Below are 111,456 nucleotides of genomic sequence, written 5' to 3' on the forward strand. Positions count from 1 at the left end.
TTAGCGCCAACATTGACCCCCCAAGGCAATTCGCTCAAGCCAAGGTGCAGAAAACACGCCATTTGAGGCAAAAAGATGGCAAAACTGGTGCTGGTTTGCATCATTCCTGACGCAAAACCGTCGTCTAGTTTAAGGTCACCGCAACATGTTGTGTTTGCCGAATTTCAGACCCCAAGAATGCGAAAGGGACCGCCGAAGCGACCCCTTTAAGTTGCATTGCATACGATGTCTAAAAGAATCACACCCACGGACGCGCCTGAGAGGCGTGCTCTTCGAATTTGTCGATATGATGTTCTTTTTCCATCGACAGGCCGATATCGTCCAAACCGTTCAGCAGGCAGTGCTTGCGGTGAGGGTCGATGTCAAATTCGATCTCGACGCCGTCCGAGGTCGTGATCTTCTGATCTTCCAGATGCACAGTCATGCGGGCGTTCTCGCCCTTGTGCGCGTCATCCATTAGAACCGCATGATGCTCTTCTTCGACGACGATGGGCAGGATGCCGTTCTTGAAGCAGTTGTTGAAGAAGATGTCCGCGAAGCTGGTCGAGATCACGACCTTGATGCCGAAATCCTTGATCGCCCAGGGCGCGTGTTCCCGCGACGAGCCGCAACCGAAATTGTCGCCTGCTACCAGAATCTCGGTGTTGCGATAGGCAGGTTTGTTCAGAACGAATTCTTCATTCTCGCCGCCATGGTCGTGATAGCGCATCTCGTCGAACAGCACGACGCCAAGGCCAGACCGTTTGATGGTTTTCAGGTGCACTTTGGGAATGATCATATCGGTGTCGATATTGATCAGTGGCATTGGGGCGGCCACCCCGTGGACTTTGTCAAACTTTTCCATGTTCACACTCCTGCGGGAGAGGGCCGCGCCCGTGCCCCGCGTTTAAGCTTCTTTCGCTTCTGTTGTTTCGTCTTTGGGTGCGTCTTTGACGTAGAACGCCATAAAGACCAGGCCGAGCCCGTTAAAGATCATCTCGATGCCCAATAGAATGCCCAGCAATTGCAGCATGATCGCAGGCTCGACTGTGGCAAAGCGCCAGATAAGCATCGCCAGGACAATCGACATGATGCCAGAGATCAGTGTGGCCCAGAAATATTGAGTGCCACGCATCTGGAACGACAGGATAACTCGGGCGATTCCGCCTGCCAGAAACAGGATCAGACAAACGGTGGCCAGCGTCAGCGTGCCCTGCAACGGGTGACCCAGAAAGGACCAGCCCAGAAACAGCATCACCACACCCATGATGAGTGACAGGATTTTGTTACCCGTGCCTTCGACGGTAAAGCCGCCGACAACTTGCAACGCGCCCGAGATCAGCAGCAACACACCCGTCACCACCGTTACGGCAATCGACGCCACCGCCGGCGCGCCCAGCACAAAGATGCCAAACACGATGGACAGAAGTCCAAGCAGCAGCCATTTGATCCAGTCACTCATTTGTTCAATCCCTCAAATATCTAGATATGAGGGTACCTTACATCAAGTCGCGGACGTCTGTCAGCCGTCCTGTTAGGGCCGCTGCGGCAGCCATTGCCGGGCTCAGCAGGTGGGTGCGTCCTCCGCGGCCCTGACGACCCTCAAAGTTACGGTTCGAGGTCGCGGCACAGCGCTCGCCCGGTTGCAACTGGTCGGGGTTCATCGCCAGACACATCGAACATCCTGCCAGACGCCATTCGAAACCGGCCTCTTTGAAGATGTCGGCCAGACCTTCTTCCTCGGCCTGCAATCGGACCAGACCCGAACCGGGCACGACCATTGCGCGCATCCCGTCCTTGATCTTTTTGCCTTTGAGGATTTCAGCAGCGGCGCGCAGATCTTCGATCCGGCCATTGGTGCAAGACCCGATAAAGACGGTGTCGATTTCCACGTCGCTCAGCTTCTGACCGGCTTCCAGTCCCATGTATTCGATCGAGCGGCGGGCCGCGTCAACTTTGCCGCCTTCGAAATCTTCGGGGTTCGGCACGGTTGCGGTGATCGGCAACACGTCTTCGGGGCTGGTGCCCCATGTCACCACGGGCGCGATATCTTCGCCGCGCAGGGTCACGACCTTGTCGAAATGCGCGCCTTCATCGGTGTAAAGCGTTTTCCACCACTCCATTGCGGCTTCCCACTGGGCGCCTTTCGGGGCGTGGGGGCGGCCTTTGACGTATTCGAACGTGGTCTCATCGGGGGCGATCAGACCCGCGCGGGCACCGCCTTCGATCGCCATGTTACAGACGGTCATGCGGCCTTCCATCGACAGATCGCGGATCGCTTCGCCGCAATATTCGATGACATAGCCGGTGCCGCCTGCTGTGCCGGTCTCACCGATCACGGCCAGAGTGATATCCTTGGCGGTCACGCCCGGCTGCAATTTGCCGGTGATTTCCACCTTCATGTTCTTGGATTTCTTCTGGATCAGAGTCTGCGTGGCCAGAACATGCTCAACCTCAGAAGTACCAATGCCGTGGGCCAGAGCACCAAACGCGCCATGGGTGGCGGTGTGGCTGTCGCCGCAGACAACGGTCATGCCGGGCAGGGTCCAACCTTGTTCGGGGCCGACGATGTGGACGATGCCCTGACGGACGTCATGCACCGGGTAGTAGTGAATGCCGAAATCCTTGGCATTCTTGTCCAGCGCCTCGACCTGAATGCGTGATTCCGGGTTTTCGATCCCGTTCACGCGGTCCGGCGTGGTGGGCACGTTGTGATCCGGCACGGCGATGGTTTTTTCCGGCGCACGCACCTTGCGGCCCGCCATGCGCAGGCCTTCGAAGGCCTGAGGGCTGGTCACTTCGTGTACCAGATGGCGGTCGATATACAGCAGGCAAGTGCCATCGTCGGCTTCATGCGCGACATGGGCATCCCAGATCTTGTCATAGAGTGTTTTGGGGGACATCGGTCCTCTCCCGTATGTAATGAGAATTGGCTGGCGAGGTGGCTTAGGCCGCCGATAGGCGGGCCAGAACCGTGCGGGCAGCCCCATAGAACCGTTCGCGCAGACGGGCGCGATCTTCAAGGTTCTGAATCTGGGCTACGGTGAGTCTCATGGCGTCCAGATATATTGCCCATTGCCGTCAATCAAGGTTCAAAACCGCGTCAGGCTTGCATCATGGGGCTGTGCTGTCCAAGCTGCAGGTATGAATCAAGACCTGATCCCCAGCTCGCTGTCGGACCTTTATGACAACATGGTCGCGGGCTTTTCTGTGCAATTCGAAAACCTTCTTGAACTGGTGGTCACGCCGGGCTGGCGTCAGCACCAGCTGGTGATCATTCTATTGCTATGGGCTTTGGCATTTGGCCTTAAGCTTTTCACGCAAGGCCGGTGGGATTCTTGGGCGCGGGCGCGCACTGGGTGGCCCAAATGGCGTTTGCGCGTTTTAGTACAGCTGATGCAGCGCTTGACGCTGGTCTATTTCGTAGTGCTGTCCTGGGCACTGTATCTGGTCATGCAGCAGATCACATGGCCGTCCCGCAGCTATATCATTGGCGTTATCGCGACTTTGGCGACGGCGTGGTTGGCCATAGCGCTGGTGGCGCGACTGGTGCGCAACCGGACGCTGCGGCGGATCTTCAAATGGGCCATGTGGGTCTATGCAACGCTTGTTGCCCTGAATCTGACTGATGACGTGGCCGAGTTTTTGGACGGAGTCGCGATTTCTATTGGAGATCTGCATATCTCGGTGCTGGGGATCATCAAGGCGACGCTGTTGATCGGTGTTCTGCTGACGTTGGCGCGTGTGGGTACGCGCGCAGCCGAACGTGGTTTGAAAAACAACGATGACATTACGCCTTCCATGCAGGTGCTATTGGCCAAGGGCATGCAGGTGGTTCTGTATGGTGCGGTTTTCTTGGCAGCCATTCGAACGTTGGGCTTTGACCTGACCGGGATTGCGCTGTTGTCCGGTGCCATCGGTGTGGGCATCGGGTTTGGGCTGCAAAAGGTGGTATCGAACCTAATCTCGGGGATTATCATCCTGATGGATCGCTCGATCAAGCCGGGCGACGTGATCTCGCTGGGGGATACGTTTGGGTGGATCAACGCGCTGGGCGCGCGTTATGTCTCGGTCGTGACACGGGACGGGCGGGAATACCTGATCCCGAACGAAGATCTGATTACCAGTCAGGTCGTGAACTGGTCGCATTCCGACAAGTTCGTGCGGCTGGATCTGGAGTTTGGTACCAGCTATGGCGACGATCCCCACAAGGTGCGCGCCACCGCTATCCGTTCAGTGAAGTCCGTGGCCCGCGTGCTGAGTGGCGGTCTACATGAACCGGTCTGCCATATCACTGGATTCGGGGACAGCAGCGTCGACTACGTGCTGCGGTTCTGGATCAGCGACCCAACCAAGGGGCTGACCAATATCCGCGGCAATGTCTACCTAGCGCTCTGGGATGCGTTTCAGGCCGAGGGTATCTCGCTGCCCTTCCCGCAGCGCGAGGTGCGCCTGCTGCCCGACGCAGACCCGCAACAGATCGTAGAGGATTGACGCTGCGTTGATGGCGCGTTCATTGAAATGTTGCATTCCCCTTGTTACCTTATTAGTACCCCGGCGCCGGGATTTGATGGCGCGCAGCAAAGGAGGACTATGTCCTGTCTCTACATACCCAGGCGGGGTTGCCCGCCGATGACGGGGCCAGCGTGATGGCCCACTCTCAGTCAATCAGCGACAAGCTGCTTGAGCGTATCCTTTCCTCACTTTCCGATGACAAGGCCGAAGACGTCGTGCAGATTAACCTGCAAGGTAAGTCTTCTGTTGCGGATCACATGGTGATTGCCTCGGGTCGGTCGACCCGTCAGGTCTCGGCCATGGCGGAAAAGCTGACGGATCGCATCAAGCAGGAATTCGGTTTCACCTCGAAGGTCGAAGGCAAGGATGCCGGCGACTGGGTGCTGATCGATACGGGCGACGTTATCGTCCATATCTTCCGCCCCGAAGTGCGTGAATTCTACCAGCTGGAAAAGATGTGGCTGCCTCAGGGCGGCAGCGCCTCGGCGAACTGAGGCGCTATCCCGGCCTGTATTGAAAGGCCGGAGGCGAGAGAGATATGCGGATTAGCATAGTTGCGGTCGGGCGATTGCGCGCCGGACCCGAGAAGACCCTGCTTGACGATTACCTGACACGCTTTGACCGGACCGGACGCGCTTTGGGCCTTGGTCCTGCGCGGGTGATCGAGGTTGAAGACAAGAAAAACGCTGGAATGGGCGCTGAGGCGACGCTGCTTCGCAAGGCGCTGCCCAAAGGCGCGGTCATCTGTACTCTGGACGAACGGGGCCGTGTGATGTCCTCGCCGGAATTTGCCAAAAAGCTGGGCGGCTGGCGCGATGCCGGGCGGCAAGATTTGGCGCTGATCATCGGCGGGGCAGACGGAATAGACCTTAATCTGCGTGCCGAGGCGGATTTTTCGATCTCATTTGGTTCGATGGTATGGCCCCATATGCTGGTCCGTGTGATGCTGGCCGAGCAACTCTATCGGGCCGCAACCATTTTGTCGGGCGGCCCCTATCACCGGGTCTGATATGGCGCAGCTTTTGATCATTTACCATTCGCGCACCGGCGGGGCCCGGCAAATGGCCGAAGCTGCAGCCAAGGCTGCAGGGGATGAGGCGGATGTGGTTCTGAAACCCGCCGATCAGGCCGGACCCGAAGATTTGTTGCAAGCCGACGGCTATATCTTCTGCGCGCCCGAGAATCTGGCCGCGATTTCGGGTCTGATGAAAGAGTTTTTCGACCGCAGCTATTATCCGATGCTGGGTCGGATCGAAGGCCGCCCCTATGCGCAGATGATCTGCGCCGGGTCTGATGGCGAAAACGCCGCGCGACAAACCGCCCGCATCGCAACCGGTTGGCGGTTGAAAGAGGTGCAGCCGCCGCTGATCATCTGCACCCATGCGCAAACACCCGAGGCGATTCTGGCCGAGAAAACCATCCCCGACGACCAGCTTGAAAATTGCCGCGAGCTGGGTCTTGCCATGGCCGCCGGTTTGCAGATGGGCGTGTTCTGACTTCAGTTCAGGTCGACCACAAAGGTATTTTTGGCCCAGCCATCCGTATTGGTGCGGGCCTGTACCTGCACTTGCGACGTGCCCGCCGGGATCGCCACACCGCTTAGTGAGCGGGTAAAGGGCTGTTCATTCTCATGCGGGTGATGCAGCACGCGCAGTCCCAGCTCTTTCCCCTCCATATCCAGCACACGCCAGCCATCTGCATAGTCATCCCATCCGGTTTCAGGATGTGAGACGGTCACATCGAATCGCCATGTGCCACCGTTTGATTTCGCGGTGACGGCTTCGATCACGGGGTCATCTGCAAGGGCCGGAGTGGCCAGAAGGGCGCTCAGAACAAGATATCTCATGATATGAACTTAACCTTTTGTGGTGAGCTGAGGGATCACGATCCGGTGTTGAGGAGAATTGTGCGGGAATGCGACGCGAATTCACGCCGATAGAGCATAGCCAGCGTGATCACCGTGCCCGCAATCAGCGCATAGGGGCCCAAGATCCATGCAACAGAAGCCAGCGCAAAATAGGTCGCCCGCAGACCACGATTGAAACTACGCGCGGCGGTGACGCAAATCTCGGCCGCTTGGGCGGCGCGCGGATAGGCGGCGGGCTCTTCAGGGTCATTTGGCACAGCCGCCATCAATACGGCGCAATAGCCAAACAACCGGTGTGCCCAGACATATTTTAGAAAAGCATTCGCCAAAAACAGCAGGATCACAAGAATTTTGACCTCCCACACCAGCGCGGGCGCGGTTCCCAGTGCCAGATCCTGCGCCAGCCCGGCCAGGCGCTCTGTGTTGCCCAGCAGAGCTAGTCCACCCCCGATGGCAATCATCGTGGTTGAGGCAAAGAACGTGCTGCCCTGCCGCATCGTGCCGACGACCTGCGCGTCAAACATGCGCGGCTGACGGGTCACCATTTCTTTCATCCAGTCTCGGCGGTAGTCGTCCATGATCATTCCAACCGAGGGCTTGTTCGGTGACGGGTTTTCGATCCGCCAGCCGATCCCCAGCCACGCGCCGATCAGCAGGGCGATACCGACGAAATCCAACGGTGCGAAGGGCATTGATTGATAAATCCAGGACATGCATTGGACCCTACGTTTTACGGGAAAAACTTGCCAGATCGGAAAATTGGTAATATTATTTTACCAAACTGGAGGATCAGCCATGGAAATGCCGACGCCTAACCCTGACGTTCTGCGCCGAAAGGATGCGGTGTTGCGCCGTTTGCTGCAAGTGCTGCCTGAAGACGCCGTTATTCACGACCCGGCCGAGACGCGCGCTTATGAATGCGACGCGCTGACAGCTTATCGTTGCCCTCCGATGCTGGCGGTGCTGCCGTCTACGACCGGCGAAGTTTCGGACGTGCTGCGCATCTGCAATGAAGAGGGGGTTCCGGTCGTCCCGCGCGGCTCGGGTACTTCGCTGGCGGGTGGGGCGTTGCCCACGGCTGACAGTGTTATTCTGGGCATTGCCCGGATGAACGATGTGTTGGAGACCGACTATGACAACCGCATCATCCGCGTGCAGACCGGCCGCACCAACCTGAGCGTGACCGGCGCGGTGGAGGCGGAAGACTTCTTCTATGCTCCTGATCCTTCATCGCAGCTGGCTTGTGCGATAGCGGGCAATATTGGAATGAATTCGGGCGGGGCGCATTGTTTGAAATATGGTGTGACCACAAATAATCTGTTGGGCGTCAAAATGGTGATGATGGACGGCAGCGTGGTCGAGATCGGCGGCGCGCATCTGGACGCGGGCGGGTTGGACCTGCTGGGCGTGATCTGTGGTTCGGAAGGGCAGTTAGGCGTTGTGACCGAGGCAACGTTGCGAATTCTGCGAAAGCCCGAGGGTGCGCGGCCCGTGCTGATGGGGTTCGATGATAACGAAGTCGCCGGGCAATGTGTCTCTGACATTATTAAATCGGGCATTCTGCCGGTGGCGATCGAATTCATGGATACACTGTGCATCAAGGCGTGTGAGAATTTTGCGCAGGCGGGCTATCCCGATTGCCATGCTTTGCTGATTGTCGAGGTCGAAGGATCAGAGGCCGAGATCGACTATCAGCTGTCCAAAATCATAGAGATTGCCAAGCGTCACAATCCGGTCGAGCTGCGCGAAAGTCAGTCGGCTGAGGAAAGCGCGAAAATCTGGTTGGGCCGAAAATCCGCCTTTGGCGCGATGGGGCAGATGAACGATTACATGTGCCTCGATGGGACGATCCCAGTTTCTGCCTTGCCGCAGGTACTGCGCCGTATCGGAGAGCTGAGCGAGGAATATGGCCTTCCGGTGGGCAACGTATTCCACGCGGGCGACGGCAATATGCACCCGCTGATTCTGTTTGATGCCAACAAGCCTGGCGATCTTGAGAAATGCGAGGCGTTCGGCGCGGAAATCCTGAAGCTGTGCGTGGATGTGGGTGGCTGCCTGACCGGCGAGCATGGTGTGGGCATCGAAAAGCGGGATCTGATGTCGCATCAATACGCGCCAGCGGACCTTGAAGCGCAGATGGCCGTCAAGGATGTGTTTGATCCGAACTGGTTGCTGAACCCGGCCAAGGTGTTCCCGCTGGATGTGTCTGAGGCGCGCCGGATTGCAGCCGAGTAAGGGGGCGCTGCCCCCATCGCGGCAAGCCGCGATTCCCCCGAGGTATTTTTGAACAGAAGAAATGTCATGAGACCTGAAACAGAGGCCGAACTGGCCGAAATAGTGGCCGGGCTGCAGGGCCCCGTGCGAATTGCCGGTGGTGGATCCCGCGGGATCGGCGGGCCCGAGATGACCATCGAAACCGGCGGACTGAGCGGTATTTCCCTGTATGAGCCGGGTGCGCTGACGATTGTGGCGCAGGCCGGTACTCCGGTGGCCGAGGTCGAGGCGGCGTTAGAGGCCGGAGGGCAGCAATTGGCGTTTGAACCGATGGATCATCGCGGTCTGTTGGGCACGAATGGTGCGCCGACCATTGGCGGTGTCGTGGCCGCTAATATCTCAGGCCCGCGCCGCATTCAGGCCGGGGCTTGCCGTGATTTCCTGTTGGGCGTGCGATATGTCGATGGCAAGGGCCATGTGGTCAAGAATGGCGGGCGGGTGATGAAAAACGTCACCGGCTATGATCTTGTCAAACTGATGGGCGGGTCATGGGGCACGTTGGGTGTTCTGACCGAAGTGTCGCTGAAAGTGCTGCCCAAGCCAGAGGCGGTGGCGACATTGGCCGTGCGCGCTGATGATGTCAGCGCGGCTGTTGCGGTGATGTCAGCGGCGTTGAAATCCCCGTTCGAAGTGTCGGGTGCGGCCTATGATCCGCAAGAGATGCGGGTTCTTCTGAGGGTCGAAGGGTTCACGGACTCTGTCGCCTATCGCGTTGAGCAGTTGAAATCGACATTGGCCGTTTTCGGAGAGATTGCTGAGATCGATGGCTCGGTCGAGCGGTGGCAGGCCATTCGGGACGTATCTGCGTTTCATGGTGTGGATGGGGATGTGTGGCGGATTTCGGTCAAACCTTCGGATGCGACCGGGATTGCGCAGCGGATTGGAGCGGATCGAACCCTCTATGACTGGGGCGGCGGGCTGATCTGGGCGCTGGTGCCCAAAGGCACGGACCTGCGCGCACGCGTCGGCGCATTTGACGGTCACGCGACCTTGGTCAGAGCAAATGCGGAAACGATTGAGGTCCTGGGGCGTTTTCAGCCGGAAAGCCCCGGAGTTCAGGCTCTGACAAAGGGCATTCGACAGCGTTTCGACCCGCGCGGGTTGTTCAACCCGGGTCTGATGGGGTAAACAGATGCAGACAATATTCACTGAAAAACAACTGCAAGACCCGGCGATTCAGCGCTCGAACGAGATCCTGCGCAACTGCGTCCATTGCGGGTTTTGCACCGCCACATGCCCCACCTATCAGGTGCTGGGCGATGAGCTGGACAGCCCGCGCGGGCGGATTTACCTGATCAAGGACATGCTGGAAAACGAGCGTGTGCCGGATGAGAAAACGGTCAAACATATCGACCGCTGCCTGTCCTGTCTGGCCTGCATGACCACGTGCCCGTCCGGTGTGCATTACATGCATCTGGTCGATCACGCGCGTGAATATATCGAACAGAATTACAAACGGCCCTTCACCGACCGCGCCCTGCGCTGGGTGCTGGCGCAGATTCTGCCTTATCCGATGCGGTTCCGCTGGGCTTTGATCGGGGCTAAGCTGGGCCGTCCGTTCAAATTCCTGATGCCAGATGCGCGGTTGCGGGCGATGCTGGATATGGCGCCAAAACATATCCCTCCGGTCAGTCGCAACGACGACCCGCAAAGCTTTGCCCCCAAGGGTGCGCACAAAAAGCGTGTGGCGCTTATGACGGGGTGCGCGCAAAAGGCGCTGAACACTGATATCAACGATGCCACTATCCGTTTGCTGACCCGGCTGGGGTGTGAGGTTGTCGTGGCCGAAGGTGCGGGCTGTTGTGGAGCGCTGACGCATCACATGGGCAAGTCCGATGACAGCCACAAAGCGGCCGCTGCCAATATCCGCGCTTGGGTGGCCGAGATAGACGGGGACGGGTTGGATGCCATCGTCATCAACACTTCGGGCTGTGGAACGACCGTGAAGGACTACGGGCATATGTTCCGCAATGACGCGTTGGCCAAAGATGCGGCGAGGGTGTCGGAGATTGCCATGGATATCAGCGAGCTACTGATGCAGCTGGATATGCCCGAAGGTGGCGAAAAGGGTCTGACTGTGGCCTATCACGCAGCCTGTTCGTTGCAGCATGGTCAGAAAATCAAAACCTATCCCAAGGACCTTTTGAAACGTGCAGGGTTTACTGTGGTCGAACCTGCGGACAGCCATCTGTGCTGTGGCAGCGCCGGAACCTACAACCTGATGCAGCCCGAGATTTCCGGGAAACTCAAACAACGCAAGGTCAGGACGCTGGAGGCTGGTAACCCTGATGTGATTGCCGCAGGCAACATCGGATGTATGATGCAGATCGGATCGGCTACCGAGGTTCCGATTCTGCACACGGTCGAGTTGTTGGACTGGACGACCGGAGGGCCCCTGCCAAGGGCCATGCAGCAGGACCACAGGCCGGACCGCGAGGTGCCGATCTTAAGGTAGGTATCTGTTCCGGCGACGCACTGGTCGCGTTCAGAACCCGGCTGTCAAGCGAGCGCCCTAATTTCGCCTTACGCACTGCGTAGGAGGATAAGTCGAAGCTACGCCGGAGAACCGCTTGCGAAACTGGATCAAGGTCTTAGCACTGGCGCTGATGCCCATGGCCGCAATGGCTCAGGATTCAAGGTTGAAAAGCCTGGAAACCACCGATGCCGGGCGCGCGTGGATGGCTGTTGGGCGGCTGGATATCGGCGGTGCCGGGTTTTGCACAGGCACCCTGATTTCGCCGACTATTGTACTGACCGCCGCGCATTGTTTGTTTGACAAGGTTACTGGCCAACGCGTGGACTTGTCAGATGTCGAGTTTCTAGCCGCATGGCGCTTGGGTCGAGCGTCGGCCTATCGGGCGGCGCGGCGAGCTGTCATTCATCCCGAATACCAGTTTGGCGAGGACTCCACTGCCCGGATTGGCAGCGATATCGCGCTGGTCGAGCTGTGGCAACCGATCCGCAACACCACCGTCATCCCGTTTGAAACCGGCGCACGCCCGGCGCGAGGGGAAGAGGTTGGCGTGGTCTCATACGCGCAGGACAGGGCTGAAGCGCCATCGTTGCAAGAGGTCTGCTCGGTCATGACCCGACGTTCGGACGTTTTGGTGATGTCCTGTGATGTGGAATTCGGCGCGTCCGGGGCGCCTGTGTTTTCGTTCGAAGGCGACCGCCCGCGCATCGTCTCGGTCGTGGCTGCCAAGGCCGAATTCAATGGCCAACGTGTGGCCGTGGGCACAACGGTCGAGGATTCACTGGATGTTCTGCACCGTGAATTATCCGCAGGTCGCGGGTTTATCGCCGACACGCCGCCAGGGGCGGCCCGCAACAATGTGGGTGCGAGGTTTGTCAAACCGTGACGCGTATTCTTGCGACCCTATTGTGTCTGCTGGTGATGGCGACAACCGCAAGCGCCCAAAGTGCCAAGCGCAAGCTGACCGACCGGGAAGACCTCTATGGTTGGGAAGCGGTCGGGCGTCTGGATATCGGAACCCAAGGCTTTTGCACTGGCACCCTGATCGCGCAGGACATTGTACTGACCGCCGCGCATTGTGCGCTGGATAGGGCAACGGGCCGACCCTATGCGCCGGGGCAGGTGACGTTCCGCGCGGGTCTAAGTCAGGGGCAATCGCTGGCAGACCGAAAGGTTGTACAGATCGCAGTTCATCCCGACTATGCCAGGCATCCATCGCTTTCGAATGCTGGCGTTCGGGCCGACGTTGCCCTGATGAAGCTGGAACAACCGATCCCTCTTTCCATTGCGGACCCTTTTGCCTTGCACAGCGGGCGTGTGACGGGGGGTGAGGTCAGCCTGGCCTCATACGGGCGGGGTCGATCCGAGGCGATTACCCGCGAACGGTCCTGCGATATCCTGGAAAGAGTGCAGGGGCTGATCCTGTTCAACTGCGATATCACCTTTGGGTCTTCGGGCTCGGCCCTGTTGGCGCGCAAAGGGTCTCGCTGGCAGATTCTGTCAGTGGTTTCGGCGGTTGGCGCAGTCAATGGCCGCAAGGTTGGGTTTGGCATGGAACTGGCCGGAATTGTCTCGGATCTGAAGGCCGATCTGCGCCGCGACGCACCGCAGCCCAAAGCCTCGATCAATCGTCTACAGGTCGGGTCGGGCAAGTCCAATTCCGGTGCGAAATTCATCAGCCCCGGCGGGGGTTGAACTCGGCCAAATCGTTACCCATGTGAACTGTATCGGGTCGCCAAGAACGGGGCCTGATACAGCAAACCGCCCGTCCGAACCGGAGGGCATATCGTAGATCGCTCAGACTTGAGGATATGACACATGCGTACTTTTGATTTTGCTCCGCTGCACCGCGCAACCATTGGCTTTGACCAGATCGCCGACATGATGGATCGCGTTCTGACCAATGACGTGGCTCAGCCCAGCTATCCGCCTTATAACATCGAAAAAACCGACGCTGACGCCTACCGGATTTCCGTCGCTGTCGCCGGTTTCGCCGAAGCCGATCTGTCGGTCGAAGTGAAGGAAAACGCCCTGATCGTGGCCGGCAAGAAAGCCGCCGAGGACAAGGACCGTTCTTACCTGCACCGTGGCATTGCCACCCGCGCGTTCGAGCGCCGCTTTGCGCTGGCCGACCACGTGCGCGTCACCGGTGCCAGCCACGAGAACGGCATGTTGAACATCGACCTCAAACGCGAGGTGCCCGAAGCGCTCAAACCGCGCCGGATACAGATTTCGTCTGGTCAGGCCATCGAAAAGGACGTGGTTGACGCCAAAGCCGTGAACTAAGGCCGTCCGACCACCGCGATAGTCCTGCCTCTCGGGGCTATCGCAGACTGCACGCCCCGCGTTCCTCCAGACGCGGGGCGTTGTTCCCCAAACCAATATCGATCCTGCGCAATAGTGCAGAGGTTGAATGTTCAACGAGCTACTTGAACCCAGCCGTCTTGATCTGGGTCAGTTCCGTGGTGGGTAGGGGTTCGTTGGGTCTTACATGACCAAAAGTAAGGACAATTGAGTGCGAGTGAATGGAAGGAATCTGAAATGAAGAAAGTAACTGTATCTTGCTTGCTTGTGGGCACGCTTGCGTTAGCGGCGTGCGGGGCGCCAACGACGCCAACACAGGCCCAGGTCCAGCACGATGCGCGTTGCGCAGCAGGTATTTTGGGTGGCGCGGCTCTTGGTGGCGTTGTCGGCAATCGCTTTGGCGGCGGTTCAGGTCAAACACTGGCGACTGCGGCAGGTGCCGGACTTGGAATGTATGCAGGTCAGTCGGCTTGCAACTGACGAAAAGTTGCATGCTGAACAGTTTAGCGCCGCGCAGGTAATGCGCGGCGCTTTTAATTTAGGAATATGTGCTTCAGTTCCCAGCCGTCACCTGACCGATCGACCAGAACATCGTCTCGCCCGAGGCATCGTCGACGCCGTCATTGTCGGTCATCACGAAAGCCTCGCCCGAAGGCAGGATGGCCAGACCTTCGATCTTGTCCAGCACGTAGCCGCCCGTTGAGGTCAGGTCTGGCAGCAGGTCGCGGACCTCTTCCTTGGTGACCACTGGCAGTTCACCACCCAGCGGGGCAGGGGTCATTTCTGACAGCGGGATGCGATAGATCTTTTTGGTCACGGCGCGGTGGTCGTGCTGGTTGTCGCGTTCGATGACATAGACATGATCACCAAAGGCCACGATCTCCGACAGACCGACCCAGCCTTTTTCCGGGTCAGCCTTGGGATAGTGCACTGCACCCCATTCCTTGGTGTCCAGATTGTACGCGACCAGTTTCACGTGGTTTTCCGGGTCGTCCTTCCATTCGCGCTGTACGGCCATCCACAGGGTTTCGCCGACTTTGGTTATGCCCTCGAAACCGAAACGCTTCTCGACTGCCATCAGTTCAGGCGGCAGGCCGATCTCGCCTTTGCGGTCCTTGATCTTGCCTTCAGCAGAGACGTGGTAGATCGCGTGCGGGATAACGCGGTCGGTCCGCCCTTCGGACGCGACATAGAAGCCACCCTTGCCATCCAGCGTGATGCCCTCAAGGTCCAGCTTTTGCGCCGGGTTGCCGTCCTGACGGTGAATGCGGATCACGTCCACGATGCGGGCGGGCTGCTGGCTAGGGTCGATCTTAAAGATCGAAGGCTGGAAGCCGTAGAAGCTGTCATTGACCGCATAGATCATGCCGTCCTCATCCGCGACCAGACCGGAGAGGGCGCCCCAACCGATCAGCTCATCCGCGCCTTCCGAGGTCAAATGCGGATAGTTGGCGGGGGCGTCCTGATACTCAAAAATCGAGACATGCGCACGCGGGCCTCCATCTTCGATCAGGTCTTTTTCGTTGGCGGAGATCAGCAGATTGCGCTCGGGGATGGCAACATAACCTTCCGGCCCAACGCCTGAGGGCAGCAGCTGTTTCAGAACCGGGCTCGCAGGGTCGGTGGCGTCATAGACCCCCACGACCGAGGCGCGCTCGGCCCCCACAAAGATCATCGGAATACCGCCAAAGGTGGCTGCGGTCACGCTTTCCGGCTCAACGCCTTTGCTGTCCGAGCGTTTGTCGGGGTAGTGACCGATCTGGATGATGGCTTTCTCGAACTCGGTGCCGTTTTCGTAAATAACGGTGCCGTTCTTGTGGAAGATCGTCCAGCCACGCGAGCCGCCCTCATAGTCGCCTTCATTGGCAGTGGCGAAGTGGTTGTCGTCGATCCATTTCACAGCGTCGGGTTCACGCAAGCGGCCCGGCTGGCTTTCGGTGAAAATTAGCGCGCCACGTTCATCGGTGGCATCGATGCCTTCCAGATCCACGCTGCCGGCCGAGAAATGGCTGATCACGGTGCCATCTTTGGCAATAACCGCCATGTGGTTATTTTCTTGCAGGGTGACGACGGTTTCACCCAAGCTGTTTATGTCCACGAACTCGGGCTCGGGGTCGGTCGGCGCAACCTCGGCCAAACCGGTCAGCGAGGCCATTTTCATGCCCGCACAATCCAGCGCGCCATCTTTCAATGGCACCAGAGCCAGCTCACCTGCAGGTAGCTGTGGGATGAAACCGTCGTTCAGATCTTCGTCACGCTCATTCTCAATGGCGACGGCGACAAAGCTGGCATCCGGGGCGATTGCGACGCTGTCAGGCTGACCGCCCAGATCACAAGCGCCGGTTTGCGCTTTGCCCGCAATATCGACCGAGATCAGCTTGCCCGAGGGTGCGGTGTAGCTGTCCGACGTGTTCACGCCAACAAAAGCCGTCGAGCCAACGATTCCAACTGAGGTTGGCTCGCCACCCACCTCCATCGCACCCAAAGGTGCCGGGTTCGCCGGGTCGGCGATGTCGACCATACCGATTACGCCCAGCGGGCTGTCGGTATAGACCAGCGTCATGCCATCTGCAGTCGCCGCGATAATCTCAGGCGAGGTTTCGCGGTTCATATCCGCACCCTCAGCCATGTTCTTCACAACTGGAAATGACGCAATTCGGTTGAAATTCATCTCTGCCACGGCCTGACCGGCGGTCAGGGCCAAGGCAGATGTCAGACAGACACAGCGCAATGACATCGGTTGGTATCCTCTCTTGCTTAGTTGCAAGGGGGGATGGACGTGGTTCATTACGCTGGCGTGACGGTTTTGTTTCAAATTGGTGACAAGATGGGCTGCCTTCTTGCTGCCGCGATGCGTTTGTTCGTTTCAGGTCGCGCCCAGATTGCAGGGTCTATCTTTTGCCATGTATTTTTGCCAGTCTTTGCAGGAATTTTCCGCCCAAGGGGATGTAAATAGGCGTAACATTGCCTATCTTATTGGGGATTTTAACAAAAAAAGGGATAGCAGATGTCGAACCATCAATTTGACGCCTTGATCGAAGAAACGCAGACGAAAGTGCGTGAAAGCCAGTCGCAGATCGAAAGCCTGACCTCGCGGATTGACGCGGCGCGGGCCAAGATTGGCACGGCCGAGGCAGATATCGACATCGAAAACGCCACGCTTGAAGACGTACATGCCCATACCGAGGTGATGAACGCCAATATTGCTGAGCTGATTATGGGGCTGGATGACGTCACCAACGCGTTCTCCAAGGATTTCGACGAGATGCGCTCGAAAACTGGATGGGAGAGCTTTGTGGGCATTTTCGCCAAAGCCAAGTCCGAGTCGATGCGGCAGGAACGGATGCGCACCGCCAATATCGACGACAAGCTGCAGGACCTGATCGCCAAATCGGACGTGATCGTAAAGCTGTTGGAAGGGCAGCTGTCCGTGCTGGAAGAACAGCGAGTGAAGGTTGAACAGAACCTGACCGGAACGCTGGACGACCGTGAGGCCACCGTGGCCGAGCTGGAATCGCTGCGGGCCGAGATTCAGGGTATGGACCCGACCATTATCACTCTGGAAAACAAGATCAGCGTCGAACAGGACGCCGCTGCGCGGACCCAGTTAGAGACTGAATTGGCCGAGCTGAACAAGCAATACAACGCCAAGGTTCAGGAGGAACAAGTCGAGCTGGCCAAGTCGCAGACGCTGGAGCGTTATATCGAAAAGGGCAAGACCTGGGTCGATTCATTGCAGAACCAGGCGGCGACGCAGATGGTGCTGATCAACAAGCTGCAGACAGACACGCAGCAACGCGTGGTGCTGTATGATGCCTTATCCAAATCGCTGAAAACGGCGCAGCAGCAGGACGTGGCCCACCGCATCAACGAGATCGGCGTGCAGACGGACCAAGAGGCGCAAACAGCCATGGCCGCCATCGGCACCGCGACCAACCAGAAAATGGCCGACATGCTTGAGGCGCACGAAGGTCATATGGTCTTTGCCCGCGACGTGCTGGAGAAAAAGGCCAAGGCGGATGAACGCTTTGCCCGCCGGTTTGCCTCGATTGTCGAGAAGCATGATAAGAATTTGTATGGGGGTTGAGCCAGACGGCGGACTGCAACGTGGCAAAAGACGTAGTTTTTCTGCTCCTAAAAATGCTGACGATGTGCGCGTGCCTAGCGGTAGCGATGCTTGTTGTATTTTTCGTATCCCAAAGGTTTTTGGGTGAGTACGAATTCTTGTTCCTCTTGGTGAACCTTGCTGTAGGGATCGGGAGGTTTTGCGCCCTTCTTTTTTCGATGGGGATGCTAAAAGAAGAAATGCAAAGAATAGAAAAAAAACATCGTCCGTGGCTCTTCGATGGGTTCGGAAACCGCAAATGACTGACCCTACCCAAGATCATGTCGGCCTGACCGACACCTTCGCCTCGCGCCGCTATTTCCGTAAATTAGAGGTGATCACCGTCCACCTCCTGCGCGTGGCCGCGACGATGGAGGCCGAGGGCGCGATCAGCAAGCAAGAGGTGCGGATCGTGTCGCGTTACCTCTCGGGGCTGCTCTACACCTTCCGCGCGCTGTCCATGAAATACCTACTGGTCGGGCGCGATACGGGGCGGTTCTTTGGCAGTCTCGCCATGGACAAGCGCGACAGCGGGTTTCCGGTGGCGGCTGAATTGCAGACCATGGCCAATGACGCGCAGCAGGCGCAGGTGCATCTGGCGAATATGCCCTCGGAGGATGACCTGAAAACCGACATGGTGCGGACGATCATTGGCGATCAGGAAATCCCGACCAAGCTGCAATTCGCTCTGTCCCAAAGGCTCTATTACGAGGAATTGCTGAAAGGTCAGTTGTTCTGGTCCCGCAACGATCCCGAGTGCCACTGGACTGGAAATGAGGGTGAGCGGCGCAAATTCCTGATCCACTGGGCGGTCTATGACAGCCAGATCAACCTGCCGGTCATCTACATGATGCAGGTGGAGGACAGTGGCAGGACAGCACTGCCCAAAGACCAACGCCGCTGGCCCGAAGTGCAGGCGCATCTGATGGCGCAATCCTTGGGCGGGTTGAAGCTGGTGACCATCGCCAAGGGCTTCGATCAGGATTTCGACGACCTGCACCCCAAGCACCTGCGTCGCATCCATGTGGGGCCGATGTATTCCTCGGCCTATACCGAGCAATCTGGCCCCTTGCGGCAGGTGCTGGAGGACGCGCAGGCCCCCGAGGGTCAGGACTGGGCGCTGGCCTGGACCACCGAGGAACTGGAGAGCGAGGACGTGATCGAGGAACGCGCGGGGTGGTTCTCGACCGTTGAGCGCGAAATTTTTGCTTTGGATCCGTTTGGCGCGCAGGGGGCCGAGACTGGGGCCACGCGCACGCAGCGGTCGATCATCCTGCCGCAGCGCCCGTTTCAGGTTCTGGCCGAGCGTAACCCGCCGGGCTTTGGTGATGTGCGCAAGTTCGTTGTCAGTAAGACAGGGCAGGTGTTGCGCTATTAGATTTTTTGCCTCCGGCGGAGGTATTTTTGAACAGAAGAAGCAGGGGCGGTTTTTGAGATGAGTTTGACGTCAGATCAGATGGAATTGCGCGAAGATGATATTCGTAAGCATTACCCGGCAGCGACCGCCTTGCTGAGCGGGTTCGAACATGCGCCGCGGATTGCCAAACCGGTTGAGGCGGCGGTCGAGCGGTCCTCGGGCGTGTCGACGGGGCGGCGGTTTCGATCCACCACACCGGGGTTGGTGACACGGCGCACGGTGCGCGCGGATGGGGTGCATCTGGTCGAGCGGATCGAGGCTGCGGATGATGGCGATGCGTTGGTTTCTCCGCAACAGGCCACGACGCAGCAGGCTGTGCGCCGCGCGATTGCCATCGCCCTGGCCGTGGCCGAGGCTTATGCGGAGCAAACCGCTCTGGCCGATCTGAAGCGCGCCAATCTGGCGGGGGATTTGCCAGCTGCGCGCAAGAGCGAGTTTTCGGAATTGCTGACGGCTGAGGCTTTGATTACATCTCACACCTTCGGCAATGCACTGGCGTATCTGATGTCGTCCCATCTGGGCGAAACCACCGTTGATCTGGGCGAGATTGAAGAGATTCTGACCGACAATGGCCAGCTTGCGCTGCACGGTGCCTTGTGGGAGCTGGATCAGATGTTGGCGAAACACGCCCCGGACGATGCGCATCTGATCGCGGCCACCAGCGCCTATGCTGAACAACTGATGGACAAGGCCGCCCTACGCGCGCAGTCGGCGGGTCATTTGACCCCGTTCCAGAACACTGCCTGGCATATCGAGGCGGATGACTTGACGATCCGGGGGTTCGAACCCGCCTCCAAGGCCAAATCCACCACCCTGACCATGACGTTCAAGAAGCCGAACGAGGTGGTGGGCAACCACATCGCAAAATATCAGGCCATGAAGCTGGCCAAGATGCTGATGGCCTATGATTTCGGCCGGCGCCTGAACCCGTTTGCGGAACTCGGCGGGTTCATCTTTACCTTCATGGGCGACGGCAAACCGGGCACAGGCAAGACCACCCTGATCCAAATGATGGCCGGGCTGATCAACGATTATTGCCAGAACGCGGGCTATCCTTTCCGCTATCAAAACCTGAGCACCGACAATATAGACAGCTATCAGGGCAAATCCGGACAGAACGCCAAGGCGTTTATCAACACGATCATCGACCCCTCGGTTATCGGCTTTGGCACCATCGACGATATCGATCAACTGGCGGGTAAACGCGGCGACCGGCAGTCCTCGGCTGGGCAGCTGGAAATCACCGCCGTTCTGATGGAGAGCTTTGCGGGCGCCAACACCGTCGTGCGCGGCAATTGCACCTTTGGCATGTTCTCGAACTATCCCGAGAACGTGGACGATGCTCTTCGCCAGCGGGCGGGAGCGCGGTTTCTGGTGGACGGGCCGCAAACGCGCGAGGACTACATCGACATTCTGCACCTGCTGATGGGCCGCAACCACGACATTCCGCTGGGTGAACACGAAGCTTATGCCGCGCAGGAAATCAAAAAGGCCGTTGCCGCCAGTTTCGAAAGCCACTCGCGCCCGCATGAGGACGCCTTGCTACAGGTCTATGACCGGGTTTCCGGTGAGATCGGCCAGATGGACACAATTGCCAAGCTGGGCACCTACCTCAAGGCGATCCAGCAGGCGGACGAGCGGTTTACGGGTCGCGCGATCAAGAACATCACCGACGCGGTCAAGGTCCGTGCGATGGATTTCGAACTGCCGGATGAGTGGATGGAGAACCCCGACCTGTTCCTGTTCCGCGACTACGACACCAAGAAGGGCATGATCGAGGAGCTGCGCCAGCCGATCACGGTCGAGATGGTGATGCAGGAAATCAACCGCTACGCCGACAGCGAGTTCCGCTATGCCGACAAGAGCGATGAGGTCGCGATTGAAAACGCTGTGCGCGAGATGGGTCGGATGGAAGAGGCAAAGCGACGGTATCTGGAGGGGAAAGGGTGACGGCTACTTTGATCAAGCAATCAAACTGTCCAGATCAGTTGGCTGAAATGCCTTCACGTTTTCTTGGTCGGCCGTTGTTACCTCATGTGATCGCGCAGACTTTGAGCGTCAGAGCGCGCACTGATGCGCTCTGTCAGTCAAAGGAGAAAGAGACATGACGTTGACAGTCGCAATCACCGGTTTGGCCCTTGTTCTGGGCCTGAATTTGCCTTTGCGCTGGGGTGTGATCGGTTTTTTGGCTGCCGTAGCGGTACTGTTCCTGACCCAATTCGGCGTGAACGCGGGTGGCGGGTTCGAGGGCACCTCATGGGAAGAGACGCTGATCCTGTTTGAGGGCAGCGTGGTGTCTTACATCGGGTTCAACCTGCAAATCACCGCGCGGGCGTTTGCGTTGCCGTTGTTGGTGTTGGCGGTTGTTTTTGTACGCCGTGCGACAGCGAGTGCAGATTAGTCGATATTCATTCAACAAAAAGGAAAGGATAGGGCCATTTGAAATCCAAAGGACTGAAAAGGATCATCTACATTCTAGCGCTGCCTTTGTCGGGCGCGTGGCTTATAGTCTTCGCCGAGTTCGGAGAGTTATGGCCGTTTTCCAACATTCCAGTCGAGTTGGACGGTCAAACGCCTTCGAGCGCTTTTAGGAAGAGCTTTTTTGGGTTGGCCGTCGTCGTTTTCGTGATTGTAGACTTACCTAACATTCTGGGATGGAACGACCGTGCGAAGCGACTGGGCTCCCATTCAAACGAAGATACGACCAATGCTTGATGTACGAAACGTTGTCTGTGAACTCCCAGCGCGAATTCTACTCTTGGAGGCCTTCCAATGATCCGCCTCATCGAAAAAGGCCTGATGTTCGGCAATCTCGTCCACATCTCCAGCCCGGCTTTGGTCGAGCGGTATAACCGCGCGTTGCAGCATCTGGCGGGCAAGGCCACTCAGCTGACGGATTTCCACGTGGATATCTCGGGCTATTCCCCAGAGATCGGGCAGGAATTGGACGACCCGCTCTACCTCAATCCAAACGGGGTGAACCGGCAGTTCATCCTGCTGACGACCGAGCAGAAACGCGCGCCTTTGCTGAACGTCAAATTCTCGACCTCGCGCGACATTCTGCGCGAGTTTATCGAGATGAACGAGGCGCAGTTGTTCGCCCTGACCGCCACCGATGCCGTGGCCGGAGAGCTGGTGAACTCGGTCTTCAAACTCAGCACGCCCAATGATCTGCTGAACCTGCGCAAGATTGAGATCGAGGCCGATACGGTCGGCGGCACCTTGCGCAAGGCTGAACAGCTTGCGGGTTTGGTCGAACGGTTCAAGACCGAACAGGACGCCTGGTTCGATGATGTTCTGATTGCCGAGATGATCGATACCGCCAAGGACACCGGTGACGTCACCCGCAACCCGGTTCGGCTGCGCCACACAGCCTTTGAGCAGCCGAATTTCTGGACCGCGCATTATGGCGGGCTTTACCTTTTTCCGGACCTCGACCATCCGGCGGCGATCTGTATGGGTGATACGCCTGACGATCTGTCGATGACGTATGTGTTCCACAAATCGCAGCGCAATCAGATCGCCAAGTTTCTGGGCTACAACAATCTTGTCGAAACGGTCATCGAGGCGCGCGGCGTGGATTCCGCCGCCATTCTGCAACAAAAGATGGATTTTCTGACCGTGGCGGCGGCTGCGGGTTCAGGGGTTGATCTGACAGGGTTGGAGCGCCGCGACATGCGTCGTCTGGCCCGAAACCACGCCGACCACCTGCCCGATGCCTATCACGGGTTGGCGCAATTGCTGCGCTGGGCGACCGATGGCGGGCCGTGGCCGCGAATCACTTCGGACCATCCGGCCTATTTCTACACCCTGCGCGCAAAGGACACCCCGCATCGGGATCTGGTGAATATGCTGCTGGCCGAATTGGCCCCGTTGGACCCGCGCCAGTTGTTCATCTGCCACAAGGAATTGTTCTACAGCACCTACAAAACCTGGCCTGAGAACAAGAAAACCTATGTTGCCGACTTTCTCGCGCGCGAGTATCAGGTGGACAAGGCCGGGGCTCGCGCCGCCTTGTTTGGGCATGAGCCCGACATGAGCGGCCAGGACCGGGTCAGTGAGGCGGTGATTGCGCGGGTCGGCCCCTGGGGCGCATTGGAGAGAGGGTGAATGTTCGTCGCGATACGATTTCTGATCCCCCTGTTGATTGTCCTGACCGTGATCTATGTTGGGCTGTCGATCTATTCCCGTCTGGTGCGTCGCCGCAAGCTGATTGCCCATTGGGAAAAGAAAGGGTTGCGCGGTGATCGTGACGCATTTCTTGAACGTGGGATGCGGCAGTATGACAACTCGTTTCGCAAGAAACTGTTGTTGGGTGTCTATGTCATCCCGCTTGGGGCGATTGCCCTGTTGATCTATATAACAAATTTCATGTGAGGACCGGATAGATGGTCTATGTCAAATGGGCGTTCATCATTGTGTTCTGGGGGCTGATTGCCTCGGTTTTGGAATACACTCTGCCACAACAGGATGTGGTGCGTATCGTGAAGACCGAGGTGCGGCGCGTCGATTTCGGTGAGAATTCGATCTTTTGGGCGCAGCAGGACACCGGGCAAGAAGGTGCGCAGACCGTCAACCGCGACGTGCGCTTTGTCGAAACCTTCCGCCCCAACGGCAAACCGCGCGTCTATCGCAACGAAGATACCGGTTGGGGCTGGCCACCCTATTTCAAGTTGGATAGTTCCAACTTGCAGGCCGAGTTGACCAACCTTGTTTCGACAGCAGACAACCCGCAATGGGTGGTTTTGCGCCACTATGGCTGGCGCAATCAGCTGATGTCGATCTTTCCCAACGCTGTTTCCGTACGCCCCGTCGACAGCCCGGATGTGCGCCTGATCCCCTGGTTCAACATCATTTTTCTGACGGTGCTCGCAGCGCTGATCTGGGCCATTTGGGTGCGTTGGCGACGCTTCCGCGCGGCGCGGGTCGATCCGGTGATCGAGAATGTTGAGGATGGGCTCTACGCTGCCGGCGACGCGATCGGCGAACAAAGCAGCCGTTTCAAAAAGTGGCTGAATACCTGGAAATCGAAGTAACGTACTCCAGATACCGGGTCTGCTGCCATTCTTTGCCGCAGCAGACCCTTGTATATCTAGCGAACGACAAATTCCGCATGGAGCGCCCCAGCGGCTTTGATTGTCTTGAGAATGTCGATCATGTCACGCGGCGACACACCAAGCGCGTTCAGGCCGGCGACAACCTCGGACAAGGTTGTCGCCTCGGGAATTTCGGCCAATCCCGTGCCTTCTTCCTCTTCGATCCCGGCGATCGTGCGGGGCACCACAACAGTTTCTCCCCGGGCAAATGGGTTGGGTTGTATCGCAATTGGGGCTTCCTCGACCGTTAGGGTCAGGTTTCCTTGCGAGACTGCGACGCGCGAAATGCGCACCTCTTGTCCCATTACGATTGTGCCTGACCTTTGATCAACGACCACGCGGGCTTTTGTTTCGGGCTCGACCAAGATGTTCTCGATCCGACCAATCGCGTGTGCTGTTGATATGGCCTGAGTGGCGGCGATGTTCAGCTCAACGGTGCCCGAATCCCGCATGATGGCAACAGGTCGGTTGAATTCGGTATTGATTGCCACTTCGATCCGGCCTGCGGTGGTGAAATCCGGTACGCGCAGGGCCAATCGCATCTGTGTCAGGGTCGACAGATCAAAGTCGATTTCCCGTTCCACCCGCGCACCCGAAGGGATCACGCCCGCGGTCGGCACGCCTTGCACCACGGTTGCGGCCTGACCTTCAGCCGAGGCACCGCCCGCAAGTACTGTACCCTGCGCGACCGCATAGATCTGCCCGTCGGCGGCGTTCAGCGGGGTCATGATCAATGTCCCACCCAACAGGCTGCTGGAATCCCCTATGGCAGAGACTGTCACGTCAATCTGCCCACCTACCCGCGCAAATGGCGGCAGGCTGGCTGTCACCAGCACAGCCGCTACGTTTTTGGGACGAAAATCTTCACCGGTGACGTTCACGCCCAGCCGTTCCAGAATGTTCGACATGATCTCTTCGGTGAACGGCGAGTTGCGCAACCCATCCCCGGTTCCGTTTAGCCCGACCACAAGCCCATAACCGACCAGATCGTTGCCGCGCACTCCGTCGAAATCCACCAGGTCTTTAAGGCGGATTGCCCCGGCAGATGCCAGGCTGGGCAGCAACATCAAAAGGAAAACAAGAACTCTCATCTCAGGAAATTCACCAGTGACAGGTTGGCGTTGCGGACTGTGACGGAATACAGGCTTTCCAACTGGAACTGGACTGTTTGCAGCTGTGCCGCCGTTTCATAGGGGTCTGCGGCGATCAGTTTGTTGCGGCTGTATTCCAGACTGGTCCGGGCGGCATTGTTGCGCGTGGCGGCTTGTTCAATCCGCGCCTCGGCCACACCGATCCTGGCCCGCAGATTGACGGTTTCGTTCTGGGTATTGGCCAGATCAACCCCGAGTTGCTTGAAGAGATCTGTTCGTTGATCCCGTGGAATTCCCAAGGCAGGGTCGGCGACAGCGGCCGCAACAGCGATATCGCGCAAGGCCGCCTTGAGCGCAGGATCGGTTGCCGTCACCGGGACTCTGACGCTTTCTGATTCCGATATTTGCATTGGGGACAGCGTCGTTGCAGAGCCCTGATAGATCACCGCATCAAAACCTGCCGGATCGTTGAACCAATCCTCGGCGCGTTGACGGATATCGGCCACTGTAACCGCCCCGGTTAGCTCGGTCTTGAGCGCGGCCAGCAAAGTTTGCGCAGACGGCAAAGGAGATACATCGGTCGCCGACCCGGAAAAAAGGCTGCGCCCGCCCGTCCGCGTGTTCAGCGCAGAAATAATTGTGTCCAACTCATTCTGCGCCTGAACCGAGGCGTTTTCGTGGGTCACGGCCTGGTTGGATGTTCCGAATGACAGCAGAGATGTAGTGATTTCCGAGACGGAATGGTCAACGGTTGTCAGGCTCAGCTGCATGGCATCGGTGAACAACCCGGCCTCGGACGTGGCGACCTGAAAGGCATCAAGTCGGGCAAGGCTGCGATCCAGATCCAAGAGATGCGAATAATCTCCGTCCAAACGGCCCGATACATCCTGCACTTTGCCGGTGGCCATTTCGTAGGACAGTGTTTCGATCTGGTTTTTGATGTCGGTCGCGCGAGTTTTCAACGTCAAACCCCGCGCCAGATCTCCGATAGACGTCAGACTCATTCTTACAACCTCAACAGGGTTTCCATCAGCTCATCCACTACCGAGATCAGCCGCGCATTGGCGGCGTAGGTCTGCTCGATCTGGATGAGGCGCTGTAGTTCCTGATCCGTGTCGACGCCCTGCTCGGCTTCGATCCGGGCCATCTCTTCTTGCGTGCTGTTGGCGAAAACCAGACGCTGATTGGCCGTATGCGCGTCGGCCCCGGTTTTGGACATCAGCGCTTCGGTCAAGTCCGAGGCGCGCATATCTCCGGTGCCGAAAACTGGGTTTGCAACCGGCCGGGCCGCACTGAGGATGGCGCTGAACGCATGCAATTGCGAGGCATCCCCCGGATCACCCGGAGCCGCCGCCCCAAGCCCCGCGCGCAGCCGCCAGCTTTGGCCACCCGCATCAGGATCGACGATTTGGTTCAGACTGATTCGCGACGCAAGTCCAGCCGGAGCAGCCGGGTCAAACCGATTGCCTGCATCCGTAAACACCCCTGCGTCAGTGGGGAGGGCGGTGGGGTCCAGCCCCGGTGTTTCGAACCTTTCGATCAGGTCTTGGGCCACCGTGTCCAGATTGGACTGAACCTCAACTGCAAGCGCGTCGCGGATATGGAACTGCGCGGCCAGTGCGCCGCCTCGGATCTGCGCGTTGTCGCCTAATGTTCGAACCGAGTTACCGTTTAGTGTCAGACCCGAAAGCAGCCCGTTGTCGACGGTCATATGGGGCTTGGTGTCACCGGTCGTGGTGTAAGAGAACTCGGCCGCGCTGCCCTCTAAGAGGATCAAGCCGCCGTCAGAATAGATCGATACCTGATCATTCGCGCGCGGCACGACGTTGACGGGTAAGATCTGGTTCACCTGATCGATTAGTACTTGGCGCTGATCCAGAAGCGCGCCGATGTCGCCCCCCGCATATTTCACGGCGGGGATTTTGGCGTTGATCTCTTCCAGATCTTTGAGTGCCTGGTTCAGGCTGTCCACCTGTTTGCCGATTGCGCGATCGGCGTCCGATCGCATCTGACGCAACCCTTCCGAGGTCGCGTTCAATTTGTCTGCAAGGTCGCGCCCCGTACGCGCCACCTGATCCAACCGTTCGGACGAATCAGGTAGGCTGGCGGCGGTAATCAGACTGCCGTCGAAATCGGCAAGCCTAGCCGCAAGCGAGGTCGAATCGTCGGGTCCGCCCACCAGACGTTCGAATTGAGTGTGAAACCCCGAAACAGCTGTTTGAAGGGAAAGATCCGCGTCCGCGCTTCGCCTATTGGCCGTCAGGACCGGGTCCTGGTGCCGAACCACGCCGACACTCCGAACGCCGTGGCCGGAAATCGTGTTGGTCGTCAGCTCCAGCGACCTGCGCGCGTATCCCGGTGTCAGCGCATTGGCGATGTTGCCGGAGACAACTGCGGCGCCGCGGCTGGCGGCGGTCAGGCCGCCGATGGCGTTGTTCAAGGCTGTCGACATGTTCATGAGACAGATCCCCCTGGGTTATCGTTTGATATTGGTGGTTTCCTGAAGCATCTCATCCACCGTCTGGATCACCTTGGCACTTGAGGAATAAGCCCTTTGCGTCTGGATCATCGAGGTTAGTTCGGTCGCCACATCGGTCGTGGATTCCTCGCGCGCGAATGAGACCAGATCGCCGGTGGGACCCTCGCCCGCGTTCCACAGGAAAAAGGTCCCGCTTTCGCGTGAGGGCGCGTAGGTCTGGCTGTCTAGTGCCGTCAGCCCGTTCGGGTTGGGCACATCCGCCAGCGGGATCTGGAACATGCGGCGACTGACGCCCGTGTCATAAAACGCGTAGACATATCCGTTCTCGTCAACCTGAACGCTGGTCATCGTTCCAACCGCCGAGCCATCGCGGGTGATCGAGACCGGAGCAAACGTATCCGACAACTGCGTGATGCCATCGGCGTCGCCAATCTGACCGATATTTACCTCCATAGGCCCCCCTGCCACGTTCACCATCAGGCTGCCTGTCGCCGGGTCATACGCCCCACCGGACACCGCCGTGACGCTGGCCAGAGTCCCGCCCGCCGTACGGCTGTCGGTGAAGGTCAGGGTGTATTCCCCGACAATTGCACCGCCCGATGCCGAATCGCGCAGGATCATGGTCCATTCATTACTGCTGCCCGCAGCGGGAACGGTTGGGACCAGCTCAATATCCACGCTTTCCGATTTTCCCAGATTGTCGAAATATTCGACCGACAGGGGCTGAGTGTCCCCCGGCGCCCCGGCATCCGTGGCCGTGGCGGGCAGGTTCATACGCAGGTTCATCTGTGTGGTCGGCGCACCGGACAGTTGGTTGACGCTCAGCTGGATCGGTTCCAGCGCGGCGGGCGTGTCGCGCGGTACAGCCGGGATAGTGCCATCTGGATTGGCGCGCCAGCCCAGCAGCACCAGTCCGGATTCCGTGACCAGATACCCTTCTTCGTTGGTGCGAAACGAGCCCGTAGTGGTCAGCAACATCTCATTCGAGCCACTCGCGATTTGCGAGCTGGGCCGCACCGGCAGCATCCCACGCCCGCGTACGGCCAGATCGGTCGAATTGTTGGTGGTCACAAGCGAGCCGCGCTGGTCGATCAGACGCTGGCTGGTGGTGCGGACACCCCCCGCGGAATAGCTGCCGCCTTGACCGGACGTGACCATGGAATGAAAATCCGTCTCGACCCGTTTGTATCCGAAAGTCGATGAGTTCGCGATGTTGTCGGAAATGGTCGCCAGCCGGTTGGCATTGGCCTTCAATGCGGCCACACCGGCATTCAGCGAAGAAGAAATAGTCATTGGCACGCCCTTCTGTTGCGTCAATTCTTGATGCAACAGCTAACGCGCTGGGCCTTAACAGCGCGCTAACAGGTAAAATGCGTCCTACCTTTTGCGGTCAAGGATTGCGTAGAAAGATGACCTCAACCCTGTTATTGCGCACGGCCATCGGGTTTTTGGCCGTCAATTCTCGGTCAGCATGTCCCGTGACGCGATCCAGTCGAGACGGCGTAACCCCTTTATCCTGCAGCATTTGCCGCACTTTCTGAGCGCGCGCGGTTGATACGTCCCAGGCCGGGTTCTGTGCCAGAACCACGGGCGAGGCGCGCACATGCCCTTCGACGGCCACCGCATTTGTCACCAGGTCCGAGGACCGCGCCACCAAAAGTGCCAGCGCCCGCATCATCGCCGTTGGTGTGTCACTATCCGATTCGAACAGGGGCTGGTCTTCGGTATCGAACAGCTCGACCACAAGACCTTCGTCGGTGACGCGCGTGACGATGTGCTGCAAGACCTTGTTCGAGACCATGCTTTCGCCTGTCCGCCCCATCAGTTCGGCCTCAAGCGTGGTGAAATCCTGAACCTCGCGCTCGCCGCCATCTGCACTGACCCCGATGGATCCCTGCGCCTGCCTTGCTTCGGTCGGTCTGCGTTGACTGGCGCCAGAACCGCTCATGGCCAGGGTCTTCTCCGAGAACATATTGTCGCCACCAAAGGCCCCGCTACCCCCACCCGAAACCGGGTTCACCGGGATCGTCGGCGAAAAATAGTCCGCCAGCCCTTTGCGTTGTTTTTCCGTCGTTGCATTCAGCAGCCACATCAACATGAAGAACGCCATCATGGCCGTGACAAAGTCGGCATATGCGACTTTCCAAGCGCCGCCGTGGTGGCCATCACCACCTGATACACGTTTCTTCTTGATGATGATTGGCGCCGCATTGGATTGCGCACCCATCTCCACCACCTTTTTTATCACCCGACTACAGGGGTAGCCGGGCAGGTCTTAAGGTGGACTTAACACTTAAAACTGTCTTGATTTCCCTATCGCGGAAGGTTGGATCCGGCTCGCCGCAAGATCAGGTTCAACCGGTTGAAGCTGCTTTCGATCCCATCCGGTTCAGCCTTGGCAAAGAATGCGTCCAGTTCCTCATGCACGCGCACGGCCTGATCCAGTAGAGGGTCCGCGCCCTCGGAATACAGCCCCGCCTTGATCATCACCTCGGATTGCTCATAGCTGCCGACCAGCTTGCGGGCCTCGGCGATCATTCGGTTTTCATCCTCGGACGCGGCGCCCGGTAAACTGCGCGAGACCGAGCGGCTGAGGTCAATGGCCGGGAATCGCCCACGCTCGGCAATCTCGCGGCTCAGGACAATATGGCCGTCCAGCACGCCGCGCAGGATGTCGGCCACGGGTTCATCCATATCCGATCCTGCTACGAGAACGCTGAACACGGCAGTGATATCGCCCTGATCCGCCGTCCCAGGCCCGGCCCGTTCACACAGACCGGCGATCAGCGGCGTGACTGACGGAGGGAAACCGCGCAGCGACGGGGCCTCGCCCATGGCGACAGCGATTTCGCGGTGCGCCTCGGCAAAACGCGTCACCGAGTCGGCAAGGAACAGGACGTTCAGCCCCTGATCACGCAAATATTCGGCCACCGACATGGCCGTCCAGGCACAACGCCTGCGCGCCAGAGCCGACTGATCTGAGGTCGCGGCCACCACAACCGACCGCTTCATCCCCTCGGCCCCCAGCGCATGTTCGACGAATTCGTTCACCTCGCGCCCGCGTTCACCAACCAGTGCAACCACCACCGCATCCGCCTGCATCGACTTGGCCAGCGTGGCCAATAGCGTCGACTTGCCCACGCCCGAACCCGCGAACAACCCCACGCGCTGACCCTGTACCACAGGCAGCATGGTGTTGAGCATGGCCAGCCCGGTCTCCATCCGTGTGCCCAAAGGTTTTCGGGCCACGGCGGGGGGCGGGGCCTGCATGATGTCGCGCTCCTGCGTACCAGAGAGCAGAGGTTTGCCATCCAGTGGTTTCCCGAACGGATCAACCACCCGTCCAAGCCAATGCATCCCCGGCGCAAACTCAGGCGTCTGCTCTAGAATCACCCGGTCGCCCAGACAAACACCATCGGGCGCGGACGCGGGCATCATATGAATCAAATCCGATTCGACATGCAGCACCTCCCCGCCCAGATCCGGACTGCTGCGTCGCCGAAGGGTCAGGTGGTCGCCGATCCGTGCCTGCCCTTCAAGTCCTTGAATTTCAACAACTCCACGCGCCACGCTGGACACACGCCCCATATGGCGCACAGCGGAAAGACGGTCGAATTCGCATTTTAGAAAGCTTGGGTCGAGATCGGACATCGTGGGTTCTCCAACGGGTTTCTGAAAACGGTTTCTAAAGGAATCGGGGTTAAGCCTTGATTGAAATTGATCGAGGGAGAAGCCCCGATGTTCTATGACCTGAACGTCTTTAAGACAGCGCACGCAATGGCAACCCATGCCGGGCAACGGCAGGCCGTAATTGCGCGTAACATGGCCAATGCGGATACGCCGGGCTACCAGCCCCGCGATCTTGAGGCCTTTCGAACAGCATTCGAAGAAACCGGGCTCGAGGGGGCGATGATCGCCACGCGGGCCGGGCATCTGAACGGCAACAACGCGTCGCAGCCTTGGGCCGAATATGACGTCGCGCCTTCGGGCGATCCCAATGGCAACGGTGTTTCTATCGAGGAAGAGATGTTCAAGGCGGTCGAGGTCAAGCGCCAGCATGACCGCGCACTGACCATTTACAAATCTTCGATGAACATCCTGCGCACCAGTCTTGGCCGGTCATAAAGGGGTAGTGAGATGAGTGATTTTTCCCATTCCCTTGCCGCCTCGACCAGCGCCCTGCGCGCGCAATCGGCGCGTCTGCGACACGTGTCCGAGAATATCTCGAACGCCGATACGCCGGGGTATCGCCGCAAGACTGTACCGTTCGAAACCGTGCGAAAAGACGGGCGTGAGGTGGTACAGGCCGGGCGGGTCAAGCTGGACCGCCGCGACGCGTCGCGCGTTTACGACCCCGGTCATCCGATGGCGGATGAGACCGGCCATTATCGCGGCTCGAATGTCGATCTGATGATCGAGATCGCCGACGCCCGCGAGGCACAGCGCAGTTACGAAGCCAATCTCAAGATGTTCGACCAGACACGTCAGATGTCGTCGAGCCTGATGGAACTCCTCAGAAAATAAAGGACACCAGAATGGATATCCGAGTCCTCAATGCTGCCCAGAACTATGCTGGCGCGCGCTCTGCAACGCAGGCCGATCCCGATCACGCCGGAATGGCGCAGGGATTGCGCAGCACGTTTCAGGATTTTGCCGCGACGCTGAAACAGTCCGAGGCCATCTCGCAGACCGCGATGACCGGCCAGGCTGATCCGCACGCGCTGGTGCAGGCGCTGGCGCAGACCGAACTGGCGGTCGAGACGGCCGTGGTCGTGCGCAACAAAGTGGTCGAGGCCTATCAGGAAATCCTGCGGATGCCGGTCTGACGCGATGCTCAGCGAAGGTCTGTTCTATGACATCGTGCGTCAGGCGCTGTGGGTCGCGGTGATCACCTCGGTCCCGATCCTGGCTGTGGCGCTGGTTTCGGGCCTGATCGTGGGCCTGTTCCAGGCGCTGACCTCGGTGCAGGAGATGACGCTGACCTTCGTGCCCAAGCTGATCGCCATCGTCATTGTGTTCTGGATTTCCATGGGGTTCATGACCCAGACGCTGGTGACGTTTTTCACCACAACCCTTGTCCCGCTGATCGCCGGAGGTCGCTGATGGATACCGCCTATACCACCTTGTCCCGCCAGTCGGGGCTGATGAACGAAATGCGGCTGGTGGCGAACAATATCGCCAATGCCAACACCACCGGATACCGCGCGCAAGGCTTGGTGTTTTCCGAATTCGTGCGCGACATGCCCGGCAATCCGTCCTTGTCAATGGCGCGGGCCGAGGTGCGCAACACGTCATTGCAGCAAGGGGTTCTGACTGAGACTGGAGGCGATTTTGATTTCGCCATCGAAGGCGATGGATTCTTCATGGTCGAAACTCCGGCCGGCAATCGATTGACACGGGCAGGGGCGTTCTCGCCAAGCGCCGAGGGAGATTTGGTCACGATGGATGGCCACCGTGTGCTGGATAGCAACGGCGCGCCGGTTTTTGTACCCCCCGACGCGGCCTCGATCGACGTCGGCAGCGACGGCACACTCAGTATTGAGGGGCAATTGCTGGGGCAGCTTGGTGTCTACCGGGTCGAAGATCCCAAGTCCCTGGTGCGCGAAGGCAGCACGCAGTTCCGTAGCGAAGGCGACGTAGTGCCGATCGAAGAGCCGGTTATCGTTCATCGCTTTCTCGAAGGGTCCAACGTCAACGCGATCGAACAGGTGACACGGCTGGTCGAAATCCAGCGCGCCTATGAGCTGGGCCAGAGCTTTCTTGAAACCGAAGACGAACGGGTGCGTGGCGCGCTCAAGGCGCTGATGCGCTGACTTTAGAACGGAGGATTTGACATGCGGGCATTGAAAATCGCAGCGACGGGTATGACCGCGCAGCAGATGCGGGTTGAGACGATCTCGAACAACCTCGCGAATATGAACACCACCGGCTACAACGCGCGGCGGGCTGAATTTGCCGATTTGCACTATCAGCAGATGGCACGGGCCGGGTCGGTGAACGCCAATGATGGCACGGTTTTGCCGGCAGGTATTCAGTTGGGGCTTGGCGTCCGCCCCGCTGCGGTGACGGTGCAGCTTGCGCAAGGTGCATTGTCGGCAACCGGCAGCGATCTGGATGTGGCGATCGAAGGGCGTGGGTATCTGGAGGTGACGTTGCCCAACGGTCAGTCCGCATTTACCCGCGACGGTAGCCTTAAGCGGTCAGCCGAGGGTCTGATTGTCACCTCGGACGGGTTCGCGGTTGCGCCCGAGATTACAATCCCCGACGACGCGCGCTCAATCTCAATCAACGCAGCGGGCGAGGTCTATGCCTATTTCGACGATGCCGCCGAAGGGCAGCTGCTGGGTGAATTCACCCTGGCGAGTTTCTCGAACGCCAAAGGCTTAGAGGCCATCGGCAGCAACCTGTTCAAAGAAACCGAAGCTTCGGGCGCACCAGTTGTCGGATCTCCGGGCGAGGATGGCCTGGGCACGCTGCGACAGGGCTATCTTGAGGACAGTTCCGTCGACGCCGTGCGCGAGGTCACCGAACTGATCGAAGCCCAGCGGGGATACGAGATGAACGCCAAGGTGATCTCGGCCGTCGATCAGATGATGGGCGCAACCACACAGGTGCGTTGATGCGGGTGCTGTTTTTGACACTTGTGATGGCAGGACCCTGCGCGGCGATGGCCGATATTGTGGTCCCGACCCGTACGATCCGCGCGAAAGAGATCATCGCGCCCACTGATCTGGCCACCAAGGAACAGGACATACCCGGCGCGATTTCCAACCCGGACGTGCTGGTTGGGCAGGAGGCACGCGTGGCGCTCTATCCCGGCCGTCCCATTCGCGCGGGCGATTTCGGACCGCCCGCAATCGTCGACCGCAATGATCTGGTGGTTCTGATTTTTGATCGCCAACCGCTGTCGATCACTGCAGAAGGGCGCGCGTTGGGTCGCGGGGCAGTCGGCGATCGCATTCGGGTGATGAACCTGTCGTCGCGAACCACCGTGACCGGCTTTATCCGAACCGACGGACAAATCGAGGTAAAATGATGCCAGTATATACCAAATCACTCCTACTGGGCGCGTTGGTTCTGAGCGCCTGTGGCCGCGTCGATCACCTGGGTAAACCCCCCAGCTTCACACCCAATGAGGATTCGCCCGAACATGTCGCCATGCTATGGCCCGGTCTGCCGCTGCATACGCAGCCCCAACGCGCGGTCGATCAATCGTCGCTGTGGACGGGTGGGCAGCAATCGCTGCTGGGCGATCAGCGGGCGATCAAGAAAGGCGATATCCTGACGGTCGTGATCGAGCTGGATGAAAAAGCCGAGATTTCCAACGACACCAACCGGTCCCGCGCGGGATCCGAAAGCCTTTCGGTGCCCGGTCTGTTCGGGCTGCCGCAAAGAGCGGCAGAGCAACTGCCCGAAGGCGCCTCTTTGGATGAGGCGGTGTCGATTGATTCAGCCTCCAACAGTCGCGGCAAAGGGTCGGTAAAGCGCAAAGAGAAACTGACGCTGCGCGTTGCAGCAACCGTGATTGATGTGCTGCCCAATGGCGTATTGGCGATCTCGGGTTCGCAGGAATTACGGGTGAATTTCGAACTGCGCGAGCTGCTGGTAACCGGCTATGTGCGCCCGCAGGATATCTCGCGCCAGAACGAAATCACGTATGACAAGATTGCCTCTGCGCGGGTGTCCTATGGGGGGCGCGGTCAGATTACCGATGTGCAGCAGCCGCGCTATGGGCAGCAGGTTCTAGACACTCTTCTACCGTTTTGAGGGTTGATTGATGAAAAAACTGATCCCCGTTTTGTTTCTGTTGGCAGGCCTTGGCGTAGGTGTCGGGGCCGGGCTTTTCCTGGCCCCATCCGACGCGCCCGCACAAGAGGGCAAGGAATATGCGTCCGCGGAAAAGGAGCCCAAGGACAAAAAGGCCAAAGATGAGAAACCCAAACCGAAGTTCAAAACGTCGGAGAAAGACGACAAGAGCAGCGATGTGGAATATCTGAAACTGACCAAACAGTTTGTGATACCAGTTGTTGAAGCCGAGCGCATTTCGGCCATGGTAACGATGTCCGTTAGCCTTGAGGCTAAACCGGGCATGACCGACACTTTCTATGCCATAGAGCCGAAATTGCGCGACCGCTTCCTGCAAGTTCTGTTCGATCACGCGAACACAGGTGGGTTTGACGGCAATTTCACCACTTCGGAAAATCTGGACTCGCTGCGTAAGTCCCTGTTGGAAGTGGCGCAGAAAGATCTGGGCAAGGAAATCTCGAACGTGATGATCCTGAGCGTGAACCGGCAGGATGCCTGAGCGCATTAAGGTATCTGTTTCTTCTGCAAAGCGCGGCGTCGGTTTTCCGTTTCGATATCAGACAGTCGGGTAACCGCCTGCTGGCGCCCAAACGCGGATCGCAACGCGTCCAGAGCTGCAAGCTTTTGCGATCTCACCCGCGCCAGTTCCATGTTCAACTGACGACGGGTATTGGATTCCCACCCATGCCACAGGATATCTGTTCCGGTGACACGATATCCTTCGGTGTCGTTGATATCCCGACGCGTTTGCCGAACTTGACCGTCCAATCGTGCCAGCTGGTTTTGGATACGGATCTCGGCCTGCAAGATGGGTGCCAGGGCTTGATGCTCTTTCTGGAAAAGTGCGTCTGTGGCTATTTGCAAGTTTGAAAGCTTTTGGCGTTTCATCAAATCTGCCCTTTTGCTTTTTTGCGCATTGCCTCGGCAAACCGAATAGCCGCAGCGACGGGTTTATAATGTTCCTCTGCAATCTCCTGCCCGATCTCGACGGTCGCGTGCAGCGCGCGCGCGGTTGGCGGGTCCGAGTGTATTGGAACGCCCGCTGTTCCAGCCGCCGATCGAATGGCGGCTGCCACCTCGTCCACGCCCTTGGCAACACAGACCGGGGCTGAGCCGGCGGCCCGCGACCACTTTAGCGCGACTGCAAAATGGGTTGGGTTGACAACAACCACATCTGCCTTGGGCACGTCCGCCATCATCTGATTTGTCGCGATCTCTTGCGCGCGCTGGCGGCGCTGCTGTTTGACATGCGGATCGCCCTCGGCGTCCTTGGTTTCGTCCTGAATTTCTTTGCGCGACATCCGGTTTTTGCGGATATGCTCGGCATATTGCCAAAGGTAATCCACCGCTCCGATCGCGAGAGCCACGGCGACGACGATAAACAGGAACCGAAACAACAAATTCATCATCAAAAGCAAAGATGCCTTGGCCGGTGCCGCGCTGGCTGACAGGATCTGGTCCAGATTGGCGCGCAGAAACAGGGCCAGGCACGTTCCATAGATCACCAGTTTCACAAAGCTCTTGGCAAATTCGAACAGACCGCCACGCCCGAACTTGTTCTTGGCGTTGGATGGGATCGAAATACGCGAGAGTTTGGGCTTCAGCTTGCTGGGCGCAAAAATCAGGGCCCGCTGGGCAATCAGGCTGAGCAATACGGCCGCGGCGGGCGAGGCGAACAGGATGGACATCGCCACCAGAGCGGTTTGTAGTAGCCCAGCGACCGGATTGACGGCTGGACCCTCGATCAACAATTCTGACAAGTCGCTGGCTTGATCGACCAGAACGACAAACAGTGTCCCCATTTGCTGGACGCCATAACTGCCTGCGGCCAGCAGAGCCACCAGCAACCCCGAATAGGCCGCGACAACCGACAGGTCGTTAGACTTGGCAACTTCGCCCTTCTCGCGTGCTTTCTGAAGCTTCTGTGGCGTTGGCTCGAATGACTTGTCACTGTCGTCATCACCGCTCATCTGCTGGCTCCGACCGGGTTGACGATGAAGGAAAACAGCACGTCGGCCCAGACCGACAAGATCAAAGGCGTGCCGGCAAACAACAGGAACAGACCGGCAAAGGTAATCGCGGGGGCGCCGACAAAAGCCACCATAAGCTGTGGCATGGCTCGGTTGATCACGCCAAGCGCGAGGTTATAGATCAATGATGCGATGACGAAGGGCATGGCGAGGCTGAACGCAAGGCTGAAACTGCGCGCGATCCGCTGCACGCCCCATTCCGACAGGTCCGAGGCTGCCGGGGCCACGCCCATCGGAAACAGCGTGTAGCTTAGGATCAGGAATTGCGCGACGTGAACATGCAGCCCCAGCAATACAGCCAGGGTCAGGCCGGCCAGGGTGAGCATGTAGCCCATAGCCGGAACCGGGTCAGCGGCCGCGCCACTCAGGATCTGGGACAGAGAGGTCGCTTGCGCGGCGATAGAGCCGGCGGTTTGCAGGGCCAGCACGAAAAGTCGCAACCCCAGCCCCAGTGCCACGCCGACCAATATCTCGGTCACGATAAGCCGTACCATCGGCAGTAGGCCGGGGGACGGGATTGGTGCCGGGGTGGCAGGCAGGATGATCAGTGTGAACGCCACCGAGATGCCCAGTTTCACGCGGGTCGGAATGCTGCGCTCGCCAAATGCGGGCAGCAGAGAAACCAGTGCAGAGACACGCAGAAAGACGGCAAAGAGGTGCCACAGCCCATCCCCCAATTGGGGTAGAAGCTCGGGCGGCAGGGCGATCACGCGGGCACCGTTCCGACCAGGGCAGGGCGTGCTTCCAGTCCGATTTCCTCGAACGAGAGGACCGGGTTCGCGACGCCGCGCGCGTGCATGATCGTGCGCAACAATCGCCGTCGCCGGGTCGAAGTCACAACCGCCGGAAACAGCCCATGATCGGCCGATCGTGACACCGTGTTAACGACTCCATCGGCTAGTTTGTTGAACAGGTTCGGCGGCAGCGCGACGTCCAGCCCCGCATTTGGCGCGTCGATCTGGTAGGTCGAAAACGTATCCTCCCATTCCGGGGCCAGTTGGATAAGTGGGATCGAGCCATCCTCGCGCTTCATCTCGGCCACCAGTTGGAAGCCCAAGCGCTGACGGACCAGTTCGCAGATACCTTCAGGCTGTGTCGTGGTCAGGCGCGCCTCGGCCACGCTTTCCAAGATCAGGGCCATGTTGCGGATCGAAACACGCTCATCCAGCAGCAGCCGCAACACCGCATGTAGCGTGTCGATCGGCACTTTGTCGGGGATCAGTTCATCCAGCAGCTTGCGGTTGGCCTCGGCCCGGATGGGATCGCTGAGCTTGGTCATCTCGGCCAGCAGCCGGCGCAGAGATTTCAATGTCAGCAGGCGCGAGAAGTTCTGTTTGATGATCTCAAGCAGGTGCGTGGCGAGGATCTCGGGGGGCGAGACGATGGTGGCCCCGCTCATCGCCGCGGCCTCTTGATCTTTGGGCAGAATCCAGCGGGCAGGGGCGCCATAGACGGGTTCGGTCACGTCGGTGCCGTCGGGTAGCAAATCTCGGTCGTCCTGTACCAGCGCCAGCACCAGATCGGGGTTCAATTCGCCACGCGCCTGTTCAACCCCGTGGACCTTGACCACATAGGTGCCCATGGGCAGATCGGCGCGGTCGGTCAGGCGGATGTCAGGTAGGATCAGACCGAAGGTCGAGGCCACATAGGTCCGCATATTGGCGATCCGGGCATCCAACCCGGTGCCGGGGTTCAGCACCATGCTGACCAGATCCGGCGCAAATTCCAGATGCACGTCGTCCAGATCCAGAATGTCTCCAATCGCCTGAGAAACCGGCGTGTCGTCGGTGGTCGCTGGGTTGATGGCGGCGTCGGCCTCGGCCTTTTGTTTGCGGTGCACGCTGTAGGCCGCATAGCCTAGTACACCTGCCCCAAGGATGAAGGGCAGGAAGGGCAGACCCGGCACCAAAGCAAACAGCACCATCAGCATTGCCACCGTCCCCAACGCCGCCGGGTGCTTGCCCAGTTGTGAGAAAATAGCGTTGTCCGTGGCCCCCTGCGTACCGCCACGCGCCAGCAGCAGCGCCGAGGCGATCGAGATGATCACGGCTGGGATTTGCGACACCAACCCGTCGCCCACGGTCAGGATGGCATAGGTTTCAAACGCCGAGGATATCGGCATCCCATGCACGATCACCCCCATGATCAGGCCCATCACAAGGTTCAGCAGGGTGATCAGCAGACCAGCAACCGCATCGCCTTTGACGAATTTCGAAGCACCGTCGAGCGAGCCGAAGAATGTCGTCTCTTGCTGTTCGCGCTCGCGCCGTTCCTTGGCTTGCTGGTGGTCGATGGCTCCGGCGGACATGTCGCTGTCAATGGCCAGCTGTTTGCCCGGCATTCCGTCCAGGGCAAAGCGCGCACCGACCTCGGCCATGCGGGCAGCGCCCTTGGTGATGACCATGAAGTTCACGATCAGCAGTACGCCGAACACCACCAGCCCCAGAAAGATGCTGCCGCCCATGACGAAATTGGCGAATCCCTCGATCACGTCCCCGGCGGCGCTGGGGCCGGTGTGCCCCTGACCGATGATCAGCTTGGTTGACGACACGTTCAGCGACAGCCGCAGCATCAGTGAGGCCAGCAGGATCGTGGGGAAGGATGAGAAATCCAAGGGCCGTTCGATGAACAGGGTCAGAGTGAAGATCAGGATCGCCAGCGCGAAAGACGCCGCCAGACCTACATCCAGCACCCAGGCGGGCATCGGCAGGATCATCATCACGATGACCGTCATCAGCGCCAGCGCCAGCAGGACGGTGGGCGAGAACAGGGAACGAAGGTCGATCTTGGGCACGCGACCCTCCTAGTTGAATGGGATGAAGGCGGTGGCGGTTCCGGTCGCAGGAACCAGCGAGCCAAGTGCAGTGCCGCGCGTTTGGTCGGTGTCCTGCGGGATCAACGGCGCAGCCGCCCCGGTGAACGGGTCCCGCGCCGCCAGAGGCGCGTCGATAACCTGCTCTAACCCGGCCAGAACGCGCCTGAACCGGCCGGAATAGGCCTGCGCCAGATCCGGCGTGCGCGAGTGATAGGCACCAGCGGCAGCGGTCCATGACCCAAGCTCGGCATGCAGTTTTTTCAGGAACCGGGCGGCGTATTGTGCGTTTTCAAGTGGGTCGAACATCGCGTCGATCGACCGAAAAGCCTTACCGTGCCACCGGTAGTTGATCTGAAAGCAGCCGACATCAAAGCTGCGTTTGCCTGCTTTGAAGATGTTGAAAAGATAGGTTTTCGCCTCGTATTCCGAAGTAAACCAGAACCCCTTGCCCTCAACATTGATGGTCCAAGGCCATGGGGCAAGCTGGCCGTCCACCGCACGGCCTGTTTCGACCCGCGATATGGCGCGCAGCACGTCCAGCGGCACGTCATGCGCCTGTGCCGCGCGTCGGGCGGCATGGTCGCAGATCCCGGCAGCGCGGGCATCTGGCGCGGCGGCCAGCGGTTGCGCGACGAAAAGCGCGACAACCAGTCCTGAGATGAAACGATGGGGCATTCTGCCGGTCCGGGATTCTGATCAGTCCCGGCCAAACTAGTCCCGCTTAGGTTTACAGAGGGTTATCGGCCAATCAGATTCGATCAATCCGCCGCCCGAACACGACGCTGGTATTGGTGCGCAGAACGCCGGGGATTTTGGCCAGCTCATCCACCAGAATGTCCAGATCTTCCAACCTTGGGGCCTCGGCGGATAGCAACAGGTCGAATTCTCCGTTGATGGACAGGCACAGTTTGACCTCGGGGTAGGCCTCGAGCCGCTTGATGATGCGCGTGGTTTCCTTTTGCTGTACCTCCAGCAGGACAACGACCTGTACGCGGGGGCTGTCTTCGGGTGTGGTCAGTACGACGGAGTAACCCGCGATCACGCCGCGCTCTTCCATGCGGTTGATCCGCTCGTGCACGGTGGTGCGGGCTACGCCCAGCTTGGCCGCGATCTTGGTTGTCGACTCACGGGCATTGTGTTGCAGGGCGGCGATGATGCGGCGGTCCAGTTGATCCATGACGCCAGATGTAGTGCAAGGGTGGGCAGAGGCTCAAGGCTTGTTGTGGGGGGAATGGGTCAGGGACCGTGGCCACAGAAAGCCCACAAACCCGATCCCCCAGGCCGCCGCAAAGGTCATCCAGGCAAAGGTTTGGGTTGTGCCCTTGTCTGTCATCAGCCAGCCCGCAAGGGGATAGAGCACCAACCAGCATAGATGCGACAGCGTGAATTGCGCGGCGAAAAGCGCAGGGCGATCCTCAGGCGGGGCCGAGCGGGTCAGCAAGCGGCCTGCCGGGGTCAGCGTTGCCGAATAGCCAAACCCGACGCAGGCCCAGATCAGCGCGAGGCTGGGCAGCGAGATCAGTGACAGCGCCGACATCGCGGCGGCCACGGCCATCGACAACGTGCCAAAGCTCGCGCCGGTCAGCATGACGTCGCGGTCCCGCAGTTTCTCTAACAGGGCGGGCAGGGCAAAAGCGGCCAGCATTGAACCGCCTCCGAACCCGGCCAGAGCCGTTGCCACTGCGCTTTCCGACAGTCCCAGATCGCCGCGCACAATAACCACCGTGTTGACAATAACCGTCGCGCTGAGGGCTGCAGCCGTCCAGTTCAGCGCCAGCAACCCCCAGAGGCGTGGTGTGGCCAAATAGATGCGCAGGCCGCGGGTGGTGCGGTCAAAGATACCGCGGGGTTGTTTGGGTTTGGGCGAGGGCAGGACGACCGAAACCACCAGCAGGGCCGAGGCGACAAAACCAACCCCAGTGCCCCAGAACAGGCTGTCAAAACTGACAATCGTCAGCAAAGCAGCGGCAAGCAGTGGGCTTACGACGCTCTCCAGATCATAGGCCAGCCGGGACAGCGATAGAGCCTTTGTATAGTCGTGCTCATCCGTAAGCACATCCGGGATCGTGGCCTGAAACGCGGGCGTGAACCCGGCCGAGGCCGATTGTAGGATGAAAATCAGCACAAAAACCTGCCAGATCTCGGTTACGAAGGGCAAGCAGACAGCCACAGCCGCGCGGACCAGATCCAACACCACCAGCATTTTGCGGCGATCCAGCCGCTCGGCCACGGCGGCGGCAATGGGCGCGACCAGCACATAGGCGACCATCTTGATCGTCAGCGCCGTGCCGAGCACCATGCCAGCGGCATTGCCCGCAAGATCAAATGCCAGAAGTCCCAGCGCAACCGTCGCCAAACCGGTGCCGGTCAGCGCCACGATCTGGGCAGCCAACAGGTGGCGATAAACGCGGTTTCGCAAGATGCTCAGCATTGTCCGGGCGGTCCTTTCCGGTGGAAACGGATACATGGTTGGTTTTCCCAGCCCAGTCTCGGATGGTCAAGAATCGCGTATCTTTGTTGCATTCTATGGATGGCGTTGAGTTCACGGGCCAAACCGCCTATCTCGGGGGCGATACCGCACAAAGGAAGACCCCGTGGCGAACCATCTTTATCAAAACGACCTGCCGGACGGGTTGGACCTTGGCCCTGTCGTGGCCATCGACTGCGAAACCATGGGGCTTAACCCGCATCGCGACCGTCTGTGTGTGATCCAGATGTCGGGCGGCGATGGCAACAGCCATATTGTGCAGGTCGCCAAAGGTCAGACCGAGGCCCCAAACCTGTGCGCGATGCTGGAAAACCCCGACGTACTGAAGCTGTTCCATTTCGGACGCTTCGATATCGCCGCGATGTATCACGCCTTTGGTGCACTGGCCGCGCCGGTCTATTGCACCAAGATCGCCAGCCGTTTGGTGCGCACCTATACCGACCGCCACGGGCTGAAAAACCTGTGCCAGGAACTGATCGGGGTCGATATCTCGAAACAGCAACAGATGAGCGACTGGGGTGCCGAAACCCTGACAGAGGCGCAGCTGGACTATGCGGCCTCGGACGTTTTGTATCTGCACCGTCTGCGCGAGGCGCTGGACGGTCGGCTGGCCCGCGAAGGCCGGACGGAAATGGCCCAGGCCTGTTTTGAATTCTTGCCGATGCGTGCGAAGCTTGACCTCGCCGGTTGGCCCGAAACGGATATTTTTGCGCACTCATGACCGATACAGACGCCTTCCTGAAAACCGCCCGACAGGTGATCACCGACGAAGCCCGCGCGCTGGACGTGCTGGCCGACAACCTGAACGAAGACTTTGCCGAGGCCGTGCAGCTGATCCTGCAAGCCACAGGCCGCATTATCATCAGCGGCATCGGCAAATCAGGTCATATCGGCCACAAAATCGCGGCAACTTTGGCCAGCACCGGCACGCCCGCCTATTTCGTTCACCCTGCCGAGGCCAGCCATGGCGATCTGGGCATGGTGTCCAAGGGCGACGTTGTTCTGGCGATTTCGAATTCTGGCGAAGCGCCGGAACTGGCAAACTTGCTGGCCTTTACCCGCCGGTTTGGGATTCCGCTGATCGGCCTGTCCAGCAAGCCTGAAAGCACGCTGATGAAACAGGCGGATGTGCACTTGCTGATCCCCTCGATGGGCGAGGCATGTGGGTTTGGCATGGTGCCCTCGATCTCGACCACGCTGACATTGGCGATGGGCGACGCGCTGGCGATCGCGCTGATGAAACATCGCGATTTCAAGCCCGAGGATTTCCGTGCTTTCCACCCCGGAGGCAAGCTGGGCGCGCGGCTCAGCACGGTGCGTGACCTGATGCATACGGGCGAGGCCCTGCCCCTGCTGGCATCCGATGTCGCCATGAGCGATGCGCTGATAGAGATCAGCCAGAAAGGGTTCGGCGTCGCGGGCGTGACAGAAAGCGGTGGCCAGCTTTCGGGGATTATCACCGATGGGGACCTGCGCCGTCACATGGATGGTTTGCTGTCCAAAACAGCCGCGCAGGTGATGACCGAGAACCCGACGACAATCGGACCCGATGCATTGGCTGAAGAAGCCGTGGCGATCATGAATGACCGCAAGATCACCTCGTTGTTTGTGGTCGAACCGGATACGGACGGCCCCGCGCTGGGTCTGCTGCACATTCACGATTGCCTGCGCGTCGGGCTGGGATAAGAGGGCGGGGCCGTGGACAGCCACTCTCGGATGGTGCAGTTCTTGAAGGTGGTCCTGCCGCTGGCGGCCATTGTGCTGTTGTCCACCGTGTTCCTGCTGTCGCGCAGCATCGAAACCGACGTGACGGTCCCCTTCACCCAACGCGATATCGAGGAACGTCTGGCCGATCAGGTGGTCACCAATCCGAGCTACCGTGGCACCACGCGCAAGGGCGAAGAGGTACTGATCGAAGCCACGCAAGCCACGCAAGGAACCGAGAACTCTGTGCCCACGGCATCCGAGTTTCAGGGCAGGCTGGGGCTTTTGAATGGCGGTATCATCACGCTGGATTCCAATTCGGGCACGATCCGCCCTGACAAGAACACGGCAACCTTCGTGGGAGATGTCGTGATTACCACGACCGACGGTATTCGGGTGACAACCGATTACCTGAACACGGCCTTGGACGAAATTCGGGGTGATACGCCGGGTCAGATTGACGGAACCGGCGCGATCGGCGATTTCTCGGCCGGTCGCATGACATTCGGGGCGGAAAAAAAGGACGGTCCGGTCCATATTCTTTTTACAGATGGCGTGAAGCTGATATACCAGCCGCAACAAGCAGAAAGATAAGCTGTGTTCGATTTTCGTACTGTCCTTCTTACCGTCTCTTTGCTGGCCGGTGCCAATCTGGCTGCGGCGCAGGGAACCCAGGTCGCGTTTGGTGCCGTCAAGGCAGACCCCAGCCTGCCGGTCGAGGTGACATCAGAATCGCTGAACGTGAACCAGGAGGACGGCTCGGCCGAGTTCGTGGGCAACGTGATCGTCATCCAGGGAGAAATGCGGCTGACTGCGGGTCGGGTACTGGTGATCTACAATGAGGACCGCTCGGGTATCGAGCGGATGGAGGCCACGGAAGACGTTGTTCTGGTCAGCCCGCCCGATGCGGCGGAAGGGGATTGGGCGGAATATACCATCGACTCGGGCCAGATCGTCATGCGCGGTAACGTTCTGCTGACCCAGGGCCCCAGCACGATCAGCGGCGATCAGATGAATGCAAACCTGACCTCTGGGTCGGCAACGGTGACGGGCAACGTCAAGACGATCCTTCAGCAGGGGGCCAACTGATGGCGCGACCCAGTCTGAGCGTGACCGAGGGCACATCGGGGCTCAGGATCGAAAAGCTGCGTAAATCCTACCGGAAGAAAACGGTTATCCGCGATGTCTCGATGACATTGGGCCGGTCCGAGGTTGTGGCGTTGTTGGGCCCCAACGGGTCGGGCAAGACCACGACCTTTTATTCAGTGGCTGGGCTGGTTTTTCCCGAGGCCGGAACCGTGACCATCGACGGTCAGGTGGTGACGACCCTGCCCATGTACCGCCGCGCACGGCTTGGTATTGGGTATCTGCCGCAGGAAATGTCGATTTTCCGGGGTATGAGCGTTGAAGAAAACATATCTGCCGTGCTGGATATCACCGTAAGACACGCGCATCGCCGCAAGGAACGGCTGGAAGAGCTGTTGTCCGATTTCTCGATCGAACATCTGCGTCGCGCGCCTGCGCTGGCCCTGTCTGGTGGCGAACGGCGCCGGGTCGAGATCGCGCGTTGTCTGGCGGCTGACCCCAAGTATTTGCTGCTGGACGAACCTTTTGCCGGTGTGGACCCGATCAGCGTGGGCGACATCCGTCACCTTGTGGCCGATCTGAAAAAGCGCGGGATCGGTGTTCTGATCACTGATCACAACGTGCGCGAGACGCTCGAGATCGTAGATCGCGCCTATATTCTGCATGATGGTCAGGTACTTATGTCCGGAACGCCGGACGAAGTAGTCGAAAACGAAAACGTGCGCCGCGTCTATCTGGGCGAAAACTTCCGTATTTCATAGGTTTGCGTGGTATTGCGCCGGATGCATGGCGGAAATCTCGTATATACACGCCTGTTTTGATTGACTCTTCCTCCGTCTCTTGCCTCAATTGGGGCATGGCATTTCCTCGGTTCCAGTCTGGATCACGATGCCCCTTCTTCGAAGGGATCAAGTTCCGGCTACCGCGGAACATGTCGATACCCCCCACCCGATAAAAAAAAGCGCGTTGTATTTCACAGCGTCTAAATGGGTGTGAATTGTGAAGGAGATCACATGCGTTACCAAATCAGCGGAAAACAGATCGACATCGGCGAAGCACTTCAGACCCATGTGCAGACCGAACTTGGCGAGGTGGTGGGCAAATACGCCCAGCGACCGACCGACGCCAATGTCGTCTTTTCCCGTTCTGCGCATGAATATGTGTGCGAGACCACCGTACATCTTTCCACCGGCCTGACGGCGCAGGCCAAAGCCCACGCAACCGAGATTTACGCAGCATTCGAGGGGTGCTGTGACAAGATGGAAACACAATTGCGCCGATACAAACGCCGTCTCAAGGACCATCACAAGGATCGGTCCGAGCCGGTTGAACTCTTTGGAGCTTCCTCTTATATCCTCGCCTCTGACGAATCTGAGTCGGCGGATGAGCCTGAAACTCTGCAGCCGATGATCGTGGCTGAGATGGAAACCAAGATCCCATCGCTGAGTGTTGGTGAAGCCGTTATGCAGATGGAACTGGCTGGTGCCCCGGTGCTGGTGTTCCGGAATGAGAACAAGGATGGATTGAATGTCGTTTATCGTCGGGAAGACGGAAACATCGGCTGGATTGATCCGTAACAGGCAAGATTAGAAAGACGTGCCCCTGCGCCAGTGGGGGCATCGTCATGGAGCGTTATCATGGAGCTTTCGAGCATTCTGAAGCCCGAAGCAGTGCGTGTGTTATCCGCCGCATCCAGCAAGAAGCGGTTGTTTCAGGAAATCGGCGATGTTGCGGCTGCGACACTGGGTCTGGACGCGCAGGTCGTTGTGGATGCGCTTCTGGAGCGTGAAAGCCTTGGGCCCACAGGCGTGGGCCATGGCGTTGCTCTGCCTCATGCGCGGCTGACCGAGCTACAGGATGTCTCGGGCGTGTTTGTCATGCTGGAAAAGCCGATTGATTTCGGGTCGGTAGACCGGCAGCCTGTTGATATCGCTTTTGCATTGTTCGCCCCCGAAGAGGCGGGAGTGGATCACCTGAAGGCACTGGCGCTGGTATCTCGGACGCTGCGCGATACCTCGGTTTGCGCCAAGCTGCGGGCCAATCCCGATCCAGTCAAGCTCTATGCGATTTTGACCGAAGCGCAATCCATGCAGGCGGCTTAATCGTCTGATTGAAAAAGAAAAGCCCCCGAATACTGGGGGCTTCTTTTTTAAGTGGCTGTGGTCAGCCGCCGGTCCCCATTTCCAGAGTCCACCAGATTTTCCCGCCATTCTCCTGATGCCAGGCAAAGCCCATTTGTGTGGCCTTTGGGTCCAGAATAACCGAGCGTGGCCCCGGTTCCTGCATCCAGGCGGCCAGCGTTTCGGTTTCGGTTTCGAATGTCTCGGAAATCGCCTCGCCCAGAAATGTGCCGAAATATCCCACACGCGCCGCCCGGTCGATTGGCGAAGAGCCGTCGGACCCGAAATGCCATGGCCGGTTCTGACGCGCCATGTCCTTGGAGTGGGTCGCGGCAGCGGCGTTCAGTTGGGCATTCAGTTGAACCGGTTGTAGTCCCGACGCCTGACGCAGCGCGTTGACCGAATCAAGCATGCGGAATTGCAGTTTTTCGGGATTGCCTCGAATCTTGTAGACAGTCGGCAAAGGACGCCCGTCGGCACCGTAAGTCGGCGTGCTGCTGGGGGTACATGCTGCCAGAGCAACGAGGCAAGCAAACAATAAAGAAATAATACGCGTCATGGTGGGCCTGATGTTTCTGTTGTCCTAGGGCATAGCGCGCTCGACGGGGTTGGGCAAACCTGCAATAGCCGATTCTCGCGTGATTTTGCCGGTTTGGTTTGCGAAAGACGCATTCTGGCAATAAAATACGTCAGTTTTTCAGATTTGGTATAGAGAGGGACCGCTCGATATGGTCAAGAAACCTATTCCGGCGACAAGTCGCCGCGTATTTCTGACGACCGCCACGGCGGCGCTGGCGTCACCTGCGATTGCGCAATACATCCCCGGTGATCCGCTCAGGCCGGCCCCAGAGCCCGAACCTCAGGTGCGCCGCAATATTTCTGGCTTCCGCGCTTTGGATTGGAAACCCTATTTCGACAACACTCGAAACGGCGCAATTTTGGTCGATACCATCTCACGGGCGCTACATTATTGGTCAGAAGATCAAAGTGTGTACAAACTGTATCCGTCTTCAGTGCCCTTGACCGAGGAATTGACCCGCCGGGGACGCACCAGCGTGATCCGAAAAGTCGAAGGTCCAAGCTGGGCGCCGACGCCGTCGATGAAGAAACGCAACCCGGAATGGCCGGACTATATTCCACCGGGTCCGGATAACCCGTTGGGAACGCACGCTTTATATCTAAGCTGGAAATACTATCGCATTCATGGAACCCACGATACGCGCAAAATCGGGCGTAGATCATCCAATGGCTGCATCGGTCTTTTCAACGAAGATATTGCCGAGTTGTTTTCGATGGCCAATGTTGGCACGCAAGTGTTGCTAATTTGACGACAAAATCGCGCGTGAACCCGCTTGCGACGCAAGTTCCATTTGCATTCCAGTCGGATAGCTGGTTAGAAAAATATACGAGGTAAGTCTTGGGTGTGCGGTTTCGCTAGTTGGAGCCGTACTTATTCTGGAGGTTAATATGAAGAAACTCGTTCTCGCCGCTGCACTGACCGCTGCTGCATCGACCGCTTTTGCTGGCAACCTGGAAGAGCCGGTTGTTGAAGCACCTGTTGTTGTCGAAGAAACTCAGGGTTCGTCGCAGGGCATCATCCTGCCGCTGGTCCTGTTGGTTGTGGTTGCCGCAGCTGTTGCAGCAAGCTAATTCGACGAGCGAAATACATAAAAAAGGCGGTGGAGCATTCCACCGCCTTTTTTTATGCGCTCATGCAGGCGCCGGATCAGGTCGGGTTTAGTCCAGCCAGCCCTTCAGATTGTCTTCGATGACCTTGCTAAGAGCTGCGATATGCGCGTCGTCGTCATTGAGGCAGGGGATGTAGGTAAAGCTCTCGCCGCCGGCTTCTTCAAAGCTTTCCTTGATCTCTTCGTTGATCTCTTCCAGCGTCTCGATGCAATCGGCGGAAAAGGCCGGAGCGATCACGGCGATGTTTTTCTTCCCCTGACGTGCCAGGTCCGCCACGTGATCGACCGTATAGGGTTTCAACCATTCCTCGGGCCCGAATCGCGACTGGAAGGTTGATACAAGCTGATCATCCGCCCAGCCCAACCGTTCTTTCAGCAGGCGAGAGGTTTTTGCACATTGGCAGTGATAGGGATCGCCCTGCTGCAAATAGCGGTCCGGCATCCCGTGATATGAGCAGACCAGAATATCAGGCTTGGTTTCCATCGCGGCGTAAGCCTGTTCCACAGATCCGGCCAGCGCGTCGATATAAGCGGGTTCGTCGAAATAGGCGGGCACGGTGCGTGACGCAGGTTGCCAGGCTTCTTCCATCAGGGCGCGGAAGAACTGGTCATTGGCGGTGGCGGTCGTGGCGCCCGCATATTGCGGATAGAGCGGGAAGAACAGGATGCGCTCACAGCCCGCTGCCACCAATTCGCGCACCTTGGATTTGGTCGAGGGATTGCCGTAGCGCATACAGAAATCGACCATCACCCGATCGCCATAGCGCGCTTGCATCGCATCGCGCATCTTGGCGGTTTGATCCTTGGTGATCGTCATCAGCGGGCTTTCGCCTTTTTCGTGATTCCAGATCGATTTGTAGGCCTCGCCCGAACTGAAGGGCCGCTTGCTGAGGATGATCCCCTGCAAGATCGGCTGCCATTTCCATTTCGGATAGTCGATGACGCGCTGGTCCGAAAGAAACTCGTTCAGATATCGGCGCATTGGCCAATAGGTGTAATCGTCCGGAGTGCCCAGATTGGCCAGCAGGATGCCGACGCGGCCCATTTTGACCTTGGGGTGGTCTTCGGGGGCATGAGCGGGTCGAGTGGCGTCAAACATGGGATTGTTTCCTGAATTCGTCGTGTTCCGGGCTGAGATAAACGGAAATGGTCCGCCGTCAATCGGACAGTTTGCCTTCTTTTGTCCCCAATGCATCGGCAAGGCGGGTTTGGGCCGATCCCGGGCGAAGGGGCTTTTGCTGACTGTCATCTGGGGACCAGCCGGTCAGGCAAATCAGTTCATAGGTGGTTTTCAACCGCCCTTGGGGGGTTGCGAAGTGTTCGGCGTATATCTGCTGGGCGCGGTCAAAGACCTGTCGCCGAGTGGGGCGTCTGATGCGGTCGGTTAGGCTGTTGGTCTCGCCCATTACGCGCAGATCCTGCATCAGATGTCGCAGGTCGCGGTATTCGGCCGTCAGTCGCGCCGTGTCGGCCACCGGCAGGGCCAGCCCGGCCCGTTGCAGCAAGCCGCCCATATCACGCAGCTCTCCCATCGGCGCGATGCGTGGGCTAAGCCCGCCCGAGACCTCGATCTCGGCCTGACCCAATGCTGCGCGCAGCTCGTGCAGGGTTTCTCCGCCCAGACAGACCACCAGCAGCAGCCCGTCAGGCTTTAGCGCCCGATGGCATTGGATCAACTGGCCTACGGGGTCGTTGGCCCAGTGCAGCGCCATAGCGTGAATCACCAGATCATGCGCACCGGGGGTCAGGGCCAGCACCTCATCATCGGCCACGATCTGTGCCTCTGGGAACACATCCCGCCAGATATGGGCAAACGGCGTCACCACAGCCGGGGCCGTAAAGGTTTTGTTAACCATGCTGAGTCGATCCTGAACCTCGTCCACGGCGGCGCGGTGCAGGAACAGGGCCTCGTCCCGGGTGCGGGCGCGATGCAGGGTCAGGGCCTTGCGGTCGAACAGAGAGGGTGCGTTGGAAGCAGGCAGTTTCATAGGGCGCAAGTATCGCATCTGGCCGCGGATTCAAACCGCCCTTCAGATGATCTATCCACCGCGTTGCATGGGCTGCCGCGAGTTGACCGAGTCTGACTTTGGCCTTTGCGGCGCGTGCTGGCGTGACACGCCGTTCATCGGCGGGGTCGTCTGCGAAAGCTGCGGGTTGCCTCTGCCGGGCGAGGCGGATGGGTACCGGATCGAATGCGATGACTGCATGAAGACGCCCCGGCCATGGCGGGATGGACGGTCGGCATTGTTGTATGACGGCAAGGCGCGAGGACTGATTTTGGCGTTCAAACACGGGGACCGGCCCGAACTGGCGCGCCCCGCTGCGCGCTGGATGACCGAGGCAGGTCGGGATTTGTTCCGCGAAGACATGCTTGTGGTGCCGGTGCCCTTGCATTGGTCCCGATTGCTGAAGCGACGCTACAATCAATCCGCACTGTTGGCGCAGCACTTGGGCCAGCAAACCGGGCTGGAGGTCTGCCCCGATCTTCTGACCCGCCGGGTCAAAACGCCGGTTCTGGACGGGAAAACCGCCGCGCAAAGGGCCGAGACGCTGGAAAACGCCATCGCGCCCCATCCCAGGCGCATCAGCCGGATACAGGGTCGGGATGTCCTGCTTGTCGATGACGTGATGACCTCGGGTGCGACGCTGGCGGCCTGTGCCCGTGTCTGCATGGATGCAGGGGCAAATCATATTTTCGTGTTGACCCTAGCGCGCGTTGCCAAGGATGCCTAATTCGCGCAGGATTATGCGAAACCCGAAGGGATGATTTATGAAACCGGTTGAGATCTACACATCGCCTCTGTGCGGCTTCTGCCATGCGGCCAAGCGTCTGCTGAAGCAGAAAGGCGTCGAGTTCAAAGAGGTTGACGTCTTCATGCACCCCAAACGCAAGCCCGAGATGATCAAGCGCGCCGGCGGCAAACGCACCGTGCCGCAAATCTTCATCGGCACCCAGCACGTTGGCGGCTGTGATGATCTGTACGAGCTGGACCGTCAGGGCAAGTTGGATCGCCTGCTGGCGGCATGAAGACTGCGCTGCTGCAGATCACCTCGTCGGATGATCCGTCTGACAATCTGAACATGGTGCGCGCCCTGATGGCCGAGGCGGCCGCGCAGGGCGCGCTGTTCATTCTGACGCCCGAGGTGACGAACTGCGTCTCGACCTCGACCACGCGGCAACGCGAGGTGTTGCAGCACGAAGAAGATGACCAGACGCTGGCGGGCTTGCGCGAACAGGCTGCTGCGCTGGGCGTGTGGTTGTTGATCGGCTCGCTTGGGATCAAGACGCACGACGCCGATGGGCGCTTTGCCAACCGGTCGTTCATGATCGATCCGCGAGGGCAGATCGTGGCGCGCTATGACAAGATCCATATGTTCGACGTGCAGGTCTCGGAAACTGAAACCTTCCGCGAGTCGAAGAACTATCGCCCCGGCGACCGGGCCGTGATTGCGCAGACCGATTTCGGTAAGGTCGGTATGGCCATTTGCTATGACATCCGTTTTCCGCATCTCTTTGCTGCCTTGGCGCAGGCAGGTGCGCGAATTCTGACCGTTCCGGCGGCGTTTTCTCCGGTCACGGGCAAGGCGCATTGGGAATCGCTGCTGCGCGCGCGGGCGATTGAGACCGGCTGTTGGGTGCTGGCTCCGGCGCAAACGGGTGCGCACCCTAAAACGCGCGGAAAAACACGACATACGCATGGCCATACCATGGCCATTGCCCCGTGGGGAGAGGTCGTCATCGACGCAGGCACTGATCCGGGCATTCACATTTTCGATTTGGATGATAGTTCTGTGTCAGAGGCGCGCCGCCGCGTGCCCTCACTGACGCACCTGCGGCCCTTCGATGGGCCCTGACTCAAGATCGGACCATGGCAAACGACACCAATGCCCTTGCGGTCACGCTGTTCAGCGAGATCCTGACCGCCGACCAGCTATTGCGCAACCGGCTCAGCCGGGTGCTGCCAAAGGGTATGGAGATCTCGCATTTCTCGGTCCTGAACCATCTTGTGTTCGTCGGCGATGAGCGCAGCCCGGCGCAACTGGCCAGCACGTTCCACGTCACTCGCGGGGCGATGACCAACACATTGGCCAAGCTGGAATGGGCCGGATACATCCACATCCGCCCCGACTGGGACGACGCCCGCCGCAAGATGGTTGCCATCAGTCCCGCCGGTCGTCGCGCGCGCGATCAGGCGATTTCGTCGATTGCCCCGCTGATCAACCGCGTGGTCGGAGAGCTGGGGTTGGAGCGCGTCCGCAGCACGCTGCCCGTACTGCGGGATTTGCGGTTGCAGTTGGAGGGGGAGTAGCCTCAGGTAGGCTTCACACTCGCCGTCACATAATTCACGCTCAGATCGCGGTCCGAGATCGACCAGTTCCACAGGATTGGGTTGAAGACGAAGCCCTTGCGGTCAACCGGCTCCAGCCCGGCTTGGCGCAGCAGGTCGAACAGCTCATCGGGGGTGATGAACTTGTTCCATTCATGCGTGCCGCGGGGCAGCCAGCGCATGACGACCTCGGCCCCGAAAATGGCCATGGCATAGGATTTCGGGTTGCGGTTGATGGTCGAACACACCTGTAGCCCGCCGGGTTTCAGCAATTGCTGCGTGGCGGTGAGATAACCCAGAGGGTCGGCCACGTGTTCGACCACCTCCATATTCAGCACCACGTCGAATTGCTCGCCCGCGGCGGCCATGTCCTCGGCGGTGGTGTGGCGATAGTCGATCTCAAGCCCCGATTGTTCGGCATGGATGCGGGCGACGGGCAGGTTGCGTTCAGCAGCGTCGGCGCCCACGACCGTCGCGCCCAGACGCGCCATCGGTTCGCTCAGCAGCCCGCCACCGCAGCCGATATCCAGCAGGCGCAGGCCCTCAAACGGTTTTTCGGCCTTCAGATCACGGTCAAATTCACCCGCAATCTGCTGTGTGATATAGTCCAGACGGCACGGATTGAGCATGTGCAGAGGTTTGAATTTCCCATGCGGGTCCCACCATTCTGCAGCCATTGCCTCGAATTTTGCGATCTCGGACGGGTCAACCGTGTTCGGATGCGCTTGCATTCCTGTCTCCGTGTGCTCTTTTACGTTTAAAGACTATATAGGGCCCTAATGGATAAGTACCCGGACCAAAAGCGCGCAGTTCAATATCTGTACCCGCCGATCGACCCGTTCGATCAGCGCATGGTCGATGTGGGCGATGGGCACCGTATTTATATGGAGCAATGCGGCAATCCCGAGGGGCTGCCGGTCGTGATCTTGCATGGCGGCCCCGGTGGCGGGTGTAGCCCGGCGATGCGGCGCTATTTCGATCCGCGTGTGTTCCGGGTGATTCTGTTTGATCAACGCGGGTGTGGTCGGTCGCGGCCCCATGCGTCAGTTGTGGATAATACGACGTGGGATCTGGTGGATGACATCGAACGCCTGCGGACTCTGCTGGATATCGACGACTGGACGGTGTTTGGCGGCAGCTGGGGGGCGACCTTGGCGTTGATCTATGCACAGGCGCATCCAGACCGCGTCAATCGGCTGGTGCTGCGCGGCGTATTTCTGGCCACTCAGGCCGAGCTGGATTGGTTCTATGGCGGCGGCGCGGGCAAGTTCTGGCCCGAGCAATGGGCGAAATTCACCGCTTTGCTGACCGAGGATGAGCTGTCGGATACCATAGGCGCCTATCACAAACGACTGTTCTCGGGCGATCGGGCGACGGAAATACTGTATGCGCGGGCCTGGTCGGCGTGGGAGAACGCGCTAGCTTCGATCCACTCGCACGGGTCCACGGGGGAAAGCCCCGGAGAATACGCGCGTGCCTTTGCGCGGCTTGAGAATCATTACTTCACCCATGGCGCGTTTCTTGAGAAGGACGGTCAGATTTTGGATCAGGTGGATCGGATCGCCCATATCCCCTGCCATATCGTGCAGGGGCGCTATGACATGATCTGCCCGCCGCAGGCCGCGTGGTCTTTGGCCGAACGTTGGCCCAATGCTGAGCTGAAGATGGTGCGACAAGCAGGCCATGCCCTGTCCGAACCCGGCATCAGCGCCGAGCTGGTGCGCATCATGGACCGCGTGGCGGAGGGCATCGCATGACCCGGATGGACCGTCGTGCCTTATTTGCCTCGGGTGCCGCGGCGGCTTTGCTGGCGGCCACGGGGGCCTCGCTGGCGGATACGCCCAAAAAGGGCGGAACGCTGCGGCTGGCCGTGCCACGTGATGACAGTTTGGAGCAGATTGCGCGTGGGGCTGTCTTTGACACTCTGACCGAGATCGCGCCCGATGGCACCTTGCGCGGCGAATTGGCGACCGGGTGGCACACGAATGCGGATGCGCGGGTCTGGAGCTTTGATCTGCGGGCTAATGTGACCTTCCATGACGGCGCGGCGCTGGATGTTGCAGATGTGGTGTCGGTGCTGCAACTGGTCGGGCGGGCTGAGGCGCTGTCGGCAGATTCACTGCGACTGGAACTGACCGAGGCCAATCCCGGCCTGCCGTTCCTGCTGGCCGATACCCGGTTCGTCATCACACGCGATGGGCAGGGCGTGACGCCTTTGTGCACCGCCAATGGCACCGGGTGCTACCGGGTGGAACGGGCCGAGGACGGGCGGAATTTTCTGGGCCGCCGGGTGGCGGAACACTACAAGGACGGACAGGCCGGTTGGGCCGACGCGCTTGAGGTTATCGTGATCCCTGACGCCCGCGTCCGGGCTGAGGCGTTGCGCGACGGGTACGTGGATGTCGCGGCGCTGCCAGATCGTGATGGGCTGATGGATCAGCGCGGCCTGCGCTATCACCCCAGCCAAGATGACATGGCGCTGGCCGTGGCCGGACAGGTGGGTATGCCACGCCAGATCGGGGGCCGCGCGCTGGACGACGGGCGCATCGCCGAACGGTGGTGGCTGGCCTGACCTGATCACGTTTCACGCCGGGGGTTGCAGACTCGGGAAAGCCTGCGTATATGCAGATGCAACAGCGGCGCGTTGGACTTCTGGTTCAAGGCTCCACCGGAAAATACGACGGGCCGCGCGCCCGTTTTTTTGTGCCCGATTGCAGGGTAGAGATCTGAATGACAAACGACCTGATTGCCAAAGCTGCCATCGACCGGCGACTGGCCGAGATCATCACCCCCGTGATCGAGGATCTGGGGTATGAGCTTGTGCGCATCCGCCTGATGAGCGGCAAGACCACCACGTTGCAGATCATGGCTGACAAGCCCGATGGTGGCATCGAAGTGGATGACTGCGCTGAGATTTCCAACGCCGTCAGCGCCACGTTGGATGTCGAGGATCCGATTTTGGACGCCTATACGCTAGAGGTGTCCAGCCCCGGTATCGACCGCCCTCTGACCCGTCTCAAGGATTTTGAGAATTTCGAAGGGTATGAAGCGAAGATTGAAACCGCGGAACTGATCGACGGCCGCCGTCGCTTTAAGGGTGAGCTGGCCGGGATCGAAGGGGATGAAGTTCTGATCAACATCCCCGAGGGAGATGAGACGATCACCATCGGTCTGCAATTCGACTGGCTGAGCGATGCCAAGCTGGTTTTGACCGATGACCTGATCAAGGAAATGCTGCGCCAGCGCAAAGACGCTGGATCCTTAAACGAAAACGCTTTCGACGAGATTGAGACCGAAGGGTCCGAAGAGGAGACGAACTGATGGCAATCACCTCAGCCAACCAGCTGGAGCTGCTGCAGACCGCCGAGGCCGTGGCCCGCGAAAAGATGATCGACCCCGGTCTGGTTGTCGAAGCGATGGAAGAATCGCTCGCCCGTGCCGCCAAGAGCCGCTACGGCGCCGAGATGGACATCCGTGTCAGCATCGACCGCAAGACAGGTAAGGCGACCTTTACCCGCGTCCGCACCGTGGTTGAGGATGAAGAGCTGGAAAATTATCAGGCCGAGTTCACCGTCGAACAAGCCAAGCAGTACATGGAAAACCCCGAGGTCGGTGACGTCTTCGTCGAAGAAGTGCCGCCGGTTGAAATGGGCCGGATCGCGGCGCAATCGGCCAAGCAGGTGATCCTGCAGAAGGTCCGCGAAGCGGAACGTGATCGCCAGTACGAAGAGTTCAAGGATCGCGCAGGCACCATCATCAACGGTGCGGTCAAGCGCGAAGAATTTGGCAATGTCATCGTCGATCTGGGCGGTGCCGAGGCCGTTCTGCGCCGCAATGACAAGATCGGCCGCGAAAGCTATCGCCCGAATGATCGCGTGCGCGCCTACATCAAGGAAGTGCGCCGCGAGGTTCGTGGCCACCAGATCTTCCTGTCGCGCACCGCGCCGGAATTCATGGCCGAGCTGTTCAAGATGGAGGTGCCGGAGATTTATGACGGCATCATCGAGGTTAAGGCCGTGGCCCGCGACCCCGGTTCGCGCGCCAAGATCGCTGTGATCTCTTATGACGGCTCGATCGACCCTGTCGGTGCCTGCGTTGGTATGCGCGGCAGCCGTGTGCAGGCGGTTGTGAACGAGCTGCAGGGTGAAAAGATCGACATCATCCCGTGGAACGAAGATCAGCCGACCTTCCTTGTGAACGCCCTGCAGCCCGCGGAAGTCTCCAAGGTGGTTCTGGATGAAGAAGCTGGCAAGATCGAAGTTGTCGTACCCGAAGAACAGCTGTCGCTGGCAATCGGCCGTCGCGGTCAGAACGTGCGTCTGGCCAGCCAACTGACCAACCTGGACATCGACATCATGACCGAGGCCGAAGAATCGGCACGTCGTCAGAAGGAATTCGAAGCCCGAACCCAGCTGTTCATGGAGACGCTGGATCTGGACGAGTTCTTTGCCCAACTGCTGGTGTCCGAAGGCTTCACCAACCTCGAAGAGGTGGCCTATGTCGAGCTGGACGAGCTTCTGGTCATCGACGGCGTTGACGAAGGCACCGCTCAGGAATTGCAGACCCGGGCCCGTGAATTCCTGGAAGCACAGGCCAAGGCGGCTCTGGACGCAGCCCGTGCGTTGGGCGTCGAGGACAGCCTTATTGAATTCGAAGGCCTCACACCCCAGATGGTAGAGGCGCTGGCCAAGGATGACGTGAAGACTCTGGAAGACTTCGCCACCTGCGCCGACTGGGAACTGGCCGGTGGCTGGACCACGGTCGACGGCGAGCGCATCAAGGATGATGGTGTTCTGGAACCTTTCGGCGTGACGCTGGAAGAGGCACAGGACTTGGTCATGACGGCACGCATCATGCTGGGCTGGGTTGACCCGGCCGAGCTGGAGCAGGCGGACGAAGACGGCGAAGCAGAAGAGGAGGCCGAGGCCTGATCTCAGGGCCTCGGGGTGGCGTTAATGGGTCGCGGTGGCGTCCACAAGGATCGGTCGGACGGACCCGAACGCAAGTGCATCGCCACGGGCGAGGTTCAGCCCAAATACGGGCTGATCCGCTTTGTAATGGGTCCGGAGGGTCAGGTCTTTCCCGATGTTGCGGCAAAACTGCCGGGGCGCGGGGTCTATGTGGCGGCGGATCGCGCCGCGCTGGATAAGGCCGTTGGCAAAAAGCTGTTCTCGCGCGGGTTCAAGACGCAGGCGACTGCGCAAACGGACCTGGCGGATGAGGTTGAAAAGCAAGTCGCGCGACGGGTGATCGAGCTGATCAGCTTGGCGCGCAAGTCCGGTGACGCGGTCGCCGGGTATGAAAAGGTCAAGACGTGGCTGGACCGGGAAGAGGCTCAAGTACTGATTCAGGCCAGCGATGGATCGGGGCGCGGCAAGTCGAAACTCAGCACGCCGCACTTCGGAAAATACGTCGGATGGCTGACTGCGGATGAATTAGGGGCGGCATTTGGGCGCCAAACCGTGATTCATGCGGCGCTGGCCTCTGGCGGACTCGCCAAACGTGTTGTAGAGGAAGCGCAGCGCCTGCGTGGCTTGCGCGAAACGGATGACGGCGGCAAGGGCCGCACGGAAGGGTAAGAAGCTTTATGAGCGATAGTGACGGCAAAAAGACATTGGGTCTTCGTGGCGGGGCACGCCCCGGAAATGTGAAACAGAGTTTCAGCCACGGACGCACCAAGAATGTCGTGGTGGAAACCAAACGCAAACGCGTGGTGGTCCCCAAGCCGGGTGCCGGAAAGCCGAGCGGCGGTGCAACGCCTTCGGGTGATCCGTCTCGCCGTCCTGCCGGGATTTCCGACGCCGAAATGGCCCGCCGGATGAAGGCGCTGCAGGCCGCCAAAGCGCGCGAGGTCGAAGAGGCCGCCGCCCGTGAGGCTGCTGAAAAGGCGCGTGAAGAAGAACGTGCCCGTCGCCGCGCGGAACAGGAAGCCAAGGAACGCGAACAGCGTGAGGCTGAAGAAAAGGCACGTGCCAAGGCCGAGGAAGAAGAGCGCAAGCGTCAGGAGGCAGAAGAAGCCGCCAAACGCGCCGCCGCTGCCCCCGCGCCCGAAGAGCCCAAAGCCGCGCGCAGCCCAGCCAGCAAGCCCGCACCTGCGGCTGCTCCGCGCAAGCAGGATCGCGAGCGTGAACAGCGCGGTCGTGGCAAGGGCCGTGATGACAACCGCCGCTCGGGTAAACTGACTCTGGGTCAGGCCACCGGTGGCGAAGGCAACCGCCAACGCTCGATGGCTGCGATGAAGCGCAAGCAGGAACGTGCGCGCCAGAAAGCCATGGGTGGTTCGGTTGAACGCGAAAAGGTGATCCGCGACGTTCAGCTGCCCGAGGCGATCATGGTTTCGGAACTGGCCAACCGTATGGCCGAGCGTGTCGCTGATGTTGTCAAATCGCTGATGCAGATGGGCATGATGGTCACGCAAAACCAGACCATCGACGCCGATACCGCGGAACTGATCATCGAAGAGTTTGGCCACAAGGTCACTCGTGTCTCCGATTCGGATGTGGAAGACGTCATCAAAGAGGTCGAGGACAAGGACGAGGACCTGCAGCCGCGTCCGCCGGTCATCACCATCATGGGTCACGTTGACCACGGTAAAACCTCGCTGCTGGATGCGATCCGCGACGCGCGCGTTGTGGCCGGTGAAGCCGGGGGCATCACCCAGCATATCGGCGCCTATCAGGTGAAAACCGATGGCGGCACCACGCTGACCTTCCTGGATACTCCGGGCCACGCGGCCTTTACCTCGATGCGCTCGCGCGGGGCTCAGGTCACGGATATCGTGGTTCTGGTGGTTGCCGCCGACGACGCGGTGATGCCGCAGACCATCGAGGCGATCAACCACGCTAAAGCGGCCGAAGTGCCGATGATCGTGGCGATCAACAAGGTCGACAAGCCGGATGCAAATCCGGACAAGGTGCGCACCGATCTGCTTCAGCATGAAGTGATCGTCGAGAAAATGTCAGGTGAGGTTCAGGACGTCGAAGTCTCCGCCATCACCGGTCAGGGTCTGGACGAATTGCTGGAAGCCATCGCGCTGCAGGCTGAGATTCTGGAGCTGAAAGCCAACCCCGACCGCGCCGCCCAAGGTGCTGTGATCGAGGCGCAGCTAGATGTGGGTCGTGGCCCCGTGGCCACTGTTCTGGTTCAGAACGGTACGCTGCGTCAGGGCGATATCTTTGTTGTGGGTGAGCAATACGGTAAGGTCCGTGCGCTGATCAACGACAAGGGCGACCGCGTCAAAGAGGCAGGCCCCTCGGTTCCGGTTGAGGTTCTGGGTCTCAACGGCACGCCCGAAGCCGGTGACGTTCTGAACGTGACCGAGACCGAAGCGCAAGCCCGCGAGATTGCTGCTTATCGTGAGCAAGCCGCCAAGGACAAACGCGCCGCCGCCGGTGCCGCGACCACCCTTGAGCAACTGATGCAGAAGGCCAAGGAAGACGAAAATGTCACCGAGCTGCCGATTCTGATGAAGGCGGACGTACAAGGTTCGGCCGAAGCCATCGTTCAGGCGATGGAGAAGATCGGCAACGAAGAAGTGCGCGTGCGCGTTCTGCATTCGGGTGTCGGTGCAATCACCGAGACGGATGTCGGTCTGGCCGAAGCCTCCGGCGCACCGATCTTTGGCTTCAACGTCCGTGCGAACGCCTCGGCGCGGAACACTGCGAACCAGAAGGGTGTGGAAATCCGCTATTACTCGGTGATCTATGACCTCGTGGATGACGTGAAAGCAGCTGCTTCGGGCCTGCTGAGTGCCGAGATCCGCGAGAAGTTCATCGGTTACGCCGAGATCCGCGAAGTCTTCAAGGTCACCGGCGTCGGCAAGGTTGCTGGTTGTCTGGTTACAGAAGGTGTCGCACGTCGTTCCGCAGGTGTCCGCTTGCTGCGCGACAACGTGGTGATCCACGAAGGCACGCTGAAAACGCTGAAGCGATTCAAGGACGAAGTGACCGAGGTTCAGTCGGGTCAGGAATGCGGTATGGCGTTCGAAAATTACGACGACATCCGCGCAGGCGACGTGATCGAGATCTTCGAGCGCGAAGAGGTCACGCGGACGCTGGACTGATCCGATTGCTACAGAAGAAATTGGCAAAAGCGGTCCCATTGGGCCGCTTTTTTTGCTTTTGTTAAGCTCCAACGACTGAACTGCGGGACAAAGCGGAAATCGCAATGCGTATCGACTGGCCTTTGCGGCCACTTACTTGGCAAAGCCGCTGCCGCGGCGCGGCCGTAAAAGCAGCCGTTTGCTGTAGATGCCAGAACCTAATTCAACAAAACTCTCGGCCTGCGGGACAGGTGTTACGTCACCGTTCTGTTCAAATGGCGCTGAGCGGTCGGCAGAAATTTGTTCGCACTACATTCTTCGGGAAAACAAACCCTTGGGAGACTGTTTCAAGTAATCTTGTCACTTCATCCGCAGATTGGTGAAAACCTCGTTTGGTATATGGTCGGAAAAAGCTCTAGCTTTCTGATCATTAAACACAGACCAAAGTCATCGCTTTAAGCCGTTAGGCAGCTTCTCGCTCCACTTTCGCAATTCGTCGAGAAACCCAAGTGCCGTGCGGCCAAGGTCAGTGATAGAATACTGCACGGAAACCGGCGCGGTATCCATCACGTGTCGGCTCACCAGCCCCTGATCCTCTAGCTGGCGCAGCCGCTCGGCAATCATCTTTTTGCTGGCCCCGCCCAGCAACCGAGCAAGATCGTTGAAACGCACCGGACGATCCTTCAGGTGCCATAGGATGGACCCGGTCCATTTGCCCCCGATGATCCGCATGCCCTGCTCAATTGCGCATGGCTCCTGGCAGGCCTCTGTCACAATTTTGCGCCCTTTTACATCTTCGTCTACCCGCGCCCGCATCGCTATCCATTTCCTTATGCACAAGGTTACAAAAAGTATACTAGTTGATTTTCTTCACCTCAATACTCAAATGCTCTCAACCCCCTCATTCGTCAAGGGGTTCATACAGTGCACATATAGGATATGGACATGAGCAAAATCCTGATCGTGAACGGCACTCAGCCGTATGAGTTCGCCCCCGGACAATTGAACGCTAGCCTGGTCGAACGCGCAGGCAACACGTTGGCCGCAATGGGCCACGAAGTACGTATGACCACCGTTGCGGATGGCTATGACGCAAATTCAGAGGTTGAGGCGCATGTTTGGGCCGATACGGTCATCATGCAGTTCCCGGTAAACTGGATGGGCGTCCCATGGATCTTCAAGAAATATATGGATGAGGTCTACACAGCCGGGATGGATGGCCGCCTATGCGATGGTGACGGTCGCACCACCAACGCACCAAAGGCCAATTACGGCATGGGTGGGTCACTGCACGGCAAGACATACATGCTTTCGGTGACATTTAATGCGCCGAAGGAAGCATTCGACAACCCCACCGAGCCGTTCTTTGCCGGGGCAAGCGTTGACGATCTGCTGCGCCCCATGCATCTGAACGCCAAGTTCTTTGGTATGCAGGCCCTGCCGACATTCGCTGCCTTCGATGTTATGAAGAACCCCGAAATCGAGGCTGATTTCGCTCGATTTGACGCGCATCTGAAAACCACTTTTTCCGAGGTCGAACATGTCCCAGCCTGATATTCACCTTTATACTGCAGGCACGATGAACGGCTACAAACCGGTCATTTTTTTGGAGGAGGCAGGTGTTCCCTACGACCTGACTCATATCAATTTTTCCAAACAGGAACAAAAGGCGCCGGACTATCTGGCGCTGAACCCAAATGGAAAGATCCCGACAATCGAGGATCGTTCGGAAGGCCGCGCGATCTTCGAATCCGGTGCGATTCTGTGGCATCTGGCTGAGAAATACGGAAAATTCCTGCCGTCGGACCCGGTCAAGCGGTCCGAGGTTATGCAGTGGATGCTGTTTCAGGTCGGCCACGTGGGACCAATGATGGGACAGGCAATGTATTTCCAGCATATCGCCGCCCCCAATGGCCATGAAGAGCCATTCTCGATCCGTCGCTACGTGGACGAAAGCCGCCGGTTGATGGAGGTGATGAATACACGTCTGGAAGGGCGTGAATGGATCGCAGCGGACGAATACACAATTGCCGACATGATGCTGTACCCGTGGGCGCGTGCCTATGTCTGGGCCCGAGTGGATGTGTCGGACCTTCCGCATTTGAACGCCTGGTTCGACCGGATTGATGCCCGGCCCGCTGTGCAGCGAGCGCTGACCATCCCCAAGGCCAACCCACAGTTCTGGGATGCTGACGCAGATGCCAGCGCCTTTGCCAAGGAAAACGCAGCGCGTTTTTCCGGCGACGTGAAAGGAACCTAAGCCATGCCAGTTGCGCCCTCTATCCGTGTCGATGTCGTGTCAGACGTTGTTTGTCCATAGTGTGTGATTGGCTACCACCAGCTCGCCAAGGCCGCCCGCGACACAGGCGTCGAACTTGATATCCACTGGCACCCATTCGAGCTGAACCCTCAGATGACAGACGGCGCAGAGAACCTGCGCGACCATCTGGTATCGAAATACGGGACCACGTTGGAAGGCTCGAACCAGGCGAGAGCCCGCCTGACCGAGATGGGCGCGGCACTGGGACTCACGTTCAATTACGCCGATGACATGCGGATGTATAATACCTTCCGCGCGCATCAATTGATTGACTGGGCAGCCGAGCAAGGCAAAGGCCGCGACATGAAGCAGGCCCTCTTTTCGGTGTTCTTTACACGTCGCGAAAACGTCTCTGATGTAAAGGTTCTGGCCGAAGTGGCTGCAGGCATCGGGCTGAACCGAGCGGATGCGTTGGACATGTTGCAAAGCCAAGATCGAGCCAATCTCGTGCGCCAGAAAGAGCAATTCTGGATCAGCCAAGGTGTTCGGGGCGTGCCCGCAATGGTGTTCGACCAACGTCACCTTGTGACCGGCGCACAGGGCGCGCAAAACTACGCCCGCATCTTGCTGGATCTACAAGACGACAGGGCCGCGTAAAACCCGTGAATACCGGGCGCTTCCAGCGCAAAAACCCCCGATCGGACGGGTGTTGCCCGGCATGCCACCGCCGAGAAACCATAGCGGGGGTTGCATGACGTAAGTCTCCGCGACAACCTTCCTCTTGTAGAAAAAAACCTAGTCGGAGTGGCCGCATGTCGGCCACAATAGCCTTTCAATCTTGAAGAGTTCCCAATTTATGGCACTGCATGACCACCCCATGTGGCGAAAGCCCCAACATCACCAGGACCTCGACCACGCACATGATCATGTCCACTGGGCCGAGCTGTTCTACGACCTGATCCATGTCGTGACGATCTTTCTGCTGGGCAACTACTTGTCACATCATCTCGATCTGCATGGGTTTCTTGTCTTTGCTGGGGTCTTCATCACGCTCTGGTACGCGTGGGGCGAACTCAGCATATTCAACTCGATCTACGTCAGCACCGACTTCTGGCACCGGCTGATTATGGCCGTGATGATCTGCACGGTGATGTTCATGGCAGCGGCGATCCCGGCTATTGAAGGAAAGGGTTGGGTTTTCTTCGCGCTAGGATTTGCAGCGAACCGGGCCATGATCGCAGCGCTGTACTATCGCGCTCGGCGGGCCAATTCATCAGGCGAGTCAATGTCTTCGGCGCAAATCCGCAATTTCTCGGTATTTGCGGTGATCTTTGCGATTACAGCCTTTTTGCCCACATCTCTTGCTTACTGGGTGTTTGCCGCCGCAATGGTGGCTACACAGGCAATGTACATGATCCCCGGTGTAACAGTCCTGCGTTTCGAGAGGTTTGTCCCGCGCCTTGGTCATATGGCTGAGCGGTTTGCTCTGTTGACGTTGATCATATTGGGGGAAGGGTTCTTCAAACTGGTCGTTACCCTGTCCGAAAAAGGAATTTACAAAGTATCGCCGGACGTATTGGTCAACTTCGTCATCGGCGGCGTCTCGATGTTCGTGATGTGTTGGGTCTATTTCGACTTTGTCGGCAATGCCAAACCAAAGGACAAAAAGGTATCGACGTTGGTCATCTGGTGGCTTGCGCACCTGATCTTGATGCTTTGCGGCGTCATGGTCGGCGTGGCTCTTGCTGCCGAGGTGAAAGTCGGATTTTGGGAACCATACCCAACAGAATATTCTGCCATTGGCTGTTTCGGACTTGCCGGTTACATCGCCATGCTGTGGGTGCTGCAAAACGTAATAGAACATCGTTTGGCGACGGATTTCGGGCGATGGGATGTGCGTGTATTCGGGATAGTGCTGGCAATCATCTGTTTCTTTGTCGTCCCACATGTCCCCTCCTTGGTTGGCAATCTGATCTGGGGGACAGCTTTGCTATCGCAAATCGCGATCCCCCTCACGCGCGCTTGGACGCAGTTTCGACATGAGTGAGGCAGTCACAAGTTCGGGCTATCTAAGAAGGAAAGTATATTGGTGACTCGAGCGCCCGGACCGGGCGGCCATCGGTCCCTGGTTGCTTGAGATAGCACTGATTGCCCTAATCACGCTGAATGTGCCCGCCGTTATCCTAGAGACGGTCGATTCCATATACACCAGCTGGGGCCTGGCGCATTCTTTGCAGGTTTCTTCATCCTGATGGTGATGCTGATCTTTGCGGCCAGCGGTGCTTGGCTGGCAGAGCACGAGGCGCAACCGGAGGCATTCGGCTCTATCCCAGCGGCGATGCGGTGGGCGATGGCAGCGCTGACGACCGTTGGTTATGGCGACGTGACGCCCGTGACAGTTGCCGGTAAGGTCTTCGGCGCTGAGATCACCGTGATTGGCATCGGCATGGCTGCGTTGCCTGCAGGGATCATTGCCAGCGGCCTGAACGACCAGTTGCACCGCCGACGGGCCAGCCTGGAACGTGAATTTCGAAAGGCCTTGGAAGACGGCGACATCTGCGAGGCCGATGAGAAAGAAATTGATGCAGTTCGCAAGCAATTGGGTCTCTCGCGCCGCGCTGCAGATCATATCCGAAACCGAGTACATGCCGGAACCATGTCACAGGTTGATCACTGTCCCACCTGCGGTCAGCCAACGAAGCAAAGTGACAAGCCCCGAACGTTCACTTCCGTTCGGCACGCGTCAGTTTGACCGCCCGAACAAGCTGTCTACCGTGTCTGAGATTTGTTTTGAAAACCGAGCCGTCAATTCACCGGCCTGCGTTTTGCCGTACATCCCACCAATCGCATTCATTGAAATGGCAAAATACTGCACCGCTCCGATCAATTGAAATACCCGGGCGCGCAGTTCGGTTTCACTTGCTTCTTGCCCGACCGGGGTATGGCTGGCGATCTCAATCAACCTGTCCAGATAGACCTTCATCGGCCAAACTTTGGCATTCGCCTGAACGTCTAGTAACGCTCGAACAGTCAGCCGCGCGTCGTCGGGCAGCGACAAGTTGGACGCCAGAAATCGATCAAAATAGGTCTTTAGGTGCATCACTGGATCGGGCTGTTTCGCCGCTTCGATTTCAGCAAATTGCCTGTTGGCGAGACCGGATAGAACCTCGGAATACAGCTTTTGCTTCGTTCCGAAGAAATGCAACAAGGCCTGTTTTGACACACCTGCTTCGCCGGCCAAAGCGGCAAGGCTTGCGCCATGATAGCCGTGGGTTGCAAACTGTTTTGTGGCGACCGTCAAATAGCCTGCCCTAGGATCGTTTTGCCTGTTCATGGAACGCTCTCCTTCTGTGACGCTACGTATCAGAGGAATTCTTGCCTACCAAGTGGTAAGTAGATTACCGAACGGTAAGTGGAGGCATAGTGATGGACAGACAAACAGAAATCGAGCTGATAAAAGAGATCATCGGACTGGCCGATCAGAAATCGGCTTTCCTGGATGATGCGATCGCGCATTCCCCGATTTCACGCTACTCCAGCCCGGAACGATTCGAGCGTGAGCGGGCTATGATCTTCACGCGGCGCCCTGTTATCGTCGCGCAAAGCTCGGAGCTTGAAGTGCCTCGTGCTTTTCTGACCAAACGGTTTTTAGACTTGCCTGTTTTGCTGACACGCGACGAAAATGGGAATGTTCGTGCTTTCCTTAACGTTTGCCGTCACCGCGGCGCGAAATTGGAACGCGAGGCAAAGGGCTGCAAGCGAGTCTTTACTTGCCCCTACCACGCCTGGAGCTGGACCAACGAAGGGGAATTGCGTGCGGTGCCGCAAGAAGCGCAGGGTTTTCCCGACCTTCCACGCGCTGAGCGCGGCCTGCGTCGATTGCCCTGCGCCGAGAAAAATGGGTTCATTTGGATCGTTGCAGACCCAGATATCGCTGAGATGCCGGATATTGATGGCTGGCTTGCGGGGATCGGTGCGGAGCTGGATTGGATCGGGCTGGATCAGCACCGTATCGCCGCGATCGAAGAGATTGACATTAAGGCAAACTGGAAGTTGTTGATGGAAGGTGGAATGGAAGCTTATCACTTCCGGGTCGCCCACAAGAACACGATAGGTCCCTATTTCCCCGACAATCTGCTGACCTACCAGATGTTCGGTCCGCATATGCGCGCAATTCTGCCTCGGATTTCAATGCCAGATATGCGCGATACGCCCGAAGACAAGTGGGAAATACGACGGGATGCCAATATGGTGTATACCTTGATGTCAAACTCTCAGCTTTTAGTGCAACAGGACCACGTTATGTGGTTCCATTTCGAACCCATTGCCCATGACTTGACCCATGTCCGAATGGCAACGCTGGTTCCACGTGCCTTGCCAGATACGGAGGAGATGCAAGCACATTGGGACAAGAACCAAAAAATCACAGTGACAGCATTGATGGAGGATTTCGAATTGGGCGAAGAAATCCAATCCGGCTTTGCCTCGCGCGGCAACCCAAGCCATCTATTCGGACGTTTCGAAGGCGCGCTACACCGATTTAACGCAAGCGTCGAAGAAATGCTTGCAGGCTAAAAACCTTTGACCTTCTTGTTAGCGGCCTTGAAAATTACAGCTACACGGGCTTTGTGCAGTCGTTCGCTGCGGAATGGCGCAGTTTTGTCAATTGAAGGTACGCTAAGGGCTCGAACCGGACGCTACTGGCGTCGCAGAAAATGCCCTTGCCTATTTCGTCGCCGCCCAAAACGTCCCCGGATGCATGATGATATCGAAATGCTGCAAGCCCTTTTGCAGATCGAAATTGACCGAATGCCCACCCTTGCGCAGCAGTTCAGCATAGTCCCGGCTTTGGCGAATGAATTCGGGTGTGTCTCGTTCGCCGACGGTTACTCGATAGCGCGGGCCGGGTGCTGGGAGGTGCAGGATGGGGGACAGGTCGTGCACTTCGACAGGGGTTAGTTGCAGAGGATCGTTGACGGGCGTCAGGCTGATCGGCTCCAGATCGTACACCCCGCTGATCAGGATCACATCGCGCACGCGCAGCCCCGCGCGGGCCAGTGCGTCGGCTGAGGTGGCCATGACCATCGCTGCCAGATGCGCCCCGGCGCTGTGACCAGACAGAGTGATGCGCGCAGGGTCAAACCCCAGATTACCGGCGTTTGCGGCCAGCCATAGCAGGGCGGTGCGGCATTCTTCGATCATGTCGCCGATCCGCGCATCGGGGGCCAGAGTGTAGTTGAGGGTGGCAAAGGATTGCTCGGCCTCGATCATCGCCGGGGCTACCATAGCGGACTCGCGCTGGCTTAGCGCCTGCCAATAGCCGCCGTGGATGAACACATGCAACGGTGCGCCTGTGCCTTTTGCTGGGAAGAAATCCAGCACCTGCGTGGGGCTATCACCGTACGCGAGGTTCTCATGACAGTCCAATTGCGCCCGGTGCTGCGCGCTGAGCGCGGCCCAGCTTTCAACATAAGGCGTTAGGTCGCCGCCAATCATCGAGCGGGGGGAATATTCCTGATCCAGTTCGGCCTGTGTGAAACCTCGGTACAGCATGGGCTACTCCTGATCCGCATACATCAATTCGGTGCGTACATCGTAGAGATCATGAAAGAACCGCAAATCCAAGGCTTTGCGCAGGAATGAAACGCCGCTGGAACCTCCGGTACCCGGTTGGTTGCCGATTACGCGCTCGACCGCGGTGACGTGGTCAAAGCGCCAGCGCTGGAACAGGGATTCAACGTCCATCAGTTTTTCGGCCAGCGCATAGAGGTCCCAATACTGCGCGGTGTTGCGGAAGACCTGTACCCACAGTTTCACAACGCGCGGATCGCCTGAATAGGGCTGCGCATAGTCTCGGTCCAGCAGGTCCTGGGGCACATCAAATCCCTGCCGGGCCAGCATAAACAGAACCTCATCATAGAGGGATGGTTTGGTCAGCGCGGCGGTCAGCATCTCCATCACTTCGGGGTCATGGGCGTGCACTTTCAGGGTCGCGGCGTCCTTGTTGCCCAGAATGAACTCGATCTGACGGTAGCCATGGCTTTGGAATCCCGATGAGCTGCCAAGGGCCTGCCGGAAGGTCATGTAATCGACTGGGGTCATGGTCAGTAGGGTTTCCCACGCGGCGATCAACTGCCGCTGGATTGCCTTCACCCGGTCCAGATTCTTCATTGCCGGGCCGAATTCGTCCTGTTGCAGAAAGTGGCGCACCTCGACCAGTTGGTGGTGCATCAATTTCAGCCACAGTTCGCTGACCTGATGGATGATGATGAACAGCATCTCATCGGGTTGGGCCGGGTCCTGAAAGGTCTTTTGCAAGTTCAGAAGCGTCTTGAGCTGAAGGAAGTCGCCATAGCTCTTGCGGTGGGTCTGGGTGAAATCGGTTACAAGGGATGGTTCGATCCCACGTTCCAGATATCTGTCGGTCTTGTCGCTCATGACGCCCCCTTGATGCGGTATTTCGCACCTGTCTAAGGCGCCATTTTGCAACTATCCAGTGTGTCAGGTCCAGTCTAGCACCACCTTGCCCGATTGGCCGGACTTCATCGCGGCGAAGCCGTCGGCAAAGTCGTCGACTTTCATCTGGTGCGTGATCACTCGGCTGACATCCAGACCGTTCTGCAGCATGGCGATCATCTTGTACCAGGTTTCAAACATCTCACGGCCATAGACGCCTTTGATGGTGATCGCTTTGAACACGATGCGCGACCAATCGACGGGCGATTTGCCGGGCGGAATCCCCAGCAGGGCGATCTTGCCGCCCATCACCAGTGCCTCGACCATCTGGTCCAGCGCGGCTTGCGAGCCCGACATTTCCAGCCCCACATCGAACCCCTGCGTCATACCAAGATCCGCGATAACATCTTGCAGGTCTTCATTCGAGACATCGACGCTGCGCACGGTTGGCACCACATGTTCGGCCAGTTTCAGGCGGTCGGGGTTGATATCGGTGATGACCACATGGCGCGCACCGGCATGGCGGGCCACGGCTGCCGCCATTATGCCGATGGGGCCAGCGCCGGTGATCAGAACATCCTCGCCCAGCAGATCAAAGCTGAGCGCGGTGTGAACGGCATTGCCCAGCGGATCGAGGATTGCCCCGATCTCATCCGGGATATCGTCGGGCAGCGGCACCACGTTAAAGGCGGGCAGTTTCAGGTATTGGGCAAAGGCACCCTGTTCGTTCACGCCAATTCCGCGCGTGCCTGGGTCCAGATGGAACTTGCCCGCGCGGCTTTGGCGACTGTCGTTAGTGATCAGATGCCCCTCGCCCGAGCATCTTTGACCGACTGCCAAACCGGTCACGTTGCGCCCCAATTCCACGATCTCACCGGCGAATTCATGGCCAGTGATCATCGGAACCGGCACTGTGGCCGAGGCCCATTCATCCCAGTTCCAGATATGAATGTCGGTGCCGCAGATGCCAGTCTTGTTGATGCGGATCAGAACTTCATCCGGGTCGATTTCGGGCACCGGGGCCTGCACCATCCACAGGCCCTCTTCAGGTTTGGATTTCTCAAGCGCTTTCATGGTGTTGGGTCGCATCGGATTACTCCCACAAATCGGTCGACAGGTATTTCAACCCGCTGTCACACATCACAATCGCAACGCAGCCGCCCTTTTCCGGGCCGCGCAGCAGTTCGATCGCTCCGGCAAGGTTCGCGCCCGCCGAGTAGCCCGCGAATATGCCTTCGGTCCGGGCCAGCAACCGCGCCCCATCCCGCGCCGCGTCGCCTGACACGGACAGATGCCCGGCCAATGAGATGCCGTTCAGGTGAACCAGATCATCCATTGCGTATCCGCCGCCTTGGATTGGGTGATCGGGGTTGGTGATGGCTTCGCCAGCGATGGCCTGCGCGCCTTCGGGTTCCACGGCGTAGCAGCGCACGCTATGCGGTGCGAGAAAAGCCGCGGCCCCGGCCAGAGTACCGCCAGAGCCCGCAAAATCGCAAAAGGCCGTGACGGTGCCGCCGGATTGCTCCCAGATTTCGGGTCCAGTGCCGGTTGCGTGGGATTTGGGATTGCCGGAATGGCCGAATTGATCGGCCCGGAAGGCGTTACGCTCGGCCGTGATGCGTTGCGCGGCCTCGTCCACCAGCGCCAAATCCGCGCCCGATACCTCGCCGGTTTTGCTGCCCTCGGCTTGCGGCACGATCACAACTTCTGCCCCAAGGGCGCGCATCATCCGCGCCCGCTCGACCGAGTTTCCGGCGCTCATCACCGCGACAAAAGGATGCCCCAGAATTCCGCAGACAATCGCCAGCCCGGTGCCCATATTGCCCGAGGTCAGCTCGACCACCGTCTGCCCCGGTGACAGGGTGCCATCCGTGCGGGCCAGTTCGACGATCGACCTTGCGGCGCGATCCTTTTTCGAGAACCCCGGCAACAGGTAATCCAGCTTGGCCAGAATGCGGCCCTCCAGACCTAGGTGCTGACAGACGCGCGACAGGTCAACAAGCGGTGTATTTCCAATCGCGTCGATGACAGAGGGCAGGATCACGAAATCACTCCTAGTTCTTTGCCGACCTTGCCAAACGCGGCCAAGGCGCGGTCCAACTCTTCGCGGGTCAGCGCCGCGTTCATTTGTGTTCTGATCCGCGCCTGTCCGCGCGGGACGACCGGGAAGAAAAAGCCCGAGACATATACGCCCTCGTCAAACAGCCTGTTGGCCATGTCCTGCGCCAGCGTCGCCTCGCCCAGCATCACCGGGATGATCGGGTGTTCGCCGGGCAGCAGGTCAAAGCCCAGTTTTTCCAGACCTTCCCGCCAGTATTTGGCGTTGCCGAACAGTTGGGCGCGCAGCATGTCGCCTTGTTCGACCAGACGGATCGCTTCAAGCCCGGCGGCGACGATCGAAGGCGGCAGCGAGTTCGAGAACAGATAGGGCCGCGCCCGCTGCCGCAGCAGGTCGATCACTGGCTGCGGCCCGGCGATATAGCCGCCGATTGCCCCCCCAAGTGCCTTGCCCAAAGTTCCCGTCAGGATGTCCACATCGACGCCGAAATGATCCGGCGTGCCGGCACCGTTCGGCCCCATGAAGCCGGTGGCGTGGCAGTCATCGACCATGACGATTGCGTCATACATATCGGCCAGTTCACGGATTTTTGGCAAGTTGGCCAGATAGCCATCCATGGAAAACACGCCGTCGGTGGCGATCATGATATGCCGCGCCCCATCCGCGCGCGCCTGTTTCAGCCACGCCTCCAGATCGTTCATATCGTTGTTCATGTAGCGATAGCGCTTGGCCTTGCACAGCCGTACCCCGTCGATGATCGAAGCGTGGTTCAGACTATCCGAGATGATGGCGTCCTCAGGACCCAGTAGCGGCTCGAACAGCCCGCCATTCGCATCGAAACAAGCTGCAAACAAGATCGCATCATCCTTGTTCAGGAACTGCGCCAGCTTCTGTTCCAGCTCGCGGTGGATGTCTTGTGTACCGCAGATGAACCGGACCGAGGCCATGCCGAACCCTTTGGGGCCCATCGCACCAACGGCGGCGTCGATCAACGCAGGGTGATCGGCAAGACCCAGATAGTTATTGGCGCACAAGTTTATGACCTGTTTGTCGCCCACCGTAATCTCACCGCCCTGAGGCGAGGTGATCATGCGTTCGCGTTTATACAAACCCTCGGATTCGATCTGCGAAAGCGTGTCCGTGATGTGTGATAGGAATGCATTTGCCATCTGGGCCTCCATAGCTCCCCGGTGTCTAGCATAGCGGATATATTTCCGAAATAGAAGAATTGCAGTATTACGGAAAATTTTCTTACATTACGGATTAAGGGAAACTTTAAGTGATAACTTTTTGCTGAACTCAATGTGATCCACTTTTCTCCACGCCGCGTATTCTTTTGCATATCAACTGGGAGGGAAACGATATGATTAAGATTTCAACAGCCGCGGCGCTGGCTCTGATGTTTGGTGCAACAGCGGCTTTCGCGGGGCCTGGCAAAGGCAATACCGGTGGTGGTAACAGTGGGCTTGCTCAGTCCATGGCCGGGGCTGTTTCAGGTGGCGCGGCCACGCTCGGTCGGGACTTTGGAAGCAAAGGCAAAGGCACTGCTTCGGCGGTGAGCGGCGGCGGAAATGGAGGCTGGGGCAATATTGGAAGCAGCCTCAGCAGCATTACCGGTACAGACGGCCAGGTGTCCAACCGTGGAGGAACCCGCGGCGCAAACGACCTACCCGACGAGTAATAATTTATCAATCCGGACTGGCCGCCTGTTCAGGCGGCCGGTCGATCCTATAGACCAGTTTTCACAATTAGAAAAACGCGTGCCGGTCCATTATGTGCAATGATCGAGTGCGCAACATCCGCTGCATACCGCCCTGTGTCGCCTTGATGCAGAACCTCAGTTGCGGTGCCTGATTCAATCTCGACCGATCCCATCAAAACAGTCAAATGTTCACGAGAGCCTTTTGCATGCGGTTGGCTGATCAGTTTTCCGTCCGGCTCGAACCAGATATCGTACACTTCGTGCCCACCGGCATCTTCTGGCGGGGAGAGGATGCCGATCCGACAGCCATACCCCATATTGTCGATACTGGGCACATCCGACTGTTTCAGTACTTCAATTGTGTCGCCCTGAACCTCTTCATCCAAAAGCCCGGCAAAGTCTACATTCAGCGCACGTGTCAGGTTCCACAATGTCGCAATGGTGGGGCTGCTTTCCCCGCGTTCGATCTGGCTGACCATGGAGCGGGACACGCCACTGAGGTTGGCGACGGCCTCAAGCGACAGGCCTTTGGCGCGGCGCGCTTCTTTCAGGCGGGCAGGCAGGCGTGTCAGGATATCGTCTGTGGTTTCCGTCATTACGGAAACTCATGCGCCTTTGGAGGAGCGATGTCAATTCTGCTTGTGACGGTACGTCGTATAGGACAGCTACGCTGCAGGACGTAATAGTGCCGCCAGACCCAAGAGGAGATGAGATATGAAAGACATCGTTATTCTGGATGGTGCCCGCACCGCGGTTGGTACGTTTGGCGGGGCACTGGCCTCGACCGCGCCTATTGATCTGGCGACCGTTGTGACTGAGGCCGCGATGGAGAAGTCGGGCGTCGAAGGTGGTCAGGTCGGCAATGTTGTGTTCGGCCATGTGATCAACACAGAACCCCGTGATATGTATCTGTCTCGGGCCGCTGCCAAACAGGCGGGAATTCCGGTCGAAACGCCTGCGATGAACGTGAACCGACTATGCGGTTCGGGTGCGCAGGCGATTGTGTCGGCAGTGCAGTCGCTGATGTTGGGTGATGCAGATTTTGCTGTGGCCGGTGGTGCCGAAAGCATGTCGCGCAGCCCCTATATCCTACAGCAGGCGCGCTGGGGTGCAAAAATGGGCGATATCAAGTCGCTGGACATGATGCTGGGTGCGCTGAATTGTCCGTTTGGCACTGGTCATATGGGTGTCACGGCTGAGAACGTCGCGGATGAGCACCAGGTCACGCGCGAGCAGATGGATGAGTTCGCCTTGACCAGCCAGACCCGTGCTGCTGCGGCGATTGAGGCTGGGTACTTCCAGAGCCAGATCACGCCGGTTCAGGTCAAAGTCAAGCGCGACATGGTCGATTTCGTGGTCGACGAGCATCCCAAGACGACCTCAATCGAGGCGCTGGCAGGTCTGCGCCCGGCGTTCAAGAAGGATGGTCGGGTGACGGCGGGCAATGCGTCGGGCATCAACGACGGTGCGGCGGCGATGGTTCTGGCCACGGCTGATGCGGCTGAAAAGGCGGGTCTGAAGCCCAAGGCGCGTATTCTAGGCTATGGCCACGCCGGTGTGCGCCCTGAGGTGATGGGTATTGGTCCGGTGCCTGCGGTACAGAACCTGTTGGCCCGAACGGGTCTGTCGATCGAAGATTTCGATGTGATCGAAAGCAACGAAGCCTTCGCCTCGCAGGCGCTGGCGGTGAACAAGGAACTGGGTCTGGACGCGACCAAGGTGAACCCGAACGGCGGCGCGATTGCGCTGGGCCACCCGGTGGGAGCAACCGGGGCGATCATCACGTTGAAAGCGCTGTATGAGTTGGAACGGATTGGCGGGTCCAAAGGTCTGGTAACCATGTGTATTGGCGGCGGTCAGGGTATCGCCATTGCCTTCGAACTGCTCTGATCTGAGACCGTGTCGGGGGGCTCTGTCTGCCCCCCTTCGCGCCTTTGGGCGCGAATCCCCCCGAGGATATTTTCAGCCAGATGAAGGGCGGATCGGTTTTAGCTGAGCGCTGAAAGGATCAGCACGATGGCTGCGCCTGCGGCGGCTCCGATCGTTGCAGGAAGCGCCGCGGACCAGAAGCGAGCAGACTTGGGGTCGTCTTTTTGGGTTTGGGCGATTAGCGCGTTTTCGACCAGCGCAGGCAAACGAGGGCCGAAACGGGCAAGGACCAGTGCAGTTTTGCTGAAATCGCGCAGGGCGGCACGGGGGCCGATGGATTTCTTGATGTAGTCCTCGACCACGGGGCGGGCGACTTCCCAGATGTTGACCTGCGGGTCGAGCGAACGGGCCACGCCTTCGACGACGACCATTGTACGTTGCAGCAGGATAAGTTCGGTGCGGGTTTCCATGCCGAAGCGTTCGGTGACTTCGAACAGGTAATTCAGCAGGCGGCCCATCGAGATATGGGTGGCGTCCATGCCGAAGATGGGCTCTCCGACTGCGCGCAGGGAGCGGGCGAATTCGTCGACATCTTGATTGGCGGGGACATAGCCCGCTTCGAAATGCACCTCGGCAACCCGTTTGTAGTCGCGGCGAATAAAGCCAAAGAGGATTTCCGCGTAAACCCGGCGGGTATATTCGTCGATATGCCCCATGATGCCGTAGTCATAGGCGATGATATCGCCATTGGCCGCGACCTTGAGGTTGCCTTGATGCATGTCGGCATGGAAATAGCCGTCACGAAGCGCGTGCAACAGGAAAAGCCGCAGGACGCGTTCGCCCAGATCGCGACGGTTATGATTGGCGGCGTCCAAGGCGTCATTGTCGCCCAACGGGATACCGTCCGCCCAGCTAAGGGTCATGACCCTGCGGGCAGAGAGCGACCAAACCACCGGAGGCAGCCAGAACCCGGAATCATCTTTGGTGTTGGCCGCGTATTCCGAGGCTGCGGCGCTTTCCAGACGCAGGTCCAGTTCGCCCCGCACGACACCGTCGAAATGTTCGATCACCTCCATCGGGCGCAAGCGGCGTGCACCGGGGGCGAACAGCTGCACGATGCGGGCGGCGAAATAGAAGGCGTCCACATCCTTGCGGAAGGCGCGTTCGATGCCGGGGCGCAGGACTTTGACGGCGACATTCTCACCGTTACTAGTTAGCTTGGCCTTGTGAACCTGCGCGATGGAAGCCGCGGCGATGGGTTCGCTGAATTCCGAAAACACCTCATCCACGGGTTGGCCCAGTTCTTTGGCGACTTCGGCCATAGCTTCATCGCGGGAAAATGGGGGCAGTTTGTCTTGCAGCACGCGCAATTGGGCGGCCAGTTCATTGCCAACCACGTCGGGGCGGGTTGAAAGCACTTGACCGAATTTGATATAAGCCGGACCCAGCGCCGTCAGGGCGCGGGTGGCGGGGGGCATGTCGGGATCGCCCTTGTAGCCCAGCCATTGGAACGGCTTGCCCAGAGCGTGGGCCACAAAGCGCAGCGCAGGCGGAGCCTCGAACGCGTCCAGCACCACGCTCATGGCGCCCGTGCGCTCCAGCGTGGCGCCTGTGCGGATCAGGCGGATGATGTTGTGAGGGCCGCGCATTTAGATCTTCCAACCGGAATGCAGCGCGGCGATACCCATGCTGAGATTGCGGTATTTGGCGTTTTCGAACCCGGCCGCGCGGACCATGCCCAGAAACGTTTCCTGATCGGGGAATTTGCGGATCGATTCGACCAGATATTGATAGCTGTCGTAGTCATTGGCGATCAGCTTGCCCATGCGCGGGATGACGTTGAAGCTGTAGAGGTCATAGAGCTTTTGCAGCCCGTCATTCGGCAACTGGCTGAACTCCAGTACCATCAGGCGGCCGCCGGGTTTCAGCACACGGTAGGCTTCGTTCAGCGCCTCTTGCGGGCGGGTCACGTTTCTGATGCCGAAGGAAATCGTGTAGACGTCGAAGGTGTTGTCCTCGAAGGGCATGGACATGGCGTCGCCCACCACCCAGTTCAGGCTGTCGGCCATCTGATCTGCTTCGGCGCGTTGGCGGCCTTCGACCAGCATCGGCTCGGTCAGGTCCAGAACGGTGGCGTGGCCGTGCCCCGCGCGCTTGAGGAAACGAAAGGAAATGTCTCCGGTACCGCCCGCGACATCCAGAAGGCGCTGACCGGGGCGCGGAGCCAGCCAGTCCATCATCGCGTCTTTCCAGACCCGATGGATCCCCATCGACATGACATCGTTCATCACGTCATATTTCGAGGCAACCGAGTTGAACACGCCTTGCACACGCCCGGCCTTTTCAGCCTCGCGTACGGTTTCGAACCCGAAATGAGTGGTCTTGTCGCTGTTGTCGGACATAAGCCTTGCCGTTCGTCGAATTTCGCCTCTGTTATAGGGCCATAAGAGGCGGGCACAATGCGGCCCTTTGGAATAGGAGCCATCTAATGCCCGAATTGCCCGAGGTCGAGACAGTAAGACGCGGTTTGACCCCGGCGATGGAGGGGGTGGTGATCGAACGCGCCGATGTGAACCGTCCCGATCTGCGCTGGCCCTTTCCCGACCGTATGGCCGAGCGGCTGACGGGGCAGCGGATAGATCGGTTGCGGCGGCGGTCAAAATACATTCTGGCCGATCTTTCCAGCGGCGAGACCTTGCTGATTCATCTGGGCATGTCGGGGCGGATGACGGTCTCGGGCGATCCGTTGGGTCAGTTCGTGCGTGATCATCCTGCGGCGCAAAAACATGACCATGTGGTCTTTCACATGGCTAATGGTGCGCGCGTCACCTTTAACGACCCGCGCCGGTTCGGGGCGATGGACCTGTTGCCCACCGCGAATGCCGAGGCGCATAAGCTGCTCTCGGTTCTGGGGCCGGAACCCTTGGGCAATGACTTTCACGAGCAGCACCTGATTGATGCATTCATGGGCAAGAACACCCCTGTCAAATCCGCACTGCTGGATCAGGGAATCGTTGCCGGATTAGGGAATATCTATGTCTGCGAGGCGCTTTATCGCGGCAGAGTGTCGCCACGTCGCAAAGCTAGGAAAATTTCGACGCCGCGTGTTGCAGCACTGGTCCCGATTATCCGGCAGGTCCTGCAAGATGCCATTCAGGCTGGCGGGTCGTCCCTGCGTGATTTCCGCCAAGCCGATGGAGAACTTGGATATTTTCAGCACAGCTTTGATGTCTACGGGCGCGAAGGCGAACCCTGCCGCACCGAAGGCTGCGGCGCGCCGATCAAGAGAATCACCCAGTCCGGTCGCTCATCCTTCTATTGCGCGCAATGCCAAAGATAACTTGATCCAGCTTTTGCGCGTGATAATGAATCGTATCTGAACGGAACAACCGGAAGCTTACACCTCATGGCTTTTGAGACGATCATCGTCGAAATCGAAGACCACGTCGCTCTTATCAAGCTGGACAGACCCGATGCCCTGAACGCGCTGAATTCGCAGCTTATCGGCGAATTGTGCGCGGCATTGGAAGATGCCGATAGCAATGACAAGGTGCGCTGCATCGTCATCACCGGCTCGGACAAGGCATTTGCTGCAGGCGCGGACATCAAGGAAATGTCCACGATGAGCTTTGTCGACGTCTACACTACGAATCTGTTTGCGGATCTGAACGACCGCATGACGGCCATCCGCAAGCCGATCATTGCAGCCGTGGCAGGCTATGCGTTGGGCGGTGGGTGTGAACTGGCGATGCTATGCGATTTCATCATCGCCGCGGACAGCGCCAAGTTCGGCCAGCCCGAGATCAATCTGGGCGTGATCGCAGGTTTGGGCGGCAGCCAGCGACTGACCCGCTTCGTGGGCAAGTCCAAGTCGATGGACATGAACCTGACCGGTAGGTTCATGGACGCGGACGAGGCAGAACGAGCCGGTCTTGTCAGCCGCGTGGTGCCGGCCAAGAAACTTCTAGAAGAGGCGATGGCCGCCGCACAGAAGATCGCAGAGAAATCTCAGCTGAGTGCAATGGCCGCGAAAGAGGCGGTCAACCGCAGCTACGAACTGACGCTGAGCGAGGGGATGCTGTTCGAACGCCGCGTCTTCCATTCGATGTTTGCGACTGAAGATCAAAAAGAGGGCATGGCTGCGTTTCTTGAAAAACGCGCCGCGCAATTCCGCGACAAGTAAGCGGGCGGCATATCGGATCAGGCGGGCAGGGCCCGCCTTTTTTTCATGTCTGATATGCGGCTACAAGAATCTGCTTGGCAAACCCCGGCAGTTTGGATAGTAAGCGCCGCTATACATGCGCGTGCGGCCCGCTTGGCCCGACTCACACTCGTGATTTCTGATCCGGTGCGGATAATTCCGTGGCGCGCAACCCTAGATAACCGTACCGAACAAAGGTCAGAGACACATGGCTAACTCGCCCCAGGCAAAGAAACGCGCACGTCAGAACGAAAAGCGTTTTGCAATCAACAAAGCACGCCGTTCGCGCATCCGCACTTACCTGCGCAAAGTCGAAGAAGCGATCGCTTCCGGAGACAAGGACGCAGCAACTGCTGCCCTGCGCGCAGCACAACCCGAACTGATGCGCGGCGTCACCAAAGGCGTTTTCCACAAAAACACCGCATCGCGTAAAATGTCGCGGCTGTCGGCCCGCGTCAAAGCGCTGGGCTGAGTCGCACAGTGACCGCTGGTGACCTTAGGTCACGTAAGCAAGACTGATCTATTTAAAGGGCGTCGCGCAGTGCGGCGCCCTTTCTGCTGTTGCCAGAATACCGCGTCCTCACGAAACCGAGAGATTCTTTCGCCCCCAGACCCGAGTCAATATCAGAGTTTCGTTGCCCCGAGCGTCACCCTCTTGCTACCACTGTTTTAGCGATTCACTCGCTTGGGGGGACAGGCTGTTTCACCGACCGGACTGACGGGCATCAGGATGGTCAGGGAACAATTGTCGGCAACCGGTTGCACCGGATTGCCGGTCTGCTGTGGGACTTGGCGCACCAAGAACCTAGGCCCTGTCGAAAATTGAGATTGCGAGCCACGACCCGGTTTTCGGGGCGATCCGGTTATGGAACGTCTGCGAAATTGGTCTGTGCAGGCTTTCTGGGACGAAGGCGCCGAACTTTGCGGGTTCGGCGGGTGGGTATCCTTTTGCGAGTGAGCGTCAGAACCGGGCAACCGGACACATTAATAAGGCCGACAGGCCAATAAAGAATGGGATGCGTGAGGCGCTGAATGACACAAGAGAAATGGGGACTACTGCAAAACAATTTGCTCAAGGCAATCGGCAAGAACAATTACACGACCTGGATTGAACCTCTGCAATTCCAAGAAGTTCAGGATGGCGTTGCGGTGTTCTCGGTGCCGACGAACTTTATGGGCAATTACGTCAGCCAGAATTTTGCCGACCTGATTCTGTATGAGATGAATACATCCGGGGAATCCGTTCAGCGTCTGGCCTTTCGGGTCGCGGCCAACTCGCCTGCGCGCCCTTCGGTCGAAGCTACACCTGCGGTCGAAGTCCCGCAGGATGAGCCTCTGTCGCAGCAGGCCGCCGTTGGAAATGAGGCGCTTGAGTCCCTGCAAGCTGCTCCGCTGGATACCCGTTTTACCTTTGATACGTTTGTTGTCGGCAAACCCAACGAATTGGCCCATGCCGCCGCGCGCCGCGTGTCCGAAGGCGGTCCGGTGACCTTCAACCCGCTGGTTCTGTATGGTGGTGTTGGTCTGGGTAAAACCCACCTGATGCACGCCATTGCGTGGGAGTTGAAGACCAAGCGCCCTGATCTGAACGTGCTGTACCTGTCAGCAGAACAGTTCATGTATCGTTTCGTTCAGGCCCTGCGCGAACGCCGGATGATGGATTTCAAACACCTGTTCCGCTCGGTCGACGTGCTGATGGTTGATGACGTGCAGTTCATCGCAGGCAAGGATTCCACGCAGGAAGAGTTCTTTCACACCTTCAACGCGCTGGTGGATCAGAACAAACAGATCATCATCTCGGCCGACCGTGCGCCGGGTGAGATCAAGGATCTGGAAGACCGTGTCAAATCGCGCCTGCAATGTGGTCTGGTTGTGGATCTGCATCCAACTGACTATGAGCTGCGTCTGGGCATTTTGCAGAACAAGGTACAGCACTACAGCGCCACCTATCCCGACCTGCAGATCGCTGATGGCGTGCTGGAATTTCTGGCCCACCGCATCTCGACCAATGTGCGGGTGCTGGAAGGTGCGCTGACCCGTCTGTTTGCTTTTGCCTCGCTGGTAGGTCGCGAGATCGATATGGAACTGACGCAGGATTGTCTGGCTGACGTGCTGCGTGCCTCAGAGCGCAAGATCACCGTCGAGGAGATTCAGCGCAAAGTGTCCGAATACTACAACATCCGTCTGTCGGATATCATCGGCCCCAAGCGCTTGCGGTCTTATGCTCGCCCGCGTCAGGTGGCGATGTACCTGTGCAAGCAGTTGACCAGCCGCTCGCTGCCCGAGATCGGGCGTCGGTTTGGCGGGCGCGACCACACCACCGTTATGCATGGTGTGAAGCGCATCGAAGAGCTGAAGACCACCGACGGTCAAATCGCCGAAGACGTGGAAATGCTGCGCCGCGCTCTGGAGGCGTAGGACGTATCTTCAGAAAACAGGAAAACGCCCCGGAGCCTCACATCCGGGGCGTTTTCTTGTGCGATAAACTCCACGGTTGATTGGGAACTGTGCCCAAGCGGCCACGTGGCCCTTGACCCTTTGGGCAATCCGACTCAGAAATCCATAAAAAATCCTTGTGCCTCAGGGTGGAACCGCTAACGTGCCAGTCCCGCCCCTATCGGCACGCAAGTCAGAGGAATTGAGGGTATGAAGATCAGCATCGAACGCGGCACCCTTCTCAAGGCCGTTTCGCAGGCCCAATCCGTTGTGGAGCGTCGCAACACCATTCCGATACTGGCCAATGTGCTGATCGAGGCCGAAGGTGATCAGGCCATGTTCCGCGCCACCGATCTGGATATCGAGGTGGTCGACAAGGCCCCTGCGCAGGTAGAACGCGCGGGCGCGACCACAGTGGCCGCCACCACCTTGCATGAAATTGTGCGGAAACTGCCCGATGGCGCGCTGGTTACGCTGACAGCTGACAGCGCCGCAGGGCGTCTGACGGTCGAGGCGGGGCGGTCGAATTTCTCGCTGGCGACCCTGCCGAAAGAGGATTTTCCGGTGATGGCGTCCTCGGAATATCAATCGAACTTTACAGCCTCGGCGGCGCTGCTGCGGCGGCTGTTCGACAAGTCGAAATTTGCAATCTCGACGGAAGAGACGCGCTATTATCTGAACGGCGTCTATATGCATGTGGCCGATGGGTCAGATGGCGGCAAGGTGCTGCGCTGTGTGGCCACCGATGGGCATCGTCTGGCGCGCATCGACGCGGACTTGCCTGATGGGGCGGCAGACATGCCCGGCGTGATCGTACCGCGTAAAACCGTAGGTGAGCTGCGGAAGCTGCTGGACGATGACGAGATGGACATCGCTGTCTCGGTCAGCGAGACGAAAGTGCGTTTTGCTACTCCCGATATCACGCTGACTTCCAAGGTGATCGACGGCACCTTCCCAGACTACACTCGTGTTATTCCGCAAGGCAACACGCGCCAGTTGGAAGTGGATGCCGCCGAGTTCGCTCAGGCTGTGGACCGGGTGGCGACTGTTTCGTCCGAACGCTCGCGCGCGGTGAAGTTGCAGTTGGAAGCGGATAAACTGGTTTTGTCGGTCAATGCGCCCGATAGCGGTGCGGCTGAGGAAGAACTGGCCGTGGCATATGGCGATGAGCGGCTGGAGATCGGGTTCAACGCGAAATACCTGCTAGAGATTGCGTCTCAGGTGGATCGTGAAAATGCAGTGTTCCTGTTCAATTCGGCCGGTGATCCAACCTTGATGCGCGAAGGTAATGACCAAAGCGCGGTTTATGTTGTCATGCCGATGCGCGTCTGATCGCGCTGGCGCGCGATGCCTCCGGCGGAGGTATTTTTGAACAGAAGAAGGGAGGGGTCATGGGATTGGCCCTGACCGAGCTTACGGTCTCGCATTTTAGGTCTCATAAGCTGGCGCGTTTGTCTCTGGATGGGCGGCCGGTGGCGATCCATGGGCCGAACGGGGCCGGTAAGACCAATATTCTGGAAGCGGTGTCGTTGTTTTCGCCCGGTCGCGGCATGCGGAGGGCGAGTGCCGCTGAGATGACGCGACGACCCGAAGCGCTGGGGTGGAAGCTGTCAGGCCTGCTGAACGCACAGGGGCAAGGCTATGAGATCGAGACATGGTCCGAAGGGGGCGCTGCGCGGCAGGTTCGGATTGATGACAAGGCGGCCAGTCAGATTGATCTGGGCAAGCTGGCGCGCGTGGTCTGGCTAATCCCGTCGATGGATCGGCTGTGGATCGAAGGGGCCGAGGGGCGGCGACGGTTTCTGGATCGTATTGCGCTGAGTTTTGATCCCGCCCATGCCGAGGCTTCACTGACCTATGAAAAGGCAATGCGCGAACGCAACCGCCTGCTGAAAGAGCAGGTGCGAGATGCCCATTGGTATGCCGCGTTAGAAGGGCAGATGGCCGAGACCGGGCACCGCATCCACGCGGCGCGTCTGGCGGCCTTGGATCACTTGCGCGCGGCGCAGGAGCAGGCCGAAACCGCGTTTCCGTCCGCTGATCTGGAGCTGGTTCAGTCCGAAGGCGCGATGCCGGACACAGTCGAGGACCTGCGCGAGGCGCTGAATGAAAGCCGGTTTCGCGATCTAGCGGCGGGGCGGACCTTGGTGGGGCCGCATCGATCGGACCTGTACGGTGTGTTCGCGGCCAAGGGCGTTCCGGCCAAGGATTGCTCGACCGGAGAGCAAAAGGCCCTGCTGGTCTCGCTGATCCTGTCGAATGCGCGGGCGCTGGCGGGGATGGTGGGTGCACCGCCGATTGTGCTGCTGGATGAGGTGGCCGCCCATCTGGATGCCGGACGGCGGGCCGCGCTCTATGACGAGATTTGCGCCTTGGGCGCGCAGGCCTGGATGACGGGCACCGGGCCTGAGCTGTTTGTGGAATTGGGCGACCGGGCCCAGACGCTGGTTGTGACCGAAAGCGACGGGGCCTCGGTTGTCGCTTAGGCAGGTTCGCTGACCTTGCGTTCCCACAGGAAGCCGCGCATCACCTGATCGACCGGGGTTTGCGCCATGTGATTCATGTAGTTCGACATGGTTTTCTGAGCCAGACCCAGCACCACGTCCAGCACCGCGCGGTGCGAGTAACCTGCGTCAAAGAAGGCTTGCAGCTGTTCCTCGCTCGGGTTGCCGCGGCTTTGCATCACTTGCAGGGTGAAGGTGCGCAGTGCCTCAAGCTTGGCGGACGGCAGCGGGGTTTCGTTGCGCAGCGCCTCGGTGATTTCGTCCGAGACCTTCATCATCTTGGCGATGCCGGTATGGGCGGGCACGCAGTAGTGGCATTCGTTTTCCACGTTGATGGTCTGCCATACGACGGTTTTCTCGTCATTGTCGAAATCGGTTTGCAGAAACAGGTGGTGCAGCATCTGGTAAGCTTCGAGGTGCTGGGGGCTTTCGGCCATCACCTTGTGCAGGCCGGGCAGGCGCCCAAATGCGGCCTGCGACTTTTCCAGCAGCGGTTTGGACCCTTCGGGCGCTGTTTCGAGGTCATGAGAGGGGAAGTTTGCCATGTCAAAGCTCCTGTTTCTGGCGAAGTGAATCACATTTAGGCTTTCTTGAGTGATCACTCAAGTATATATTTGAGCAAACGTTCAAGAATTGGTGACGGCGATGCCAAGAAAACCCTCATACGACCGGGATGCGCTGATTGCGCAGGCGCGGGATATATTCTGGCGACAGGGGTGGGCCGGCACGTCGCTGAAAGATCTAGAACGCGCGCTGAACCTGAAACCCGGCAGTTTTTATGCCGCATTCGGGTCGAAGGATGCGCTTTACGCACTGACGTTAGAGCGATACGCGCAGGACGGCGTAGCGCGTCTGATGGCAATGGCCGATGAGATGGGTCCGTTGCGGGCACTAAAAGCGCAACCGCATGTGGTGATCGACGCGGGTGCTGTGCCGACGCATGCCTGTATGCTGGCCAAGACCTATGCGGAATTGCAGGCCAAAGGTCATGAGTTGGCGGACAAGGCGAGTGGCCACATGGTCGAGATGAAAGAGTGTTTCGCCACGCTCTTCCGTCGTGCCCAGCAAGCCGGAGAGATCGGGCCGGATCACGACCCGGATCGGCTGGCTGCACGGTATCAGTCGGACATTCTGGGCCTGCGATTGTCCGCCGAACGCAACGATGTGAATGCCGCAGAAATCGCCGCAGATATCGCGGCGGATTTGGACCGGCTTTGATCGGCCGAAAACGGCGGAGAAAACCACAAAATCTTGGGGGAGCGCGTGACATTCCCCACCAGAAAACGTATAAGTTACCAAAATAATATAGGTACTAACGGCATGTCCGACGACGCACAGGCACCACAGGAATACGGCGCTGATTCCATTAAAGTTCTCAAAGGCTTAGAAGCTGTTCGCAAACGTCCCGGTATGTATATCGGGGATACGGATGATGGCTCGGGTCTGCACCACATGGTGTATGAGGTCGTCGACAACGGAATTGATGAGGCGCTGGCCGGTCACGCCGACCATGTAACCGTAAAAATCCACGCCGATTCCAGTGTTTCAGTCAGCGACAATGGGCGCGGGATTCCGGTGGATATTCACCCCGAAGAGGGTGTGTCCGCCGCTGAGGTCATCATGACCCAACTGCACGCGGGCGGTAAGTTTGACAGCAACTCGTACAAGGTGTCGGGCGGTCTGCACGGCGTGGGTGTCTCGGTGGTGAACGCCCTTTCCGATTGGCTAGAGCTGCGCGTCTGGCGCAACGGCAAGGAACATGTGGCGCGCTTTGAAGGTGGCGAGACAGCAGAGCATCTGAAAGTGGTTCAGGAGTGTGGTGAACGGACCGGGACCGAAGTGCGGTTTCTGGCCTCGACCGATACATTCTCGAACCTCGAATATTCGTTCGATACGCTAGAAAAGCGCTTGCGTGAGCTGGCCTTCCTGAACTCGGGCGTGCGGATCATCCTGATCGACGAGCGCCCCGCCGAACGGCTGGAAACCGAGCTGTTCTATGAGGGCGGTGTTAAAGAATTCGTCAAATACCTCGACCGGTCCAAGACACCAGCGATGCCTGAGCCGATCTATATCAAGGGTGAACGCGACGACATCGGCGTGGAAATCGCCATGTGGTGGAATGACAGCTATCACGAGACGGTCCTGCCTTTTACCAACAACATCCCTCAGCGGGACGGCGGCACGCATGTGGCCGGGTTCCGGGGTGCTTTGACCCGGACGATCAACAATTACGCGCAGTCCAGCGGGATCGCGAAGAAGGAAAAGGTCAGCTTCACCGGCGATGACGCGCGCGAAGGTCTGACCTGCGTGTTGTCGGTTAAAGTACCTGATCCGAAATTCTCATCCCAGACCAAGGACAAGCTGGTGTCGTCCGAGGTGCGCCCAGCGGTCGAAGGCTTGATGAACGAAAAGCTGGCCGAGTGGTTCGAAGAGAACCCGAATGAGGCCAAGGGGATCGTCGGCAAGATCATCGAGGCCGCTTTAGCCCGTGAAGCCGCCCGCAAAGCCCGCGAACTGACCCGCCGCAAGACGGCGATGGATGTGAACTATTTGGCCGGTAAGCTGAAGGACTGTTCCGAGAAAGATCCGTCTAAGACTGAAGTTTTCCTCGTCGAGGGTGACTCGGCCGGTGGTTCCGCCCAGACGGGTCGGGACCGTCTCACTCAGGCCGTACTGCCGTTGCGTGGTAAGATCCTGAACGTCGAGCGCGCGCGGTTTGACCGGATGTTGTCATCTCAGGAAATTGGCAACCTCGTGATGGCGCTGGGCACCGGCATTGGTCGGGACGAGTTCAACATCGAAAAGCTGCGCTACCACAAGATCGTCATCATGACGGATGCCGATGTGGACGGCGCGCATATTCGGACTCTGCTGTTGACCTTCTTCTACCGGCAAATGCCAGAGCTTATCGAAGGTGGGTACCTTTATATCGCGCAGCCGCCGCTCTATAAGGTTTCGCGTGGTAAATCAGAGGTTTACCTGAAGGATCAGGCGGCTCTGGATGACTACCTGATCAATCAAGGGGTCGAGGGCGCGGTGCTGAAGCTGGGCTCGGGCGAGGAAATCATCGGGCAGGACCTGACTCGCGTGGTCGATGAAGCGCGTCAGTTGAAACGTGTTTTGGACGCCTTCCCAACCCACTACCCGCGTCACATTCTGGAACAGGCTGCGGTGGCAGGTGCCTTTGTGCCCGGTGCGGTCGATGCCGACCTGCAAGGCGTCGCGGACAAGGTGGCCGCTCGTCTGGACCTGATCGCGCTGGAATATGAACGCGGCTGGCAGGGCCGGATCACACAGGATCACGGCATTCGTCTGGCCCGCATCCTGCGCGGCGTCGAGGAGGTCCGTACACTGGACGGCCCCATGCTGCGGTCTGGCGAGGCGCGCAAAACCGGCAGCTTCACGCAAAGCCTGCAAGAGGTCTACAACACCCCCGCCACCCTGATCCGCCGCGACCGGACGCAGGCCATCCACGGCCCGCTGGACCTGTTGCGCGCCATTCTGGAAGAAGGCGAAAAGGGCCTGTCTCTGCAGCGCTACAAGGGTCTGGGCGAAATGAACCCTGATCAGCTGTGGGAAACCACGCTGGACCCGGATGCACGTACACTGTTGCAGGTCCGCGTGGATGACATGGTCGAGGCGGATGACCTGTTCACCAAACTGATGGGCGATGTAGTCGAACCGCGCCGAGAATTCATCCAGCAAAATGCGCTAAGCGTGGAAAATCTGGATTTCTAGGGATGTGTAGGTGCGCCCATAGCTTTGCATTTCGCCCAAAGAATTGCATTTTTGGCCCAAAACTTTGGGCGCATTAACCTTCAACTTTCTTGGTTCGAGGCTCCATATCTTCGGGTCTCATTCTTTGCCTGTTTCGCGCCATCGCCGTATTGCCGGGGAAGGTTTTCGGATGGCCGCTTCCAGCCCAAACCGGACATTCGATACGAGAATTGTAAGCGCCCGAGAAGCGCAAAGAAGCCGGTTTGAGCTATGGAAAACTACAAGCCAAGCGCTGAAAAGAGCTAGAGCCGAATGATGAACTGACCAATTCTGCTAGCCAGACAATCTGATAGCTCCGGAACTCTGCATTACATCGGACAACAAAGCACCCATGATTGCCACGGGTGCTTTCGTTGGTTTGGGAATGCTCACCGCGCCATTTCGTAGCGGGTCATCGACATTGTAGTTGCGTCGATCATGTTCATGAACTTCTCGGCTGCCGGGGCAGAGGCAAAGCTGTCCATGGACGCCTGCGCTGCCTCTGCGCTTTCCCAATTGACGACGACCGCCCATTTGCCATCTGCGAACGCAGCTTGCCGGGAGATGAAGCCGGGCTGTTTACTAACGTGCTCGTTCTCAATGGCCCTATCGACCGGTTCGAACTCCTGAGCTGTGATCCCTGCGGCAAGATCCATTGTCACAATCTCAATTACGCCAGCATCTTGAGCCATTGCCGTACTTCCTAGCTTCGTCATCATTAGGGTGACCAGGAATGCTTTCATATTGGCACCCGATCAGAACTTGCCGTTGTCATGGGCCATTTCAGCAGGGATCTCTGCGATCACGTCCCAATGCTCAACGATCTTGCCGTCTTCGACGCGGAATAGGTCATAGAAGGCAGTCGGCTCGTCGGCAAACTTACCCTCAGAGGCGGTGAAGACAAAGTTGCCCTCGGCCACAACAATGTGGACATCCGAGTAGATCATTTGGATGCCTTGCTCGGCCATGCCTGCAAGTGCCGCACCCAAACCGTCCAGACCGTCAGCAATGTTGCTGTTGTGCTGGATGTAGGTCTCCGTGGACAGGAATTCGGTTATCCGGTCAACGTCGCCATCCTTCAGGATAGTGTTCACAAAGTCTGTGACCAGCGCCTTGTTCTCAGCAGTCTTATCCAGATCGGTTATCTCAGTCGGACCATCGGTCTGAGTGTGTCCCGAAGGGTTTGGCGGTGTGAGCGGTGTCAGGTTGTCCCAGTGTTCCGCAACCTTTCCATCCTCGACGCGGAAGACATCAAAGCCAACCAAGGTGTCTGCACCAAACGCCTGGGCGTTGTTATAGGTCGTATGCAGGACGACCATATCGCCCTCCGTGATCACCCGGTGGATGTCCACCTCGATCCCGCTTTCCTTGAGACCGGGGATTAACCCGAGGATCGGGGCGGCACCTGTGGGGACAGCAGGGTTGTGCTGAATATAGTCATTTGCCAGCAGTTGTTCGGCGGCGGTTGCGTCGAAGTTGACGAAAATGGCGGCTACAGCCTCCAATACGAGTTCTTTAGGTGTCATCGTTGTAGTCCTCTCTTGGTTTGATTTGACGACATTCGCGCGGCGCCGGCTTGCGCCGAGGTGATTGTGAATTCTGTGCCCCACGGATCGACCTTGTGGCCGGGCGTGAGATTTGCCGGGTCAGCCAACAGTTCAACACTTGTGAGACCAGTGGCCCCAGCAGAGCGCGAGCCTGCCCCCTTTGATTGCCAAGCATTCGCCGCAAGATGGTGATGGTAGCCACCGGACCCGAACCAGCGGGCTGAGGGCAGCTCAAATGTCTGAACCATACTCAGCTCGTCAGTAACGAACTTGGCTGCCTTGCCGACATCACCGACACGTAAATGAACGTGTCCGATGACTGTGCCTGGCGGTGCGCATTGCCACTGTGTGGCATCTACCGTTAGTGATTTCAGGTCGAGCGGGTGCGTTGTCATGTGGATGGTATCGCCTTGGCGTTTCCACGCTTCGCGAGGCAGATCACGATAGATTTCGATGCCGTTTCCTTCGGGATCGTTCAGATACAGCGCCTCGCTGACACCGTGGTGGGATGCGCCATCCAGGCGAACACCACGCTCATCCGCGTAGATCAGCCATGCGCCGAGGTCTTGTTTGGACGGCAACAGAAATGCGGTGTGAAACAGCCCCGCCTCTTTAGGAAAGGGTCTAGCGTTTCGGTCCTGGCGCAACTCGATCAGCGTTCCGGCCTCGGTGCCGAGGAAGGCGCTTTCACCGTTGCGTTCGATCAGGCCGAGGCCAATCACGTCTTCATAGAAGGTGGCGGTCTTATCCAGATCGCGCACCGTCAGGGCGACCTGACCTATTGAGATGGGGGCGTCTGACGTTGCCATGTTCTTTTCTCCTGCGATTCAGCTTGAGAGGAACTTAGCGATGGTCTTTTCTCCATGAAATGGCGATAAGAGCGAGTGTGTATCGCGCAAATGGAGACAATGATATGGACCGGATCGACGGGATGCAGAGCTTCGTGGCTGTTGTGGAATCCGGTTCTTTTGCCGCCGCCGGACAACGGCTTGGCATTTCAAACAAGCTGGTCAGCAAACGTGTGGCCCAGCTCGAAAACATGGTTGGGCTGAATCTTCTCCATCGCACCACCAGGTCTATGTCGTTGACCCACGAGGGGGAGCGATATCTGGAAGGAGCGCGACGGGTGCTGGCTGAATTGGAGCAGTTGGAGACTGAGTTTGACGCTTCAGAGGGCTTGAAGGGCATCGTTCGTGTGGCTGCGCCCCTTACCTATGGCGACACGGCGGTGGCTAAAGCAGCAAGCCGTTTCGTAGAGCAACACCCGGACGTCACAGTCGAATTGGACTTGTCGGATCATTATGCCGATCTGGCCAAGGGCGGTTTCGATATCGCAATACGGATCGGCGCGCTCAGTGACTCCAGTTTGGTCGTTCGCAAGCTCGGTGAAACGCATATGAAAGTCGTCGCGACTCCTTCCTACCTTGAAGAACATGGCGCACCTTCACATCCTGCGGAACTCTCGGACCACATTTGCATTCGAGATGCGAACAACCCCGATCCAAACCGCTGGCCATTCCAGATCGAAGGGCAAACCGTGCAGGTGCCTGTCTCTGGCCCATTTCTGGCAAACAGTCCTCCCGCCTGCCTCGTACCGACGCGTGCCGGGAGCGGCATCTTCATATGCCCAGATGTGTTTTTGGGGGACGACCTTGAAACCGGACGTCTTGTGCAACTCTTTCCGGAGTTCCATTCCCGCGCTTTGCCGATCCAAAGCGTGCAGTTACCTTCGGCCTTTCGAAAGCCGCGTGTAAGGGCCTTTGTGGAGTTTATGCGTGAAGAGATTCGGGCGTAGGTCGGCTCGAAAGTGACCATTCGTGCAGTGTGCAGCATTTGGTAGGTATGGGCTCAAGTCAGTCATCTGAGTCGTTAAGTCAGATGACGGCTTAGGAACGGATAGCGGTCATTGTTGGTGGTCATTCCGAGAAATTTCGCCTGAACGTCTGCATTGAACGGCGCTGGACGTTCTTTGAAATCTGCTGAACGGCAGAGTTTCGGTCAAAGCAGACACGGGCAATAATAGACCGCGTTGCCTTGTTTGAGTATCGCACTCGATCTTGCCACTCACTCGGATAAACCAAAATTCGTTGCTTTCCAGACAACGCCCGCACCAGTTTTGGCTGGCTAACCATAAGCTTGATGCTTGAGGCGAAAAGACAAAAAATTACTAACAAGTAACCCCGCAAACTGCGGGGCCACTAATGGTTTGACAAAAAGGCAACTCAACTTTCTTTGAGATTGAGCAACGGCCTAAGCTAGCTGGCAAGTGCTAGGTTGCATTTACGACCTTCTTCCATAGCCTTCTTCGTACCGGTTAGGTCCACAATGAAATTTGCAGACTTCTTTGGAAATGCGATCAAGGTCTGACCTTCGGCCACGGCAGTCGCCATATTTGCGTCCTTTACAACGATATAGCCACCTGAGTAGTTATCCGCTAGCTTCTTGCTTTTTATGCCTTTTGCACGACCTTCATACACGAAGTCGTCAATTGCTATTTCTATTTTTTGACGGTTTTTGATGTCGATGTCAGCTTGCGTGAATACTCCCAAGTAACCGTGTTTTTGGTTTTTGGTTAGACCCATTTGCATGACGTTCCCGCTCTCGAAGACTTTTTCTATCAGGCATGTACCAGAGTCGTTGTCAGCATAAACCGTCCAGCCTTCAACCTCACTGTAAATCTCGAAGTTATCGCTACTTGCCGGAACCGGGTCTTTGGCAGCGGCGACAGTTGCATAGGCGGAGATTGCCACGGCGGCAAAAATGGCAGCATATTTCATGTATTCCTCCCAATAAGACGATGCGTCGCGAAGCTACCCACAACGCGACAAAAGCAAATATTTCGATGTGAACTTATTTCAACGTGTGAAAGCGTTTTCTGCAAACAACTGCTGGAAAAGCACTGCGGAACGTCGGTGAACACCTATAGCCTGAATAGCTCGCAAGCTCTTCTTTCAAAATACAAATCTTTTGTAAGAGTTTTGATCCAAACTCATGATGGCTTCGTACCTATCATACCCCTAACTGCTACCCACGGTCGTCTCCCATCCCATGAACGACCGTGGGTTTTTTCGCCAATTTCATTGGTTCGTGTCTGGAAATGACTAGGGGCTGCGCCCAAAACAGCACTACAAAAGCTCGTCGCTGCATTTGCAGAAGTATTTTCCATCTCGTGGATGCTTTTTGAGTGATTGTTTGGAATAGCTCCAAAAAAGTGTCAACCAACATAAGCAACCAAACAATTCTAAGAAGGTGCTCGGGAAACTCGCGACCAAAGCTCTCCATCTCGAGGGGTGTGCGCATTGCATGCTCCGACTTTTTAAGCAGTTGGACCTATCAAATATCCAAGTTGGATACATAAACAGAGCAAGCATCGAAATATCAGAATGTTTCCCGTAGTGAGTGCGGGCATCATTTGAGTACCTAGCACTTTCCTACAGCCCCGCGTTGAACCTATCCCAGGGTAATCGACGCGGGGCATCTGATAAAACCACCTCCGCAAGCAAATACTCTGTAACTTTGTCATTGTTCCAACGCACACTGTTTCTTGATCCTAAAAGAAAACATAAAAAGTGATCGAACTAGGTTAGCTTCCTGCCCTACTCGGGCTGGACGCGGTTACTCGTCGCATCCAACCTTAACTTAAATTTGTGAGCAATGCAGACGCCAACGGCTTGATTTTGCAGACGACCATTCAAGTATGACCGGAGTTCATCTTGCGATAGTCAGAGGGCGTCAGTCCCGTCACCTTCCTAAATGCGCGGCTGAAATTATTTGCGGTTTCATATCCTAGCATGGAGGAGATGCTGGAGACTGTCTCGCGCGTATCTGTGAGGAGTTCCTCGGCCCTTGCTACCCTGACATCGTTGACGATTTCGCGAAAACGAACCCCTTCGCCTGCTAACTTCCGCTGTAGTGTGCGAATGCCAAGATCGAGCGAACGCGCGGTGGCATCAATCGACATTTCCTCCCGATGAAGTTGTTGCCAAACCACTTCCTCGACTTGTCCTCTAAGTGTTTGAGGTGGGCCGCCCAATCGTTCGCGAGAAATATCTCCGACAGTTGTCGAGCCGCTGCTAAGTTTTTTGGGCGTGGCTTCGGCTCGCAAAGCCGATGCTTCAAACTCAACCCCAAGCCGGGTGGCGTTCCAGATTACAGGACAAGCGTAGGTGTCTTCTGCCTCGACAAATCCAGGAACCTTCGGGAAGTCCAAGAGCACGGCCGATGGTTTCCAGTCGGTTCCTAAATACGCGCAGAATATGCTCAGAAAAACCCCAACGGCCGAGAAACCGATGTCCGGATACGCGAAATGCGAGCGAAGTCCAAAACGATAACAGTAGCGCGCTCTTGTGCCCGAAGTTTCTAGCCACGCGCGATCCGTGGACGAATGAAATGGCATGACGGCAGAAGCTCGTATTAGCGCTGCCCCCAGCGTTGGAGCAGAAAGAACGTAACTCCCCCAAGCGCCATAGTCAGCGACAGTGAGATACGGTGACCACAACAATCCGATGTTTTGTTGTCCCGTGGATCGTGCGGCTTCGTGCACAAAGGTCGCCAAGGCATGCTCCGAGATGTAACCGCCTCTTTCCTCAATGAAGTGAACAGGAAGATCGGCAGAGTCAAAAGCACGCAGCAGGCGTCTTTCCCCAGCGGCCTCAAGCACGAACTGGGGCATCGCGCCCAAGGCCTTGGCCGAAATCATCGGTGGTAGGTTCAATCCGTCAACCCGCTTGTTCGCCCGCGTGTCGTGAAATGATACGCATCGGCTGAACGGATGTGCAAGCTTTCCCTAAACAGCAGGGAGCATTGCAATATGAGTATACTTCGGCCACTACACGGCGGTTTTTCGATGCATTTTTTGGGAATGGTGCTCAGCGCAGGTATTTCTGCTTCACCAGTTTTCTCACAGTCCTTCAACGACACGGGAGACATCCTTGCACGATCAGCCGAGGTCGAGGACATCGAGTACAAGATTATGGTGCAGCGTGCCACCCAGACGGCCATCTGGGGAATGCCTGCCGCCGGTATGATCGATTTCCTCAAGGGCATTCGGCGCGACCTCGGTGGCGATTACAATGACATCATTTATCTCAACAAGCCGTTCGACTCCAAACATGGGTTTCTTACGGCCAACGATGTTACGGCCTATGCTTGGGCTTCGATGACCTCCGAACCCGGCCCCCTTGTCATTAAAGTGCCCGCTGCCACCGACAAGGTGAACTACTTCGGTACAATCGTAAATGCCTGGGATGTTCCGATTGTGGACGTTGGTCCCGACGGTTTCGATGAAGGTGCCGGCGGCAAGTACCTTATGCTACCCCCAGGCTACGAAGGGGATATGTCGCTGGAGGAATTAACTGAGGCGGGATACCTTCCCTTTAAAACAGATACCTACGAATATGGGTTTTCGTTCCGGCCAAAACTGACGAATGGCGGAACGGACGCCGATGCGGCGGACTACGCTCAAACGATCAAAGTGTACTACCTGTCTGAGGCCGACAATCCACCACCCAACAACTATCTCGAAGCGTCAGAAGTGCCGTACGACTCGCTTCCATACTACAACGAGACCTTCTTTCAGGACCTGAACGATTACGTTCAAAACAACCCGATCCGTCCACAAGACAAGGTTATGGTGAATTTTCTGAAAGATCTCGGGATCGAGAAGGGAAAGCCTTTCGAACCAAGTGAACTTCAAATGCAGGCAATGAACGAGGGATTGTTGCTCGCGTACGCCTCGATGCAGAACTACTTTGTGACGCCCGGGAAAGCCATGATCCCACTTTGGGTCGACGATAGCGGCGAGATGAGGAGCCAGTGGTTGATTTGGGATTTCGCGGATGGTCAACCCGAGGCTGGTTTCCCCTATGAGACTGAGACCGAAGTCCTTGTGGATGCGCGTGCGGGCGGCAGTTATTTCTGGATTACATACCTGCCGAAAAAACTGGGCGGAGGTACATTTTATCTGACAGGCCTGCGCGACAGCGACGGGGAAATGTACGATCACAATCAGACCTATAAACTGAACGTCCCAGCGGATACACCTGCCGACGATTTCTGGTCCGTGATTGTTTATTCGATGGAGACCAAGAGCTTCATTCGGAACGTTGATCCTGTCGGTTTGTCCGAGCGCGACACTGATGCGATGCAGGCTAATGAAGACGGTTCTTACGACATCTTTTTTGGACCAGAAGCACCGGAAGGCATGGAAAGCAACTGGATACCAACCACAGAGCCGTACTTCCTTTTGTTTCGTCTATATGGGCCGCAAGAAGGATGGCTGGAGAGTGGATGGATGCTGGGCGATCTAGAAAAAGTAAACTGATCAAAACAAACAGTAATTCCCAATGGAGCGAACAATGAAAACAAAGTCGTTAGCTGTGCTGACTGCCCTGGTACTCGCATCGCATTCTTCAGCCCAAGAATTCAAAGCCGACGTTCCTGAGAATGTTCTTACACCAAACAAGGTCGAGACCCAGACGCTTGGTGATCTGGAATTCTTCGATGGTATGCCATCACCTGAGACGGTGGAGAAAGTCTTCGACAACCTTGATCTGATCAGAGCAACGACGGCTTTCCTGGATGGCATGAAGATCGCTTCGCTTCGGGCTATGTTTCAGGGATACGAAGACTTGGGCGTCAATCCCAATGACGTCGTGATTGCAGAAGACCTGCTGGACGCGCGGTCCATCTGGCTGACGCCCAATACAACCACAATCTACATTGGTTCGAATGTCGATATCTCGGATGGCCCGATGGTGATTGAGGTTCCGGCAGGCCTGCTTGGGTTGCTTGATGACGCCGCGTTTGACTATGTGACGGATATCGGGGCGCTTGGCGCGGATAAGGGAGAAGGTGGCAAGTATCTACTTTTGCACAACGACGATGAAACGCCGGTGCCCGAGGGCTACTTCGAACTACGCACAAAGACATATGAGCACTGGTTGTTGCTAAGACGCTCGCCAGACGCAGACGGAGATACGGCTGGCCCTGTTGCCGAGATCAAGGCGGGTCTGAATATTTATCCGCTTAGTGAAGCGGACAATCCTCCCGCGGAAACTTTCCTGAATATCTCCGGTGTTCAACACAACACTGTTCACGCGAACAACGAAGACTTCTTTGAAGAGATCCACGTCGCGCTCGAAAACAATCCAATTGGTGCGTTCAGTCCGGAAATTGTAGGAACGTTTGCTTCCATAGGGATCAGGAAGGGCGAGCCCTTCGAACCCGATGCCCGTATGCAGGGCATATTTAAGGAGGCAGCAGCAATCGCAAACGCCACGGCGCGAGCGATCACGTATGCCTCGCGTGATCCAGGAGTGTTCTTTTATGACGACCGGCAATGGAACTCACCGTTCCAACGCCAGAGCTATCTTTTTCTTGAGGACGGCGCGCGCATCCTCGATGATCGGTCGTACTTTTTCTATATGGCAACGGGCATAACGCCTGCGATGACCTCGCCACCGGTCGGGACGGGGTCTGTCTATGCGATGACAGCGCGAGACAACAACGGACAGTACCTTGACGGCTCAAAAACCTATAAGGTAACGCTACCGGCGCCGGTTCCCGCAAAAAACTTTGCGTCGTTTATGTTGTATAGCGGACAGACTCGGTCAATCCTTGAAACTGACCAGCAATCCGGTGGTATCGACTCTAATAGACCGGGGATAAAACCGAATGAGGATGGGAGTACCAGCATCTATTTTGGTCCAGAAGCCCCAGAAGGTTGGGAGAACAACTGGGCGCAAACCATGCCTGGGCAAAGCTTCAACGTGATGATGCGCCTCTACGGCCCGCTCGAGCCTTGGTTCGACAAGACCTGGCGTCCCGGTGATCTGGAACTGGTAGAATAAAGCGACAACCGCGACTATCGGGCGACGCTACTTTTTGGCGTCGTCTGACATTTTTTCGGTGTCCGCTTTGGGCTCGATGCGGCCATTCTTTGCGGCAAGCATGGTTGGCTGGTCGCAGCCCAAACCGGACATTCGCAACAAGACTGTGCAACTGCCGAGATGCGGACAAAGCTGCCGTTTGAATTAGCTCTGGGAAGTCGGCTTGTGTCGCTCAGTTTGGAGCAGTCGCATACTCCAAGGACGCAATTAGGACACGACTTATTTGGTCAATCGCCCAGCTGCAAACACGTCCGGGTCTATCGCCATGAGATGCACGTCATTAGTTGGCGCCATCTCCAATTTTCTGCACAAACCTTCAGAAGGCGCGTTACCTTCACGGATTCCTGTAAAAAAAGCCCCAAGACCATGGAGATCACGCATAGCAAGCATTGAATTTGCGCCCATGATCAGGGCAATCCCCTCGCCCCGCCGCGATTCATCTGTCGCTAGCATACCCCACCAAGCCTGATCAGCATTCCGGTGATCAGGATGAAACTGCGCAACGGCTGCTGTTGCCGCGACGACTTTCCCCTTTCGGTCACGTGCCAACAAACACACGCTCGGGCGTCTCAGCCCGCGGATGAACGCGCCCATCGGAAGCAGGACTCCGCATGCCTGTGTGAGCGTATCCAATTTTGCCAAGTCATCACCTGGCGTTTGCGCATCTACATGCACGAGTTCGAGATCATCGGGTAACTTGCGCGACGCCAAAATCATGGCCGCGGCTTCAAGCGATGCTGCGCCCCCTTGCCAGTCAACGAACTGATCCGTTTTCAGACCGTGCTGTTCAAGCCCTTCACGCCTACGATCGGCAACTTCGACAGGAGTTCCTTCGGCCATGCAAACGCCCTGTAGTCGAGTCATCGCAATTTGCTTCACCAAATCGATGTCGTTCTCCGCGCTAAGGCCCACCGCGCGGCCATGGCAGGAATAAGTCGGGTCATTCTTGACCAAGGTCCAAATACGGTCCGCTCTGCGTTGCAGGTCCTGCTGTTCTGGCTGGCCAAAAAATTCATTCGAAAAATTTGTCATAACTTATTCGTAGCATCAGCAAGCTTGATGGGAAGAAAAATCCAGCAACGCGCTTTGGCGACCAAATTACAGCGGACAATTGTGTGCAGTACAGCATTCAGCAGTTTGGGCTCGCATTCGACCTTCGCTGCTTCCCGCGCCTATGACTGTTTGCAGCCCGAAGCGGACCTACAAAATCCGACTTTGCAATTCTCGTGTTGCGGACAAGTTAGGCCGCGTACTGCCAAGGTCTCAGCGTCGCTAGCCACTGAACTCTGACAGTGGCTCCGCAACTACAATTGCTTAACACAAACTTTGCGCCAAAGACTGTTGCCGAGCTCTGTTTCAGTTCATTTTGCCTGACAACGTTTGTGTCGGCAGTTGTCCAAAGAGTGCTCTATAGTCTCGCGCGAACTGACCCATGTGCCAAAATCCGTAAGCGTTTGCGATGTCCGATATACTCTCCTTTGGCGAGCAGGATACCAGTTCATGGCGCACAGCACCGAGACGGACTCTTAGATAAAACTGCTTGGGGCTCACTCCATATGTGTCCTGAAACGCGCGACGAAGAGTGCATGCAGATACCTGAATATCTGCACATACTTCACCGATTGAAACGTTATCCATCAAATGGGCCCGCATGAACTCAACGGCTTGTTGTGCTAAACGGGTTCTATTTTTACTGTTTCGCCGATCACCCCATTTTTCGCCTACCACCAGCATTTCCAGAAGCTCTAAGATCATATCACTCTCTTCGCTATCAGAGCTTGGTCCGGCCGCTGATCCAATTAGAAAGCGCGCTTTGTTTTTGACTAAGGAATGAAGCTTGCCAGCGTCGCTAACGAAAGATCTTAAAGCGTCATTTCGCACGGTGCTGATATCAAGACCGCAATCGTCGGCGATCCGTTGAGCCCTTCGGATGTCGATGCCAAAGGTCAGGCCTGTGAGCGTTGAATTGCTCATGCCTTCAAAAGGGTCTCCGCTACCAAAATTCATCAGAGCGGTGTCTGAGGGTGAGCCGTTAAGCCAAGTCCGTACACTCCCTTTGTCTGGTAAGCCAAACGCTAGAATGTCAGGGCGAGAAACACCGGTTTGGTACACAGCCTTATCAAACGACAAATCAATCATTTGAAGGTCAAGACCTGCCCAAACGGATACCGAAGAGTTCATAGTTCCCTCTTCAATTTGGCGTAGCTCGACATCCCATTGGGACAGCTCGCGGAATTGCGAAGGGTCCTGCAAAAAAAGTGTGTTTGGGGCGCAGGTTTTTTTTGGGGCTGATCGTTTTTTGATGTCGTCCATTCCGCCCCGCAGGTAGTTTTCATGAAATGTTATTCGAATATGTAGGCTTGGACAATTGCAAGACAAAGCAGACAAATCGAGAGGGAAGAGGTTCGGACGCCCATCGTTGCCTGACGATACTGCGCGCACCGAACGCGTCGTAACGCTGCTAACCAAAAGCGAAAAAGAGTTGTTGCGCTCCCAGGCTGAAGACAGCGAACTCTCCCTTTCAACCTTTTGCCATCATCTGATCCTTGAAGGTCTGAAAACAAGTAAATCATGAAACAGGGGTATCTCATGAAATCAAAACTGTTCCTCTCAGCGTTGGTCTTTACCGGCTCCGCTATCACGGCGGCAGCTCAGGACAGCAATATCGTGCATGATGCGGAATACTATGTCCTGAAGCAGCAAAACGAAGCCGTTTGGGTCGAGAACGACGCACAGGTTGACCAACTGCTGGCCGATTTTCGTGAGAAAAACGGAGGGAACCCTCCAAACATCTTCTACATCCTTATTGACGATATGGGTTTTGGCGACATGGGTATGCCCGAGATGAACGCGATACGCGGGTATTCGACGCCCAATATCAACGCGCTCGCAGAGGAAAGCATGCGGTTTGCGCGCATGTATACCGAGCCGTCCTGCACACCGTCGCGGGTCGCCTTCATGACGGGTCGCCAGCCGTATCGCAATGGGATGGGCGATACCGCCGTCGATATTTCAGGTTTTGGCCTTGCCGATGAAGAAGTCACAATTGCCGAAGTTCTGAAATCCGTAGGCTACAACACCTCGCATGTTGGCAAATGGCACATGGGCGACATTCAGGAATCCTGGCCTACTTATCAGGGCTTTGACTACGCCGCGTTCCCCATCCATCAGCAGGGCCAGTTGGCCATCTTCAACGAAGATGCAGCCAAGGAAGAAATCACCATGGCCATAGGGGAAGACAACTACAACTCCAAATACACGCTGGATGATTGGTTTCGCCCTGATCCGGGACACATGATTACCGGCCTCGAAGCTGTTATTGGCGGGGAGGTCCGCGAAGTCCATATGGAACCGGGTGAGAAATGGACCCAGGACAAATATAATGAAATGAACATCCGCTATCAGGCACAGGCGATGGAACAGTTGCGCCTGCTAGCAGAACGGGATGAACCGTTCTTCCTGCAATACTGGCCGCTTGTCCCTCTGTCGACAACGCGCACGACGAGAGCGGCGTTCACGACACCCAACGGCGGTACATTCGTTGAAAGCATGGAAGAGCTGGATGAATGGATCGGGGTCATTCTGAACGAAGTCGATGCGCTGGGGCTTAGGGACAATACCCTGATCGTTTTGATGGGCGACAACGGTCACTTCACCAAATATGCCCCCGGCAGTGGGTTTTCGCCGCTGGTCTTCCGCGGCGGCAAGGCCGATACGTCTGAAGGAGGCGTTCGGGTAGACGCGTTTGCCCGCCTGCCCGGCTTGATCGAGGGAGACTCGATTGTATCTGACATTATTCATATCTCTGATTTGTTCACGTCAATTGCGCGTATCGGCGGAGCGATGGATGCCATCCCCCGCGACCGGATCATTGACGGTGTCGATCAGACGTCCCTGATGTTTATTGGCGATACGCATGGGCGCAGGGATCATGTACTGATCTACTCGATCAATTCGCTGAAAGAGGTGGTAAAGGAACACATCAAACTCAAAGTTCCGGCCAAAGGTGAAAATGCTATCGTGGCCAAGTTCTACAACCTGTTCCGCGACCCCCGCGAAGAACAGAGCGTATCGACCGAGATCGGAGCATGGGCTGGACACGAGTTTAACCGCATTATTGCCCGCCACCTGAAATTCAAGGAAATGTACCCCGATCAACCGGCCGCGACTGGACGTCCCTATGAAGGTATCGTGAACCTTCGTCCTGAAACCGTCGCAGCGGTGGATGCCTTTGTAGCCAAGCGGGACATTCAGCCCGACTAAAACAAAAAAGTACTGCAAGCCCCGCATCAACAAATGATGTGCTTGATGTGGGGCTCGACACCCACAACAAAGTTTCTGGAAACAATATGAAATTCCAAGCGCTTGTACTTGTAGTGGCAACTGGCATTGTCTCGACCCCAGCAATTGCCGATGAAAACGCTTCAAACCCTTTGGCCGCAGTTAATAACACGGACATCCGGTATCAGTATTTTGATTTGGGCAACGGTGCTGACAAGCAGGACGCCTTTATAGATGGCGCATACATGCTGCGGCCTGATCTGAAACTGAAATATGAGTTGCACTACAACTCAACGGATATGACTGGAACTCGGTTCACTGACTTCGAGAAATTGAGCCTCAAAGCGATCTATTTTCCCTCTCAGAGACCGCTCAACGAAACGTGGGCCATCAAGTCGGCCATTGGTCTGGAGTGGATTCTGGACTTTGGCGACCCGGAAAAAGGGATCGGAACCGGGTCCGATCAAATTGCGCCTTTTGGCGGGTTCGCCTTTGCAAACACAAAATCAGGGCTGACGCTGATCCCACTGCTCCAGCATTTTGCTTCATACAATGGCCCGACGGACATAAACCAAACTGCGATGCGGTTGATTGCGCTACAACCGTTTGGCGATGGGTACTGGGCCAAGGCTGACATCAAAGCACCATATGACTGGGAGAACGATGCTTGGCCAGCGACCGCTGAGTTCCAGATTGGCAAGAACCTCAGTCCTGGCATCGCAATTTATGCTGATTTCCTAATCGGTATAGGTTCCGACCGCCCCTACGATAAAGGTGCCGGCTTGGGTTTGCGTTTCAACTACTAGTTCACCCACACCCAACCTCGGCGAAGATCATCTATGTCACAGTCCAGAACTCTGTTCAGCCATTTGTATTCTGCGCCTATCTTGACCCTTCCTGGAACTGCCTTGAGCCAATCCCTGCCCGCGCCGGGTTGGTAGGAAATAAATTGGCGTCACTCGCGCCGCATCATTCTACCTGGTCGCTCCGCTCTGAACGCGGGGAAGATCAACAGTCTCTGGGCGATCCGCTGAGATGGATTTGAACCTTGAAACTGAATCCGTTGTTCGCGCTTCTAATCCCCAGCCAGCGATGCTCAGGCCCAGAGTTCTGAGAAAAGAGACTTCTATTACGATCTGTACCCAAGACTTTGCAAAGTCCGCTGTCTGCGCAGTACTGACATTCGTGCAGAACACAGCATCGGTTACTTTGGGCTCGCATTCGACCTTCGCTGCTTCCCGCGCCTATGACTGTTTGCAGCCCAAACCGGACATTCGCCCTAGACTGTGCAGTTTCGTAGAGCGCAACAAACCTGCTGTTCAACGGCCTCGCGTCAATGCGAGCAAGGTATTCGTGTGTTCCTCTCTGTCTTCAGAGAAGGGTCGACGCTTGCGGCCTCCAGAAAGCTAAAGGTCTCCCAACCAACGGTTGCCCGATGCACCCACGCGACGCGCCATGTTGGCCGCTGGTCTGATTGTGGTTGCAGCTGTCATTGCTGGCTCGCCTGCGTCAGTGGCTGCGGAATACCTACCAACGCTGCTGCTATCCCTTGCCGCCCCATTTGGGTTTGGCTTCGGAATTTGTGTCCTGGTACATAGGTTGTCACGGATTACGCCGTTGGCACGTATCGCGTCAGTTTCTCTGGGGTCTGTACTGGGCCTCGCACCGCTCATCCTTGGTGCTGAGGTTGGAGAGCTTCTCCCAAGGGAACAATCCGATTGGCTTTTCATTGTTGGTATTGGTCTGGTTACCGCTTTCGTGCCCCAGCTAATCTACACAATATGCTCACCTGTTATTGGGGCTTCCCAAACTGCGGTCGTCGGAAGCATCGAATTGCCCACAATGTTTGCCGTGGGATATCTTGCTTTTGGCGAAGCCATCTCTTTACCTCAAGCTTTTGCATGTGCCTTAGTGCTGGGCGCAATCGCGATCACAAGAAGTAGAAATACGCGCACCGTATCTACCGTGCTCGCAAAATCACCAAGGCGGTAGTACAGGTCTCGGTGCTGCTGTTCTTTGCGGTGAGCATAGCTGGCTGCTTGCGGCTCGAAGCGAGTAGCGAACGTTATGTGTTAAAGGACCGACGTTGACCGGGGGAAGATGTCGGTCCATTTTTGTTGTAGTGAACTCTCGTTTAGCAAAGGACCTCCGGCTTATGAGGTACTTTATGATCGTTGCAAGCATGGGCATTTCTTCGGTTGCGACGATATCTGCGGCCGATGAGTTTTCGGACCTTGGCAAAGACCTCTTTGTTGAGCATTGCGCCAGATGTCACGGAATCGATGCAAATGGAAAAGGACCTGACGCAGCTGATTTGAAAACAGAGCCTGCTGATTTAACAAAGATTTCCGAACGCAGAGGGGGTGTGTGGCCTATGTTGGAGGTCATGTCGATCTTGGACGGATATTTGAAAGCTCAAGAACCTCGCGATGACATGCCTATAATCACCGAGTTGAACGACGGCCCTACTGTCGAATTCGATACGGGGAATGGTTTGGTTACGCGTATTCCTTCCAGACTTATCGATATTGCTGAGTATTTGGAGAGTATTCAGTCTCCGAAGCCGGAACGATATGTTCCGTGAAGGTCTGCTCCGCATTTGTGTACGCTAAAGAGTGCTGCGTTGGGCGGTTTCCGTAGTCGCCAAGAATCAACGAATATGAGGATCGCGTTGTGGACGATGCCGTCGCGGTTTTGCCTAGCTTGCTTCAATATCAGGACTCGCGCTTTACAGCGGTCTAATCCAAGACTTCTTGTAACACTTCACCGCTCGCACCATTAGGACGTGCCGTGCTCAATAATGCAGACAGTGTGGATGCGAGAGCAGTCGTACAAACACGGCGTGCGACCCGTTGCGGTTTTAAGTTCGGTCCAGCAAAGATGATCGGCACATGTGTGTCACCGCGCCACGGTGACCCGTGGGTAGATGTGACGGACAGACCATCGAAGTCTGCGATGAACCAGCCGGGTTTGAAGACTACGTATATGTTCCCGGATCGGGTCGGATGATAGTTGTTGCGGATCAGGCGCATGATGTCGGTATCGGGCAGGAGGTTTGCTTCGATAGCCGTACTGGGGACGGCGAATGCCACATCGGGAAAGGATAGAAGCTCTTCTGCAATAGCTGACTCCAGCGTGGGTAAATCAATATCACGGCGAGCCAATACTTCGGGGGCGATATTGAGATAGGGGTGATTATAACCCTCAAGCAATTTCCCGGTGATCCCAAACCGCTCCTTAAGCCTGGCTATCTGTTTTGTCGGGTCCCATGTGTCCGGAGCAACAAGGCCAGTTTTGATGCCAACACTCTCCAAATAGCCCGGCGCATCGGTGGTGCCGTGGTCCGCCGATAGAACTATCAAAACGTTTTCCAGCCCAATCCGTTCGTCGATAAACGCGAAGAGATTCATGAGAGTCTGATCGAGGCGGTATATCGTGTCCTCGGCTTCAAGACTGGAGGGGCCAAACACATGGTTGACGTAATCCACGGACGAGAAGCTAATCGCCAGATAATCCGTTACCGCGTCTTGCCCGATATCCTCGGCATCAATCAATCGTTTGGCAAATTGCGCCGTCAGATCGTCGCCAGCGGGACTAAGCGTTAAAAAGGTCGTAAAGTAGGGATTTTCTAGCGGGTCAAACCCATTTTGCGTCGAAGAATAGCGATGAGGAAAGGTTATGCCGAACCCGGCGACATCCGTCTCCCACGGTTGGTTGTCACGGTCGCCAAAGAGATAGGCTTCCTTTGGGTGCATCAATTCCCAAGAGGTTCCTTCAAATGAGGCACTCGGCGATGCGTCATTCCAGACAGAAACCCAATCAGGGTATTTGTCGTAATAATACGAGCTTGTGACAAAACGATTTGCGGCTTTCGAGAACCAGAAGGCTTTGCCGCTTTGTCCCGCCATTGTAATAGCCCCACGGTCTTTGATTGAAACTCCAAAGACCTTGGCCGCACCAGCAGTGGAAGCGTTTAATTCGTCCGAAAGCGTCGTAACAAGCATAGCGCGTGGTGACCGCCCATCTGTGCCAGCTGCCGCCTGCGTTGGGTCAATTTCAATATCGTCATTGACGCCAGCGCCATCTCCAAGAAGCGGAGCGGTGCTGTCTTCAACGTTGTAAACAACGCGGTCCAAGGTTCTGTCGAACCATATGTTTCCGATCATCCCGTGCACTGCCGGTGGTGCCCCGGTCGCCAATGTGGCGTGCCCGACAACAGTCTCTGTATTGGCATGGCAATGATGGGCGTCCACATAGTGTACACCGTTTTCAAGTAAATTCTTAAGGCCACCCTCCCCAAGATTCTCAAAGTAACGTGTCGGCAGATCGCCCCGCAACGCGTCAACGGTCAGCTGCAAAACAAGACGAGGAGGTTCTTGCGCATACGCAGGAGCGATTGCAACCAACCACAAAGACAAACAAGCTCTCAGTGTTTTGGTCATAATGCTTCCTTTCGCTGTATTGCGCAGCAGGTCTGTCGCGACTGCAATTGCGTGCTAGAACAACCCTCTTCAATACCAAACTGATAGCAAAAACGCTTCACGTCTACTTCTTCCGACCTATCGCGAAAGAGCCTGCAACACCCAAACAGATTGGAGCGCTAGCTGTTCTGCCTCTGAAGACAATTTGGATATCTACTGGGCAGAGGTTAGGGCATCAGCGACTGTCTGAGCGTTAGATTCAATATCTTTTGTCATATTCGCATTGTACGGGCCGACGGCTGGATTGCGATGCAATCGAGGTCTTGAAGGGCCATAGTCATAAACTCAAAGCCTTACATTGAAAAATTCGACGCCCTTTGCAACAAATATACGCGTCTAAAGTGTTCCTCTCCCAACTTGTCGAGAAGTGCTCATCTAGTCGGGCACAAATTTGCAATTTCAGAAGTGCGACACCAATGCTGTCGAGCGCGGTGAGCAGGAAGACTTGCGACCGAGGTTTTTCTGTCAGCTGCTTTGCGGTTTTAGTTTTCGGAACGGTTTTCTATCTGTTCCCAAAACCAACTGATCAGGAATGATAGCCCTCCGACTACAAAGACTATCATCGCCGCCGCTTCTATTCGAAAGACCGCAAACTCAATCGTTGGGGCCGTCACCAACAGAGTGGCAACAGTAAAGAACATCGCGGTCCATAGCGTGTTACCACCTATTCTGTGCATGCCTATGACAGCGGAAGCAAACCCGAGGATCAATAAGACTTGGTGAGACAAGCCGCTGAACTCGAAACATAAAGCTGCCGAAGACCCAAGCGCCACGCCAACCCCAAACCGCAATGCAGCATCAGGCACTTTTTGAATTGGAGCCAAGACGCGGAATACGAACAACAACGAAAGCCAATAGGATTTTTGATTTCCGATTACGTGAGCGAGCAATGACGTCAAACTCATGCCGACAATTAAGAATAGCCAAACAGAAATTGCTTCTTTGGAAGACATGGGAGGTCGTATTGCTGATCCCGCCAAGTTAAGCCGAACGCTGAGCAAACTACCGACTGTTGCCGCGGCCAGAAAAATCACAACATGAACAACAGTACGCTCGTCGGGGGGGATCAGTAAGTACAAGAGCAATCCGTTCAATGCAGGAACTGTTGCAAATCCACCGTTCTTGTACCCTTCAAAAGCAGCCCAACTGATCAAGACAAAACCACACAGAAAGGCGATCCACTGAAGCGGGAAGAGTGTGCATACCAGTATGCTCACCAGCACCATCACAAACGTTCTGGCGTTAGCAACAAGACTAGAAAAGACAGACCCTAAAAAACCAGCTGAAAAACCCGCGACTGCCGCTATACCACCAAACGCAACGACCTGATCGCCAAGCAGTACGACGAGTACAGCTGTTGCACATATTATTAACGCCGTACTCCAAGAGAGCAATCTTACATCGAACTTGGTTGGCACCCTTGTTCCTCCACTAAGCGGCTTTTCGTCGTGAGTGCACTTTAGCCCTTAGGAAGCAGACTCTTTCGAATTTTCTGAGACTCTTCACCGGCCCAAGTTTTTGACAGGTCAATGCGAAGAATGGCAGCGCCTCTATCTGCTGTTTGATAGGATTGCTTAGTTGCTTCAGAAAAATTTCCATAAGAGAAAACAAGCTTTAAGGTGGGTTTGACTTATTCGCTTAGATCGAGGGCAAGGCAGGTGTCAAACTATAGCGCTATAAATCTAAGTCGAGTTGCACGACGCAAGACTTTGGTGGGCTTCAGCTCAGCGATCTCAACTTATGTGATACTATCAGCTAGCGCCGCGGCTCAAAGCTCACAAGCCTGCGTAGAATTAGGTTCTCCCCGGATAGAGTATTCATCTGGATCTGAAAGCACTCGTGTCAATCAAACAATCTCAACGACCGAACGCACGTGTCTCCCGATCCCAAACGGGCCCATTACAGGGCTTACAATTGGAAACTCCTCAATCACGTCCTCAGGTGAAATTGAGTTGTATGTTCCCGGCCAAAACACTGTTCCAAGTAATGCTTCAGTTTTGACGCTTCTGAATGTTGATGTCGCCGCAGGTAGCGGAGACTTTGTTTCGCGAGAAGCCTTGGCAAAAAACATCAACGGGAAGCTTCGAGTGAACCTCATCGGAACTTCTATTGGTTCCGGCCGATCCATGACGTTTGCGCCATTCAACGGCGCGAATATCGACCCCACTGAAGTTTACTTCCAGTCCGACCGCCCGCTAACCTACGACAACCTGACCGTTATGGGAGCCACCGAAGTAGTCTTTGGGGCATATAATATTCAGACCCGAGTTGCTGAGGCTTCTGATTTCACGCTGACGAATAGTTCGATTTCTTCGACCAGCGATATGGCGATAGCCGCCGGTACAACCGTTCGGCTTGATGCGGCAAGCAGTTTGAACACCGTAAACTTTGAGAATTTTGGCACGCTGGCCGGAACGGGTACTGTGAACGCATTCAACTTCACAGTTAAGAACGGAGGGGTGCTTTCGCCGGGCTTTTCAATTGGTACACTCAACAATAGCGGCGGCATTGCCTTTGAAACTGGGTCAAGGCTTGTAAGTGAAGTCGATCCGACGGCCGGGCAAAAAGCTGACTTGGTGTCATCCAGCGGGCCGGTGACGGGAATTGACCGCGCGACTATACAAGTCGAAGCTGCTCGGCCCGGCCTGACAGCGCAGGACTATGCTGCAGGTAACAATTACACGGTATTTCAAGCCTCAAGTTTTGATGGGGACTCACCGACGCTCGTTGCAGGAGGTTCCCTTCCAGCGTTGTCCAATCTGACGATAGCCAACACGCCGACCACTGATGGTCAGATTGATATCGCATTCACCGCTCAACCGGTCACAAGCTTACCCCAGAACCCAGCAGTTACCAATTCGCCAAATGCCAGCAATCTCGCTGGCGCGGTGGCCAACACCACCAACATGTCACCCGGAACAGGTCTGACCAATGGCTCAACCTTAGGCAATGCCGTAAACACACTTACCAATTCAGGCCTGGCTGGGTTTAACCGTGTGCACGCCGAGCCCTATTCCTCCAACCTGACCGTTGGGCTTGAGCAATTAGACCTGATAACCAACACCGTGCTAAGTCACGCTGACTGCCGCAAGTATCAAGCGGTCGGCTTCGGTAATGACAATCAACCCGTTGCATCAGGCGGCATCGACTCGGCCCAGAGACCGAGTGGCGCAATAGATTGCTCTGATCGGCGCTGGTGGATCGACACAGCCTATGTGAGCGGGGACGTTGATGGAAGTAACGGCCTTGGGACATTCGACTATTCGCTGGGCACCATTTTGGTCGGAGCGGATGTCGCAAGTACGGATCGAGGTGTGGTCGGCGTGTACGCAGGCTTCGGGACATCCTCCATGGATGAACACGATCAAGTCGATCAGGACTTTTCGACCGACAGCTATCACGTGGGCGTCTATGGGCGAACAACAACCGGAACGTGGGAGTTTTCCGGGCTGATCGGCTACATGTTCGGTGAAACCGACGCCAAGCGGCGAAACCCTTCTGTTGATGGTTTTACAGGAGGCGAAGCAAAGTCAGATTTGGACCAAGAGGGAATCCACGCCGGTATCCAGGCACGAAAGCTGTTTAGCCTGGACAGCGGTGCTAGGGTTTCTACGGTTTTTGGATTGAACTACGGGCGTATCCAACAAGGCTCAGGCACAGAAACCGGCGGTGGCGATTTCAACTATTCCATTGAAAAAGCGAACGCAGAGTCTCTGGTCGCTTCCATTGGAGTTGACTATCAACAGGACGTCTTGACAGCGAATGGTTTGCTAACCCCACTCGCCTTTGCCCGGTATGAATATGATTTCTTTGCCAACAAGGACAATGAGCACGAAATCACTGTAACGAGCCCGATATTTGGGACATTCACGCAAGTCGGACAAAACCGAGGCGCCAATGGTTTCGTTCTTGGGCTTGGGCTGGGCTATCAGATTTCTGATCTGGCGAGACTAACGGCAGGATATGGCTATTCAGTTCGCTCCAATGGCCAAGAACATGGCCTGGGTGCAAACTTAAGTGTTCGGTTCTGATTAGGGTGGACCAACGAAGAGGAGTGGTAAGCTAGCTGCAATAACTTGCGGAAGCTATTGTGGCGATGTGGGCTTCATTCTCTAGCGATCAAAATTTGGGGATATTAAAAACATAAAGCCGCGATTTCTTGGCATCGTCTGTCAGGATATAGAGAAGCCCTCTGGTCTCATCGAGAGCGATCCCTTCGGGATGTTTAACTTCCTTTTGTTTGCCATCTTCTGTGAACGTCAAACTGATAGACTTTACGGCCTTGGACTCTGGATTGTAGACGAAGATT

General features: G+C 57.4%; 117 protein-coding genes (1 of these 117 only partly in view). 72 read left to right on the forward strand and 45 right to left on the reverse strand.

Going from position 1 to position 111,456, the window contains the following annotated elements; genetic code table 11:
* Window positions 1-238 precede the first annotated feature (238 nt).
* Genes leuD through ACR0L1_RS14425 form a run of 4 tightly spaced genes read right to left on the reverse strand, consistent with a single transcriptional unit; the run spans window position 239 to window position 3,033 of the window.
* The gene (gene leuD / locus ACR0L1_RS14410) at window positions 239-844 is read right to left on the reverse strand and encodes a 3-isopropylmalate dehydratase small subunit (RefSeq protein WP_170790125.1); all 606 of its coding nucleotides are present in this window, start codon (window positions 842-844) and stop codon (window positions 239-241) included.
* Between the two features lie 42 nt (window positions 845-886).
* Window positions 887-1,441, reverse strand: coding sequence for an HdeD family acid-resistance protein (locus ACR0L1_RS14415; RefSeq protein ID WP_170771080.1), 555 nt, complete (start codon window positions 1,439-1,441; stop codon window positions 887-889).
* 37 nt (window positions 1,442-1,478) lie between these two features.
* A complete protein-coding gene (gene leuC, locus ACR0L1_RS14420) occupies window positions 1,479-2,882 on the reverse strand; it encodes a 3-isopropylmalate dehydratase large subunit (protein ID WP_170786357.1) in 1,404 nt (467 codons plus the stop codon).
* Between the two features lie 43 nt (window positions 2,883-2,925).
* Window positions 2,926-3,033, reverse strand: coding sequence for an isopropylmalate isomerase (locus tag ACR0L1_RS14425; RefSeq protein WP_174819376.1), 108 nt, complete (start codon window positions 3,031-3,033; stop codon window positions 2,926-2,928).
* A gap of 90 nt (window positions 3,034-3,123) precedes the next feature.
* Between ACR0L1_RS14425 and ACR0L1_RS14430 the strand changes: the two genes are divergently transcribed.
* The 4 genes from ACR0L1_RS14430 (at window position 3,124) to ACR0L1_RS14445 (ending at window position 5,990) form a co-directional block, all read left to right on the forward strand.
* Window positions 3,124-4,473, forward strand: a complete 1,350-nt coding sequence (locus ACR0L1_RS14430; RefSeq protein WP_480859539.1) for a mechanosensitive ion channel family protein — start codon at window positions 3,124-3,126, stop codon at window positions 4,471-4,473.
* Between the two features lie 155 nt (window positions 4,474-4,628).
* Window positions 4,629-4,988 (forward strand): ribosome silencing factor, encoded by a 360-nt coding sequence (gene rsfS / locus ACR0L1_RS14435; protein ID WP_058276550.1) that lies wholly within the window; start codon window positions 4,629-4,631, stop codon window positions 4,986-4,988.
* A 44-nt stretch (window positions 4,989-5,032) separates the two neighbouring features.
* Entirely contained in the window at window positions 5,033-5,503 is a 471-nt protein-coding gene (gene rlmH / locus ACR0L1_RS14440) for a 23S rRNA (pseudouridine(1915)-N(3))-methyltransferase RlmH (RefSeq protein WP_480504210.1), read from the forward strand.
* Between the two features lies 1 nt (window position 5,504).
* The gene (locus ACR0L1_RS14445) at window positions 5,505-5,990 is read left to right on the forward strand and encodes a flavodoxin family protein (protein WP_480859541.1); all 486 of its coding nucleotides are present in this window, start codon (window positions 5,505-5,507) and stop codon (window positions 5,988-5,990) included.
* 2 nt (window positions 5,991-5,992) lie between these two features.
* Here the strand turns inward: ACR0L1_RS14445 and ACR0L1_RS14450 are convergent, their stop codons facing one another.
* Window positions 5,993-6,340 carry a hypothetical protein gene (locus ACR0L1_RS14450; protein ID WP_170786363.1) on the reverse strand — a complete coding sequence of 116 codons (348 nt, stop codon included), beginning with the start codon at window positions 6,338-6,340 and terminating at the stop codon, window positions 5,993-5,995.
* Between the two features lie 35 nt (window positions 6,341-6,375).
* Window positions 6,376-7,074: a DUF599 domain-containing protein gene (locus tag ACR0L1_RS14455; protein ID WP_170786365.1), complete on the reverse strand. Its 699-nt coding sequence runs from the start codon at window positions 7,072-7,074 to the stop codon at window positions 6,376-6,378.
* Window positions 7,075-7,156: 82 nt separating this feature from the next.
* Between ACR0L1_RS14455 and ACR0L1_RS14460 the strand changes: the two genes are divergently transcribed.
* From ACR0L1_RS14460 to ACR0L1_RS14490, 7 genes are all read left to right on the forward strand, one after another.
* Window positions 7,157-8,596 (forward strand): FAD-linked oxidase C-terminal domain-containing protein, encoded by a 1,440-nt coding sequence (locus ACR0L1_RS14460; RefSeq protein ID WP_480504209.1) that lies wholly within the window; start codon window positions 7,157-7,159, stop codon window positions 8,594-8,596.
* A gap of 66 nt (window positions 8,597-8,662) precedes the next feature.
* On the forward strand, window positions 8,663-9,763 hold the full coding sequence (locus ACR0L1_RS14465; protein WP_480859543.1) for an FAD-binding protein: 1,101 nt from the start codon (window positions 8,663-8,665) through the stop codon (window positions 9,761-9,763).
* A gap of 4 nt (window positions 9,764-9,767) precedes the next feature.
* Complete coding sequence (gene glcF, locus ACR0L1_RS14470; RefSeq protein ID WP_480859545.1) at window positions 9,768-11,090, forward strand: glycolate oxidase subunit GlcF; 1,323 nt, start codon at window positions 9,768-9,770, stop codon at window positions 11,088-11,090.
* Between the two features lie 115 nt (window positions 11,091-11,205).
* Window positions 11,206-11,994, forward strand: a complete 789-nt coding sequence (locus ACR0L1_RS14475) for a trypsin-like serine peptidase (protein ID WP_237217300.1) — start codon at window positions 11,206-11,208, stop codon at window positions 11,992-11,994.
* Window positions 11,991-12,803: a trypsin-like serine peptidase gene (locus tag ACR0L1_RS14480; protein WP_480859547.1), complete on the forward strand. Its 813-nt coding sequence runs from the start codon at window positions 11,991-11,993 to the stop codon at window positions 12,801-12,803. The genes ACR0L1_RS14475 and ACR0L1_RS14480 overlap by 4 nt, the downstream gene beginning before the upstream one ends.
* Before the next feature lie 123 nt (window positions 12,804-12,926).
* Entirely contained in the window at window positions 12,927-13,394 is a 468-nt protein-coding gene (locus tag ACR0L1_RS14485; RefSeq protein WP_170771055.1) for an Hsp20 family protein, read from the forward strand.
* Between the two features lie 255 nt (window positions 13,395-13,649).
* Window positions 13,650-13,892, forward strand: a complete 243-nt coding sequence (locus ACR0L1_RS14490) for a glycine zipper 2TM domain-containing protein (RefSeq protein WP_170771051.1) — start codon at window positions 13,650-13,652, stop codon at window positions 13,890-13,892.
* A 73-nt stretch (window positions 13,893-13,965) separates the two neighbouring features.
* Here the strand turns inward: ACR0L1_RS14490 and ACR0L1_RS14495 are convergent, their stop codons facing one another.
* Window positions 13,966-16,149: an esterase-like activity of phytase family protein gene (locus ACR0L1_RS14495; RefSeq protein WP_480859549.1), complete on the reverse strand. Its 2,184-nt coding sequence runs from the start codon at window positions 16,147-16,149 to the stop codon at window positions 13,966-13,968.
* 270 nt (window positions 16,150-16,419) lie between these two features.
* Between ACR0L1_RS14495 and ACR0L1_RS14500 the strand changes: the two genes are divergently transcribed.
* The 8 genes from ACR0L1_RS14500 (at window position 16,420) to ACR0L1_RS14535 (ending at window position 23,970) form a co-directional block, all read left to right on the forward strand.
* Window positions 16,420-17,499 carry a hypothetical protein gene (locus ACR0L1_RS14500; RefSeq protein WP_480859551.1) on the forward strand — a complete coding sequence of 360 codons (1,080 nt, stop codon included), beginning with the start codon at window positions 16,420-16,422 and terminating at the stop codon, window positions 17,497-17,499.
* Between the two features lie 20 nt (window positions 17,500-17,519).
* Window positions 17,520-17,780, forward strand: coding sequence for a hypothetical protein (locus ACR0L1_RS14505; RefSeq protein ID WP_480859553.1), 261 nt, complete (start codon window positions 17,520-17,522; stop codon window positions 17,778-17,780).
* A complete protein-coding gene (locus ACR0L1_RS14510) occupies window positions 17,777-18,895 on the forward strand; it encodes a hypothetical protein (RefSeq protein ID WP_480859554.1) in 1,119 nt (372 codons plus the stop codon). Before ACR0L1_RS14505 ends, ACR0L1_RS14510 begins: the two co-directional genes overlap by 4 nt.
* A 57-nt stretch (window positions 18,896-18,952) precedes the next feature.
* Window positions 18,953-20,884 (forward strand): AAA family ATPase, encoded by a 1,932-nt coding sequence (locus ACR0L1_RS14515; protein WP_480859556.1) that lies wholly within the window; start codon window positions 18,953-18,955, stop codon window positions 20,882-20,884.
* 154 nt (window positions 20,885-21,038) lie between these two features.
* Window positions 21,039-21,335, forward strand: coding sequence for a hypothetical protein (locus tag ACR0L1_RS14520; protein ID WP_480504201.1), 297 nt, complete (start codon window positions 21,039-21,041; stop codon window positions 21,333-21,335).
* 371 nt (window positions 21,336-21,706) lie between these two features.
* Window positions 21,707-23,044 (forward strand): DUF6638 family protein, encoded by a 1,338-nt coding sequence (locus tag ACR0L1_RS14525; protein ID WP_480504200.1) that lies wholly within the window; start codon window positions 21,707-21,709, stop codon window positions 23,042-23,044.
* Window positions 23,045-23,311 carry a hypothetical protein gene (locus ACR0L1_RS14530; protein ID WP_170790109.1) on the forward strand — a complete coding sequence of 89 codons (267 nt, stop codon included), beginning with the start codon at window positions 23,045-23,047 and terminating at the stop codon, window positions 23,309-23,311.
* Between the two features lie 11 nt (window positions 23,312-23,322).
* Window positions 23,323-23,970: a DUF1523 family protein gene (locus ACR0L1_RS14535; RefSeq protein WP_480504199.1), complete on the forward strand. Its 648-nt coding sequence runs from the start codon at window positions 23,323-23,325 to the stop codon at window positions 23,968-23,970.
* A gap of 56 nt (window positions 23,971-24,026) precedes the next feature.
* On the opposite strand, the gene ACR0L1_RS14540 is transcribed toward ACR0L1_RS14535, so the two are convergent.
* The 6 genes from ACR0L1_RS14540 to ACR0L1_RS14565 all read right to left on the reverse strand — a co-directional run bounded on the left by ACR0L1_RS14540 (window position 24,027) and on the right by ACR0L1_RS14565 (window position 31,251).
* Window positions 24,027-25,121 carry a flagellar basal body P-ring protein FlgI gene (locus ACR0L1_RS14540; RefSeq protein ID WP_480504198.1) on the reverse strand — a complete coding sequence of 365 codons (1,095 nt, stop codon included), beginning with the start codon at window positions 25,119-25,121 and terminating at the stop codon, window positions 24,027-24,029.
* Window positions 25,118-26,125: a flagellin gene (locus tag ACR0L1_RS14545; RefSeq protein WP_480859558.1), complete on the reverse strand. Its 1,008-nt coding sequence runs from the start codon at window positions 26,123-26,125 to the stop codon at window positions 25,118-25,120. Before ACR0L1_RS14545 ends, ACR0L1_RS14540 begins: the two co-directional genes overlap by 4 nt.
* Window positions 26,126-26,127: 2 nt before the next feature.
* A complete protein-coding gene (gene flgK / locus ACR0L1_RS14550; protein ID WP_480504196.1) occupies window positions 26,128-27,579 on the reverse strand; it encodes a flagellar hook-associated protein FlgK in 1,452 nt (483 codons plus the stop codon).
* Between the two features lie 18 nt (window positions 27,580-27,597).
* Window positions 27,598-28,893, reverse strand: a complete 1,296-nt coding sequence (locus ACR0L1_RS14555; RefSeq protein WP_480859560.1) for a flagellar hook protein FlgE — start codon at window positions 28,891-28,893, stop codon at window positions 27,598-27,600.
* A 97-nt stretch (window positions 28,894-28,990) separates the two neighbouring features.
* On the reverse strand, window positions 28,991-29,827 hold the full coding sequence (locus ACR0L1_RS14560) for a flagellar motor protein MotB (RefSeq protein WP_170790103.1): 837 nt from the start codon (window positions 29,825-29,827) through the stop codon (window positions 28,991-28,993).
* An 86-nt stretch (window positions 29,828-29,913) separates the two neighbouring features.
* Window positions 29,914-31,251 (reverse strand): FliI/YscN family ATPase, encoded by a 1,338-nt coding sequence (locus ACR0L1_RS14565; protein ID WP_480859562.1) that lies wholly within the window; start codon window positions 31,249-31,251, stop codon window positions 29,914-29,916.
* An 87-nt stretch (window positions 31,252-31,338) separates the two neighbouring features.
* Between ACR0L1_RS14565 and ACR0L1_RS14570 the strand changes: the two genes are divergently transcribed.
* The 9 genes from ACR0L1_RS14570 to ACR0L1_RS14610 are packed head-to-tail and all read left to right on the forward strand — an operon-like array spanning window position 31,339 to window position 35,905.
* Entirely contained in the window at window positions 31,339-31,725 is a 387-nt protein-coding gene (locus ACR0L1_RS14570; RefSeq protein ID WP_170771566.1) for a FlgB family protein, read from the forward strand.
* A 12-nt stretch (window positions 31,726-31,737) separates the two neighbouring features.
* Window positions 31,738-32,124, forward strand: a complete 387-nt coding sequence (gene flgC / locus ACR0L1_RS14575) for a flagellar basal body rod protein FlgC (protein ID WP_170790101.1) — start codon at window positions 31,738-31,740, stop codon at window positions 32,122-32,124.
* Window positions 32,125-32,135: 11 nt separating this feature from the next.
* Entirely contained in the window at window positions 32,136-32,426 is a 291-nt protein-coding gene (gene fliE / locus ACR0L1_RS14580; protein WP_480504192.1) for a flagellar hook-basal body complex protein FliE, read from the forward strand.
* Window positions 32,427-32,430: 4 nt separating this feature from the next.
* The gene (locus ACR0L1_RS14585) at window positions 32,431-32,703 is read left to right on the forward strand and encodes a flagellar biosynthetic protein FliQ (protein WP_170353788.1); all 273 of its coding nucleotides are present in this window, start codon (window positions 32,431-32,433) and stop codon (window positions 32,701-32,703) included.
* Window positions 32,703-33,413 carry a flagellar hook-basal body complex protein gene (locus ACR0L1_RS14590; RefSeq protein WP_170786406.1) on the forward strand — a complete coding sequence of 237 codons (711 nt, stop codon included), beginning with the start codon at window positions 32,703-32,705 and terminating at the stop codon, window positions 33,411-33,413. The genes ACR0L1_RS14585 and ACR0L1_RS14590 overlap by 1 nt, the downstream gene beginning before the upstream one ends.
* Window positions 33,414-33,434: 21 nt before the next feature.
* Window positions 33,435-34,220, forward strand: coding sequence for a flagellar basal-body rod protein FlgG (gene flgG, locus ACR0L1_RS14595; protein ID WP_480859563.1), 786 nt, complete (start codon window positions 33,435-33,437; stop codon window positions 34,218-34,220).
* A complete protein-coding gene (flgA, locus tag ACR0L1_RS14600; protein ID WP_170771012.1) occupies window positions 34,220-34,636 on the forward strand; it encodes a flagellar basal body P-ring formation chaperone FlgA in 417 nt (138 codons plus the stop codon). The genes flgG and flgA overlap by 1 nt, the downstream gene beginning before the upstream one ends.
* The gene (flgH, locus tag ACR0L1_RS14605; protein WP_480859565.1) at window positions 34,636-35,367 is read left to right on the forward strand and encodes a flagellar basal body L-ring protein FlgH; all 732 of its coding nucleotides are present in this window, start codon (window positions 34,636-34,638) and stop codon (window positions 35,365-35,367) included. Before flgA ends, flgH begins: the two co-directional genes overlap by 1 nt.
* Before the next feature lie 10 nt (window positions 35,368-35,377).
* Entirely contained in the window at window positions 35,378-35,905 is a 528-nt protein-coding gene (locus tag ACR0L1_RS14610; RefSeq protein WP_480859567.1) for a flagellar basal body-associated FliL family protein, read from the forward strand.
* A gap of 5 nt (window positions 35,906-35,910) precedes the next feature.
* Here ACR0L1_RS14610 and ACR0L1_RS14615 read toward each other — a convergent pair whose 3' ends face one another.
* The 7 genes from ACR0L1_RS14615 to ACR0L1_RS14645 all read right to left on the reverse strand — a co-directional run bounded on the left by ACR0L1_RS14615 (window position 35,911) and on the right by ACR0L1_RS14645 (window position 42,682).
* A complete protein-coding gene (locus ACR0L1_RS14615) occupies window positions 35,911-36,294 on the reverse strand; it encodes a hypothetical protein (RefSeq protein ID WP_480859569.1) in 384 nt (127 codons plus the stop codon).
* Window positions 36,294-37,376: an EscU/YscU/HrcU family type III secretion system export apparatus switch protein gene (locus ACR0L1_RS14620; protein WP_480859570.1), complete on the reverse strand. Its 1,083-nt coding sequence runs from the start codon at window positions 37,374-37,376 to the stop codon at window positions 36,294-36,296. Before ACR0L1_RS14620 ends, ACR0L1_RS14615 begins: the two co-directional genes overlap by 1 nt.
* A complete protein-coding gene (locus tag ACR0L1_RS14625) occupies window positions 37,373-38,146 on the reverse strand; it encodes a flagellar biosynthetic protein FliR (RefSeq protein ID WP_480859572.1) in 774 nt (257 codons plus the stop codon). The genes ACR0L1_RS14620 and ACR0L1_RS14625 overlap by 4 nt, the downstream gene beginning before the upstream one ends.
* The gene (gene flhA, locus ACR0L1_RS14630; RefSeq protein ID WP_480859574.1) at window positions 38,143-40,230 is read right to left on the reverse strand and encodes a flagellar biosynthesis protein FlhA; all 2,088 of its coding nucleotides are present in this window, start codon (window positions 40,228-40,230) and stop codon (window positions 38,143-38,145) included. Before flhA ends, ACR0L1_RS14625 begins: the two co-directional genes overlap by 4 nt.
* Before the next feature lie 9 nt (window positions 40,231-40,239).
* Window positions 40,240-40,926 (reverse strand): lytic transglycosylase domain-containing protein, encoded by a 687-nt coding sequence (locus ACR0L1_RS14635; RefSeq protein ID WP_480859576.1) that lies wholly within the window; start codon window positions 40,924-40,926, stop codon window positions 40,240-40,242.
* Window positions 40,927-40,999: 73 nt separating this feature from the next.
* Window positions 41,000-41,428: an Lrp/AsnC family transcriptional regulator gene (locus ACR0L1_RS14640; RefSeq protein ID WP_170770997.1), complete on the reverse strand. Its 429-nt coding sequence runs from the start codon at window positions 41,426-41,428 to the stop codon at window positions 41,000-41,002.
* Window positions 41,429-41,461: 33 nt separating this feature from the next.
* Window positions 41,462-42,682 carry an MFS transporter gene (locus ACR0L1_RS14645; RefSeq protein ID WP_480859578.1) on the reverse strand — a complete coding sequence of 407 codons (1,221 nt, stop codon included), beginning with the start codon at window positions 42,680-42,682 and terminating at the stop codon, window positions 41,462-41,464.
* Window positions 42,683-42,845: 163 nt separating this feature from the next.
* Here ACR0L1_RS14645 and ACR0L1_RS14650 point away from each other — a divergent pair, with 163 nt between their 5' ends.
* The 7 genes from ACR0L1_RS14650 (at window position 42,846) to ACR0L1_RS14680 (ending at window position 47,631) form a co-directional block, all read left to right on the forward strand.
* A complete protein-coding gene (locus ACR0L1_RS14650; protein WP_170790089.1) occupies window positions 42,846-43,460 on the forward strand; it encodes a ribonuclease D in 615 nt (204 codons plus the stop codon).
* Window positions 43,457-44,425 (forward strand): KpsF/GutQ family sugar-phosphate isomerase, encoded by a 969-nt coding sequence (locus ACR0L1_RS14655; RefSeq protein WP_480859580.1) that lies wholly within the window; start codon window positions 43,457-43,459, stop codon window positions 44,423-44,425. Before ACR0L1_RS14650 ends, ACR0L1_RS14655 begins: the two co-directional genes overlap by 4 nt.
* A 12-nt stretch (window positions 44,426-44,437) precedes the next feature.
* Window positions 44,438-45,037, forward strand: coding sequence for an LPS export ABC transporter periplasmic protein LptC (gene lptC / locus ACR0L1_RS14660; protein WP_480859582.1), 600 nt, complete (start codon window positions 44,438-44,440; stop codon window positions 45,035-45,037).
* A 3-nt stretch (window positions 45,038-45,040) separates the two neighbouring features.
* The gene (locus ACR0L1_RS14665) at window positions 45,041-45,532 is read left to right on the forward strand and encodes an LptA/OstA family protein (protein WP_170770987.1); all 492 of its coding nucleotides are present in this window, start codon (window positions 45,041-45,043) and stop codon (window positions 45,530-45,532) included.
* Window positions 45,532-46,290, forward strand: coding sequence for an LPS export ABC transporter ATP-binding protein (lptB, locus tag ACR0L1_RS14670; RefSeq protein WP_170770985.1), 759 nt, complete (start codon window positions 45,532-45,534; stop codon window positions 46,288-46,290). The genes ACR0L1_RS14665 and lptB overlap by 1 nt, the downstream gene beginning before the upstream one ends.
* Window positions 46,291-46,542: 252 nt before the next feature.
* Complete coding sequence (gene hpf, locus ACR0L1_RS14675) at window positions 46,543-47,106, forward strand: ribosome hibernation-promoting factor, HPF/YfiA family (RefSeq protein WP_170770983.1); 564 nt, start codon at window positions 46,543-46,545, stop codon at window positions 47,104-47,106.
* Window positions 47,107-47,166: 60 nt separating this feature from the next.
* Complete coding sequence (locus tag ACR0L1_RS14680; protein ID WP_170770981.1) at window positions 47,167-47,631, forward strand: PTS sugar transporter subunit IIA; 465 nt, start codon at window positions 47,167-47,169, stop codon at window positions 47,629-47,631.
* Between the two features lie 61 nt (window positions 47,632-47,692).
* On the opposite strand, the gene dalA is transcribed toward ACR0L1_RS14680, so the two are convergent.
* Entirely contained in the window at window positions 47,693-48,208 is a 516-nt protein-coding gene (gene dalA, locus ACR0L1_RS14685) for a divisome-associated lipoprotein DalA (RefSeq protein WP_170770978.1), read from the reverse strand.
* A 169-nt stretch (window positions 48,209-48,377) separates the two neighbouring features.
* On the opposite strand from dalA, the gene ACR0L1_RS14690 reads away from it, so the two are divergent.
* On the forward strand, window positions 48,378-48,977 hold the full coding sequence (locus tag ACR0L1_RS14690) for a L,D-transpeptidase (protein ID WP_170770976.1): 600 nt from the start codon (window positions 48,378-48,380) through the stop codon (window positions 48,975-48,977).
* Between the two features lie 139 nt (window positions 48,978-49,116).
* Window positions 49,117-49,299 (forward strand): hypothetical protein, encoded by a 183-nt coding sequence (locus tag ACR0L1_RS14695; RefSeq protein ID WP_170770974.1) that lies wholly within the window; start codon window positions 49,117-49,119, stop codon window positions 49,297-49,299.
* Window positions 49,300-49,386: 87 nt separating this feature from the next.
* Here the strand turns inward: ACR0L1_RS14695 and hemH are convergent, their stop codons facing one another.
* Together hemH and ACR0L1_RS14705 are read right to left on the reverse strand one after the other, a co-directional pair.
* Window positions 49,387-50,436, reverse strand: coding sequence for a ferrochelatase (gene hemH, locus ACR0L1_RS14700; RefSeq protein WP_480859585.1), 1,050 nt, complete (start codon window positions 50,434-50,436; stop codon window positions 49,387-49,389).
* A 58-nt stretch (window positions 50,437-50,494) separates the two neighbouring features.
* Window positions 50,495-51,325 carry a methyltransferase domain-containing protein gene (locus ACR0L1_RS14705; protein ID WP_480551678.1) on the reverse strand — a complete coding sequence of 277 codons (831 nt, stop codon included), beginning with the start codon at window positions 51,323-51,325 and terminating at the stop codon, window positions 50,495-50,497.
* A gap of 46 nt (window positions 51,326-51,371) precedes the next feature.
* Here ACR0L1_RS14705 and ACR0L1_RS14710 point away from each other — a divergent pair, with 46 nt between their 5' ends.
* The 4 genes from ACR0L1_RS14710 to ACR0L1_RS14725 are packed head-to-tail and all read left to right on the forward strand — an operon-like array spanning window position 51,372 to window position 53,647.
* Complete coding sequence (locus ACR0L1_RS14710) at window positions 51,372-52,070, forward strand: ComF family protein (RefSeq protein WP_480859633.1); 699 nt, start codon at window positions 51,372-51,374, stop codon at window positions 52,068-52,070.
* 37 nt (window positions 52,071-52,107) lie between these two features.
* On the forward strand, window positions 52,108-52,365 hold the full coding sequence (gene grxC / locus ACR0L1_RS14715; protein ID WP_170790085.1) for a glutaredoxin 3: 258 nt from the start codon (window positions 52,108-52,110) through the stop codon (window positions 52,363-52,365).
* Entirely contained in the window at window positions 52,362-53,192 is an 831-nt protein-coding gene (locus ACR0L1_RS14720; RefSeq protein WP_480859586.1) for a carbon-nitrogen hydrolase family protein, read from the forward strand. Before grxC ends, ACR0L1_RS14720 begins: the two co-directional genes overlap by 4 nt.
* A 14-nt stretch (window positions 53,193-53,206) precedes the next feature.
* A complete protein-coding gene (locus tag ACR0L1_RS14725) occupies window positions 53,207-53,647 on the forward strand; it encodes a MarR family winged helix-turn-helix transcriptional regulator (RefSeq protein WP_170790083.1) in 441 nt (146 codons plus the stop codon).
* 2 nt (window positions 53,648-53,649) lie between these two features.
* Here the strand turns inward: ACR0L1_RS14725 and ubiG are convergent, their stop codons facing one another.
* Window positions 53,650-54,396 carry a bifunctional 2-polyprenyl-6-hydroxyphenol methylase/3-demethylubiquinol 3-O-methyltransferase UbiG gene (ubiG, locus tag ACR0L1_RS14730; RefSeq protein ID WP_480504175.1) on the reverse strand — a complete coding sequence of 249 codons (747 nt, stop codon included), beginning with the start codon at window positions 54,394-54,396 and terminating at the stop codon, window positions 53,650-53,652.
* A gap of 48 nt (window positions 54,397-54,444) precedes the next feature.
* On the opposite strand from ubiG, the gene pip reads away from it, so the two are divergent.
* The 6 genes from pip (at window position 54,445) to infB (ending at window position 61,727) form a co-directional block, all read left to right on the forward strand.
* Window positions 54,445-55,422: a prolyl aminopeptidase gene (pip, locus tag ACR0L1_RS14735; RefSeq protein WP_480859588.1), complete on the forward strand. Its 978-nt coding sequence runs from the start codon at window positions 54,445-54,447 to the stop codon at window positions 55,420-55,422.
* On the forward strand, window positions 55,419-56,237 hold the full coding sequence (locus tag ACR0L1_RS14740) for an ABC transporter substrate-binding protein (protein WP_170790080.1): 819 nt from the start codon (window positions 55,419-55,421) through the stop codon (window positions 56,235-56,237). The genes pip and ACR0L1_RS14740 overlap by 4 nt, the downstream gene beginning before the upstream one ends.
* Window positions 56,238-56,395: 158 nt before the next feature.
* On the forward strand, window positions 56,396-56,986 hold the full coding sequence (rimP, locus tag ACR0L1_RS14745) for a ribosome maturation factor RimP (protein ID WP_170770957.1): 591 nt from the start codon (window positions 56,396-56,398) through the stop codon (window positions 56,984-56,986).
* The gene (gene nusA, locus ACR0L1_RS14750; protein ID WP_170770955.1) at window positions 56,986-58,596 is read left to right on the forward strand and encodes a transcription termination factor NusA; all 1,611 of its coding nucleotides are present in this window, start codon (window positions 56,986-56,988) and stop codon (window positions 58,594-58,596) included. The genes rimP and nusA overlap by 1 nt, the downstream gene beginning before the upstream one ends.
* 24 nt (window positions 58,597-58,620) lie before the next feature.
* Window positions 58,621-59,244, forward strand: coding sequence for an RNA-binding protein (locus ACR0L1_RS14755; RefSeq protein WP_480859590.1), 624 nt, complete (start codon window positions 58,621-58,623; stop codon window positions 59,242-59,244).
* A gap of 8 nt (window positions 59,245-59,252) precedes the next feature.
* Entirely contained in the window at window positions 59,253-61,727 is a 2,475-nt protein-coding gene (infB, locus tag ACR0L1_RS14760; RefSeq protein WP_170770950.1) for a translation initiation factor IF-2, read from the forward strand.
* Window positions 61,728-62,153: 426 nt separating this feature from the next.
* On the opposite strand, the gene ACR0L1_RS14765 is transcribed toward infB, so the two are convergent.
* The gene (locus tag ACR0L1_RS14765; RefSeq protein WP_237215888.1) at window positions 62,154-62,438 is read right to left on the reverse strand and encodes a winged helix-turn-helix transcriptional regulator; all 285 of its coding nucleotides are present in this window, start codon (window positions 62,436-62,438) and stop codon (window positions 62,154-62,156) included.
* A gap of 213 nt (window positions 62,439-62,651) precedes the next feature.
* Between ACR0L1_RS14765 and ACR0L1_RS14770 the strand changes: the two genes are divergently transcribed.
* The 5 genes from ACR0L1_RS14770 (at window position 62,652) to ACR0L1_RS14790 (ending at window position 66,718) form a co-directional block, all read left to right on the forward strand.
* Window positions 62,652-63,260, forward strand: a complete 609-nt coding sequence (locus tag ACR0L1_RS14770; protein ID WP_480504167.1) for an NAD(P)H-dependent oxidoreductase — start codon at window positions 62,652-62,654, stop codon at window positions 63,258-63,260.
* Window positions 63,247-63,966: a glutathione S-transferase family protein gene (locus ACR0L1_RS14775; protein WP_480859592.1), complete on the forward strand. Its 720-nt coding sequence runs from the start codon at window positions 63,247-63,249 to the stop codon at window positions 63,964-63,966. Before ACR0L1_RS14770 ends, ACR0L1_RS14775 begins: the two co-directional genes overlap by 14 nt.
* A gap of 63 nt (window positions 63,967-64,029) precedes the next feature.
* Complete coding sequence (locus ACR0L1_RS14780; RefSeq protein WP_480859594.1) at window positions 64,030-64,623, forward strand: DsbA family oxidoreductase; 594 nt, start codon at window positions 64,030-64,032, stop codon at window positions 64,621-64,623.
* 199 nt (window positions 64,624-64,822) lie between these two features.
* A complete protein-coding gene (locus ACR0L1_RS14785; protein ID WP_480859596.1) occupies window positions 64,823-66,013 on the forward strand; it encodes a low temperature requirement protein A in 1,191 nt (396 codons plus the stop codon).
* Window positions 66,014-66,211: 198 nt separating this feature from the next.
* Window positions 66,212-66,718: a potassium channel family protein gene (locus tag ACR0L1_RS14790; protein WP_480719458.1), complete on the forward strand. Its 507-nt coding sequence runs from the start codon at window positions 66,212-66,214 to the stop codon at window positions 66,716-66,718.
* Here the strand turns inward: ACR0L1_RS14790 and ACR0L1_RS14795 are convergent.
* Window positions 66,710-67,300 carry a TetR/AcrR family transcriptional regulator gene (locus tag ACR0L1_RS14795; RefSeq protein WP_480859598.1) on the reverse strand — a complete coding sequence of 197 codons (591 nt, stop codon included), beginning with the start codon at window positions 67,298-67,300 and terminating at the stop codon, window positions 66,710-66,712. The genes ACR0L1_RS14790 and ACR0L1_RS14795 overlap by 9 nt on opposite strands.
* 92 nt (window positions 67,301-67,392) lie before the next feature.
* Between ACR0L1_RS14795 and ACR0L1_RS14800 the strand changes: the two genes are divergently transcribed.
* Entirely contained in the window at window positions 67,393-68,541 is a 1,149-nt protein-coding gene (locus tag ACR0L1_RS14800) for an aromatic ring-hydroxylating oxygenase subunit alpha (RefSeq protein WP_480504159.1), read from the forward strand.
* Window positions 68,542-68,691: 150 nt separating this feature from the next.
* Here ACR0L1_RS14800 and ACR0L1_RS14805 read toward each other — a convergent pair whose 3' ends face one another.
* From ACR0L1_RS14805 to ACR0L1_RS14825, 5 genes are all read right to left on the reverse strand, one after another.
* Window positions 68,692-69,519 carry an alpha/beta hydrolase gene (locus ACR0L1_RS14805; protein WP_170770934.1) on the reverse strand — a complete coding sequence of 276 codons (828 nt, stop codon included), beginning with the start codon at window positions 69,517-69,519 and terminating at the stop codon, window positions 68,692-68,694.
* A gap of 3 nt (window positions 69,520-69,522) precedes the next feature.
* Window positions 69,523-70,404, reverse strand: coding sequence for a tryptophan 2,3-dioxygenase (locus ACR0L1_RS14810; RefSeq protein WP_170770932.1), 882 nt, complete (start codon window positions 70,402-70,404; stop codon window positions 69,523-69,525).
* A 63-nt stretch (window positions 70,405-70,467) separates the two neighbouring features.
* Window positions 70,468-71,496, reverse strand: a complete 1,029-nt coding sequence (gene tdh, locus ACR0L1_RS14815; protein ID WP_480859635.1) for an L-threonine 3-dehydrogenase — start codon at window positions 71,494-71,496, stop codon at window positions 70,468-70,470.
* Between the two features lie 19 nt (window positions 71,497-71,515).
* Window positions 71,516-72,466 carry a PLP-dependent cysteine synthase family protein gene (locus ACR0L1_RS14820; protein WP_480859600.1) on the reverse strand — a complete coding sequence of 317 codons (951 nt, stop codon included), beginning with the start codon at window positions 72,464-72,466 and terminating at the stop codon, window positions 71,516-71,518.
* Complete coding sequence (locus ACR0L1_RS14825) at window positions 72,463-73,650, reverse strand: glycine C-acetyltransferase (protein WP_480859601.1); 1,188 nt, start codon at window positions 73,648-73,650, stop codon at window positions 72,463-72,465. Before ACR0L1_RS14825 ends, ACR0L1_RS14820 begins: the two co-directional genes overlap by 4 nt.
* A gap of 194 nt (window positions 73,651-73,844) precedes the next feature.
* On the opposite strand from ACR0L1_RS14825, the gene ACR0L1_RS14830 reads away from it, so the two are divergent.
* Complete coding sequence (locus ACR0L1_RS14830) at window positions 73,845-74,162, forward strand: hypothetical protein (protein ID WP_480504149.1); 318 nt, start codon at window positions 73,845-73,847, stop codon at window positions 74,160-74,162.
* A gap of 47 nt (window positions 74,163-74,209) precedes the next feature.
* On the opposite strand, the gene ACR0L1_RS14835 is transcribed toward ACR0L1_RS14830, so the two are convergent.
* Window positions 74,210-74,779, reverse strand: a complete 570-nt coding sequence (locus ACR0L1_RS14835) for an XRE family transcriptional regulator (RefSeq protein WP_170770923.1) — start codon at window positions 74,777-74,779, stop codon at window positions 74,210-74,212.
* Between the two features lie 118 nt (window positions 74,780-74,897).
* Between ACR0L1_RS14835 and ACR0L1_RS14840 the strand changes: the two genes are divergently transcribed.
* Window positions 74,898-76,073, forward strand: a complete 1,176-nt coding sequence (locus ACR0L1_RS14840) for an acetyl-CoA C-acyltransferase family protein (protein WP_480859604.1) — start codon at window positions 74,898-74,900, stop codon at window positions 76,071-76,073.
* Window positions 76,074-76,171: 98 nt separating this feature from the next.
* On the opposite strand, the gene ubiB is transcribed toward ACR0L1_RS14840, so the two are convergent.
* Window positions 76,172-77,701, reverse strand: coding sequence for a 2-polyprenylphenol 6-hydroxylase (gene ubiB, locus ACR0L1_RS14845; protein ID WP_480504144.1), 1,530 nt, complete (start codon window positions 77,699-77,701; stop codon window positions 76,172-76,174).
* On the reverse strand, window positions 77,702-78,454 hold the full coding sequence (gene ubiE, locus ACR0L1_RS14850; protein ID WP_480859605.1) for a bifunctional demethylmenaquinone methyltransferase/2-methoxy-6-polyprenyl-1,4-benzoquinol methylase UbiE: 753 nt from the start codon (window positions 78,452-78,454) through the stop codon (window positions 77,702-77,704). It lies immediately after the preceding gene.
* Between the two features lie 86 nt (window positions 78,455-78,540).
* On the opposite strand from ubiE, the gene mutM reads away from it, so the two are divergent.
* From mutM to recF, 6 genes are all read left to right on the forward strand, one after another.
* A complete protein-coding gene (gene mutM / locus ACR0L1_RS14855; RefSeq protein ID WP_480859606.1) occupies window positions 78,541-79,392 on the forward strand; it encodes a bifunctional DNA-formamidopyrimidine glycosylase/DNA-(apurinic or apyrimidinic site) lyase in 852 nt (283 codons plus the stop codon).
* Between the two features lie 66 nt (window positions 79,393-79,458).
* Window positions 79,459-80,235, forward strand: coding sequence for an enoyl-CoA hydratase (locus tag ACR0L1_RS14860; RefSeq protein WP_170790064.1), 777 nt, complete (start codon window positions 79,459-79,461; stop codon window positions 80,233-80,235).
* Between the two features lie 226 nt (window positions 80,236-80,461).
* Window positions 80,462-80,725, forward strand: coding sequence for a 30S ribosomal protein S20 (rpsT, locus tag ACR0L1_RS14865; RefSeq protein ID WP_170351928.1), 264 nt, complete (start codon window positions 80,462-80,464; stop codon window positions 80,723-80,725).
* Window positions 80,726-81,285: 560 nt separating this feature from the next.
* A complete protein-coding gene (gene dnaA, locus ACR0L1_RS14870; RefSeq protein WP_480504139.1) occupies window positions 81,286-82,671 on the forward strand; it encodes a chromosomal replication initiator protein DnaA in 1,386 nt (461 codons plus the stop codon).
* Between the two features lie 228 nt (window positions 82,672-82,899).
* The gene (gene dnaN, locus ACR0L1_RS14875; protein ID WP_480859608.1) at window positions 82,900-84,021 is read left to right on the forward strand and encodes a DNA polymerase III subunit beta; all 1,122 of its coding nucleotides are present in this window, start codon (window positions 82,900-82,902) and stop codon (window positions 84,019-84,021) included.
* A 59-nt stretch (window positions 84,022-84,080) separates the two neighbouring features.
* Window positions 84,081-85,175 (forward strand): DNA replication/repair protein RecF, encoded by a 1,095-nt coding sequence (recF, locus tag ACR0L1_RS14880; RefSeq protein WP_480859610.1) that lies wholly within the window; start codon window positions 84,081-84,083, stop codon window positions 85,173-85,175.
* Here recF and ACR0L1_RS14885 read toward each other — a convergent pair.
* Window positions 85,172-85,738, reverse strand: coding sequence for a carboxymuconolactone decarboxylase family protein (locus ACR0L1_RS14885; protein WP_170786474.1), 567 nt, complete (start codon window positions 85,736-85,738; stop codon window positions 85,172-85,174). The two genes, recF and ACR0L1_RS14885, sit on opposite strands and share 4 nt — an antisense overlap.
* Before the next feature lie 100 nt (window positions 85,739-85,838).
* On the opposite strand from ACR0L1_RS14885, the gene ACR0L1_RS14890 reads away from it, so the two are divergent.
* The gene (locus ACR0L1_RS14890) at window positions 85,839-86,411 is read left to right on the forward strand and encodes a TetR/AcrR family transcriptional regulator (protein ID WP_480859611.1); all 573 of its coding nucleotides are present in this window, start codon (window positions 85,839-85,841) and stop codon (window positions 86,409-86,411) included.
* 102 nt (window positions 86,412-86,513) lie between these two features.
* The gene (gene gyrB / locus ACR0L1_RS14895; RefSeq protein ID WP_170770902.1) at window positions 86,514-88,931 is read left to right on the forward strand and encodes a DNA topoisomerase (ATP-hydrolyzing) subunit B; all 2,418 of its coding nucleotides are present in this window, start codon (window positions 86,514-86,516) and stop codon (window positions 88,929-88,931) included.
* Window positions 88,932-89,338: 407 nt separating this feature from the next.
* Here gyrB and ACR0L1_RS14900 read toward each other — a convergent pair whose 3' ends face one another.
* From ACR0L1_RS14900 to ACR0L1_RS14910, 3 genes are all read right to left on the reverse strand, one after another.
* Window positions 89,339-89,641 (reverse strand): antibiotic biosynthesis monooxygenase family protein, encoded by a 303-nt coding sequence (locus ACR0L1_RS14900; protein WP_480859614.1) that lies wholly within the window; start codon window positions 89,639-89,641, stop codon window positions 89,339-89,341.
* A gap of 63 nt (window positions 89,642-89,704) precedes the next feature.
* On the reverse strand, window positions 89,705-90,475 hold the full coding sequence (locus ACR0L1_RS14905) for a nuclear transport factor 2 family protein (RefSeq protein WP_170556200.1): 771 nt from the start codon (window positions 90,473-90,475) through the stop codon (window positions 89,705-89,707).
* On the reverse strand, window positions 90,472-91,305 hold the full coding sequence (locus ACR0L1_RS14910) for a VOC family protein (protein ID WP_170757557.1): 834 nt from the start codon (window positions 91,303-91,305) through the stop codon (window positions 90,472-90,474). The genes ACR0L1_RS14905 and ACR0L1_RS14910 overlap by 4 nt, the downstream gene beginning before the upstream one ends.
* A gap of 104 nt (window positions 91,306-91,409) precedes the next feature.
* On the opposite strand from ACR0L1_RS14910, the gene ACR0L1_RS14915 reads away from it, so the two are divergent.
* Entirely contained in the window at window positions 91,410-92,291 is an 882-nt protein-coding gene (locus ACR0L1_RS14915) for a LysR family transcriptional regulator (RefSeq protein WP_480859616.1), read from the forward strand.
* A 460-nt stretch (window positions 92,292-92,751) separates the two neighbouring features.
* On the opposite strand, the gene ACR0L1_RS14920 is transcribed toward ACR0L1_RS14915, so the two are convergent.
* Window positions 92,752-93,273: a hypothetical protein gene (locus ACR0L1_RS14920; protein ID WP_170556203.1), complete on the reverse strand. Its 522-nt coding sequence runs from the start codon at window positions 93,271-93,273 to the stop codon at window positions 92,752-92,754.
* A gap of 914 nt (window positions 93,274-94,187) precedes the next feature.
* Window positions 94,188-95,168, reverse strand: coding sequence for an AraC family transcriptional regulator (locus ACR0L1_RS14925; RefSeq protein ID WP_170559759.1), 981 nt, complete (start codon window positions 95,166-95,168; stop codon window positions 94,188-94,190).
* A 138-nt stretch (window positions 95,169-95,306) separates the two neighbouring features.
* Between ACR0L1_RS14925 and ACR0L1_RS14930 the strand changes: the two genes are divergently transcribed.
* Both ACR0L1_RS14930 and ACR0L1_RS14935 read left to right on the forward strand, forming a co-directional pair.
* Entirely contained in the window at window positions 95,307-96,818 is a 1,512-nt protein-coding gene (locus ACR0L1_RS14930; RefSeq protein WP_480859618.1) for a DUF1214 domain-containing protein, read from the forward strand.
* A gap of 34 nt (window positions 96,819-96,852) precedes the next feature.
* A complete protein-coding gene (locus ACR0L1_RS14935; RefSeq protein WP_480859620.1) occupies window positions 96,853-98,346 on the forward strand; it encodes a DUF1254 domain-containing protein in 1,494 nt (497 codons plus the stop codon).
* Window positions 98,347-98,604: 258 nt separating this feature from the next.
* Here ACR0L1_RS14935 and ACR0L1_RS14940 read toward each other — a convergent pair whose 3' ends face one another.
* Window positions 98,605-99,417, reverse strand: coding sequence for a hypothetical protein (locus tag ACR0L1_RS14940; protein ID WP_170624666.1), 813 nt, complete (start codon window positions 99,415-99,417; stop codon window positions 98,605-98,607).
* A gap of 324 nt (window positions 99,418-99,741) precedes the next feature.
* Complete coding sequence (locus ACR0L1_RS14945; RefSeq protein WP_480504114.1) at window positions 99,742-100,698, reverse strand: helix-turn-helix domain-containing protein; 957 nt, start codon at window positions 100,696-100,698, stop codon at window positions 99,742-99,744.
* Between the two features lie 106 nt (window positions 100,699-100,804).
* On the opposite strand from ACR0L1_RS14945, the gene ACR0L1_RS14950 reads away from it, so the two are divergent.
* The 5 genes from ACR0L1_RS14950 (at window position 100,805) to ACR0L1_RS14970 (ending at window position 105,250) form a co-directional block, all read left to right on the forward strand.
* Window positions 100,805-100,960: a hypothetical protein gene (locus tag ACR0L1_RS14950; protein WP_170380012.1), complete on the forward strand. Its 156-nt coding sequence runs from the start codon at window positions 100,805-100,807 to the stop codon at window positions 100,958-100,960.
* Between the two features lie 14 nt (window positions 100,961-100,974).
* Entirely contained in the window at window positions 100,975-102,648 is a 1,674-nt protein-coding gene (locus ACR0L1_RS14955; protein ID WP_170644975.1) for a sulfatase-like hydrolase/transferase, read from the forward strand.
* Between the two features lie 47 nt (window positions 102,649-102,695).
* Window positions 102,696-103,472, forward strand: a complete 777-nt coding sequence (locus ACR0L1_RS14960; RefSeq protein ID WP_480859621.1) for a hypothetical protein — start codon at window positions 102,696-102,698, stop codon at window positions 103,470-103,472.
* Between the two features lie 649 nt (window positions 103,473-104,121).
* The gene (locus ACR0L1_RS14965) at window positions 104,122-104,658 is read left to right on the forward strand and encodes an EamA family transporter (protein WP_480859622.1); all 537 of its coding nucleotides are present in this window, start codon (window positions 104,122-104,124) and stop codon (window positions 104,656-104,658) included.
* Window positions 104,659-104,833: 175 nt separating this feature from the next.
* Entirely contained in the window at window positions 104,834-105,250 is a 417-nt protein-coding gene (locus tag ACR0L1_RS14970) for a c-type cytochrome (protein WP_171126699.1), read from the forward strand.
* Between the two features lie 154 nt (window positions 105,251-105,404).
* Here ACR0L1_RS14970 and ACR0L1_RS14975 read toward each other — a convergent pair whose 3' ends face one another.
* A complete protein-coding gene (locus tag ACR0L1_RS14975; RefSeq protein WP_480859624.1) occupies window positions 105,405-107,108 on the reverse strand; it encodes an alkaline phosphatase family protein in 1,704 nt (567 codons plus the stop codon).
* 521 nt (window positions 107,109-107,629) lie between these two features.
* Window positions 107,630-108,565, reverse strand: a complete 936-nt coding sequence (locus ACR0L1_RS14980) for a hypothetical protein (RefSeq protein ID WP_480859625.1) — start codon at window positions 108,563-108,565, stop codon at window positions 107,630-107,632.
* A gap of 534 nt (window positions 108,566-109,099) precedes the next feature.
* On the opposite strand from ACR0L1_RS14980, the gene ACR0L1_RS14985 reads away from it, so the two are divergent.
* Window positions 109,100-111,178, forward strand: a complete 2,079-nt coding sequence (locus tag ACR0L1_RS14985; protein ID WP_480859627.1) for an autotransporter family protein — start codon at window positions 109,100-109,102, stop codon at window positions 111,176-111,178.
* An 88-nt stretch (window positions 111,179-111,266) separates the two neighbouring features.
* Here ACR0L1_RS14985 and ACR0L1_RS14990 read toward each other — a convergent pair whose 3' ends face one another.
* On the reverse strand, window positions 111,267-111,456 hold the final stretch of the coding sequence (locus ACR0L1_RS14990; RefSeq protein WP_170355756.1) for an SdiA-regulated domain-containing protein. The gene runs 743 nt beyond the window's last position; only the last 190 of its 933 coding nucleotides appear in the window; the start codon falls outside the window, past its right edge — the gene reads right to left on this strand; the stop codon is at window positions 111,267-111,269.

The organism is Ruegeria sp. J8, assembly GCF_056531925.1.

Excerpts from the sequence above, each read along its gene's own strand:
- leuD (WP_170790125.1), bottom strand. The coding sequence starts at position 844 with ATGGAAAAGTTTGACAAAGTCCACGGGGTGGCCGCCCCAATGCCACTG.
- ACR0L1_RS14415 (WP_170771080.1), bottom strand. The coding sequence starts at position 1,441 with ATGAGTGACTGGATCAAATGGCTGCTGCTTGGACTTCTGTCCATCGTG.
- leuC (WP_170786357.1), bottom strand. The coding sequence starts at position 2,882 with ATGTCCCCCAAAACACTCTATGACAAGATCTGGGATGCCCATGTCGCG.
- ACR0L1_RS14425 (WP_174819376.1), bottom strand. The coding sequence starts at position 3,033 with ATGAGACTCACCGTAGCCCAGATTCAGAACCTTGAAGATCGCGCCCGT.
- ACR0L1_RS14430 (WP_480859539.1), top strand. The coding sequence starts at position 3,124 with ATGAATCAAGACCTGATCCCCAGCTCGCTGTCGGACCTTTATGACAAC.
- rsfS (WP_058276550.1), top strand. The coding sequence starts at position 4,629 with ATGGCCCACTCTCAGTCAATCAGCGACAAGCTGCTTGAGCGTATCCTT.
- rlmH (WP_480504210.1), top strand. The coding sequence starts at position 5,033 with ATGCGGATTAGCATAGTTGCGGTCGGGCGATTGCGCGCCGGACCCGAG.
- ACR0L1_RS14445 (WP_480859541.1), top strand. The coding sequence starts at position 5,505 with ATGGCGCAGCTTTTGATCATTTACCATTCGCGCACCGGCGGGGCCCGG.
- ACR0L1_RS14450 (WP_170786363.1), bottom strand. The coding sequence starts at position 6,340 with ATGAGATATCTTGTTCTGAGCGCCCTTCTGGCCACTCCGGCCCTTGCA.
- ACR0L1_RS14455 (WP_170786365.1), bottom strand. The coding sequence starts at position 7,074 with ATGTCCTGGATTTATCAATCAATGCCCTTCGCACCGTTGGATTTCGTC.
- ACR0L1_RS14460 (WP_480504209.1), top strand. The coding sequence starts at position 7,157 with ATGGAAATGCCGACGCCTAACCCTGACGTTCTGCGCCGAAAGGATGCG.
- ACR0L1_RS14465 (WP_480859543.1), top strand. The coding sequence starts at position 8,663 with ATGAGACCTGAAACAGAGGCCGAACTGGCCGAAATAGTGGCCGGGCTG.
- glcF (WP_480859545.1), top strand. The coding sequence starts at position 9,768 with ATGCAGACAATATTCACTGAAAAACAACTGCAAGACCCGGCGATTCAG.
- ACR0L1_RS14485 (WP_170771055.1), top strand. The coding sequence starts at position 12,927 with ATGCGTACTTTTGATTTTGCTCCGCTGCACCGCGCAACCATTGGCTTT.
- ACR0L1_RS14490 (WP_170771051.1), top strand. The coding sequence starts at position 13,650 with ATGAAGAAAGTAACTGTATCTTGCTTGCTTGTGGGCACGCTTGCGTTA.
- ACR0L1_RS14495 (WP_480859549.1), bottom strand. The coding sequence starts at position 16,149 with ATGTCATTGCGCTGTGTCTGTCTGACATCTGCCTTGGCCCTGACCGCC.
- ACR0L1_RS14500 (WP_480859551.1), top strand. The coding sequence starts at position 16,420 with ATGTCGAACCATCAATTTGACGCCTTGATCGAAGAAACGCAGACGAAA.
- ACR0L1_RS14510 (WP_480859554.1), top strand. The coding sequence starts at position 17,777 with ATGACTGACCCTACCCAAGATCATGTCGGCCTGACCGACACCTTCGCC.
- ACR0L1_RS14515 (WP_480859556.1), top strand. The coding sequence starts at position 18,953 with ATGAGTTTGACGTCAGATCAGATGGAATTGCGCGAAGATGATATTCGT.
- ACR0L1_RS14520 (WP_480504201.1), top strand. The coding sequence starts at position 21,039 with ATGACGTTGACAGTCGCAATCACCGGTTTGGCCCTTGTTCTGGGCCTG.
- ACR0L1_RS14525 (WP_480504200.1), top strand. The coding sequence starts at position 21,707 with ATGATCCGCCTCATCGAAAAAGGCCTGATGTTCGGCAATCTCGTCCAC.
- ACR0L1_RS14530 (WP_170790109.1), top strand. The coding sequence starts at position 23,045 with ATGTTCGTCGCGATACGATTTCTGATCCCCCTGTTGATTGTCCTGACC.
- ACR0L1_RS14535 (WP_480504199.1), top strand. The coding sequence starts at position 23,323 with ATGGTCTATGTCAAATGGGCGTTCATCATTGTGTTCTGGGGGCTGATT.
- ACR0L1_RS14540 (WP_480504198.1), bottom strand. The coding sequence starts at position 25,121 with ATGAGAGTTCTTGTTTTCCTTTTGATGTTGCTGCCCAGCCTGGCATCT.
- ACR0L1_RS14545 (WP_480859558.1), bottom strand. The coding sequence starts at position 26,125 with ATGAGTCTGACGTCTATCGGAGATCTGGCGCGGGGTTTGACGTTGAAA.
- flgK (WP_480504196.1), bottom strand. The coding sequence starts at position 27,579 with ATGAACATGTCGACAGCCTTGAACAACGCCATCGGCGGCCTGACCGCC.
- ACR0L1_RS14555 (WP_480859560.1), bottom strand. The coding sequence starts at position 28,893 with ATGACTATTTCTTCTTCGCTGAATGCCGGTGTGGCCGCATTGAAGGCC.
- ACR0L1_RS14560 (WP_170790103.1), bottom strand. The coding sequence starts at position 29,827 with ATGGGTGCGCAATCCAATGCGGCGCCAATCATCATCAAGAAGAAACGT.
- ACR0L1_RS14565 (WP_480859562.1), bottom strand. The coding sequence starts at position 31,251 with ATGTCCGATCTCGACCCAAGCTTTCTAAAATGCGAATTCGACCGTCTT.
- ACR0L1_RS14570 (WP_170771566.1), top strand. The coding sequence starts at position 31,339 with ATGTTCTATGACCTGAACGTCTTTAAGACAGCGCACGCAATGGCAACC.
- flgC (WP_170790101.1), top strand. The coding sequence starts at position 31,738 with ATGAGTGATTTTTCCCATTCCCTTGCCGCCTCGACCAGCGCCCTGCGC.
- fliE (WP_480504192.1), top strand. The coding sequence starts at position 32,136 with ATGGATATCCGAGTCCTCAATGCTGCCCAGAACTATGCTGGCGCGCGC.
- ACR0L1_RS14585 (WP_170353788.1), top strand. The coding sequence starts at position 32,431 with ATGCTCAGCGAAGGTCTGTTCTATGACATCGTGCGTCAGGCGCTGTGG.
- ACR0L1_RS14590 (WP_170786406.1), top strand. The coding sequence starts at position 32,703 with ATGGATACCGCCTATACCACCTTGTCCCGCCAGTCGGGGCTGATGAAC.
- flgG (WP_480859563.1), top strand. The coding sequence starts at position 33,435 with ATGCGGGCATTGAAAATCGCAGCGACGGGTATGACCGCGCAGCAGATG.
- flgA (WP_170771012.1), top strand. The coding sequence starts at position 34,220 with ATGCGGGTGCTGTTTTTGACACTTGTGATGGCAGGACCCTGCGCGGCG.
- flgH (WP_480859565.1), top strand. The coding sequence starts at position 34,636 with ATGCCAGTATATACCAAATCACTCCTACTGGGCGCGTTGGTTCTGAGC.
- ACR0L1_RS14610 (WP_480859567.1), top strand. The coding sequence starts at position 35,378 with ATGAAAAAACTGATCCCCGTTTTGTTTCTGTTGGCAGGCCTTGGCGTA.
- ACR0L1_RS14615 (WP_480859569.1), bottom strand. The coding sequence starts at position 36,294 with ATGAAACGCCAAAAGCTTTCAAACTTGCAAATAGCCACAGACGCACTT.
- ACR0L1_RS14620 (WP_480859570.1), bottom strand. The coding sequence starts at position 37,376 with ATGAGCGGTGATGACGACAGTGACAAGTCATTCGAGCCAACGCCACAG.
- ACR0L1_RS14635 (WP_480859576.1), bottom strand. The coding sequence starts at position 40,926 with ATGCCCCATCGTTTCATCTCAGGACTGGTTGTCGCGCTTTTCGTCGCG.
- ACR0L1_RS14640 (WP_170770997.1), bottom strand. The coding sequence starts at position 41,428 with ATGGATCAACTGGACCGCCGCATCATCGCCGCCCTGCAACACAATGCC.
- ACR0L1_RS14645 (WP_480859578.1), bottom strand. The coding sequence starts at position 42,682 with ATGCTGAGCATCTTGCGAAACCGCGTTTATCGCCACCTGTTGGCTGCC.
- ACR0L1_RS14655 (WP_480859580.1), top strand. The coding sequence starts at position 43,457 with ATGACCGATACAGACGCCTTCCTGAAAACCGCCCGACAGGTGATCACC.
- lptB (WP_170770985.1), top strand. The coding sequence starts at position 45,532 with ATGGCGCGACCCAGTCTGAGCGTGACCGAGGGCACATCGGGGCTCAGG.
- hpf (WP_170770983.1), top strand. The coding sequence starts at position 46,543 with ATGCGTTACCAAATCAGCGGAAAACAGATCGACATCGGCGAAGCACTT.
- ACR0L1_RS14680 (WP_170770981.1), top strand. The coding sequence starts at position 47,167 with ATGGAGCTTTCGAGCATTCTGAAGCCCGAAGCAGTGCGTGTGTTATCC.
- dalA (WP_170770978.1), bottom strand. The coding sequence starts at position 48,208 with ATGACGCGTATTATTTCTTTATTGTTTGCTTGCCTCGTTGCTCTGGCA.
- ACR0L1_RS14690 (WP_170770976.1), top strand. The coding sequence starts at position 48,378 with ATGGTCAAGAAACCTATTCCGGCGACAAGTCGCCGCGTATTTCTGACG.
- ACR0L1_RS14695 (WP_170770974.1), top strand. The coding sequence starts at position 49,117 with ATGAAGAAACTCGTTCTCGCCGCTGCACTGACCGCTGCTGCATCGACC.
- hemH (WP_480859585.1), bottom strand. The coding sequence starts at position 50,436 with ATGTTTGACGCCACTCGACCCGCTCATGCCCCCGAAGACCACCCCAAG.
- ACR0L1_RS14705 (WP_480551678.1), bottom strand. The coding sequence starts at position 51,325 with ATGAAACTGCCTGCTTCCAACGCACCCTCTCTGTTCGACCGCAAGGCC.
- ACR0L1_RS14710 (WP_480859633.1), top strand. The coding sequence starts at position 51,372 with ATGATCTATCCACCGCGTTGCATGGGCTGCCGCGAGTTGACCGAGTCT.
- grxC (WP_170790085.1), top strand. The coding sequence starts at position 52,108 with ATGAAACCGGTTGAGATCTACACATCGCCTCTGTGCGGCTTCTGCCAT.
- ACR0L1_RS14720 (WP_480859586.1), top strand. The coding sequence starts at position 52,362 with ATGAAGACTGCGCTGCTGCAGATCACCTCGTCGGATGATCCGTCTGAC.
- ACR0L1_RS14725 (WP_170790083.1), top strand. The coding sequence starts at position 53,207 with ATGGCAAACGACACCAATGCCCTTGCGGTCACGCTGTTCAGCGAGATC.
- ubiG (WP_480504175.1), bottom strand. The coding sequence starts at position 54,396 with ATGCAAGCGCATCCGAACACGGTTGACCCGTCCGAGATCGCAAAATTC.
- pip (WP_480859588.1), top strand. The coding sequence starts at position 54,445 with ATGGATAAGTACCCGGACCAAAAGCGCGCAGTTCAATATCTGTACCCG.
- ACR0L1_RS14740 (WP_170790080.1), top strand. The coding sequence starts at position 55,419 with ATGACCCGGATGGACCGTCGTGCCTTATTTGCCTCGGGTGCCGCGGCG.
- rimP (WP_170770957.1), top strand. The coding sequence starts at position 56,396 with ATGACAAACGACCTGATTGCCAAAGCTGCCATCGACCGGCGACTGGCC.
- nusA (WP_170770955.1), top strand. The coding sequence starts at position 56,986 with ATGGCAATCACCTCAGCCAACCAGCTGGAGCTGCTGCAGACCGCCGAG.
- ACR0L1_RS14755 (WP_480859590.1), top strand. The coding sequence starts at position 58,621 with ATGGGTCGCGGTGGCGTCCACAAGGATCGGTCGGACGGACCCGAACGC.
- infB (WP_170770950.1), top strand. The coding sequence starts at position 59,253 with ATGAGCGATAGTGACGGCAAAAAGACATTGGGTCTTCGTGGCGGGGCA.
- ACR0L1_RS14765 (WP_237215888.1), bottom strand. The coding sequence starts at position 62,438 with ATGCGGATCATCGGGGGCAAATGGACCGGGTCCATCCTATGGCACCTG.
- ACR0L1_RS14770 (WP_480504167.1), top strand. The coding sequence starts at position 62,652 with ATGAGCAAAATCCTGATCGTGAACGGCACTCAGCCGTATGAGTTCGCC.
- ACR0L1_RS14775 (WP_480859592.1), top strand. The coding sequence starts at position 63,247 with ATGTCCCAGCCTGATATTCACCTTTATACTGCAGGCACGATGAACGGC.
- ACR0L1_RS14785 (WP_480859596.1), top strand. The coding sequence starts at position 64,823 with ATGGCACTGCATGACCACCCCATGTGGCGAAAGCCCCAACATCACCAG.
- ACR0L1_RS14795 (WP_480859598.1), bottom strand. The coding sequence starts at position 67,300 with ATGAACAGGCAAAACGATCCTAGGGCAGGCTATTTGACGGTCGCCACA.
- ACR0L1_RS14800 (WP_480504159.1), top strand. The coding sequence starts at position 67,393 with ATGGACAGACAAACAGAAATCGAGCTGATAAAAGAGATCATCGGACTG.
- ACR0L1_RS14805 (WP_170770934.1), bottom strand. The coding sequence starts at position 69,519 with ATGCTGTACCGAGGTTTCACACAGGCCGAACTGGATCAGGAATATTCC.
- ACR0L1_RS14810 (WP_170770932.1), bottom strand. The coding sequence starts at position 70,404 with ATGAGCGACAAGACCGACAGATATCTGGAACGTGGGATCGAACCATCC.
- tdh (WP_480859635.1), bottom strand. The coding sequence starts at position 71,496 with ATGAAAGCGCTTGAGAAATCCAAACCTGAAGAGGGCCTGTGGATGGTG.
- ACR0L1_RS14825 (WP_480859601.1), bottom strand. The coding sequence starts at position 73,650 with ATGGCAAATGCATTCCTATCACACATCACGGACACGCTTTCGCAGATC.
- ACR0L1_RS14830 (WP_480504149.1), top strand. The coding sequence starts at position 73,845 with ATGATTAAGATTTCAACAGCCGCGGCGCTGGCTCTGATGTTTGGTGCA.
- ACR0L1_RS14835 (WP_170770923.1), bottom strand. The coding sequence starts at position 74,779 with ATGACGGAAACCACAGACGATATCCTGACACGCCTGCCTGCCCGCCTG.
- ACR0L1_RS14840 (WP_480859604.1), top strand. The coding sequence starts at position 74,898 with ATGAAAGACATCGTTATTCTGGATGGTGCCCGCACCGCGGTTGGTACG.
- ubiB (WP_480504144.1), bottom strand. The coding sequence starts at position 77,701 with ATGCGCGGCCCTCACAACATCATCCGCCTGATCCGCACAGGCGCCACG.
- ubiE (WP_480859605.1), bottom strand. The coding sequence starts at position 78,454 with ATGTCCGACAACAGCGACAAGACCACTCATTTCGGGTTCGAAACCGTA.
- mutM (WP_480859606.1), top strand. The coding sequence starts at position 78,541 with ATGCCCGAATTGCCCGAGGTCGAGACAGTAAGACGCGGTTTGACCCCG.
- ACR0L1_RS14860 (WP_170790064.1), top strand. The coding sequence starts at position 79,459 with ATGGCTTTTGAGACGATCATCGTCGAAATCGAAGACCACGTCGCTCTT.
- rpsT (WP_170351928.1), top strand. The coding sequence starts at position 80,462 with ATGGCTAACTCGCCCCAGGCAAAGAAACGCGCACGTCAGAACGAAAAG.
- dnaA (WP_480504139.1), top strand. The coding sequence starts at position 81,286 with ATGACACAAGAGAAATGGGGACTACTGCAAAACAATTTGCTCAAGGCA.
- dnaN (WP_480859608.1), top strand. The coding sequence starts at position 82,900 with ATGAAGATCAGCATCGAACGCGGCACCCTTCTCAAGGCCGTTTCGCAG.
- recF (WP_480859610.1), top strand. The coding sequence starts at position 84,081 with ATGGGATTGGCCCTGACCGAGCTTACGGTCTCGCATTTTAGGTCTCAT.
- ACR0L1_RS14885 (WP_170786474.1), bottom strand. The coding sequence starts at position 85,738 with ATGGCAAACTTCCCCTCTCATGACCTCGAAACAGCGCCCGAAGGGTCC.
- ACR0L1_RS14890 (WP_480859611.1), top strand. The coding sequence starts at position 85,839 with ATGCCAAGAAAACCCTCATACGACCGGGATGCGCTGATTGCGCAGGCG.
- gyrB (WP_170770902.1), top strand. The coding sequence starts at position 86,514 with ATGTCCGACGACGCACAGGCACCACAGGAATACGGCGCTGATTCCATT.
- ACR0L1_RS14900 (WP_480859614.1), bottom strand. The coding sequence starts at position 89,641 with ATGGCTCAAGATGCTGGCGTAATTGAGATTGTGACAATGGATCTTGCC.
- ACR0L1_RS14905 (WP_170556200.1), bottom strand. The coding sequence starts at position 90,475 with ATGACACCTAAAGAACTCGTATTGGAGGCTGTAGCCGCCATTTTCGTC.
- ACR0L1_RS14910 (WP_170757557.1), bottom strand. The coding sequence starts at position 91,305 with ATGGCAACGTCAGACGCCCCCATCTCAATAGGTCAGGTCGCCCTGACG.
- ACR0L1_RS14915 (WP_480859616.1), top strand. The coding sequence starts at position 91,410 with ATGGACCGGATCGACGGGATGCAGAGCTTCGTGGCTGTTGTGGAATCC.
- ACR0L1_RS14920 (WP_170556203.1), bottom strand. The coding sequence starts at position 93,273 with ATGAAATATGCTGCCATTTTTGCCGCCGTGGCAATCTCCGCCTATGCA.
- ACR0L1_RS14925 (WP_170559759.1), bottom strand. The coding sequence starts at position 95,168 with ATGCCCCAGTTCGTGCTTGAGGCCGCTGGGGAAAGACGCCTGCTGCGT.
- ACR0L1_RS14930 (WP_480859618.1), top strand. The coding sequence starts at position 95,307 with ATGAGTATACTTCGGCCACTACACGGCGGTTTTTCGATGCATTTTTTG.
- ACR0L1_RS14935 (WP_480859620.1), top strand. The coding sequence starts at position 96,853 with ATGAAAACAAAGTCGTTAGCTGTGCTGACTGCCCTGGTACTCGCATCG.
- ACR0L1_RS14940 (WP_170624666.1), bottom strand. The coding sequence starts at position 99,417 with ATGACAAATTTTTCGAATGAATTTTTTGGCCAGCCAGAACAGCAGGAC.
- ACR0L1_RS14945 (WP_480504114.1), bottom strand. The coding sequence starts at position 100,698 with ATGGACGACATCAAAAAACGATCAGCCCCAAAAAAAACCTGCGCCCCA.
- ACR0L1_RS14955 (WP_170644975.1), top strand. The coding sequence starts at position 100,975 with ATGAAATCAAAACTGTTCCTCTCAGCGTTGGTCTTTACCGGCTCCGCT.
- ACR0L1_RS14965 (WP_480859622.1), top strand. The coding sequence starts at position 104,122 with ATGTTGGCCGCTGGTCTGATTGTGGTTGCAGCTGTCATTGCTGGCTCG.
- ACR0L1_RS14970 (WP_171126699.1), top strand. The coding sequence starts at position 104,834 with ATGATCGTTGCAAGCATGGGCATTTCTTCGGTTGCGACGATATCTGCG.
- ACR0L1_RS14975 (WP_480859624.1), bottom strand. The coding sequence starts at position 107,108 with ATGACCAAAACACTGAGAGCTTGTTTGTCTTTGTGGTTGGTTGCAATC.